Source organism: Mycobacterium simiae (genome assembly GCF_010727605.1).
GTDB classification, from domain to species: domain Bacteria; phylum Actinomycetota; class Actinomycetes; order Mycobacteriales; family Mycobacteriaceae; genus Mycobacterium; species Mycobacterium simiae.
This window is the reverse complement of sequence record NZ_AP022568.1, coordinates 172,287-287,629: the sequence shown is the minus strand read 5'-3', so window position 1 is coordinate 287,629 and position 115,343 is coordinate 172,287. Positions and strand designations below refer to the sequence as shown.

Annotated in this window: 87 protein-coding genes, 2 pseudogenes and 1 riboswitch (2 of these 90 cut by a window edge); of the genes and pseudogenes, 58 read left to right on the top strand and 31 right to left on the bottom strand. The window is 65.2% G+C overall.

The genetic code is table 11. The annotated features are described in order from the left end of the window. Positions 1 to 737 carry the final stretch of a phosphoenolpyruvate carboxylase gene (ppc, locus tag G6N33_RS01155; protein WP_044511394.1) on the top strand. 2,095 nt of this gene lie to the left of the window's left edge, so the window shows 737 of its 2,832 coding nt (coding positions 2,096-2,832); its start codon lies off the left edge, out of view; the stop codon is at positions 735 to 737. 37 nt (positions 738 to 774) lie between these two features. Beyond that, entirely contained in the window at positions 775 to 1,599 is an 825-nt protein-coding gene (locus G6N33_RS01150; protein WP_044511395.1) for a DUF1206 domain-containing protein, read from the top strand. A gap of 3 nt (positions 1,600 to 1,602) precedes the next feature. On the opposite strand, the gene G6N33_RS01145 is transcribed toward G6N33_RS01150, so the two are convergent. The 6 genes from G6N33_RS01145 to tkt form a co-directional block, all read right to left on the bottom strand. Then, the gene (locus G6N33_RS01145) at positions 1,603 to 2,001 is read right to left on the bottom strand and encodes a hypothetical protein (protein ID WP_044513287.1); all 399 of its coding nucleotides are present in this window, start codon (positions 1,999 to 2,001) and stop codon (positions 1,603 to 1,605) included. 134 nt (positions 2,002 to 2,135) lie between these two features. Further along, positions 2,136 to 2,891: a 6-phosphogluconolactonase gene (gene pgl / locus G6N33_RS01140; protein WP_044511396.1), complete on the bottom strand. Its 756-nt coding sequence runs from the start codon at positions 2,889 to 2,891 to the stop codon at positions 2,136 to 2,138. Beyond that, complete coding sequence (gene opcA, locus G6N33_RS01135; RefSeq protein WP_044511397.1) at positions 2,888 to 3,799, bottom strand: glucose-6-phosphate dehydrogenase assembly protein OpcA; 912 nt, start codon at positions 3,797 to 3,799, stop codon at positions 2,888 to 2,890. The genes pgl and opcA overlap by 4 nt, the downstream gene beginning before the upstream one ends. Positions 3,800 to 3,845: 46 nt before the next feature. After that, positions 3,846 to 5,387: a glucose-6-phosphate dehydrogenase gene (gene zwf, locus G6N33_RS01130; protein ID WP_044511400.1), complete on the bottom strand. Its 1,542-nt coding sequence runs from the start codon at positions 5,385 to 5,387 to the stop codon at positions 3,846 to 3,848. Then, entirely contained in the window at positions 5,384 to 6,505 is a 1,122-nt protein-coding gene (gene tal / locus G6N33_RS01125; protein WP_044511401.1) for a transaldolase, read from the bottom strand. The genes zwf and tal overlap by 4 nt, the downstream gene beginning before the upstream one ends. Positions 6,506 to 6,517: 12 nt before the next feature. Next, positions 6,518 to 8,614 (bottom strand): transketolase, encoded by a 2,097-nt coding sequence (gene tkt / locus G6N33_RS01120; RefSeq protein ID WP_044511402.1) that lies wholly within the window; start codon positions 8,612 to 8,614, stop codon positions 6,518 to 6,520. Positions 8,615 to 8,876: 262 nt separating this feature from the next. On the opposite strand from tkt, the gene G6N33_RS01115 reads away from it, so the two are divergent. Both G6N33_RS01115 and G6N33_RS01110 read left to right on the top strand, forming a co-directional pair. Next, positions 8,877 to 9,803, top strand: coding sequence for a heme o synthase (locus G6N33_RS01115; protein WP_044511403.1), 927 nt, complete (start codon positions 8,877 to 8,879; stop codon positions 9,801 to 9,803). 121 nt (positions 9,804 to 9,924) lie between these two features. Then, positions 9,925 to 10,320: a hypothetical protein gene (locus G6N33_RS01110; RefSeq protein ID WP_049919299.1), complete on the top strand. Its 396-nt coding sequence runs from the start codon at positions 9,925 to 9,927 to the stop codon at positions 10,318 to 10,320. Between the two features lie 15 nt (positions 10,321 to 10,335). Here the strand turns inward: G6N33_RS01110 and G6N33_RS01105 are convergent, their stop codons facing one another. Continuing rightward, positions 10,336 to 11,313 carry a quinone oxidoreductase family protein gene (locus tag G6N33_RS01105; RefSeq protein ID WP_044513290.1) on the bottom strand — a complete coding sequence of 326 codons (978 nt, stop codon included), beginning with the start codon at positions 11,311 to 11,313 and terminating at the stop codon, positions 10,336 to 10,338. A gap of 19 nt (positions 11,314 to 11,332) precedes the next feature. Here G6N33_RS01105 and G6N33_RS01100 point away from each other — a divergent pair, with 19 nt between their 5' ends. Next, positions 11,333 to 12,022, top strand: a complete 690-nt coding sequence (locus tag G6N33_RS01100) for a hypothetical protein (protein WP_044511404.1) — start codon at positions 11,333 to 11,335, stop codon at positions 12,020 to 12,022. Here the strand turns inward: G6N33_RS01100 and G6N33_RS01095 are convergent. The 4 genes from G6N33_RS01095 to mptB form a co-directional block, all read right to left on the bottom strand. After that, complete coding sequence (locus tag G6N33_RS01095) at positions 11,972 to 12,907, bottom strand: COX15/CtaA family protein (protein ID WP_163771752.1); 936 nt, start codon at positions 12,905 to 12,907, stop codon at positions 11,972 to 11,974. The two genes, G6N33_RS01100 and G6N33_RS01095, sit on opposite strands and share 51 nt — an antisense overlap. A 148-nt stretch (positions 12,908 to 13,055) precedes the next feature. Further along, positions 13,056 to 13,766, bottom strand: a complete 711-nt coding sequence (locus G6N33_RS01090; protein WP_408632780.1) for an ABC transporter permease — start codon at positions 13,764 to 13,766, stop codon at positions 13,056 to 13,058. Between the two features lie 71 nt (positions 13,767 to 13,837). Next, a complete protein-coding gene (locus G6N33_RS01085; protein WP_408632756.1) occupies positions 13,838 to 14,800 on the bottom strand; it encodes an ABC transporter ATP-binding protein in 963 nt (320 codons plus the stop codon). Continuing rightward, positions 14,797 to 16,515 (bottom strand): polyprenol phosphomannose-dependent alpha 1,6 mannosyltransferase MptB, encoded by a 1,719-nt coding sequence (mptB, locus tag G6N33_RS01080; RefSeq protein ID WP_044511411.1) that lies wholly within the window; start codon positions 16,513 to 16,515, stop codon positions 14,797 to 14,799. The genes G6N33_RS01085 and mptB overlap by 4 nt, the downstream gene beginning before the upstream one ends. A 67-nt stretch (positions 16,516 to 16,582) precedes the next feature. Here mptB and G6N33_RS01075 point away from each other — a divergent pair. The 8 genes and pseudogenes from G6N33_RS01075 (at position 16,583) to G6N33_RS01040 (ending at position 23,981) form a co-directional block, all read left to right on the top strand. Further along, positions 16,583 to 17,433: pseudogene (locus G6N33_RS01075) on the top strand (helix-turn-helix transcriptional regulator). Beyond that, positions 17,430 to 18,884, top strand: coding sequence for a Fe-S cluster assembly protein SufB (gene sufB / locus G6N33_RS01070; protein WP_044511412.1), 1,455 nt, complete (start codon positions 17,430 to 17,432; stop codon positions 18,882 to 18,884). The pseudogene G6N33_RS01075 and the gene sufB overlap by 4 nt, the downstream one beginning before the upstream one ends. Then, on the top strand, positions 18,884 to 20,071 hold the full coding sequence (sufD, locus tag G6N33_RS01065) for a Fe-S cluster assembly protein SufD (RefSeq protein ID WP_044511414.1): 1,188 nt from the start codon (positions 18,884 to 18,886) through the stop codon (positions 20,069 to 20,071). Before sufB ends, sufD begins: the two co-directional genes overlap by 1 nt. Beyond that, on the top strand, positions 20,068 to 20,838 hold the full coding sequence (sufC, locus tag G6N33_RS01060) for a Fe-S cluster assembly ATPase SufC (RefSeq protein ID WP_101528793.1): 771 nt from the start codon (positions 20,068 to 20,070) through the stop codon (positions 20,836 to 20,838). Before sufD ends, sufC begins: the two co-directional genes overlap by 4 nt. Positions 20,839 to 20,840: 2 nt before the next feature. After that, positions 20,841 to 22,094, top strand: coding sequence for a cysteine desulfurase (locus tag G6N33_RS01055; protein WP_044511421.1), 1,254 nt, complete (start codon positions 20,841 to 20,843; stop codon positions 22,092 to 22,094). 18 nt (positions 22,095 to 22,112) lie between these two features. Further along, positions 22,113 to 22,617: pseudogene (gene sufU, locus G6N33_RS01050) on the top strand (Fe-S cluster assembly sulfur transfer protein SufU). Further along, on the top strand, positions 22,556 to 22,903 hold the full coding sequence (locus tag G6N33_RS01045; protein ID WP_044511423.1) for a metal-sulfur cluster assembly factor: 348 nt from the start codon (positions 22,556 to 22,558) through the stop codon (positions 22,901 to 22,903). Before sufU ends, G6N33_RS01045 begins: the two are co-directional and overlap by 62 nt. 106 nt (positions 22,904 to 23,009) lie before the next feature. Further along, complete coding sequence (locus G6N33_RS01040) at positions 23,010 to 23,981, top strand: YihY/virulence factor BrkB family protein (RefSeq protein ID WP_163771438.1); 972 nt, start codon at positions 23,010 to 23,012, stop codon at positions 23,979 to 23,981. 10 nt (positions 23,982 to 23,991) lie between these two features. On the opposite strand, the gene G6N33_RS01035 is transcribed toward G6N33_RS01040, so the two are convergent. After that, positions 23,992 to 25,821 (bottom strand): acyl-CoA dehydrogenase, encoded by a 1,830-nt coding sequence (locus G6N33_RS01035; protein WP_044511425.1) that lies wholly within the window; start codon positions 25,819 to 25,821, stop codon positions 23,992 to 23,994. A gap of 233 nt (positions 25,822 to 26,054) precedes the next feature. Between G6N33_RS01035 and trxA the strand changes: the two genes are divergently transcribed. The 4 genes from trxA (at position 26,055) to G6N33_RS01015 (ending at position 29,232) form a co-directional block, all read left to right on the top strand. Then, on the top strand, positions 26,055 to 26,405 hold the full coding sequence (gene trxA, locus G6N33_RS01030) for a thioredoxin (protein WP_044511426.1): 351 nt from the start codon (positions 26,055 to 26,057) through the stop codon (positions 26,403 to 26,405). Positions 26,406 to 26,455: 50 nt separating this feature from the next. Next, a complete protein-coding gene (locus tag G6N33_RS01025) occupies positions 26,456 to 27,265 on the top strand; it encodes an enoyl-CoA hydratase (protein WP_044511427.1) in 810 nt (269 codons plus the stop codon). Positions 27,266 to 27,311: 46 nt separating this feature from the next. Then, entirely contained in the window at positions 27,312 to 28,940 is a 1,629-nt protein-coding gene (locus G6N33_RS01020; RefSeq protein WP_101528792.1) for an ABC-F family ATP-binding cassette domain-containing protein, read from the top strand. 103 nt (positions 28,941 to 29,043) lie between these two features. Further along, the gene (locus G6N33_RS01015; protein ID WP_044511429.1) at positions 29,044 to 29,232 is read left to right on the top strand and encodes a helix-turn-helix domain-containing protein; all 189 of its coding nucleotides are present in this window, start codon (positions 29,044 to 29,046) and stop codon (positions 29,230 to 29,232) included. Here G6N33_RS01015 and G6N33_RS01010 read toward each other — a convergent pair. Both G6N33_RS01010 and G6N33_RS01005 read right to left on the bottom strand, forming a co-directional pair. Then, entirely contained in the window at positions 29,229 to 29,834 is a 606-nt protein-coding gene (locus tag G6N33_RS01010; RefSeq protein WP_044511430.1) for a TetR/AcrR family transcriptional regulator, read from the bottom strand. The two genes, G6N33_RS01015 and G6N33_RS01010, sit on opposite strands and share 4 nt — an antisense overlap. Before the next feature lie 23 nt (positions 29,835 to 29,857). Then, on the bottom strand, positions 29,858 to 32,680 hold the full coding sequence (locus G6N33_RS01005; protein WP_163771435.1) for an aconitate hydratase: 2,823 nt from the start codon (positions 32,678 to 32,680) through the stop codon (positions 29,858 to 29,860). Positions 32,681 to 32,982: 302 nt separating this feature from the next. On the opposite strand from G6N33_RS01005, the gene G6N33_RS01000 reads away from it, so the two are divergent. The 6 genes from G6N33_RS01000 to G6N33_RS00975 all read left to right on the top strand — a co-directional run bounded on the left by G6N33_RS01000 (position 32,983) and on the right by G6N33_RS00975 (position 39,098). Continuing rightward, positions 32,983 to 33,477 carry an Rv1476 family membrane protein gene (locus G6N33_RS01000; RefSeq protein WP_231382724.1) on the top strand — a complete coding sequence of 165 codons (495 nt, stop codon included), beginning with the start codon at positions 32,983 to 32,985 and terminating at the stop codon, positions 33,475 to 33,477. Between the two features lie 240 nt (positions 33,478 to 33,717). Then, positions 33,718 to 35,151, top strand: coding sequence for an NlpC/P60 family peptidoglycan endopeptidase RipA (gene ripA / locus G6N33_RS00995; RefSeq protein ID WP_101528791.1), 1,434 nt, complete (start codon positions 33,718 to 33,720; stop codon positions 35,149 to 35,151). Positions 35,152 to 35,160: 9 nt separating this feature from the next. Next, positions 35,161 to 35,892 carry an NlpC/P60 family peptidoglycan endopeptidase RipB gene (ripB, locus tag G6N33_RS00990; protein WP_044511438.1) on the top strand — a complete coding sequence of 244 codons (732 nt, stop codon included), beginning with the start codon at positions 35,161 to 35,163 and terminating at the stop codon, positions 35,890 to 35,892. 115 nt (positions 35,893 to 36,007) lie between these two features. Next, positions 36,008 to 37,135, top strand: a complete 1,128-nt coding sequence (moxR1, locus tag G6N33_RS00985) for a chaperone MoxR1 (protein ID WP_044511440.1) — start codon at positions 36,008 to 36,010, stop codon at positions 37,133 to 37,135. Continuing rightward, positions 37,132 to 38,094, top strand: coding sequence for a DUF58 domain-containing protein (locus G6N33_RS00980; protein WP_044511442.1), 963 nt, complete (start codon positions 37,132 to 37,134; stop codon positions 38,092 to 38,094). The genes moxR1 and G6N33_RS00980 overlap by 4 nt, the downstream gene beginning before the upstream one ends. Continuing rightward, the gene (locus G6N33_RS00975; protein ID WP_044511444.1) at positions 38,091 to 39,098 is read left to right on the top strand and encodes a VWA domain-containing protein; all 1,008 of its coding nucleotides are present in this window, start codon (positions 38,091 to 38,093) and stop codon (positions 39,096 to 39,098) included. Before G6N33_RS00980 ends, G6N33_RS00975 begins: the two co-directional genes overlap by 4 nt. A 70-nt stretch (positions 39,099 to 39,168) precedes the next feature. Here G6N33_RS00975 and G6N33_RS00970 read toward each other — a convergent pair whose 3' ends face one another. Further along, positions 39,169 to 40,011 carry a hypothetical protein gene (locus tag G6N33_RS00970; protein ID WP_044511448.1) on the bottom strand — a complete coding sequence of 281 codons (843 nt, stop codon included), beginning with the start codon at positions 40,009 to 40,011 and terminating at the stop codon, positions 39,169 to 39,171. Between the two features lie 180 nt (positions 40,012 to 40,191). Between G6N33_RS00970 and G6N33_RS00965 the strand changes: the two genes are divergently transcribed. The 5 genes from G6N33_RS00965 to G6N33_RS00945 all read left to right on the top strand — a co-directional run bounded on the left by G6N33_RS00965 (position 40,192) and on the right by G6N33_RS00945 (position 45,516). Continuing rightward, positions 40,192 to 40,974: an alpha/beta hydrolase gene (locus tag G6N33_RS00965; protein WP_231382725.1), complete on the top strand. Its 783-nt coding sequence runs from the start codon at positions 40,192 to 40,194 to the stop codon at positions 40,972 to 40,974. A 273-nt stretch (positions 40,975 to 41,247) separates the two neighbouring features. Further along, positions 41,248 to 42,852 (top strand): GMC family oxidoreductase, encoded by a 1,605-nt coding sequence (locus G6N33_RS00960; protein WP_231382628.1) that lies wholly within the window; start codon positions 41,248 to 41,250, stop codon positions 42,850 to 42,852. A gap of 9 nt (positions 42,853 to 42,861) precedes the next feature. Continuing rightward, positions 42,862 to 43,617 (top strand): 3-oxoacyl-ACP reductase FabG1, encoded by a 756-nt coding sequence (fabG1, locus tag G6N33_RS00955; RefSeq protein WP_044511449.1) that lies wholly within the window; start codon positions 42,862 to 42,864, stop codon positions 43,615 to 43,617. Positions 43,618 to 43,662: 45 nt separating this feature from the next. Then, positions 43,663 to 44,472, top strand: a complete 810-nt coding sequence (inhA, locus tag G6N33_RS00950) for an NADH-dependent enoyl-ACP reductase InhA (RefSeq protein ID WP_044511450.1) — start codon at positions 43,663 to 43,665, stop codon at positions 44,470 to 44,472. Positions 44,473 to 44,478: 6 nt separating this feature from the next. Next, complete coding sequence (locus G6N33_RS00945) at positions 44,479 to 45,516, top strand: ferrochelatase (protein ID WP_044511454.1); 1,038 nt, start codon at positions 44,479 to 44,481, stop codon at positions 45,514 to 45,516. Here G6N33_RS00945 and G6N33_RS00940 read toward each other — a convergent pair. Continuing rightward, positions 45,513 to 46,472, bottom strand: a complete 960-nt coding sequence (locus G6N33_RS00940; RefSeq protein WP_044511456.1) for a hypothetical protein — start codon at positions 46,470 to 46,472, stop codon at positions 45,513 to 45,515. The genes G6N33_RS00945 and G6N33_RS00940 overlap by 4 nt on opposite strands. A 56-nt stretch (positions 46,473 to 46,528) precedes the next feature. On the opposite strand from G6N33_RS00940, the gene G6N33_RS00935 reads away from it, so the two are divergent. From G6N33_RS00935 to G6N33_RS00925, 3 genes are read left to right on the top strand one after another with little or no spacing between them, the layout of a single operon-like run. Then, complete coding sequence (locus G6N33_RS00935) at positions 46,529 to 46,957, top strand: NfeD family protein (RefSeq protein ID WP_044511457.1); 429 nt, start codon at positions 46,529 to 46,531, stop codon at positions 46,955 to 46,957. Positions 46,958 to 47,005: 48 nt separating this feature from the next. Then, on the top strand, positions 47,006 to 48,151 hold the full coding sequence (locus G6N33_RS00930; protein ID WP_044511459.1) for an SPFH domain-containing protein: 1,146 nt from the start codon (positions 47,006 to 47,008) through the stop codon (positions 48,149 to 48,151). An 18-nt stretch (positions 48,152 to 48,169) separates the two neighbouring features. Then, positions 48,170 to 48,529 carry a DoxX family protein gene (locus G6N33_RS00925; protein ID WP_044511461.1) on the top strand — a complete coding sequence of 120 codons (360 nt, stop codon included), beginning with the start codon at positions 48,170 to 48,172 and terminating at the stop codon, positions 48,527 to 48,529. Between the two features lie 23 nt (positions 48,530 to 48,552). Here G6N33_RS00925 and G6N33_RS00920 read toward each other — a convergent pair whose 3' ends face one another. Both G6N33_RS00920 and G6N33_RS00915 read right to left on the bottom strand, forming a co-directional pair. Next, positions 48,553 to 49,536, bottom strand: coding sequence for a S1 family peptidase (locus G6N33_RS00920; RefSeq protein WP_044511463.1), 984 nt, complete (start codon positions 49,534 to 49,536; stop codon positions 48,553 to 48,555). Between the two features lie 49 nt (positions 49,537 to 49,585). Continuing rightward, positions 49,586 to 50,341 carry a TVP38/TMEM64 family protein gene (locus tag G6N33_RS00915; protein ID WP_044511464.1) on the bottom strand — a complete coding sequence of 252 codons (756 nt, stop codon included), beginning with the start codon at positions 50,339 to 50,341 and terminating at the stop codon, positions 49,586 to 49,588. A 200-nt stretch (positions 50,342 to 50,541) separates the two neighbouring features. Here G6N33_RS00915 and mutA point away from each other — a divergent pair, with 200 nt between their 5' ends. From mutA to G6N33_RS00860, 11 genes are all read left to right on the top strand, one after another. Then, positions 50,542 to 52,413 (top strand): methylmalonyl-CoA mutase small subunit, encoded by a 1,872-nt coding sequence (mutA, locus tag G6N33_RS00910; RefSeq protein ID WP_044513298.1) that lies wholly within the window; start codon positions 50,542 to 50,544, stop codon positions 52,411 to 52,413. Positions 52,414 to 52,417: 4 nt separating this feature from the next. Next, positions 52,418 to 54,679 carry a methylmalonyl-CoA mutase gene (scpA, locus tag G6N33_RS00905; protein ID WP_044511466.1) on the top strand — a complete coding sequence of 754 codons (2,262 nt, stop codon included), beginning with the start codon at positions 52,418 to 52,420 and terminating at the stop codon, positions 54,677 to 54,679. A 95-nt stretch (positions 54,680 to 54,774) separates the two neighbouring features. After that, positions 54,775 to 55,755, top strand: a complete 981-nt coding sequence (meaB, locus tag G6N33_RS00900; protein WP_044511470.1) for a methylmalonyl Co-A mutase-associated GTPase MeaB — start codon at positions 54,775 to 54,777, stop codon at positions 55,753 to 55,755. A gap of 63 nt (positions 55,756 to 55,818) precedes the next feature. Beyond that, on the top strand, positions 55,819 to 57,105 hold the full coding sequence (gene lipL / locus G6N33_RS00895; RefSeq protein ID WP_044511471.1) for an esterase/beta-lactamase LipL: 1,287 nt from the start codon (positions 55,819 to 55,821) through the stop codon (positions 57,103 to 57,105). Positions 57,106 to 57,269: 164 nt separating this feature from the next. After that, positions 57,270 to 58,352 (top strand): NAD-dependent epimerase/dehydratase family protein, encoded by a 1,083-nt coding sequence (locus tag G6N33_RS00890; RefSeq protein ID WP_044511472.1) that lies wholly within the window; start codon positions 57,270 to 57,272, stop codon positions 58,350 to 58,352. A 142-nt stretch (positions 58,353 to 58,494) separates the two neighbouring features. Further along, a complete protein-coding gene (locus tag G6N33_RS00885) occupies positions 58,495 to 59,604 on the top strand; it encodes a class I SAM-dependent methyltransferase (RefSeq protein ID WP_044511474.1) in 1,110 nt (369 codons plus the stop codon). A 234-nt stretch (positions 59,605 to 59,838) separates the two neighbouring features. Further along, on the top strand, positions 59,839 to 60,645 hold the full coding sequence (locus G6N33_RS00880) for a TylF/MycF/NovP-related O-methyltransferase (protein ID WP_163771433.1): 807 nt from the start codon (positions 59,839 to 59,841) through the stop codon (positions 60,643 to 60,645). Positions 60,646 to 60,676: 31 nt separating this feature from the next. Beyond that, entirely contained in the window at positions 60,677 to 61,945 is a 1,269-nt protein-coding gene (locus G6N33_RS00875; RefSeq protein ID WP_044511476.1) for a glycosyltransferase, read from the top strand. 205 nt (positions 61,946 to 62,150) lie between these two features. After that, the gene (locus tag G6N33_RS00870; RefSeq protein ID WP_101528820.1) at positions 62,151 to 63,446 is read left to right on the top strand and encodes a glycosyltransferase; all 1,296 of its coding nucleotides are present in this window, start codon (positions 62,151 to 62,153) and stop codon (positions 63,444 to 63,446) included. Between the two features lie 245 nt (positions 63,447 to 63,691). Beyond that, a complete protein-coding gene (locus G6N33_RS00865; RefSeq protein ID WP_163771431.1) occupies positions 63,692 to 64,498 on the top strand; it encodes a TylF/MycF/NovP-related O-methyltransferase in 807 nt (268 codons plus the stop codon). A 195-nt stretch (positions 64,499 to 64,693) separates the two neighbouring features. After that, positions 64,694 to 65,455, top strand: a complete 762-nt coding sequence (locus G6N33_RS00860) for a class I SAM-dependent methyltransferase (protein ID WP_044511479.1) — start codon at positions 64,694 to 64,696, stop codon at positions 65,453 to 65,455. Here the strand turns inward: G6N33_RS00860 and G6N33_RS00855 are convergent. Both G6N33_RS00855 and G6N33_RS00850 read right to left on the bottom strand, forming a co-directional pair. Beyond that, the gene (locus tag G6N33_RS00855) at positions 65,452 to 66,726 is read right to left on the bottom strand and encodes a glycosyltransferase (protein ID WP_044511480.1); all 1,275 of its coding nucleotides are present in this window, start codon (positions 66,724 to 66,726) and stop codon (positions 65,452 to 65,454) included. The two genes, G6N33_RS00860 and G6N33_RS00855, sit on opposite strands and share 4 nt — an antisense overlap. A gap of 24 nt (positions 66,727 to 66,750) precedes the next feature. After that, positions 66,751 to 68,007 (bottom strand): glycosyltransferase, encoded by a 1,257-nt coding sequence (locus G6N33_RS00850; protein WP_044511481.1) that lies wholly within the window; start codon positions 68,005 to 68,007, stop codon positions 66,751 to 66,753. A gap of 140 nt (positions 68,008 to 68,147) precedes the next feature. On the opposite strand from G6N33_RS00850, the gene G6N33_RS00845 reads away from it, so the two are divergent. Further along, a complete protein-coding gene (locus tag G6N33_RS00845) occupies positions 68,148 to 69,227 on the top strand; it encodes a glycosyltransferase (RefSeq protein ID WP_081662273.1) in 1,080 nt (359 codons plus the stop codon). Here the strand turns inward: G6N33_RS00845 and G6N33_RS00840 are convergent. Beyond that, entirely contained in the window at positions 69,208 to 69,906 is a 699-nt protein-coding gene (locus tag G6N33_RS00840; protein ID WP_044513303.1) for a class I SAM-dependent methyltransferase, read from the bottom strand. The genes G6N33_RS00845 and G6N33_RS00840 overlap by 20 nt on opposite strands. Positions 69,907 to 70,234: 328 nt before the next feature. Here G6N33_RS00840 and G6N33_RS00835 point away from each other — a divergent pair, with 328 nt between their 5' ends. Then, complete coding sequence (locus G6N33_RS00835; protein ID WP_044511482.1) at positions 70,235 to 71,005, top strand: glycosyltransferase family 2 protein; 771 nt, start codon at positions 70,235 to 70,237, stop codon at positions 71,003 to 71,005. Between the two features lie 15 nt (positions 71,006 to 71,020). Here G6N33_RS00835 and G6N33_RS00830 read toward each other — a convergent pair whose 3' ends face one another. From G6N33_RS00830 to G6N33_RS00815, 4 genes are all read right to left on the bottom strand, one after another. After that, positions 71,021 to 71,866 (bottom strand): class I SAM-dependent methyltransferase, encoded by an 846-nt coding sequence (locus G6N33_RS00830; protein WP_231382630.1) that lies wholly within the window; start codon positions 71,864 to 71,866, stop codon positions 71,021 to 71,023. A gap of 336 nt (positions 71,867 to 72,202) precedes the next feature. Continuing rightward, positions 72,203 to 73,201: a methyltransferase type 11 gene (locus G6N33_RS00825; RefSeq protein ID WP_231382631.1), complete on the bottom strand. Its 999-nt coding sequence runs from the start codon at positions 73,199 to 73,201 to the stop codon at positions 72,203 to 72,205. Continuing rightward, the gene (locus G6N33_RS00820) at positions 73,198 to 73,839 is read right to left on the bottom strand and encodes a methyltransferase domain-containing protein (RefSeq protein WP_081662274.1); all 642 of its coding nucleotides are present in this window, start codon (positions 73,837 to 73,839) and stop codon (positions 73,198 to 73,200) included. The genes G6N33_RS00825 and G6N33_RS00820 overlap by 4 nt, the downstream gene beginning before the upstream one ends. Before the next feature lie 429 nt (positions 73,840 to 74,268). Further along, a complete protein-coding gene (locus G6N33_RS00815; protein WP_044511483.1) occupies positions 74,269 to 75,585 on the bottom strand; it encodes a UDP-glucose dehydrogenase family protein in 1,317 nt (438 codons plus the stop codon). A gap of 291 nt (positions 75,586 to 75,876) precedes the next feature. Here G6N33_RS00815 and G6N33_RS00810 point away from each other — a divergent pair, with 291 nt between their 5' ends. The 5 genes from G6N33_RS00810 (at position 75,877) to G6N33_RS00790 (ending at position 80,502) form a co-directional block, all read left to right on the top strand. Then, positions 75,877 to 76,506, top strand: a complete 630-nt coding sequence (locus tag G6N33_RS00810; RefSeq protein WP_155945975.1) for a hypothetical protein — start codon at positions 75,877 to 75,879, stop codon at positions 76,504 to 76,506. Between the two features lie 434 nt (positions 76,507 to 76,940). Further along, entirely contained in the window at positions 76,941 to 77,963 is a 1,023-nt protein-coding gene (gene gmd, locus G6N33_RS00805; RefSeq protein WP_044511487.1) for a GDP-mannose 4,6-dehydratase, read from the top strand. Positions 77,964 to 77,971: 8 nt separating this feature from the next. Beyond that, complete coding sequence (locus tag G6N33_RS00800; RefSeq protein WP_044513309.1) at positions 77,972 to 78,934, top strand: GDP-L-fucose synthase family protein; 963 nt, start codon at positions 77,972 to 77,974, stop codon at positions 78,932 to 78,934. 93 nt (positions 78,935 to 79,027) lie between these two features. Beyond that, entirely contained in the window at positions 79,028 to 79,675 is a 648-nt protein-coding gene (locus G6N33_RS00795; RefSeq protein ID WP_044511488.1) for a class I SAM-dependent methyltransferase, read from the top strand. 95 nt (positions 79,676 to 79,770) lie between these two features. Beyond that, positions 79,771 to 80,502 carry an FkbM family methyltransferase gene (locus G6N33_RS00790; RefSeq protein WP_044511489.1) on the top strand — a complete coding sequence of 244 codons (732 nt, stop codon included), beginning with the start codon at positions 79,771 to 79,773 and terminating at the stop codon, positions 80,500 to 80,502. Between the two features lie 33 nt (positions 80,503 to 80,535). Here G6N33_RS00790 and G6N33_RS00785 read toward each other — a convergent pair whose 3' ends face one another. The 6 genes from G6N33_RS00785 to G6N33_RS00760 form a co-directional block, all read right to left on the bottom strand. Next, positions 80,536 to 81,327, bottom strand: a complete 792-nt coding sequence (locus G6N33_RS00785; RefSeq protein WP_231382632.1) for an ABC transporter permease — start codon at positions 81,325 to 81,327, stop codon at positions 80,536 to 80,538. Further along, a complete protein-coding gene (locus G6N33_RS00780; RefSeq protein ID WP_044511490.1) occupies positions 81,324 to 82,067 on the bottom strand; it encodes an ABC transporter permease in 744 nt (247 codons plus the stop codon). Before G6N33_RS00780 ends, G6N33_RS00785 begins: the two co-directional genes overlap by 4 nt. Next, complete coding sequence (locus G6N33_RS00775) at positions 82,064 to 83,011, bottom strand: ATP-binding cassette domain-containing protein (RefSeq protein ID WP_101528852.1); 948 nt, start codon at positions 83,009 to 83,011, stop codon at positions 82,064 to 82,066. The genes G6N33_RS00780 and G6N33_RS00775 overlap by 4 nt, the downstream gene beginning before the upstream one ends. 79 nt (positions 83,012 to 83,090) lie before the next feature. Further along, the gene (locus G6N33_RS00770) at positions 83,091 to 86,027 is read right to left on the bottom strand and encodes an MMPL/RND family transporter (RefSeq protein ID WP_044511492.1); all 2,937 of its coding nucleotides are present in this window, start codon (positions 86,025 to 86,027) and stop codon (positions 83,091 to 83,093) included. A gap of 7 nt (positions 86,028 to 86,034) precedes the next feature. Next, on the bottom strand, positions 86,035 to 88,932 hold the full coding sequence (locus G6N33_RS00765) for an MMPL/RND family transporter (protein WP_044511496.1): 2,898 nt from the start codon (positions 88,930 to 88,932) through the stop codon (positions 86,035 to 86,037). Beyond that, the gene (locus G6N33_RS00760) at positions 88,929 to 89,348 is read right to left on the bottom strand and encodes an MmpS family protein (protein WP_044513313.1); all 420 of its coding nucleotides are present in this window, start codon (positions 89,346 to 89,348) and stop codon (positions 88,929 to 88,931) included. Before G6N33_RS00760 ends, G6N33_RS00765 begins: the two co-directional genes overlap by 4 nt. Positions 89,349 to 90,314: 966 nt before the next feature. On the opposite strand from G6N33_RS00760, the gene G6N33_RS00755 reads away from it, so the two are divergent. The 9 genes from G6N33_RS00755 to G6N33_RS00715 all read left to right on the top strand — a co-directional run. Further along, complete coding sequence (locus tag G6N33_RS00755; protein WP_044511497.1) at positions 90,315 to 90,545, top strand: MbtH family protein; 231 nt, start codon at positions 90,315 to 90,317, stop codon at positions 90,543 to 90,545. A gap of 44 nt (positions 90,546 to 90,589) precedes the next feature. After that, positions 90,590 to 100,873 carry a non-ribosomal peptide synthetase gene (locus G6N33_RS00750; RefSeq protein WP_101528853.1) on the top strand — a complete coding sequence of 3,428 codons (10,284 nt, stop codon included), beginning with the start codon at positions 90,590 to 90,592 and terminating at the stop codon, positions 100,871 to 100,873. Beyond that, positions 100,873 to 108,543, top strand: coding sequence for a non-ribosomal peptide synthetase (locus tag G6N33_RS00745; protein WP_101528854.1), 7,671 nt, complete (start codon positions 100,873 to 100,875; stop codon positions 108,541 to 108,543). Before G6N33_RS00750 ends, G6N33_RS00745 begins: the two co-directional genes overlap by 1 nt. 11 nt (positions 108,544 to 108,554) lie before the next feature. Continuing rightward, entirely contained in the window at positions 108,555 to 109,067 is a 513-nt protein-coding gene (locus G6N33_RS00740; protein WP_049919303.1) for an NUDIX domain-containing protein, read from the top strand. Between the two features lie 56 nt (positions 109,068 to 109,123). After that, positions 109,124 to 109,693, top strand: coding sequence for a carboxymuconolactone decarboxylase family protein (locus tag G6N33_RS00735; RefSeq protein WP_044511500.1), 570 nt, complete (start codon positions 109,124 to 109,126; stop codon positions 109,691 to 109,693). 35 nt (positions 109,694 to 109,728) lie between these two features. Further along, complete coding sequence (locus G6N33_RS00730) at positions 109,729 to 110,853, top strand: nitronate monooxygenase (RefSeq protein WP_101528855.1); 1,125 nt, start codon at positions 109,729 to 109,731, stop codon at positions 110,851 to 110,853. 141 nt (positions 110,854 to 110,994) lie between these two features. After that, a riboswitch (M-box (ykoK) riboswitch) is annotated at positions 110,995 to 111,164 on the top strand. Between the two features lie 270 nt (positions 111,165 to 111,434). Continuing rightward, positions 111,435 to 111,677, top strand: coding sequence for an Rv1535 family protein (locus G6N33_RS00725; protein WP_044511507.1), 243 nt, complete (start codon positions 111,435 to 111,437; stop codon positions 111,675 to 111,677). 267 nt (positions 111,678 to 111,944) lie between these two features. Further along, complete coding sequence (ileS, locus tag G6N33_RS00720) at positions 111,945 to 115,100, top strand: isoleucine--tRNA ligase (RefSeq protein ID WP_044513316.1); 3,156 nt, start codon at positions 111,945 to 111,947, stop codon at positions 115,098 to 115,100. 122 nt (positions 115,101 to 115,222) lie between these two features. Then, positions 115,223 to 115,343, top strand: the 5' portion of a protein-coding gene (locus G6N33_RS00715) for a DUF559 domain-containing protein (RefSeq protein ID WP_231382634.1). The gene runs 758 nt beyond the window's last position; the window shows 121 of its 879 coding nt (coding positions 1-121); its start codon is at positions 115,223 to 115,225; its stop codon lies beyond the right edge, outside the window.

Genomic DNA, 115,343 nt, shown 5'->3' with positions numbered 1-115,343 from the left:
TGGACGTGGAGGGTCTCGGTGACGATCCGGAGCCCGCATACGCCGTGCTCGACGAGATCGCCGCGCTGGCACGCCAGGCCTATACCGAATTGGTGCACGACACACCGGGTTTCGTCGAGTACTTCAAGGCCTCCACACCGGTCAGCGAGATCGGGTCGCTGAACATCGGCAGCCGGCCGACCTCGCGCAAACCCACGGAGTCGATCTCGGATCTGCGCGCCATCCCGTGGGTGCTGGCGTGGAGTCAGTCGCGCGTCATGCTGCCCGGCTGGTACGGCACCGGATCGGCATTCCAGCGATGGATTGGGGCGGGACCCGAAAGCGAAGACGAGCGCGTCGAGATCCTGCACGATCTGTACGAACGGTGGCCGTTCTTCCGCAGCGTGCTGTCGAACATGGCACAGGTGTTGGCCAAGAGCGACCTGGGGCTGGCGGCGCGCTATGCGGAGCTGGTCGACGACGAGGCGTTGCGGCGCAGGGTGTTCGACAAAATCGTCGACGAGCACCAGCGGACGATCGCGATGCACAAGTTGATCACCGGCCACGATGACCTGCTTGCCGACAACCCGGCGCTGGCGATCTCGGTGTTCAACCGTTTCCCCTACCTGGAGCCACTGAATCATCTGCAGGTGGAGCTGTTGCGGCGATACCGCTCGGGTGACGACGACGAGTTGGTGAAGCGCGGAATCCTGTTGACGATGAACGGTTTGGCCAGCGCGTTACGCAACAGCGGATAACGGGCATAGGGCAGGGAGGCGCCCAAGCGGAGGAAGCATGCCCGATCCGATGTCGTCCCGACAGACCCCGTCTGCATCGGCGGCGCGCGTGGCCCAGCACCCGGTCTTCGAACGACTGGCGCGGGCCGGCTTCGTGGTGAGCGGCCTGCTGCACCTGCTGGTCGGCTACCTCGCCGTCCGAATCGCGTTCGGCGAGCGTGCCACGGCGGATCAAACCGGCGCGCTGGCTACCTTGGCGGGCAAGCCCGGCGGGCCCGTCGCGTTGTGGTTCGTCGCGGCCGCGCTGTTGTTACTGGGCTGGTGGCGGCTGGTCGAGACCGTACTGGGCCGGTCCAGCGACCAGCGGGACGGCTCCTCGTCGGGAGCGCTGGAGCGGGCGAAGGCGTTGGCGCTCGCGGTGGTCTACCTCGCGCTCGCGTACTCCGCGGTCGGGTTCGCCCGGGGCGCCGGCCGGTCGGCCGACCAGCAGAATTCGACGATCAGCGCGCGCCTGATGCAGAGCACCCCCGGCACCGTCGCGCTGGTGCTCTGCGGTGTGACCGTGGTCGCGGTGGGCGGCTACCACGTCTACAAGGGCGCCAGCCGCACCTTCCTCGACGATCTGAACGGTAACTCGGGCAGCCTAATTCGGCGGCTGGGAGTCGTCGGCTATATCGGCAAAGGGCTGGTGATCGTCGCCGCGGGCGCACTAGTCATTGGCGCCGCGCTGCACTCGCAGCCGCAACAGGCGACCGGGTTGGATGGAGCCCTCAAGACGTTGGGCGCCCAGCCGTATGGCCGGGTGCTATTGATCGGCGCCGCGCTGGGCATCGTCACCTACGGCTTGTACAGCTTTGCGATGGCCCGCCTGACCAAGATGTAGCCGCTACCGGGACGGCCGACTCCGCAGCCGGTCCACCACCCCGCGGACCGCATGCTCGGTCATGGACAGCGGCGACATGACGGTCTCGCCCACGCTCACGATGTAGTCGATGCGCCCGACAATGGCCTCTACCGGTTCGACCAGCGCAATGAGCCGTTTGGCCAGCTCGTCGAGGTTCGCCAGAGTTCCTTCCAGATGGTCGAGGCCGCCCTCGAGGCGCTCGACGGTGCCGTTCAACCGGGTCAAGGAGCTGCTGAGCTCGTTCATTGTCCTACCCAGGCCCTCGAGCACGTCTTCGACCTGTTCGACCGTCTTGTCGGCATTCAATGCCGCCTGGGTGAGGGTCTTGAGCCGGTTCCGCTCGGGTGAGCTGCGCACCGTCTTGTCTGCCATGACGGCAATTATGACCGCGGGGGAACCACGGAGAACCGCGGGGAGCTGAAGAAACCCCGGAAACATCGAATTCTACGTGCGCAATCACCACTGCGACGGTGGCTGGCCTGCCCGCTCGAGCCGGAGCCGCGGGTGCGATCTGGTCAGCCGGTGGGGTGGGCGGGCAGCTTGGCGGCGGCCTCCTGGTCGAGCAGCCACAGCGTGGTTTCGAGGCCGACGGCTCCGGCCGCTGGTATCTCGACCGGCGGGGCGCCGCCGATCGCCGCGGCTGCGGCTTGCGCCTTGGCCGCCCCGGAGACCAACAACCACACTTCCCGGGAACGCCGAATCGCCGGGATAGTCAATGTGATTCGTTGTGGCGGGGGTTTGGGGGAGTTGTCCACGGAGACCACCATGCGGGTGGTCTCCAGCACCGCCGGGGTGTCGGGGAACAGCGAGTTGATATGGCCCTCGGGTCCCATGCCGAGCAGATGCACGTCGAAATTCGGCACCTGCTGGCCGGGTCCGGCGTTGGCCGCCAACAGTTGTTCGTAGGCCAGCGCCGCGGCGGCCAGATCACCGCCGAATTCGCCGTCGCTGGCGGCCATCGGGTGCACATTGCTCGAGGGGATGTCGATGTGGTCGAGCAGTGCCTGCCGCGCCTGCTTCTCGTTGCGCTCGTCGTCGTCCTCGGGAACATAGCGCTCGTCGCCCCAGAACAGGTGCACCGTCGACCAGTCGATCTGGTCGGCTTGGGCGCGCAGGTATTTCAGCAGGCCGATGCCGTTACCCCCGCCGGTCAGCACGATCAGGGCACGTCCCCGTGCGGCCACCGCGGCGCGAATGGTCTCCACGAGTCGGTGCCCGGCGGCCTGCACCAGGGCGTCGCTGTCGGGAAAGACTTCTACTGCCGTGTTCACGCGTACTGCACCTTGTCGATTCCTTCGAGCGCGCTGAAGTAGACCTCGTCGGGGTCCAGGCGCCTCATATCCTCCGCCAGGCATTCGCGGGTTTCCCGGCGTGCCAACGGAACCAGTGCGTCCGGCCGGCCGGTCCGGCTCAGCGTCGCCGTCGTTCCCTCCTGCGGCCGGCTCAGCGTGATGGTCTCGGTCTTGCGCACCAGTTCGACCTTGAGCTCGCCGACTTCCCGGCGCACCGGCCCGTCGATGCGGCTGGCCAACCAGCCGGCCAACACGTCGAGCGAGGGCTCGGTGCGTAGGCCGGAAACCACGGCCGATTCGATTTCCTCGTGCGGCTTCTGGTCCACGGCGGAGGTCAGCAGCGCGCGCCAATAGGTGATCCGTGCCCAGGCCAGATCGGTATCCCCGGCGGTGTAGCCGGGCAGCCGGCTCTTGATCGCCGCCAGCGGGTCGTCGGCGTTGGTGGCATCGGTGATGCGGCGAATGGCCAACTTGCCCAACGGATCGTGGGCGGGAACGGCGGGAGCCACATCCGGCCACCACACCACGACCGGGATGTCGGGAAGCAGGAACGGGATGACGACGCTGGCGGCGTGGCCGGACAGCGGACCGGACAGCCGCAACACCACGACCTCGCCGGCGCCGGCGTCGCCGCCGACCCGCACCTGGGCGTCCAGCCGCGCGTCGCGGCCGTCGATGTCGCCCGCGGCCACGACCAACACCCGGCTGGGGTGTTCGTGGCTGGCGGCGTTGGCGGCCTCGATGGCCTCCTCGAGCAGGGTGTCGTTGTCCGACTTGATGATCAGCGTGCCGACCCGGCCCATCATCACCACGCCGGCCTGCTCGCGCAGCTTGTCGAGCTTCTTGTTGACGGCGGTGGTCGTGGTGTCGAGTAAATCGACGATCATGACAGCCAGCCCCTCACATCGCTACGCCCTGCGTCGTCGCCGCGCATCACGGCCGCCGCCATTCCCGGCCGGTTCGGCGCAACATCTCGAAGGAGGAGGCGGGTCCCCAGGTGCCGGCTTCGTAGGGCTCCGGCTTCCCGTGCGACTCCCAATGTTCGAGGACGGGATCGAGGATCTGCCAAGCCAATTCGACCTCCTCATTGACCGGGAACAGGGAGGGTTCACCGAGTAGCACATCCAGGATCAGCCGCTCATAGGCCTCGGGCGAATCTTCGGCGAACGCCGACCCGTAGGAGAAGTCCATGTTGACATCCCGGACCTCCATTGCGCCGGGAACTTTAGACCCGAACCGCAGCGTGATGCCCTCGTCGGGCTGCACCCGGATGACCAACGCGTTGGCGCCGAGCTCGTCGGTCATGGTCGCGTCGAACGGCAGATGCGGTGCCCGTTTGAACACCAGGGCAATCTCTGTCACTCTGCGGCCCAAGCGCTTTCCGGTGCGCAGATAGAACGGAACGCCGGCCCAGCGTCGGGTGTCCACTTCGAGTGTGATCGCCGCGAAGGTCTCGGTCGCGGACTCTTTGGAGAACCCCTCCTCGTCGAGCAATCCGACCACCTGCTCGCCGCCCTGCCAGCCGGCCGCGTACTGGCCGCGGCTGGTGGTCTCGTCGAGTGGCTGTGCCAGCTGAGTCGCCGAAAGCACCTTGATCTTCTCAGCCTGCAGCGCCCCGGGTGTGAAGCTGACCGGCTCTTCCATCGCGGTCAACGCCAGCAGCTGCATCAAGTGGTTCTGGATCACGTCGCGGGCCGCGCCGATGCCGTCGTAGTAGCCGGCCCGACCGCCCAGCCCGATGTCCTCGGCCATGGTGATCTGGACGTGGTCGACGTAGTGCGCATTCCAGATCGGATCCCACAGCTGGTTGGCGAAGCGCAGCGCCAGGATGTTCTGCACCGTCTCCTTGCCGAGGTAGTGGTCGATGCGGAACACCGATTCTTCGGGAAACACCGAGTTGACTACGTGGTTGAGCTCGCACGCGCTCTTGAGGTCGTGGCCGAACGGTTTCTCGATGACGACCCGGCTCCACCGGTCTTCCTGCGGACGGGCCAGCCCCGAGGAGTGCAGCTGCTCGCACACCACCGGAAACGACTTCGGCGGGATCGCCAGGTAGAACGCGTGATTGCCGCCGATGCCGCGCTCGGCGTCTAACTTGTCGAGTGTTTCGGCCAGCCTGGCGAACGCGGCGTCATCGTCGAATTCGCCACGCACGAAACGCAATCCGTCGGCCAGCCGCTCCCAGATCGCTTGCCGGAACGGGGTGCGGCAGTACTGCTTGACGTCGTCGTGGATCACCTGGGCGAACGCATCGTGGTCCCAGTCTCGGCGGCCGAAGCCGACCAGTGAAAACATCGGCGGCAACAAGCCGCGGTTGGCCAGGTCGTAGACCGCGGGCACCACCTTCTTGTGGGCCAGGTCGCCGGTGACACCGAACAACACCATGGCGCACGGGCCGGCGATTCTGGGTAGCCGCTTGTCGTCTTTGTCTCGCAGTGGATTGCGCCACTGCGCGCTGTCAGAACTTGGCGTCATTTGTTGCTGGCGCTCAGCTGTTTCTGCGTTTCGTCCAGCAATTCGGTCCACGATTCGACGAACTTGTCCACGCCCTCCTTCTCGAGGACCAGGAAGACGTCGGTCACGTCGATCCCAACCTGCGACAGCTTGTCGAACACGCCCTGCGACGCCTCGGCGGTGCCGGCAATGGTGTTGCCCGTGATGATGCCGTGGTCGGCGACGGCGTCAATTGTCTTCTCTGGCATGGTGTTTACCGTGAACGGCGCGACTAGCTCGGTGACGTAGAGCGTGTCGGAGTAGTCGGGATTCTTGACACCGGTGGACGCCCACAGCGGCCGCTGCACTCGGGCGCCGTCGGCTTTCAGGGCCTGGAAACGCTCGCCGTCCTCGAATACCTCTTGATAGGCGGCGTACGCCAGTCGGGCGTTGGCCACACCGGCCTGGCCGCGTAACGCGAGTGCGTCCGCGGTGCCGATCTTCTCCAGTCGCTTGTCGATCTCGGTGTCCACCCGGGAGACGAAAAACGATGCCACCGAGTGGATCTTGGACAGGTCGTGCCCGGCCTCACGGGCCTTTTCCAAACCGGCGAGGTAGGCGTCCATCACCTCGCGGTGTCGCTCGACGGAGAAGATCAGCGTGACGTTGACCGAAATCCCTTCCGCCAGAACGGAGGTGATGGCAGGAATGCCGGCCTTAGTGGCCGGAATCTTGATGAACAGGTTCGGGCGGTCGACGATTTTCCACAGCTCGACGGCCTGCGCGGTGGTCTTGTCGGTCTCTGCGGCCAGCCGCGGGTCGACCTCGATGGAGACACGTCCGTCCACGCCGTCGGAGGCTTCCCATTCGCGCCGCAGGACGTCGCAGGCGTTGCGTACGTCGTCGGTGGTGACCGTGCGAACCGTGGCGTCCACATCGGCGCCGCGCTCGGCCAGTTCGGCGATCTGCTCGGCGTAGGAATCGCCCTCCGCGAACGCTTTTTGGAAGATCGACGGGTTGGTGGTCACGCCGACGACGCTCTTGGTGTCGATCAGCTCCTGCAGGTTGCCCGAGTGCAGCCGCTGACGCGACAGGTCGTCCAGCCACACGGACACTCCCGCGGCGGACAGGGCCGCCAGATTGGGGTTCTGAGTGCTCATGATTCGCCTTTCTCAGTTGTCGACTACTTCTTCCGCGGCGGCAGCGACGGCCTCCGCGGTGAAGCCGAACTCGCGGAATAATGTCTTGGCGTCGGCGGATTCGCCATAGTGCTCGATCGAGACGATCTTTCCGGTGTCCCCGACCAGCTTGTGCCAGGACTGGGCGACGCCCGCCTCGACGGCCACCCGGGCCGAGACCGACGGTGGCAGCACGCTATCGCGATACTCTGCCGGCTGGGACTCGAACCACTCCACGCACGGCATCGACACGACCCGCGCGATGATGTCCTTGTCCGCCAACAACTTTGCGGCGCCCACCGCCAGCTGAACCTCCGAGCCGGTGGCGATCAGGACGACGTCGGGCTCTTCGTCGCCGTCATCCCCGCCGCCGAGCACGTAGCCGCCGCGGGCGACACCCTCGAGGCTGGTGCCCTGCAGCACCGGCACGCCCTGGCGGGTCAGGATCAAACCGACAGGTCCGCTGCCGTTACCGCGGGCCAGGATTGTGCGCCAGGCGTACGCCGTCTCGTTGGCATCGGCCGGACGCACCACCGACAACCGCGGGATGGCGCGCAATGCCGCCAGGTGCTCGATCGGCTGGTGGGTGGGGCCGTCTTCGCCCAGGCCGACGGAGTCGTGCGTCCACACGTAGATGGTGTCGATGTCCATCAGCGACGCCAGCCGCACCGCGGGGCGCATGTAGTCGGAGAACTGCAGGAAGGTGCCGCCGTAGGCACGAGTCGGTCCGTGCAGCACGATGCCGGACAAGATGGCGCCCATGGCGTGCTCGCGGACCCCGAAGTGCAGTGTCCGGCCATACCAGTCGGCCGTGTAGTCTTTGGTCGAAATCGACGGCGGCCCAAAGGATTTGACACCATCCATGGTGGTGTTGTTGCTGCCGGCCAGGTCGGCCGAACCGCCCCACAACTCGGGCAGTTTGGGTCCCAGCGCCGAAAGCACCTTGCCGGACGCGGCGCGGGTGGCCAGTTCCTTGGATCCCGGTTCCCAATGCGGCAGGTCGACGTCCCAGCCGTCCGGTAACTCCTCCGCCGTCAACCGGTCCAGCAGCGCCTTGCGCTCGGGTTCGCGTTGGGCCCAAGCGTCGAACTTGGCCTGCCATTTCTCATGCGCTTCCTTACCCCGGGCCACCAGCTTGCGGGTGTGGGCGATGACCTCGTCGCGCACTTCGAACGTCCTGTCGGGGTCGAAGCCCAGGATCTTCTTGACGGCGGCGACCTCCTCGTCGCCGAGGGCCGCGCCGTGCGCCTTGCCGGTGTTCATCAGATTGGGCGCCGGATAACCGATGATCGTGCGCAACTCGATGAAGGAGGGCCGGTCGGTGACGGCCTTAGCGTTGGCGATGGCCTCCTCGATCCCGACCACGTTCTCGCCGCCCTCGACCCGCTGGACGTGCCAGCCGTAGGCCTCGTAACGGGCGGCGGTGTCCTCGCACAACGCGATGTTGGTGTCGTCCTCGATCGAGATCTGGTTGTGGTCGTAGAACACGATCAGGTTGCCCAGCTGCTGGACGGCCGCCAGCGACGACGCCTCGGAGGTGACGCCTTCCTCGATATCGCCGTCGGAGGCGATCACGAAAATGTGGTGGTCGAACGGGCTCTCACCCGGGGGCGCGTCGGGGTCGAAAAGGCCGCGCTCGTAACGCGCCGCCATCGCCATCCCGACCGAGGAGGCCAGGCCCTGGCCCAGCGGACCGGTGGTGATCTCAACTCCCTTGGTGTGCCGGAACTCCGGATGCCCGGGTGTCTTGGACCCCCAGGTGCGCAACGACTCGATGTCGGACAATTCCAGGCCGAACCCGCCCAGGTAGAGCTGCAGGTAGAGGGTCAGGCTGCTGTGGCCGGCGGACAGAATGAACCGGTCGCGGCCGAGCCAGTGGGTGTCGCTGGGATCGTGCACCAGCGTGCGCTGAAACAGCGTGTAGGCCAGCGGCGCCAGGCTCATCGCCGTGCCGGGGTGCCCATTGCCGACCTTTTGCACCGCATCGGCGGCCAGCACCCGCACCGTGTCGACGGCGGCCGTGTCAAGGTCGGTCCAGTCGTCCGGGTGGTGCGGTCGGGTCAGCGTGGAGATCTCTTCGAGTGTGGTCACAGGCGTCAGTCCTTGGGGTGGCCGAAATTCGTAGCGCCGATCAATGCTCACCCTAGTGCGGGAGTGCCGGCGTTTGCAGTATGGGATCCGGGGTATCCCGCGCCCGCTGTGGCTGCGCACGCCCCCGCGAGCAAGCTTGCATTCAAGGCCGCCGGCGGGAAATTCTTGGTGAATAGACCCTGGAGGCTGGCCGCGGTGGTAGCGCGGTCTACCATCGTGCGTAGTAGATCCTGCGCCCCGCTGCACCCCAAGGAGTTATTGCGTGAGCGTTCGCGGGCGCTTCGAGCCAACCCGAGCGCCAAGCCGAATCCGCGGATCGGTGCTGGCTTACCTGGCGCTGACGAAGCCGCGTGTCATCGAGCTGTTGCTGGTCACCGCGATTCCCGCGATGCTGCTGGCCCACCGGGGCCACGTCAACCCGCTGCTGATCCTCAACACCCTGATCGGCGGGATGCTGGCGGCCGGGGGGGCCAACACGCTGAACTGCGTGGCCGACGCCGACATCGACAAGCTGATGAAGCGCACCGCGCGTCGCCCGTTGGCCCGGGCGGCGGTCCCGACGCGCAACGCGCTGGTCATGGGGTTGGCGCTGACCGTGGGCTCGTTCGTCTGGCTGTGGTGGACGACGAACCTGCTCTCCGGCCTGCTCGCCGTCGCGACGATCGCGTTCTACGTGTTCGTCTACACGCTGCTGCTCAAACGCCGCACCTCGCAGAACGTGGTCTGGGGAGGCGCCGCCGGCTGCATGCCGGTGATGATCGGCTGGTCGGCCGTCACCGGCACCATCGGCTGGCCGGCGCTGGCGATGTTCGCGATCATCTTCTTCTGGACGCCGCCGCACACCTGGGCGCTGGCGATGCGCTACAAGGACGACTACAAATCGGCGGGCGTGCCCATGCTGCCCGCGGTGGCGACCGAGCGTCAGGTCACCAAGCAGATCCTCATCTACACCTGGCTGACCGTATTGGCGACCATGGTGTTGGCGCTGGCCACCGGCTGGCTGTACACGGCCGTCGCCGTGGTTGCCGGGGTGTGGTTCCTAGCGATGGCCCACCAGCTCTACGCCGGGGTGCGCGCCGGCGAACCGGTCAAGCCGCTGCGGCTGTTCCTGCAGTCCAATAACTACCTGGCGGTGGTGTTCTGCGCGTTGGCCATCGACTCGGTGATCGCCCTGCCGACGCTGCTGTAGTAGCCACCCCGCGCCGGCTTCCATTCTCCCGGCCGCTTTCACTTAGCCGAAACCTAGCCGGCGCCCAGGATGCGGGCCAATACTGACCTTCAGCAGCAAACCGTGCCGAAGGGACCAGCCCATGGCGGATCGCGTCCGAACATCGATCGCCCGCGGGCTGTTGTCGGCCGGGTTGTTCGTGGCCAGCCCCGGCCTCACGACGGGTATTGCCGCCGCCGCGCCCGGGCCGGTGCCCTTGGACGCCTGGCCGGGCTGCCCGAATGACCACTCGCAGGGCCCCTGCCGCTGGTGTCCCGGGCAACCGCTACCGCCGACCGGCAATCACGTGACCAACCCCGTGGTTTGGGACAACAGCATTTGCCACACCTACTACTACGTCTATTTCGGGCAGGGCAACGTCGCACAAAACATCTGGGACGGCGACGATCCGCCGCCACCCCCACCGCCAGCGCCACCGGGTCTGATCAACCGGGACAACTGCCAGCAGATCCTCGGCATCTTCTGCCCCAAGGCGTGACCCGACCCGAATTACTCAGGGCAGCAACACGATCGGGCCGGTCGTTTTGCGTCCCTGCAGATCTTGGTGGGCGCGGGTGGCTTCGGCCAATGGGTAGCGGCCCCCGACTTCGATGCTGATCGACCCGGTGCCGATCGCGTCGAACAGTTCATCGGCGCGCCAGCTGAACTCCTGGGGAGTGCGCATGAAATGAGCCAGCGTCGGCCGGGTCAAAAACACCGAGCCCGCGGCGTTGAGCCGCTGCGGATCCACCGGCGGTACTGGGCCGCTGGCCGCGCCGAACAGCGCCAGCGTGCCCCGGACCGCCAGACTGGCCAGGCTGGCGTCGAACGTGCTGGCGCCGACGCCGTCGTACACCGCCGCGACGCCAATCCCGCCGGTGAGATCCCGGATCTGCTGGCCGAATTGCGCGGCGTCCTCGGGGTAGGAGAGCACCTCGTCGGCGCCGGCTTGCGTGGACAGCTTCGCTTTTTCCGGTGTCGATACGGTGGTGAAGACCCGGACGCCGAGCAAGTGCGCCCACTGGGTCAGGATCAGCCCGACCCCACCGGCGCCCGCGTGCACCAGCACCGTGTCGCCGGCTTGTACTGGATAGACCGACTTCAGCAAATAGTGTGCGGTCAGTCCCTTCAGCAACACCGAGGCCGCGACCTCGGAGCTGATCCCGTCGGGCAGCTTGGCCGTCAAATGAGCTGGCGCAACGGCAAATTCGGCGTATGCTCCGGTCGCCGCCGCGGACACCACACGGTCACCGACCTGGAAGCTCTCGTCCGTGCCGGGGCCCAGCGCCGCGACGGTGCCGCATACCTCGGAGCCCAGGATGAACGGCAGCGGGCGTGGGTACTGGCCGGACCGGAAATAGGTATCAATGAAGTTGACGCCGATGGCTTCTGCCTCGACCAACAGCTCACCCTCGCCGGGTTCAGGTTGTTTGGCATCGACGTAACGCAGGACCTCGGGACCGCCCGTTTCACTAATTTCGATTGCGTGCATCTGGATATCATGCCCGGGCATGAAGCTTGCCCGCCCGGATGTCTTCCACCCCCGCGTCGTGCTGGCCGGGTGCCCGCAGCGGCCCGCCGGTGAGGCCGACGACGCGGGGTTGGTCGCGGCGCTGCGCCGCCGCGGTCTGCATTCGCGCTGGATGTCCTGGGATTTCGCCGATATTTTGCATGCGGACCTGGTGATCCTGCGCACCGCGCAGGACTGGCGGGCGCGCCGCGACGAGTTCCTACAGTGGACCGCCCGGGTCAAAAACCTGTTGAATCCGCCGGCGGTTGTCACCTGGAATTCCGCTGCGCGCTACCTGGAGGACATCGAGAGTGCCGGCGTGCCAACACTGTTCGGGGATGTGCGGGAGGAGACGGTGTCGTTGATCTTCGTCGGCGGTGAGCAATCACACGCGGTGGCTGCGACGCATGCGGTCCAGCCCGAGTTCGAGTCCTGGGATGTCGGATATGCCGCCATTGCGGCGGCCGCTGACCGCGCGGGCATCCGCAGCAGCGAGCTGCTGTACGCGCGGGTGGACGTGACCGCACCAGAACCGGTGCGGGTCGTGGACGTGAATGTGATTGCGCCGTCCCTGGATTGGCGGCTGCTGGACACCAAAGCGCGCGACCGGGCCGAGCGCTCGTTCGCACTCGCCGTGGCGTCAGCCTGCGAGCGGCTGGGCCTTGGTCCGCTCTCGCATCGACGCCCATAGCGCCGCGGTGGCCGCCGTACAGGCTGCGGCGCCCGCGACGTGAACGGCTACCAGGGCGGCCGGGACGCCGGTGAAGTACTGGGTGGTGCCGACGGCGGCCTGGGCGCACACCAGGGCCAGCAGCACGCCCAGCCGCACCACGATGGGACGCGCAGCGCCGACGGCCAGCAGCCCGAAGCCCAACCCGACCAGCAGGGCGAGGTAGGCGACCAGCAGCGAGGAATGCAGATGCACCAGCGTGGTGATCTCGACTTTCAGGCGGGGCACCGTCCGGCTCGGGCTGCGGTCACCGGCGTGCGGGCCGGCCGCGGTCACCAGCGTTCCGGTCACCAGCACCGCCGCCACGTTCACCGCGGCGAGTGCGGTGAGCGCCCGCAGCGGCCTGGCCACCCGCGCGTGCACGACGCCGTCGTCGGGCTCGCCGACCTTGACGTAGAGCAGCACCGACAGCCACACCATCGTCATCGAGACCAGCAGATGAATGGCGACCGTCCACCACAGCAGCCCGGTGCGCACCGTGACGCCGCCGATCACCGCCTGGACCACCGTTGACACCGGCATCAACCAGGCGTAGGCGAGCACCTCGCCCCGCCGCCGGGCCCGGGTCACCGCCAGCACCGCCAATGCCGCGGTGATGACCACCGCGATGCTGAACAGTCGGTTGCCGAACTCGATGGCCTGGTGCACCCGCGGCACTTCGGAGACGGTGACCGGGACGAAGCTGCCCGGAAAACACCGCGGCCAGGTGGGGCAGCCCAGGCCGGACGCCGTGACGCGCACGATCGAGCCGGTAACGGCAATGCCACCCTGGGACAGGATCACGGTCGCGGCGATGATGCGCTGGACGCGAGGGCGGGGCTCGGGGAGCAAGTCCACCAACCGCATCAGCGTTCGTCGCAGGCCCACCGCCCGATCGTAGGCCCAACGGTAGCGGCCGAAACTACGGCCTGTAGTACGGGCTTTTGCTTCGAGACTCAACTCGCTGACAACGGCGTCGGTGTCGCCGCGGCGAACCGGAAGTGGGGTCGAACCGTCAGGTGAAGCGGAACCAGCGCAGCGCGGCGAGGGCGGCCACCGCACCCCAGACCGCCAGCACGATGACACCGAACCAGTCAACCGACAGCGTCATCGCCTGCGACAGCGCTTCGGTGAGCGCGCCGGACGGGGTGAGCCGCGCCGCCCACTTGACCGCCGCCGGGATCATGTCGGTCTCGAGGGTCAGGGCACCCAGGCCGGCGAAGACGAACCACAGCAGGTTGGCCAACGCCAGCACGATCTCGGCGCGCAGCGTCCCACCGAGCAGCAAGCCCAGGGCCGCGAAGCCGGCGGTGCCCAGCGCGATCACCACCGCACCCAACGCGAGCGCCGCCGGGGCGGGCCGCCAGCCCAGCGCGCACCCAATGGCGCCCAAGATGATCGACTGCAGAAACACCGTGGTGATCACGGCCAGGGATTTGCCGGCGATGATTCCCCAGACGGGCAGCGGCGTGGCCCCCAGCCGCTTCAGCGCCCCGTACCTGCGGTCGAAGGCCACCGCGATCGCCTGCCCGGTGAACGCCGTCGAGATCACCGCCAGCGCCATGATCACCGGGGTGAAGGTCGCGGCGCGGTTGTGCCCGAAGGAGCCGAACGGCAACAGCGTCAATCCCACCAGCAGCGTGATCGGGATGAACATGGTCAGCAGCAGTTGTTCGCCGTTGCGCAGCAACAACTTCAGCTCCAGCCCGAATTGCGCGGCCAGCATCTTCGGTACCGCATTGGGGCGCGGATCCGGGGTGAAGGTGCCCGCCGGGAACAGCGGGGCGAAGCTGTCGGTCACGGTCGCAACTTCCTGCCGGTGAGGTCCAAGAACACATCCTCGAGGCTGCGTTGTTCGACGCGCAGATCCGTTGCCAGCACATCGATCTGGGCGCACCACGCCGTCACCGTCGCCAGCACCTGCGGGTCGACCGGTCCCTCGACCAGGTACTCGCCCGGGGTCACCTCGGTGGTCTTGTAGTCCTCGGGCAGGGCCGACGCCAGCAGCGAGAGGTCCAGCCGCGGCGGTGCGGTGAATCGCACCTGGTCTTTGGCGCCGGAGCGGGTCAGCTCCGCCGGGGTGCCGGCCGCGACGGTTTCGCCGCGGTCGATGATGACGATCCGGTCGGCGAGTTCCTCGGCCTCCTTGAGCTGGTGGGTGGTCAGCACCACCGTCACCCCGTCGCGGCGCAGGGCATCGATCAGTTCCCACACCAGCAGCCGGGCGTGCGCGTCCATGCCCGCGGTGGGTTCGTCCAGGAAAACCAGTTCGGGGCGGCCGACCAGCGCGCAGGCCAGGGCGAGGCGTTGCTGCTGGCCGCCGGAGAGCCGCCGATAAGTGGTGCGCGCGGCATCGGTCAGACCCAGAGTGGACAGCAGCCAGCTCGGATCTAACGGGTCGGCGGCGTAGGAGGCGACCAGATCGAGCATCTCCCCGGCACGCGCTGCGGGGTAGCCGCCACCACCCTGCAGCATCACCCCGATGCGGGCGCGTAGTCGCGCATTGTCGGCGACCGGATCCAGGCCGAGCACCTCGATCGTTCCGGCGTCTGGACGGACGAAGCCCTCGCACATCTCGACCGTCGTCGTCTTGCCGGCGCCGTTGGGCCCCAACAGGGCCAGCACCTCGGCGGCGTGCACATCCAGGTTGAGGTCGGAGACGGCCTTACAGACGGTCGCACCCGACCCGTAGTGCTTGCTCACCCCGCGCAGCCGCACCACTGTTGCGGGGGCAGGGGGTGTTGGGGGGCCCGAACTCACGTCGAGTCAGCGTAGGCGCCGGGTGCCGACTCGGATCGAGGGGTGGCTCCGGGAGTCGGCGCCGCCTCGTCATCGACCACCGCTTCGGCGGGGCCCATTTCCAGCGTGGGGGGCAGCAGCGGCCGCCACGGCAGCCGGGTGTAGGTCAACGCGATCAGCACAGCCACCACGACGGCGCTGGCCAGGGTGGCATCCAGGATCTGGAACAGCGCGAACCGGTCGCCGTTGGCGGTGGGACCGAAGATGCCGACGACCAGGGTGATCACGATGACGGCGACGCGGAAGCCGGGCCGGGTGGCCCAGCAGGCCAGCGGAATGATCGGCCACAGCAGATACCAGGGTTGCACCACCGGAAACAGCAGCACGCAGATGCCCAACGCGACGCCCAGGCCGCCGATCGGGTGCAGCCGGCCGCGGAAGACGGCCAGCAGCAGCCAGGTGACCAGCACCATGATGATCAGCACGCCGATGAACCGGGTCAGCGCCAGCACGGCGGTGGTGTGATCGCCCAGGCCCAGCAGAATGCCGGCCTGGCCGGTGGCCAGCGCCAGCAGCGTGGGCGGCGACATCCAGCTCCGCACGACGTTGGCGGTCCCGAGGGTGAACACCCAGCCGAACCCGAGCCCGCTGGCCCAGCCCACCAGGCCCATTACCGCCAGCGATAGCGCTCCCATGCCGCCGCCGGCCAGCACAAATGCGCGCAGGTTGGCCCCGCAACGGTAAGCCAGCGCCATCGTGACGAAGCCCAGCGCCAGCAACGAGGGCAGCTTCACCTGGGAGGACAGCGTGATCAGCACCGAGCCGGCGAGCAGCATGCCCAACGGCTCCCAGTCGGGACCCAACCGGCGCCAGGACCGCCATGTTGGCGGCCACAGCTGCGGCGCTTCGATGCCGCGCAACGCAAACTCGGCGCCGACTAGCATCAGACCGAGCATCAGCGCCTCGTTGTGGATGCCCGCCACCAGGTGCATCAGCAGCAGCGGGTTAGCCACGCCCAGCCACAGCGCACTGACCTCGGCGACCCCGCAGCGGCGGGCCAGCCGCGGCGTCGCCCACACGATCATCGCCACCCCGGCGAGCACCACCAGGCGGTGGCAGAGCACCGCGGCGACGATGTTCTCGCCGGTCAGGGCCGAGATGCCGCGGCCGATCCATAAGAACAACGGGCCATAGGGTGCCGGCGTCTCCCGCCACACGCTGGGCACCGAGAGGGTGAAGACGTGGCCGAGGCCGAGACCGGACGCCGGACCGACTTGGTAGGGATCGAGGCCCTCGAGCGAAATCTGGCTCTGCGCCAAATAGGAGTAGACGTCCTTGCTGTACATCGGCGGCGCGATCAGCAGCGGCAGCATCCACAGCAGCAGGGTGCGATCCAGCTCGCCGCGCGACATCTGCCGCTTGCCGAGCGCGAACCGGCCCAGCATCAGCCAGGCCAGGGTCATCATGACCGCCCCGACGGTCGTCATCGTCAGTGACACCGTCTGGATGCGGGATGGCAGGTTCAACAGGCGAACGCCGAATGTCGGATCCTGCACGACCGGGCGGGCCCCGGCGCCCAGGGCGCCGATCCCCATCAGGACGGTCCCGGTCGCGCCGAACAAGCGGGTGCGCGCAAGAGCGGTGAGTTCCGTCTCATTCAGCGGTGAACCCACCGCCTGCTCGTCGCCATGCAAGCTGGCGATCGACGAGCTCAGCGTGTGTTGGCGCGCTGCCATCAGTGCAGCGTAGCGGCATGCCTTCGGGTAGCGGCCCGATGCCGGGCCGCCGGTCCGGCGTGTTCGGGTGGTGAGGGCACCCTTCCTGGACCGATTTCCGGAATTGCGTCACACTGGTGTTGTGAAAATCCGGACTTCTCAGGATGAGGCCGCGCCCGCGATCGGTGCGGCGGCTCTCGCTGGGGTGCCGGATGGACAGACCCGCCGCGCCATCGTGCGGCTGCTGCTGGAATCCGGCTCGATCACGGTCAGCGAGATCTGCGACCGGCTGGGCCTGGCGGCGGCCGGTGTACGGCGCCACCTCGACGCGCTGGTCGACGCCGGGGACGCGGAGTCCGCGCCCGCCGCGGCGTGGCAGCAGGCCGGCCGGGGACGGCCCGCCAAGCGCTTCCGGCTGACGGCGGCCGGGCGGGCCAAGCTGGACCACGCCTACGACGATCTGGCGGCCGCGGCCATGCGCCAGCTCCGGGAAATCGGGGGACAGGGCGCGCTGCAGGCGTTCGCCCGGCGCCGCATCGACACGATCCTGGCCGACGTGCAGCCCGCTGCCGGTGCCGGTGACGCCGACGTCGAGGCGGCCGCCGAGCGGGTGGCCGGCGCGCTGACCAAGGCCGGTTACGTGGCCACCACGACGCGGGTCGGTCCGCCGCTGCACGGCGTACAGATCTGCCAGCACCACTGCCCGGTATCGCATGTCGCCGAGGAATTCCCGGAGCTGTGCGAGGCCGAGCGGGAGGCCATGGCCGAGGTACTCGGCACGCACGTGCAGCGGTTGGCGACCATCGTCAACGGCGATTGCGCCTGCACCACCCACGTCCCGCTGACCCAAGCGGCGGGCAAGGCAGCAAGCAAGACCTAGCATCAAGCGGCGCCAGCCCGCGCCCGCACCTTACGAGCACCAAAGGAGCGTCCGTATGACCCTCACGCCAGAGGCAACAACGCCATCGGTTCCGGCTGCGCCGCTGACCCAGGAGCAGGCGATCGCATCCCTGGGCAAGTACGGCTATGGCTGGGCGGACTCCGACGTCGCGGGCGCCTCGGCTCGGCGGGGTCTCTCACAGGCGGTGGTGCGCGACATCTCGGCGAAGAAGAACGAGCCGGAGTGGATGCTCGAGGCCCGGCTGAAGGCGCTGCGCACATTCGAGAAGAAACCGATGCCGAACTGGGGCTCCAACCTCGAGGGCATCGATTTCGAAAACATCAAGTACTTCGTGCGTTCCACGGAAAAGCAGGCCGCCTCCTGGGAGGACCTGCCCGAGGACATCCGCAACACCTACGACAAGCTGGGCATCCCCGAGGCGGAGAAGCAGCGCCTGGTGGCAGGCGTCGCCGCGCAGTACGAGTCCGAGGTGGTTTACCACCAGATCCGCGAAGACCTGGAGAGCCAGGGCGTCATCTTCCTGGACACCGACAGCGGCCTGCGCGAGCACCCGGACATCTTTAAGCAGTACTTCGGCAGCGTGATCCCCGCCGGTGACAACAAGTTCTCCGCACTGAACACCGCGGTGTGGTCGGGTGGTTCGTTCATCTACGTGCCGCCGGGCGTGCACGTCGACATCCCGCTGCAGGCGTACTTCCGGATCAACACCGAGAACATGGGCCAGTTCGAGCGGACCTTGATCATCGTCGACGAGGGCGCCTACGTGCACTACGTCGAGGGGTGTACGGCGCCGATCTACAAGAGCGATTCGCTGCACTCCGCGGTGGTCGAGATCATCGTGAAGCCGGGCGGCCGCTGCCGGTACACGACCATTCAGAACTGGTCGAACAACGTCTACAACCTGGTCACCAAGCGTGCCCGCGCCGAGGCCGGCGCCACCATGGAGTGGGTCGACGGAAACATCGGGTCGAAGGTGACGATGAAGTACCCGGCCGTGTGGATGACCGGCGAATACGCCAAGGGCGAGGTGCTCTCGGTGGCGTTCGCCGGCGAGGGGCAGCACCAGGACACCGGTGCCAAGATGCTGCACCTGGCCCCCCACACGTCGAGCAACATCGTCTCCAAGTCGGTGGCCCGTGGCGGCGGCCGCGCGTCCTACCGCGGTCTGGTGCAGGTTAACAAGGGCGCCCACGGGTCCCGTTCCAGCGTGAAATGCGATGCGTTGCTTGTTGATACGATCAGCCGCAGCGACACCTACCCGTACGTCGACATCCGCGAGGACGACGTCACGATGGGCCACGAGGCCACCGTGTCGAAGGTCAGCGAGAACCAGCTCTTCTACTTGATGAGCCGCGGGCTGACCGAGGACGAAGCGATGGCGATGGTGGTGCGCGGCTTCGTCGAGCCGATCGCCAAGGAACTTCCGATGGAATACGCCCTGGAGCTCAACCGGTTGATCGAACTGCAGATGGAAGGTGCGGTCGGCTAGTGGGCAATTTGACTGAGGCGGTGGAGGGTTCGGCCCTCGCCGCCGTCAACAAGGGCGAGTTATTTGCGTCCTTCGACGTCGACGCCTTCGAGGTACCGCACGGGCGCGACGAACTGTGGCGGTTCACGCCGCTGAAGCGGTTGCGCGGCCTGCACGACGGCTCGGCCCGCGCCACCGGTAAGGCCCAGATCACCGTCGGCGAGCAGCCCGGCGTGACGGTCGAAACCGTGCGCCGCGGCGACGAGCGGCTCGGGCAGGGCGGTGTCCCCACGGACCGTGTTGCCGCGCAAGCCTTTTCGTCGTTCAACTCGGCGACCGTGGTGACCGTAGCCCGTGACACCGAGGTGGCCAAGCCCGTCGAGATCGTGATCACCGGGCCCGGTGCAGGAGCGGTCGCCTACGGCCATCTGCAGATTCGCGTCGAAGAGCTCGCCCGGGCCATCGTCGTCGTCGACCTGCGGGGCAGCGGCACCTACGCGGACAACGTCGAGATCATCGTCGGCGACTCGGCCGGTGTGGGAGTGATCTGGATCGCCGATTGGGCCGACGACGCCGTCCACGTCAGTGCGCATCACGCACGGCTGGGCAAGGATTCGGTGCTTGGGCATGTCAACGTGACGCTCGGCGGCGACCTGGTGCGCACGTCGACGGTGGTACGGTTCACCGCGCCCGGTGGCGACGCTCAGCTGCTGGGCACCTATTTCGCCGACGACGGCCAGCACTTCGAATCCCGACTGCTGGTCGACCACGCGCAGCCCAACTGCCGCTCGGACGTGTTGTACAAGGGTGCGCTCCAAGCGGATCCGGACTCGGACCGTCCCGACGCGCACACCGTCTGGGTGGGCGACGTGCTGATTCGCGCGGAGGCCACCGGCACCGACACCTTCGAGACCAACCGCAACCTGTTGCTCACCGACGGTGCCCGCGCCGACTCGGTGCCTAACCTCGAGATCGAGACCGGGGAGATCGTCGGCGCCGGACACGCCAGCGCCACCGGACGATTCGACGACGAGCAGCTGTTCTACCTGCAGGCCCGCGGCATTCCGGAAAACCAGGCCCGCCGGCTGATCGTGCGCGGTTTCTTCGGCGAGATCATCCAGAAGATCGCGGTGCCCGCCGTGCGGGACCGGCTCACCGAGGCCATCGAGCACGAACTTGAGTTGACCGAAGGAATCAAGAACCAATGACCACGCTGGAAATCAAGGATCTGCACGTCAGCGTCGCTCGCACCGACGACGCCGACGCCATCGGAATCCTCAAGGGTGTCGATCTCACGGTGAAGTCGGGGGAGACGCACGCGTTGATGGGCCCCAACGGGTCGGGCAAATCCACGCTGTCCTACGCGATCGCCGGGCATCCCAAGTACGAGGTGACGTCGGGTTCGATCACGCTGGACGGCCAGGACGTGCTCGCGATGAGCGTCGACGAACGTGCCCGCGCGGGGTTGTTCCTGGCGATGCAGTACCCGATCGAGGTCCCCGGCGTGTCGATGTCTAACTTCCTGCGCACCGCGGCCACGGCCGTGCGCGGCGAGGCACCGAAGCTGCGGCACTGGGTCAAAGAGGTCAAGGGTGCTATGGACGATCTGGGCATCGACCCGTCCTTCTCCGAACGCAGTGTCAACGAAGGCTTTTCCGGTGGTGAGAAGAAGCGCCACGAGATCTTGCAGTTGTCGTTGCTCAAGCCCAAGATCGCGATCCTCGACGAGACCGACTCCGGGCTGGACGTCGACGCGCTTCGGGTGGTCAGCGAGGGCGTGAACCGCTACGCCGAAGCCGAGCGGGGCGGCGTCCTGCTGATCACGCACTACACCCGGATCCTGCGCTACATCGAGCCGCAGTTCGTGCACGTATTCGTCGGCGGCCGCATCGTCGAGTCGGGCGGCCCGGAACTCGCCGACGAACTCGAAGAGCACGGGTACGAACGCTTCACCTCGGCGGCCGCGGGGGCGTAACGATGGCGGCCCCCGTGCATCGACTGGATCTCGCGGCGATCCGTGCCGATTTTCCCATCCTCAAGCGTGTCATGCGCAGCGGAAAGCAGTTGGCGTACTTGGATTCCGGTGCGACGTCTCAGCGGCCGCTACAGGTGCTGGATGCCGAGCGCGAGTTCCTGGTGACCTCCAACGGCGCGGTCCATCGGGGCGCCCACCAGTTGATGGAGGAGGCTACCGACGCCTACGAGCAGGGCAGGGCCGACATTGCGGCGTTCGTCGGTGCCGGCGCCGACGAGCTGGTCTTCACCAAGAACGCTACCGAGTCGCTCAACCTGGTGTCGTATGTATTGGGCGACAGTCGATTCGACGGCGCACTGGGGGAGGGCGACGTTATCGTCGTCACCGAACTCGAGCATCACGCCAACATCGTCCCGTGGCACGAACTGGCCCGGCGGACCGGGGCTACGGTGCGCTGGTATGGCGTCACGGACGACGGCCGCATCGATCTGGACTCGTTGCAACTGGACGAGCGCGTCAAAGTTGTTGCTTTCAGCCATCATTCGAACGTGACCGGTGCGGTGGCGCCGGTGAGTGAGCTGGTGGCCCGGGCCAAGGCCGTGGGCGCGCTCACCGTGCTGGATGCCTGCCAGTCGGTGCCGCACCAGCCGGTCGACTTCCACGCGCTGGGCGTCGACTTCGGCGCCTTTTCGGGCCACAAAATGCTGGGGCCCAACGGGATCGGCGTTCTCTACGCTCGCCGCGAGCTGCTCGATGCGCTGCCGCCGTTTTTGACCGGCGGTTCGATGATCGAGACGGTCACGATGGAAGCCACCACCTACGCCCCACCGCCGCAGCGGTTTGAGGCCGGCACTCCGATGACCTCGCAGGTGGTCGGATTAGCCGCGGCCGCAAGGTATCTCGCCGCTCTGGGCATGGGTGCCGTCGAGGCCCACGAGCGCGAGCTGGTGGCCCAGGCCATCGACGGCCTGTCCGGGATCGACGCGGTGCGCATCATCGGCCCGACATCGATCGAAGATCGGGGCTCGCCGGTCGCGTTCGTCGTCGACGGGGTGCACGCGCACGACGTGGGCCAGGTGCTCGACGACGAGGGCGTGGCGGTGCGCGTCGGGCACCACTGCGCGATGCCATTGCACCGCCGATTCGGCGTGGCCGCCACGGCGCGCGCCTCGTTCGCCGTGTACAACACCGCCGACGAGGTCGAGCGGCTGGTGGCCGGCGTGCGCCGGTCCGTGGACTTCTTCGGCGGAGCGTGAGCCGTGCGCCTGGAGCAGATGTATCAGGACGTGATCCTCGATCACTACAAACACCCGCAACACCGTGGCCTGCGCGAGCCGTTCGGTGCGCAGGTGTCGCACGTGAACCCGATCTGCGGTGACGAGGTCACGCTGCGGGTCACACTGTCCGACGATGGGCAGACCGTGCTCGACGTCTCCTACGACGGGCAGGGGTGTTCGATCAGCCAGGCGTCCACCTCGGTGCTCACCCAGCAGGTGATCGGCCAGAGCGTGGGTGAATCGTTGAAGACCGTCACCGCCTTCACCGAAATGGTGTCGTCGCGGGGAACGGTCGAGGGCGACGAGGATGTCCTGGGCGACGGCATCGCGTTCGCCGGAGTAGCCAAGTATCCCGCCCGGGTGAAATGCGCCCTACTGGGCTGGATGGCGTTCAAAGACGCACTGGCGCAAGCCAGCCATGCTTTCGAGGAGGACCAGCGATGAGCGAAACCACCGCGACCAGCGAGGAATTCCTTGCCGATGTCGAGGAGGCGATGCGTGACGTCGTCGACCCGGAGTTGGGGATCAACGTGGTCGATCTGGGGTTGGTGTACGGGCTCAACGTCGAAGAGGGCGACGAGGGCACGGTCGCGACTATCGACATGACGTTGACGTCGGCGGCCTGCCCGTTGACCGATGTGATCGAAGACCAGTCGCGCACGGCGCTGGTCGGTAGCGGACTGGTCGACGATCTGCGGATCAACTGGGTGTGGAACCCGCCCTGGGGGCCGGACAAGATCACCGAGGACGGCCGCGAACAACTCCGCGCGCTCGGCTTCACCGTCTAAAGCTCTTCCCGGCGGCCCCGCGCGATTGGCGCGTCCCGAATGCGGGTATGACCCGCGCATCCCATTTGTTGGGTGTCGGCGCGTACGGGGGATGAAGTGATCGGCGATGTTCGGGTGGCTGGATAGGTTGCAGCGGCGCAATCGCGGAGTCAGTGTCGCGGTCGCGGTCATCTACAAGTACCTCGATGATCAAGGTGGTTATCTGGCCGCGCTGATCACCTATTACGGCTTCGTGTCGCTGTTTCCGCTGCTGTTGTTGCTGACCACCGGATTGGGGGTGGTGCTCGCCGGGCGGCCCGATCTGCACCAGCAGGTGATGCACAGCACGCTGAGCCAGTTCCCGGTCATCGGCAGCCAGCTGCACCAGCCGGAGGCGCTCAGCGGCGGGGCCACCGCGATCATCGTCGGGATTCTGGGTGCGCTCTACGGCGGGCTGGGCGTCGGTCAAGCGCTACAGAACGCCATGGACTCGGTGTGGGCCGTGCCGAAGAACAACCGCCCCAATATCTTTCAGTCGCGTCTGCGCAGCCTGCTGCTGGTGTTGGTGCTCGGCTCGGTGGCGTTGGCGGCCACCGTCTTGTCCGGGATCGGTCAGACCACCGGGGTGTTCGGAATCTTCGGCAAGATCTGCGTCGCCGTCGCGGCCATCACGATCAATGCGGTGATCTGCCTGGTGGCGTTCCGCGTGACCACCGCGCGTGACCTCACCTACCGGCAGGTGCTTCCGGGAGCCGTCGCGGCGGCAGTTATTTGGCAAACGTTGCAGTGGTTCGGGGCCGGCTATATCCAGCACACGGTCAAGACGTCCAGCGCCACCAACAGTGTGTTCGCATTGGTCTTGGGCATGCTGGCCTTCCTGTACCTGGTGTCCACGACGCTGGTGCTGTGCGCCGAGCTCAACGTCGTCCTGGTGGAACGGCTCTACCCGCGTGCGTTGCTCAGCGCCTTCAGCGACGATGCGGAACTGACCCCGGCCGATCGCCGGACCTATGCGAAAAAGGCGAAAGCCGAACGCGTCAAACGACTTCAACGGGTCAGCGTGCGCTTCGACGACACACACCCGCCCGCCGCTACCTGACCGGGACTAATCAGAAGGCGTCTTCGCAGAGGCGCATGACGTCGTCGTCGAGGGATGCAACGACGCGGCGCAGTGCGGTCAACCGCGGCAGTATGTTCTTGGCGAAGAACGCCGATGTCGCGATCTTGCCCTGATAGAACGCCTCGTCACTGGGCGACGGACTGCCGGCCAGTGCTGCGTGTGCGATTCCGGCATGCACCAGCAGCTGCCAGCCGATGAGCAGGTCGCCCACCGCGAGCAGATACCGCACCGAGCCGAGTCCCACTTTGTAAATCTCGGTGGGCTGTTGACTGGCCGACATCAAGAAGCCGGTCAGCGCGCCGGTCATTGCCGTCACGTCGTCGAGTGCGGTTTGCAGCAGCTGCGCTTGCGATTTCAGCGCGTCGTCACACGTGTCGATGGACTTGTTGATTTGCGCGATCACGAACTGCAGCGCTTGGCCGTGGTCGCGGACGATCTTGCGGAAGAAGAAGTCCAGCGCCTGGATCGCGGTCGTTCCCTCGTAGAGGGAGTCGATCTTGGAGTCGCGGATGTACTGCTCGAGCGGATAGTCCTGCAGGAAGCCCGACCCGCCCAGCGTCTGCAACGACTCGGTGAGGATCTCGTAGGCCCGCTCGGAGCTCACCCCCTTGACGATTGGCAGCAACAGGTCATCGATGCGGTGGGCCAGATCGTGATCGGCGCCCGAAACCTGTTGCGCTAGAGCATCATCCTGATGTGCGGCGGCGTACATATACAGTGCCCGCAAGCCCTCGGCGTAGGCCTTCTGGGTCATCAGACTGCGGCGTACATCCGGGTGGTGCAGGATCGTCACCCGCGGTGCGGTCTTGTCAGTCATCTGCGTCATGTCCGCGCCCTGCACTCGCTCCTTGGCATACGCCAAGGCGTTGAGGTAGCCGGTGGACAGGGTGCCGGCCGCCTTGACGCCGATCGTCATGCGCGCGTGCTCGATCACGGTGAACATCTGCGCGATCCCGTTGTGCACCCCGCCAACCAGGTATCCCACGGCGGGCACACCGGTGGCGCCGAAGGTCACCTCGCAGGTGGGGGAGGACTTGATCCCCATCTTGTGTTCCAGTCCGGTGACGAAAACCCCGTTGCGCGGGCCCAGTTCGAACGTTTCGGGATCGAACAGGTAATTGGGCACATAGAACAGGCTCAGCCCCTTGGTGCCGGGGCCGGCGCCCTCCGGGCGGGCCAGCACGAGATGAAAGACGTTGTCGGCAGTGGTGCCGACATCGCCGCCGGAGATGAACCGCTTGACGCCCTCGATGTGCCAGGTGCCGTCCGGTTGCTCGATCGCCTTGCTGCGGCCCGCACCGACGTCCGACCCGGCGTCGGGTTCGGTGAGCACCATGGTGGCCGCCCAACCGCGCTCGACGCCCTCGGCCGCCCACCTCTTCTGCTGCTCGTCGCCTTCGGTGTAAAGGGCTTGCGCCATAAAGGGACCCAGGCAGAAGAAGCTGGCCGACGGGTTCGCGCAGAAAATCATCTCGTTGACCGCCCACGCCAGCGGCGGCGGCGCCGGCATGCCGCCGATGTCTTCGGCCAGGCCGAGTCGCCACCACCCGGCGTCCTTGATCGCCTGCACGGTCTTAGCCAACTCGGGCGCCACGGAAATGCTGTGCGTCTCGGGATCGAAGACCGGCGGGTTGCGGTCGGCGAACGCGAAGGTTTCGGCGACCGGGCCTTCGGCCAGGCGAGCGGCCTCGGCCAAGATGGTCCGCACCGTGTCGACGTCGAGATCGGCGTATTCGCCGGCGCCCAGCACGGCTGCGACATCGAGAACTTCGAAGATGTTGAACTCGAGATCACGGACGTTAGCGATGTAGTGGCCCAAGACATCTCCTCCAACTGGTCCCTCAACTGGCCCGTACCGCGACGGATCATCAAGCCCTAAGTGTGTCTGAGCAGGAAAAACCTCCGCAACCGTAACCTCGCGGCGGGGGCCCACAGCCGGGCCTGCGCTGGCCATCCCCGGCGCGCCGGAGCAGGATGGGGGATGCGCGGGAACTTGCCGGTGGGCGACCTTCGCGCGGGAACATCGGGGTACGACGCGGCGTTAGGCAAAACGTGACAACACTGGAACTTACTGCGGAGCAGTTCAACGCGACGATCGAGAACAACGACATCGTCCTGGTCGATTTCTGGGCTTCCTGGTGCGGACCGTGCCGTCAGTTCGGACCGACCTTTCAGGCCTCCTCGGAGAAGCACCCCGACATCGTGCACGCCAAGGTCGATACCGAGGCCGAGCAGCAGCTCGCCGCCGCTGCCCAGATTCGCTCCATTCCGACGCTGATGGCGTTCAAGAAGGGCAAATTGCTGTTCAACCAGCCCGGGGCGTTGCCGCCGGCGGCGCTAGAGGACCTGGTACAGCAGATCCGCGACTTCGACGTCGAGGCCGCCGAGGCGGAAAAGGGTTAGGGCCCGCCGCCGAATAGGTCGTCAGCAACGACGCGCGATACCGTTCACGGGTGAGTTTGGTACTCCTGGAACACCCTCGGCCCGGTGTAGCGCTGATCACCCTCAACCGGCCCGAGCGGATGAATTCCATGGCGTTCGACGTCATGGTGCCGCTGAAAAAAACCCTGGACGAGGTGAGTTACGACAACTCCGTGCGGGTTGTGGTGTTGACCGGCGCGGGCCGGGGTTTCTCGTCGGGCGCCGATCACAAGTCGGCGGGATCGGTGCCCAACGTCGACGGGCTGACCCGGCCCACGTATGCGCTGCGCTCGATGGAGGTGCTCGACGAGGTCATTCTGGCGATGCGCCGCCTGCACCAACCCGTCATCGCGGCGGTGAATGGCGCGGCGATCGGCGGCGGGCTGTGCCTGGCGTTGGCGGCCGACATTCGGGTCGCCTCCACCAGCGCGTACTTCCGGGCGGCGGGCATCAACAACGGGCTGACGGCCAGCGAACTGGGGCTGTCCTACCTTTTGCCCCGGGCCATCGGCGCCTCGCGCGCATTCGAGATCATGCTGACTGGGCGCGACGTCACCGCGGAGGAGGCCGAGCGCATCGGGCTGGTGTCCTGCCAGGTGCCCGACGGCCAGCTGCTGGACACCTGTTACGCGATCGCCGCCCGCATCGCCGCGTTTTCCCGGCCCGGGGTCGAATTGACCAAACGCACACTGTGGAGTGGACTGGACGCCGGTAGCCTGGAAGGGCATATGCAAGCCGAAGGCTTGGGACAGCTTTTCGTCCGTCTGCTCACTGCCAACTTCGAAGAAGCGGTTGCTGCACGCGCAGAGCGCCGACCGCCGATGTTCACCGACGACAAGTAGCGGCCCGGTACCGGGCGACAAGCAGCGATAAACGAGGAGAGCGATCGTGATCACGGCTACGGGCCTTGAGGTCCGCGCTGGCGCGCGCATCCTGCTCTCACCTGACGGTCCCGATTTGCGAATTCAGCCCGGCGACCGCATCGGACTGGTCGGCCGCAACGGCGCAGGCAAGACGACGACGCTGCGCATTCTGGCCGGAGAGAGTGAACCGTATGCGGGCACGGTCACCCGTACCGGCGAAATCGGTTATCTGCCACAGGATCCCAAAGAAGGCGATCTCGACGTGCTGGCCCGCGACCGCGTGTTGTCCGCCCGCGGGTTAGACGTTCTGCTCACCGATCTGGAGAAGCAGCAGGCGTTGATGGCCGAGGTCGCCGACGACGACGCCCGCGACCGCGCGATCCGTCGCTACGGCCAACTCGAGGAGCGGTTCGTCGCGCTGGGCGGCTATGGCGCCGAAAGCGAAGCCGGGCGGATCTGCGCGAGTCTCGGTCTGCCGGACCGGGTGATGACTCAGCAGCTGCGCACGCTGTCCGGTGGTCAGCGTCGCCGGGTGGAGCTGGCCCGCATCCTGTTCGCCGCGTCTGATACCGGTTCAGGTTCGTCGACCACACTGCTGCTCGATGAGCCGACCAACCACCTGGACGCGGATTCGATTGGCTGGCTGCGGGATTTCCTGCGCTCGCACACCGGCGGCCTGGTCGTCATCAGCCACAACGTCGAGTTGCTCGCCGACGTCGTCAACCGGGTGTGGTTCCTGGACGCCGTGCGCGGTGAGGCCGACGTCTACAACATGACCTGGCAGAAGTATCTGGACGCGCGCGCCACCGACGAACAGCGTCGCCGCCGCGAGCGCGCCAACGCCGAACGCAAGGCCGCCGCGCTGCGTTCCCAAGCCGCCAAGCTGGGCGCGAAAGCCACCAAAGCCGTTGCGGCACAGAACATGTTGCGTCGTGCCGATCGCATGATGGCGGCCCTGGACGAGGAGCGGGTGGCCGACAAGGTCGCTCGGATCAAATTCCCCACCCCCGCTGCCTGCGGTCGAACCCCGTTGGTGGCCAAGGGCCTGAGCAAGTCCTACGGCTCCCTGGAAGTGTTCACCGGCGTCGATTTGGCCATCGATCGCGGCTCGCGAGTGGTGGTGCTGGGGCTCAATGGCGCCGGCAAGACCACGCTGCTGCGCCTGTTGGCCGCCGCCGAAATCCCCGACACCGGCGGCATCGAGCCCGGGCACGGCTTGCGCCTGGGCTATTTCGCGCAGGAGCACGACACCATCGACAACGATGCGAGCGTGTGGGAGAACATCCGGCACGCCGCACCCGCATCCGGCGAGCAGGAGCTGCGCGGCCTACTCGGCGCATTCATGTTCAGCGGCCCGCAGCTCGACCAGCCCGCCGGCACCCTGTCCGGTGGCGAGAAGACCCGGCTCGCGCTGGCCGGCCTGGTGGCCTCGACGGCGAACGTGCTGCTGCTCGACGAGCCGACCAACAACCTCGATCCGGCGTCGCGCGAACAAGTCCTCGACGCGCTGCGCAGCTATCAGGGCGCGGTGGTGCTGGTGACACACGACCCCGGTGCCGCCGAGGCGCTGGATCCGCAGCGGGTCGTGCTGCTGCCCGACGGCACCGAGGACTATTGGTCCGAGGAATACCGGGATCTCATCGAGCTCGCTTGAGCCCGGCAAGTGATCGTCGGCGAATTCGGCCAAATTGACACGCGTAAGACATCGGCTTCTTACTCTTGGGGCTTGGGTTTGAGTTTCAAGCGTGGAGGGGTCAGTGCCAACGTCGAAAGAACTGCGCGCCGAATTGCTGCACGAACTACGCAACGCCTACGAAGGCGGTGCGAGCATTCGGACGCTGGTCGCCAGCACCGGCAGATCGTACGGGTCGATTCACAGCATGCTGCGCGAATCGGGGACCACGATGCGCAGCCGGGGTGGTCCGAACCATACCCGGCACCGCTAGCCGCTGCCGTCCACTTGGTGCGTTGAGGCCGGCCCAGAATCGTTGCGGCGCACCGAGTTTTCCACCAGATCCAGGACGGCGGACAGCCGTCGCGGATCCTCGCCGGAGGCCAACCGAGCCACCAATCCGTCCAGGACCAGTTCCAGGTAGCACTGCAACACGTCACCGGGGACGTCGTCGCGGACCCGGTGTGCTTCCTTCTGGCGTTGCAGGCGATCGTGGGTGGCGGCCGCCAGTTCCGCGGACCGCTCAGACCAGCCTCGGCTGAAGGCGGGGTCGTTGCGCAGCTTGCGCGCAATCTCCAGCCGGGTGGCCAGCCAGTCGAACTGCTCTGGTGCGGCGAGCATGTCACGCATCACCTGGATCAGTCCCTCGCGCGAGGCGACGTCGGCCATCCGCTCCGCGTCCTCGTGGGCCAGCGCGAAAAACAACGCGTCCTTGTCCCGGAAGTGGTGAAAGATCGCGCCACGCGACATCCCGATCGACTGCTCCAGTCGTCGAACGGTGGCTCTGTCGTAGCCGTGTTCGGCGAAACACCGTCGCGCACCGTCCAGGATCTGGCGGCGGCGAGCCGCCAGATGGTCCTCGCTGACTTTGGGCATGGGCCGGGGTGGCTGGGCTCGGACTAGCCGGACTTCAGCATGTTGCGCAGCACATACTGCAGGATGCCGCCGTTGCGGTAGTAGTCGGCTTCACCGGGGGTGTCGATGCGCACCACCGCGTCGAACTCGATCGGGTTCCCGTCGTCCTTGGTGGCCTTGACGTGCACTGTCTTCGGCGTCTTGCCCTCGTTGAGCGCGTCGATGCCGGTGATGTCGAACACCTCGGTGCCGTCCAGGCCCAGTTCCTGAGCCGTCTTGCCCTCGGGGAACTGCAGCGGGATCACGCCCATGCCGATCAGGTTGGAGCGGTGGATCCGCTCGAACGACTCCGCGATCACCGCCCGCACACCCAGCAGCCGGGTTCCCTTGGCCGCCCAGTCTCGTGACGAGCCCGAGCCGTACTCCTTGCCACCCAGGACCACCAGCGGAATGTTCTGTGCCGCATAGTTTTGCGCCGCGTCATAGATGAAGGCCTGGGGCGCGCCATCCTGGGTGAAGTCGCGGGTGTATCCCCCGGAGACATCGTCGAGCAGCATGTTGCGCAGCCGGATGTTGGCGAACGTGCCGCGGATCATCACCTCGTGGTTGCCACGCCGCGAACCGAAGGAGTTGTAGTCCTTGCGCTCCACGCCGTGCTCGTCGAGGTACTGCGCGGCCGGCGTGCCGGGCTTGATGCTGCTGGCGGGCGAGATGTGGTCGGTGGTAACCGAATCACCCAGCAGCGCCAGCACTCTCGCGCCGGTGATGTCGGCGACTGGCTCGGGCTCGGCGGGCATGCCCTCGAAGTACGGGGGCTTGCGCACATACGTCGAATCCGGATTCCACTCGAAGGTGTTGCCGCTCGGGGTGGGCAGGTTGCGCCACCGCTCATCGCCCTTGAACACGTCGGCGTAGTTCTTGGTGAACATCTCGGAGTTGATCGCCGAGGCGATGGTGTCCGAGACGTCTTTTTGCGACGGCCAAATGTCGTTGAGGTAGACGTCGTTGCCATCCTTGTCGGTGCCCAGCGGCTGCTTTTCGAAGTCGAAGTCCATCGTGCCGGCCAGCGCGTAGGCCACCACCAGCGGCGGTGAGGCCAGGTAGTTCATTTTGACGTCCGGGTTGATGCGGCCCTCGAAGTTCCGGTTGCCCGACAGCACCGCCGTCACCGAAAGGTCATTGTCGTTAATGGCTTTCGAGATTTCGTCGGGCAGCGGGCCGGAGTTGCCGATGCACGTGGTGCAGCCGTAGCCGACCAGATAGAAGCCGAGCTTCTCCAGGTAGGGCCACAGGCCAGCCTTGTCGTAGTAGTCGTTGACCACCTGAGAGCCGGGGGCCATCGTGGTCTTCACCCATGGTTTGGACGCCAGACCCTTTTCGACGGCGTTGCGGGCCAGTAGCGCAGCGCCCAGCATCACCTCAGGGTTGGAGGTGTTGGTGCACGAGGTGATCGCGGCGATCACCACGGCACCGTGGTCGAGGACGAACTCGCCGCGTTCGTCGGACTTCACGGTGACCGGGTTGCTGGGGCGGCCCTTGGAATGTGCGGCCGCCGAGTGCGTCTCGGGCACGTCGTCGGCGTGGCCGTTCGACACCGCGCCGGGGTCGCTGGCCGGGAAGGTCTCTTCGACGGCCTCATCCAGTTTCGAGTAGCCCTGCTTGCCATCCTCGTCCCCGTCGACGTAGCTGAGAATCTGCTCCCGGAACGTCGCCCTGGCGGCCGACAACGCGATGCGGTCCTGCGGCCGTTTGGGTCCGGCAATGGACGGTTCCACCGTGGAGAGGTCGAGCTCGAGGTACTCGGAGAACGCCGGTTCGCGGTCGGGGTCGTGCCACAGGCCCTGTTCTTTGGCGTAGGTCTGGACCAGTGCCAGCTGCTCATCGGTGCGGCCGGTGAACTTGAGGTAGGAGATGGTCTCCTCGTCGATCGGGAAAATGGCTGCGGTGGAGCCGAATTCGGGGCTCATGTTGCCCAGTGTGGCGCGGTTGGCCAGCGGTACCTCGGAGACGCCCTTGCCGTAGAACTCGACGAACTTGCCGACCACGCCGTGCTTGCGCAGCATCTCGGTGACCGTGAGGACGACGTCGGTGGCCGTGACTCCCGGCTGGATCTCGCCGGTCAGCTTGAAGCCGACGACGCGGGGGATGAGCATCGACACGGGCTGGCCCAGCATCGCGGCCTCGGCCTCGATACCGCCGACGCCCCAACCCAGCACACCGAGGCCGTTGACCATCGTGGTGTGCGAGTCGGTGCCCACGCAGGTGTCCGGATACGCCACCCCGTCGCGGGTCATGACGACGCTGGCCAGGTACTCGATGTTGACCTGGTGCACGATGCCGGTACCGGGCGGCACGACCTTGAAGTCGTCGAAGGCGCCCTGGCCCCAGCGCAGGAATTGGTAGCGCTCGCCGTTGCGCTGGTATTCGATTTCGACGTTGCGCTCGAACGCGTCGGCGGTGCCGAACAGATCGGCGATCACGGAGTGGTCGATCACCAGATCGGCCGGCGCCAGGGGATTGACCTTGTCGGGCTTGCCGCCGAGATCGGCGATCGCCTCGCGCATGGTGGCCAGGTCGACGATGCAGGGCACCCCAGTGAAGTCCTGCATCACCACCCGAGCGGGGGTGTACTGGATCTCGATACTGGGTTCCGCGTTGGGATCCCAGTTCGCGATCGCTTCGATGTGGTCCTTGGTGATATTGCTGCCGTCTTCGTTGCGCAGCAGGTTCTCGGCGAGGACCTTCAGGCTGTAGGGGAGTTTCTCGGTGTTGGGTACGGCGTCCAGACGGTAGATCTGGTAACTCTTGTCGCCGACCTTCAGGGTGTCGCGGGCTCCGAACGAGTTCACAGAATCTTGCTTGGTCACATCAACTCCCTGGGATTAAGTTCTTCCGCCGGCGGGGCTGTGCCGGGCGGTGCTCCGGACGATCATGCCAACCCTAACAGTACGCTTGTCCTGCAATGCGTCGGCACATCATTTTCAGTCTTCTCGGGTCGAGGCCGGGTTGAAACCTTTTTCTCGGACCCTTCGCGTACGGTTCGTGTAGCGCAGGCGCTACCGCGGGCAGGAGGCACACCGTGACCGGGCAGGGTTCGTTCGTTCCATCACCGGAGACCACGTTTTCCTGGCATCCGGTGCTGCCCGCCTACATTCCTCAAGACGTCGACATGACGGCGATCAAGGCCGCGGTCGCCGCGTCCGGTGTGAGCGCGCCGCCGGAGGCGGCCCCGGCCCTGCGCGAGCTGGTCGATCAGGCGCACGCCGCCGGCATCAATCTCAAAATTGTGCTGCTCGACCACAATCCGCCGAACGACACACCCTTGCGTGACATCTCCACCGTGGTCGGCGCCGACTATCACGACGCCACCGTCTTGACACTGAGCCCCAATTACGTCGGCACCTACAGCACGCAGTTCCCGCGCGTCACGCTCGAGGCCGGCGAGGACATCGCCAAAACGGGCAATCCCGTCGTCTCGGCGCAGCATTTTTTGCACGAGCTGGAAACCCCCGAGTTTCCCTGGACTGGGCTGACCATTTTCCTGCTAATCGCCGTGCTCGCCGCGGCCGTCGGCGCGCGGTTCCTACAGGTGCGCGCTCGGCGGCCAGCAACCTCGCCGGACATCGAACCGGCCGCCGCCGGCCAGCCGGCAGAGGGCGTCTAACCACCCACATCCTTCACATCCGGACCTCGCGGGCGGATTCCGCGACGGCGTGCGGCAAACCAGGTAGATAACCGTTCGGTCACATTAAACGCACGTAGAGGGTTGCGATTTGTCACGAGCATTTCGCCGCGCACCAGTGTGACGTACGGTGCAAATGATGCTCGTGTTGTGTTTGGCGCCCGTAGCGATAAAAGGGGCTGGCGCCGCCGTCCGCGTTGATCCCAAGGGGAGCCAAGTCGAATGAGACCTACACGCCGCGGCTCCGCTACGCGACCGTTCCGCAGGCTAATCCGTCCCGTCATCCCCTCGGTATTGAGCCTGGCCCTGCTCGTCACCACACCCGGTCTGGCGCACAGTGATCCGAGCGCCGACACTCTCGGCGCGCTGATCGCCAACGTCGCCAAGGCCAACCAGCGTCTGGAAGATCTGAGCGCCGAGATTCAGGGCGAGCAGGAGGCCGTCAACAAGGCTCTGGTCGATGTGGAGACCTCGCGGGACAACGTCGTCGCGGCCCAGCACGACCTGGAAGTCAGCCAGCAGTCGGTCAAGGACGCCAACGCGGCCATTGCCGCGGCGCAACGCCGTTTCAATACCTTCGCGGCGGCGGTGTACATGAACGGTCCGTCGGGCAGCTACCTGACCGCGAGTAGCCCCGAGGACATCATCGCCACCGAATCCGCCTCGCGGACCTTGACCGCGAGTAGCCAGACGGTGATGGACAACCTGCAGCGGGCGCGAACCGAGCAGGTCAACAAGGAGTCCGCGGCGCGGCTGGCCAAGCAGAAGGCCGAAAAGGCCGCCGCCGACGCGAAAGCCAGCCAGGACGCGGCGGTCGCCGCGCTCACCGAGTCGAAGCGCAAGTTCGACGAGCAGCGCGAACAGATCGCTCGGCTGGCCGCCGAGCGCGACGAGGCGCAGGCCAAACTTCAGCAGGCCCAACTGACGTCGGCGCATTGGTCCGAGGGCGGGCCGGGCGCACCGACGACCGGCGACCGCTGGGATCCGGGCGCCCCGGCCGGGCCGTCCATGGCGGGAGGGCGCCGGTGGGACGGCTGGGACCCCACGCTGCCGATGGTGCCGAGTGCCAACGTCCCGGGTGACCCCGTCGCGGTGATCAATCAGGTGCTGGGCATCTCGGCCACCTCCACGCAGGTCACCGCGCAAATGGGCAAGGGCTTCCTGCAGCAACTCGGCATCCTGCGACCCGACGACACCGGGATCACCAACGCGGCGCCCGGCGGCGTCGGCGCACGGATACCGCGGGTCTATGGCCGGCAGGCCTCCGAATATGTGATCCGCCGCGGCCTGTCGCAGGTCGGCGTGCCCTACTCCTGGGGTGGCGGCAATGCGGCCGGTCCCAGTAAAGGCATCGACTCCGGGGCGGGAATCACCGGTTTCGACTGTTCGGGTCTGGTCCTCTACTCGTTCGCCGGGGTCGGCATCAAGCTTCCGCACTACTCGGGCTCGCAGTACAACCTGGGCCGCAAGATCCCGTCTTCCCAGATGCGCCGCGGTGACGTCATCTTCTACGGCCCGGGCGGCAGCCAGCACGTGACCATCTATCTCGGTCAAGGCCAGATGCTCGAGGCTCCCGATATCGGGCTGAAGGTGCGCGTCGCGCCCGTGCGTACCAGCGGCATGACACCGTACGTGGTTCGCTACATCGAATATTAACGAGGATCTATGGGGCACAAGCGTTTTCGTCTGATCAACGTAGCCTGGCTCACCGCCGTGGTGGCCGGGCTGGTGTTGTCTGTCGCCGCCCCGGCCCCCGTCGCCAATGCCGATCCCGCGTGGGACCCCACCCTGCCCGCCACCGTCAGTGCCGGCGCCCCCGGCGATCCGCTGGCCGTGGCGAACGCGTCGCTGCAGGCCACCGCCCAGGCCACCCAGACCACGATGGACTTGGGCAGGCAATTTTTGGGCGGACTCGGGATCAACATCCTCGGCGATCCGGCCCCGGCCGCGGCCAGCCCCACCAACCCCGGCGGCAAGATCCCGCGGGTCTATGGCCGTCAGGCCATCGAGTACGTGATCAAGCGGATGGGCTCGCAGATGGGTGTTCCGTATTCGTGGGGCGGCGGCTCGCTGGACGGGCCGAGCAAGGGCGTCGGCGACGGCGCCAACATCACCGGGTTCGACTGCTCGGGCCTGATGCGGTACGGATTCGCCGGCGTCGGCGTGCTGATCCCGCGGTTCTCCGGCGACCAGTACAACGCCGGTCGCCACATTCCGCCCAACGAGGCGCGCCGCGGCGACCTGATCTTCTACGGCCCGGGCGGTGGCCAACACGTCACCATGTATCTGGGCAACGGGCAGATGCTCGAGGCCTCGGGAAGCGCGGGCAAGGTGACCGTGAGTCCCGTGCGCAAGCCCGGCATGACGCCGTACCTGACTAGGATCATCGAGTACTGACCCGGGTGGGCGATTTGCTCCCCGCGCCGCGTGGCGTCGACGGAATCCCAGCGGCCTGGAATAGTTGGACCAGGGCACGGCGACGCGTTGTCGGTGGAACCGAGAAAGGGATGTGATGACAGCAGCAGGTGGGCCACCCCAGGGGGCCAGTGGTTACCCGGGTGGACAGTCGGGTCCCGGAGCCCATGCGGCGCCGTCCGGGGGCGCCGACGGTTTGGCTGCCGAAGTACACACCCTGGAACGGGCAATCTTCGAGGTCAAGCGCATCATCGTCGGCCAGGACCAACTCGTCGAGCGGATGCTGGTCGGTCTGCTGTCCAAGGGGCACGTGCTACTCGAAGGGGTGCCGGGCGTCGCCAAGACGCTGGCCGTCGAGACGTTCGCCAAAGTGGTCGGCGGGACCTTCGCACGCATCCAGTTCACGCCTGACTTGGTGCCCACCGACATCATCGGTACCCGCATCTACCGGCAGGGCAAGGAAGAGTTCGACACCGAGCTGGGCCCCGTCGTGGTCAACTTCCTGCTCGCCGACGAGATCAACCGGGCGCCCGCCAAGGTGCAGTCGGCGCTGCTGGAGGTGATGGCCGAACGCCAGGTGTCGATCGGTGGCAAGCGGTTCCCGCTGCCAAACCCGTTCCTGGTGATGGCGACGCAGAACCCCATCGAGCACGAGGGTGTCTATCAGCTCCCCGAGGCCCAGCGCGACCGCTTCCTGTTCAAGATCAACGTCGGCTACCCCTCGCCCGAGGAAGAGCGCGAGATCATCTACCGGATGGGTGTCAAACCGCCCCAGCCCAAGCAGATTCTGGAGACCGGCGACCTGCTGCGGCTGCAGGACATCGCGGCCAACAACTTCGTGCACCACGCCCTGGTGGACTACGTGGTGCGCATCGTCACCGCCACCCGCCACCCCGAGCAGCTGGGCATGAACGACGTCAAGACCTGGATCTCGTTCGGCGCGTCTCCCCGTGCTTCGTTGGGCATCATCGCGGCCGCCCGATCGCTGGCGCTGGTGCGTGGCCGCGACTACGTCATCCCGCAAGACGTCGTCGAGGTCATCCCCGACGTGCTGCGACACCGGTTGGTGCTCACCTACGATGCGCTGGCCGACGAGATCTCGCCCGAGATCGTGATCAACCGGGTCCTGCAGACAGTCGCCCTTCCGCAAGTGAATGCCGTTCCGCAGCAAGGGCATTCGGTACCGCCGGTGATGCAGGCTGCGGGTGCGGCCGGCAGTCGGTGACCGACCCGAAACCTGCCGCCAAGCCCGCGGCATTACATCCGCCGTCTTTTCAGCGCGGACAGATCGACGACCCGAAATTGTCGGCGGCGCTGCGCACCCTGGAGCTCACCGTCAGGCGCAAGCTCGACGGTGTCCTGCACGGCGATCACCTCGGCCTGATTCCGGGGCCCGGTTCGGAGCCGGGGGAGTCGCGGGAGTACCAGCCCGGCGACGACGTGCGGCGGATGGACTGGGCGGTTACCGCCCGCACCACCCACCCGCATGTGCGGCAGATGATCGCCGACCGCGAGCTGGAGACGTGGATGGTGGTCGACATGTCGGCCAGCCTGGACTTCGGTACCACGGTCTGCGAAAAGCGTGACCTGGCGGTGGCCGCCGCGGCCGCTATCACCTTCCTCAACAGCGGCGGCGGTAATCGGCTCGGTGCGCTGATCACCAACGGCGCCACCACGGTTCGGGTGCCGGCCCGGTCCGGACGGCAACACGAGCAGACGCTGTTGCGCACCATCGCGACGATGCCCAAGGCGCCGGTCGGGGTGCGCGGCGACCTCGCGGTGGCCATCGACGCATTGCGCCGGCCGGAGCGCCGCCGCGGCATGGCGGTGATCATCAGCGACTTCCTGGGACCGATCAACTGGATGCGTCCGCTGCGCGCGATCGCCGCCCGCCACGAGGTGCTGGCCATTGAGGTGCTCGACCCCAGGGACATCGAACTGCCCGACGTGGGGGACGTCGTGCTGCAAGACGCCGAGACCGGGGTGACCCGCGAATTCACCGTCGACGCGCAACTGCGTGACGACTTCGCCAAGGCCGCGGCCGCGCATCGCGCCGACGTGGCCCGCACCATCCGCGGTTGTGACGCACCGGTTTTGACGCTGCGCACCGACCGGGACTGGATCGCCGACATCGTCCGCTTTGTGGAGTCCCGACGACGCGGGGCCATGGCGGGGCGCCAGTGACGGTGCCTCTGCTCGGCGCAATGTCGCTGTCCGGGTTCGCTCACGCGTGGTGGTTCCTGTTCCTGCTCGTCGTCGCCGGGCTGGTCGTGCTCTATGTGGCGATGCAGTTGGCCCGGCAGCGGCGGATGCTGCGGTTCGCCAACATGGAGCTGCTGGAAAGCGTGGCCCCCAAACGGCCCGCCAAGTGGCGGCACGTGCCGGCAATCCTGCTGGTGGCCTCGCTGGTGCTGTTTACCGTCGCGATGGCGGGCCCGACCAACGATGTCCGGATCCCGCGCAACCGCGCGGTCGTGATGCTGGTGATCGACGTGTCGCAGTCGATGCGGGCCACCGACGTCGAACCCAACCGAATGGCCGCCGCCCAGGAGGCGGCCAAGCAGTTCGCCGACGAGCTCACCCCGGGCATCAACCTGGGTCTGATCGCCTACGCGGGGACCGCGACCGTTCTGGTGTCGCCGACGACCAACCGCGAGGCGACCAAGGTCGCTCTGGACAAGCTGCAGTTTGCCGACCGCACCGCCACCGGGGAGGGCATCTTCACCGCGCTGCAGGCCATCGCCACGGTTGGAGCGGTCATCGGCGGCGGTGACAAGCCGCCCCCGGCGCGCATCGTGTTGTTCTCCGACGGCAAGGAGACGATGCCGACCAACCCCGACAACCCGAAGGGCGCCTTCACCGCGGCGCGCACCGCGAAAGACCAGGGTGTGCCGATTTCGACGATCTCGTTCGGCACCCCCTACGGCTTCGTGGAGATCAACGATCAACGCCAGCCGGTGCCGGTCGACGATGAGACGCTGAAGAAAGTCGCCCAGCTCTCCGGTGGAAACTCTTACAGCGCCGCCACTTTGGCGGAGTTGAAGGCCGTCTACGCCTCCCTGCAGCAGCAGATCGGGTACGAGACCATCAAAGGTGACGCCAGCGTGGGCTGGCTGCGGCTGGGTGCGCTGGTGTTGGCGCTCGCCGCCCTGGCGGCCCTGCTGATCAATCGACGCCTGCCGAATTAACCCGTTTTCCCGAGCGTTTCGCGCGAGCCTAACCAACGTGCGATTTTCCGCCGCGAATTTCGCAATCTGGTTAGGCTCGCGAGGCCCGCGCTTCCCGCACTCGCTGGATGACGTCGTCGGGATGGTCCTCCGCAACGACGCGGACCACGATCCATCCGTATCGATGCGTCACCCTCTCGTGCCGGCGGATGTCCTTCCGGTAGTGGTAGCGGCTGGTTGCATGATGTCCACCGTCATACTCGGCCGCGACCTTGACGTCCTCCCAGCCCATATCCAGATATGCTTCGGCCCAACCAAATTCGTTGCGAACCGCGATCTGGGTCTGCGGTCGCGGGAATCCCGCGCGGATCAACAGCAGGCGCAGCCAGGTCTCCTTCGGTGACTGCGCTCCGCCGTCAACGAGATCCAGAGCGGCCCTGGCTGCCTTCATGCCACGGCGGCCCCGGTAGCGCTCGGTCAGTGACTCGATGTCGGCCAGTTTGAGGTGGGTGGCCTGAATGAGGGCCTCGACTGCGGCAACGGCGACGTCCGGGGGGAGGCGACTGGCGAGGTCGAGAGCCGTCCTTGCCGGGGTAGTAACCCGCATGCCGTCGACGATGCAGACCTCGTCGGCCTGGATGCGGTCCTCCCAAACCTGGATACCGGGTTCGCGGCGGACGTTCGTGTCGATGATGGCGGCGGGAAGACTCGCGCCGACCCACTTGGCGCCGTGCAGTGCCGAAGCCGAGTAACCGGCCAAAATGCCGCGGCGGCGCGAGCGAAGCCACAGCGCTTTGGCGCGTAATCGCGCAGTCAACTCCACATCGCGCGACAGGTAAACGTCTTTGTGGAGCGCGACGTACCGACTTCGCAACTGATAGCCCGTCAGCGTGCCTGCAGCCCGAGCCTGGCTGCCCAGAAACGGCTCATCCATGCCCCAAGCGTGACGAGCGCCACCGACACGGCCGCAGGGGCCGCTCGCGGCGCTTGATATGCGACATTGGGCGCGGACGGGCAAGAGTCATGCACCTGCGAGCAAGTCTCGCGCGGGCAGCTCCCGAATAGTGAAGTGTGGCAGCGTTTGTCGCGCATAGAGGAGTATCGCTTGCTCGCAGTGATCGCGAAGGGTCAGCCAACCGAGGCGCACCCGCACCCGCTGGTGTTCGTCCACGGCGCCTTCCAGGGCGGATGGTCCTGGGACGAACACTTCCTGGACTTCTTCGCAGAACGGGGATACCGGGTCCTGGCCCCGAGCCTGCGCGGGCACAGCGACAGCGCCACGAGCAAGCCCCTGTGGCTGTGCTCGATTTCCGATTACGTCGATGACGTCGCATCGGTTGTCGACCCGTTGACGCCGCGGCCGATCCTGGTGGGTCATTCCATGGGCGGCTTTGTGGTGCAGAAGTATCTGGTCAACCATTCCGCACCGGCGGCGGTGTTGCTCGCGTCGGCACCGCCGCGCGGACACTTACCCACACTGCTGCGCAATCTTCGCCGGCACCCTTGGCGCGCATCGAAATTCGGCCTTACCGGTCGCCCGTCGGACCTGTCCGGGGGCACGACGTCGGGCGCCCGCGAGTTGTTTTTCGGTGACGACATGCCCGAGCCGGGTATCGCCGCGGCTATCCAGCGGTTCCAGCCCGAAAGCACGCGCGCGTTGGTCTTCGACATGGGGCCGGCGGCAGTGCTGCGCAGGCCGCGGATCACCACCCCCGTGCTGGTGGTCGGCGGGGAACGGGATGCCATGTATCCGCCCCGTGACGTGGTGGCGACGGCGGCGTACTACGGCACCGAGCCGAGCATCATCTCCAACATTGGACACGAGATGATGCTCGAACCGCGGTGGCCGGTGGTGGCCGAATGCATCCTGGCGTGGTTGGCCCAGCGCGGGCTGTAAACCGCAACGGCACCAGAAACCGCAAGGCACCGTGAACCGCCGGGACCGGGCGATTGTGACGCCGGCGATGGGCGGCTAGTTGCCGCATTGTTTGCGGGCGAGACGGTCACGGGCTGGATTCGCGCCCGCCCGATCGAGCGATGCCGGCGTGATCTCACCGACGCCCGGTACGCGCACGTGTCGCTGGCATGCGCTAGCCGGAAAATTCCGTACGCGAGGCGTCAAGAACGGGCCGTCAGCCGTCCCCAGAGTGGAAGTGATTCCACTGCTCGAATGAAGGGACTGACGCGCCTGATGCCGACTTTGCAGCACAACGCCGACGTGATCGTCGTGGGAGCGGGATCGGCGGGAGCCGCCATCACGCGGCGACTTGTCGACCACGGATTGACCGTCCTGCTCCTCGAGGCCGGCCGGCCGGACACCAACCCGGCGATCGCCGACCCGGCGCGGATGTTCGAGCTGTGGTCCAGCCCCGATGACTGGGCTTACCAGACCGTCCCGCAGGCGCAGGCCTGCGACCGACGGCTGAACTGGCCGCGGGGCAAGGTCTTGGGCGGCTCGAGCTCGCTGAACGCGATGATCTACGTTCGCGGAGCCAGGTTCGATTACGACCATTGGGCGTATCTGGGCAACGCCGGCTGGTCCTGGGCCGACGTGCTGCCCGTCTTTCGCCGGATGGAGGACTACGACGGCGGTGCCTCCGAACTGCATGGTGTCGGCGGGCCGCTGCATGTGCTCACCCGATACCAGCCGGATCCCGTGCAACGCTCGGTGATGGCCGGCTTCGCCGAGCTCGGACTGCCGGTGAATAAGGACTACAACAGCGGTGTGCTCGACGGCGTGTCGTCGATGGCGCTGACGATCAAAGACGGGCGGCGGCACAGCACCGCCGCTGCTTATCTGCGACCCATCGAGACCAACCCCAACCTCACCGTGCTCACTGGTGCGCACGCTCGCCGGCTGACGATGGACGGCGGCCGGTGCGTGGGGGTGCAATGGCTCCGCGGCGGCCGGCTGGAATCCGCGACCGCCGCGTTAGAGGTTGTCGTGTCGGCGGGCACCATCGAATCGCCGCGGCTACTGATGATGTCGGGCATCGGCGACGCCGGCCACCTACGTGCCGTCGGCGTCCCCGTAACGGCCGACTTGCCAGGAGTCGGGCGCAACTTGCACGACCACGTTCTGGCCCCGGTGGTTTTGACCACCGAGCAAACGATCGCTCCGCCGGCACCCGGCCTTCCGCTGGCCCAAACGCATTTGTGGGCACGCTCCCGACCGGGTTTGCTGACGCCCGACGTCCAACCGATCGTGTTCGGCTTTCCGCTCTACAGCCAGGCATGGATGACCGGGCCGGAGAACGGCATCTCGCTGTTGGCGGGCATGGTCCGGCCGAACAGTCGTGGCAGCATCCGGCTGACCGGTCCGAACCCCGAGGACCCGTTGCTGATCGATCCCGCGACCTTCACCTGCCCCGAGGACCTCGCCGCGCTGGTGTTCGCCGTCGAACTGTGCCGCGAGGCACACGGCGCCGAGGCGATGCGCGGGTACGGATTCCGGGAGCAGTACCCGGGTCCCCAGCTGCGGTCCGGGGACGCGCTGAGCGAATATGTTCGCCGCACCGCGATGACCTACCACCACCAGGTGGGCACCTGCAAGATGGGCGTCGATGCTGCCTCGGTGGTGGATCCGCGGCTCCGCGTTTACGGCGTCGAAGGTTTGCGGGTGGCCGACGCGTCGATCATGCCGGCGGTCACCTCCGGCAACACCAATGCGCCGTCGGTGCTGATCGGGGAGCGCGCGGCCGATTTCGTGCTGACCGCAGCCGGTTTGTTGACCAGCGAGCATGCCGATTTCGGCCTCGACGAGGCAAGGCGATAAGTTGACCGGGTGACTGACACAGCCACTGAACTCGCCGCGACCCCCGGCAAACCCCCCTTCGTATCCCGTTCAGTCCTGGTCACCGGTGGAAACCGGGGCATCGGATTGGCGATCGCGCAGCGGCTGGCCGCCGACGGCCACAAGGTCGCCGTCACCCACCGCGGATCCGGGGCACCCGAGGGGCTCTTCGGCGTCGTGTGTGACGTCACCGACAACGACGCCGTCGACCGCGCTTTCAAGGAGGTCGAGGAGCACCAGGGGCCGGTCGAGGTGCTGGTCTCCAACGCCGGCATCTCCAAGGACGCCTTTCTGATCCGGATGACCGAAGAGCGCTTCGAGGAGGTCATCAACGCCAACCTCACCGGCGCGTTCCGGGTGGCCCAGCGGGCGTCGCGGAGCATGCAGCGCAAGCGATTCGGCCGGATCATCTTCATCGGGTCGGTCTCGGGCATGTGGGGTATCGGCAACCAGGCCAACTACGCCGCGGCCAAGGCCGGCCTGATCGGGATGGCCCGCTCGATCTCCCGGGAGCTGTCCAAGGCCGGGGTGACCGCCAACGTGGTTGCCCCCGGCTACATCGACACCGAGATGACCCGGGCGCTCGACGAGCGCATCCAGGCGGGCGCATTGGAATTCATCCCGGCCAAGCGGGTCGGAACGGCCGAGGAGGTCGCCGGAGCGGTCAGCTTCCTGGCGTCCGAGGATGCGAGCTACATCGCCGGCGCGGTCATCCCCGTCGACGGCGGCATGGGCATGGGCCATTAGACGGCCCCTTAGATCACTTTGCCGGAACCAAAGGTTAGGACGGACATGGCAGGACTGCTCGACGGCAAACGGATCCTGGTCACCGGGATCATCACCGACTCCTCGATCGCGTTTCACATCGCCAAGGTCGCTCAGGAAGCGGGGGCGCAGTTGGTGCTGACCGGATTCGACCGGCTGCGACTGATCCAGCGCATCGCCGATCGGCTACCGCAGAAGGCCCCGCTGATCGAACTCGACGTGCAGAACGACAAGCACCTCGACACCCTGGCGGACCGGATCATCGCCGAGATCGGCGAGGGCAACAAGATCGACGGCGTGGTGCACTCGATTGGTTTCATGCCGCAGACCGGAATGGGCATCAACCCGTTCTTCGACGCCCCATATGAGGATGTCTCCAAAGGCATTCACATCTCGGCGTATTCGTATGCCTCACTGGCCAAGGCGGTGCTGCCGATCATGAATCCCGGTGGCTCCATCGTCGGCATGGACTTCGACCCGTCGCGGGCGATGCCCGCCTATAACTGGATGACAGTGGCCAAAAGCGCGCTGGAGTCGGTCAACCGGTTCGTGGCACGCGAGGCTGGCAAGGCCGGTGTACGCTCCAATCTTGTTGCCGCCGGACCGATCCGGACGCTCGCGATGAGCGCGATCGTCGGCGGTGCGTTGGGCGAAGAGGCCGGCGCCCAGATGCAGCTGCTCGAGGAGGGCTGGGACCAGCGGGCCCCGATCGGTTGGAACATGAAGGATCCCACCCCGGTGGCCAAGACGGTGTGCGCGCTGCTATCCGACTGGCTGCCGGCGACCACGGGCACCATCATCTACGCCGACGGCGGCGCCAGCACCCAATTGTTGTAGAGAGCAATGGAATTCGATGCCGTCCTGCTGCTGTCCTTCGGCGGACCCGAGGGCCCCGAGCAGGTGCGGCCGTTCTTGGAGAACGTCACCCGCGGCCGCGATGTGCCGCCAGAACGACTCGACCACGTCGCCGAGCACTACCTGCATTTCGGTGGTGTCTCGCCGATCAACGCGATCAACCGTGCGCTGATCGCCCAGCTGGAATTCGAACTCGCCGATCGGGGCTTGGACGTTCCGGTGTATTTCGGCAACCGCAACTGGGAACCGTACGTCGAAGACACGGTGGCGACTATGCGCGACAACGGTGTTCGCCGCGCGGTGGTGTTCACCACGTCGGCCTGGAGCGGCTATTCCAGCTGCACGCAGTACGTCGAAGACATCGCCCGCGCCCGTCAGGCCGCCGGGCCCGGTGCGCCGCAATTGGTCAAGTTGCGGCCCTACTTCGACCACCCACGGTTCGTGCAGATCTTCGCCGACACCATCGGCGCGGCCTCCGGCGCCCTGACCCCCGAACAACAAGCCGGTGCCCGGCTGCTTTTCACGGCACATTCGATTCCGGTGGCCGCCGACGAACGGATGGGCCCGCGGTTGTACAGCCGCCAGGTTGCCTACGCTGCAAGGCTTGTCGCAACCGCGGCCGGCTATGCCGAGTACGACCTGGCCTGGCAGTCGCGGTCCGGGCCGCCCCAGGTGCCATGGCTGGAACCCGAGGTCGAAGACCAGGTGGCGGCGCTGGCCGACGCGGGCACCGAGGCCGTGATCATATGCCCGGTTGGCTTCGTGGCCGACCACATCGAGGTGGTGTGGGATCTCGACGAAGAACTGCGAGCGCAGGCGGAGGCGGCCGGCATGGCGCTGGTGCGAGCCTCAACGCCCAACGCGCACCCACGATTCGCGCAGCTGGCTGTGGACCTGATCGACGAGTTGCGATACGGCCGCGCACCCGAGCGGGTGAGTGGTCCCGACCCGGTACCCGGTTGCCTCGCCAGCGTCGACGGCCAGGCGTGCTGTCCGCCGCATTGCGTTGCGGGACAGTGCAGTTAGTCTGCCCAGGCCGAGTGCAAGATCGCGTTGACCGCGGCCATTCGGGCCGACCGCACCACACCGGTCAATGGTCGCAGCGCATCGCCGGCGATGCGCGCCTCGGACGCGGATTGCGTGCCGAACGGTTCCAGCCCCGCGGCGACCGGCGCAGTGAACCGCTCGGGTGAGTCGGACCGCGTAAGCCCGGCGCTGACCGCGATGATCGCGTCGACGTGCGCGGCATTCTCCAGCACCCGCAGTGCCCGCCGCGGTGCGTGGTCGGGAACCCGGTGTTGCCGTGCGGATTCCAGCAGCTGCTCCACCAAACCTCGCGGATCGTCGACGCCGCTGGCCGCTCCCAGCCCGATGGCGCCGAGCGCGTCGGCCGCCGAGCGCACGGCCGACCGCAGCGAGTATTCGGCGTCCCCGAGCTCGTGATGATCGAACACCGGTGCGCCGGGCAGTGAATACACCGTCCACGCCAACGCGCACAGCTCCGGTGCACTGCCACCGTCGTCGGGGCCGTCTGGAACGTCCGGGTCGTCGGAATCGGCGTAGCTGAACTCGGGGACCAGGCCCACAGCTGCGGTGGGATCGTCGGCGTTGGTGACGATCACGGCCTCACCGGCGGCCAGGGCGTCCCGCTCGAACTGGGTGCCGGGAGCCAGGCCGCGCACGTCGCCGGGCACCGGCAACACCACATTGATCGTTCCCCGTGACGGCCCTGGCGCGCCGGCGGAACTCGGGCCCGTCGGCCGGCCAACGGCGCCGCGCAGCGTCTGCAACAATGTGACCGTCCCGGCATCGTGCACATCGGGCCAGGGTAGCCCGGTGTGACCGGCCGCGACCGCATCATACGCGGTGACGGATTGCTTTGGCGCCCAAAGAGATAACGCGTCCAACACGTCGTCGGGCGCGGCCTTTCCCGCGAGCCAGGCGTTAGCCCACACCGACAGCGAAACACTGGGACACCACATGATGCGCAGTGTAGTTGTTTGGTCCGGCAAAGGCCGATCACGCGTATTCTGACGGCATGGCGATCGCGCTGGGTTGGCTAATCTTCGCACTGGCCCTGGCCGGTGCCGAAGCGCTCACTGGCGACATGTTTTTGTTGATGCTGGGGGGCGGAGCGCTGGCCGCGGCCGGGACGGCCTGGCTCACCGATTGGCCGATCCTGGTCGACGGAGCGGTGTTCCTCGTGGTGTCGGTGCTGCTCGTCGTGCTGGTCCGGCCGGCGTTGCGACAACGGGTGACACCGAAGTCGCTGCCGACCGGAGTCGAGGCGCTGGAGGGCAAGAAGGCCGTCGTGCTGGGCCGGGTCGCCCGCGACGAAGGCCAGGTCAAGCTGGATGGCCAGGTCTGGACGGCGCGGCCGTTCAACGATGACGATGTCTACGAACCGGGGGAATCGGTCACCGTCGTCCACATCGACGGTGCCACGGCGGTCGTCTTGAAACATTGACCGTCGGCCACAGGCGCCGCGAAGGCGCTGCGAGAGAAAGGAACTCCGGTGGAAGGTGCGGTTGCTGGTTTGGTGTTGCTGGCCGTCCTGGTGATCTTTGCGATCATCGTGGTGGCCAAATCGGTGGCGTTGATCCCGCAGGCCGAGGCGGCGGTGATCGAGCGGTTGGGCCGCTACAGTCGCACCGTCAGTGGCCAGTTGACGTTGTTGGTGCCCTTCATCGACCGGGTCCGCGCCCGAGTGGATCTGCGGGAACGGGTGGTGTCGTTTCCGCCGCAGCCGGTGATCACCGAGGACAATCTCACGCTCAACATCGACACCGTCGTCTACTTCCAGGTCACCGTTCCGCAAGCGGCCGTGTATGAGATCAGCAACTACATCGTCGGTGTCGAGCAGCTCACCACCACCACGCTGCGCAATGTCGTCGGCGGCATGACCCTCGAGCAGACCCTGACCTCTCGCGACCAGATCAACGCGCAGCTGCGCGGCGTCCTGGACGAGGCCACCGGCCGCTGGGGGCTGCGGGTTGCCCGGGTGGAGCTGCGCAGCATCGACCCGCCGCCGTCGATCCAGGCGTCGATGGAAAAGCAGATGAAAGCCGACCGGGAGAAGCGGGCGATGATTCTGACCGCCGAAGGCACCCGTGAGGCCGCAATCAAACAGGCCGAAGGCGCCAAGCAGGCCCAAATTCTGGCCGCCGAGGGCGCCAAGCAGGCCGCGATCCTGGCGGCCGAGGGCGACCGCCAGTCCCGGATGCTGCGCGCTCAGGGTGAGCGCGCGGCGGCCTACCTGCAGGCACAGGGGCAGGCCAAGGCCATCGAGAAGACGTTCGCCGCGATCAAGGCGGGCCGGCCGACGCCGGAGATGCTGGCCTATCAATATCTGCAGACGCTGCCGGAGATGGCGCGGGGCGACGCCAACAAGGTGTGGGTGGTGCCCAGCGACTTCAGCGGGGCGCTACAGGGCTTCACCAAGCTGCTGGGCACGCCGGGCGAGGACGGGGTGTTCCGGTTCCAGCCGTCGCCGGTCGAGGACGCACCTCGTCATAGCACCGACGAGGACGACGCCGAGGTCGCGGGCTGGTTCTCCACCGAAAGCGATCCCAAGATCGCCCAGGCCGTCGCCAACGCCGAGGCGATCGCCCGCCAACCGGTCGATGGCCAGCCCGGGGCGCCACCGGAACTGACCCGGTAGCCGCATTAGGATTAGTCGATGAGTGTTTTGACTTCGCCGAAAACCTATGCGGCCCTTGCCGCGTTCCATGCCGTCGATGCGGTGGCGTGCGGCGTCCAGGCGGCCCCGGTCAAGAAGGCGCTGGACGACGTGGGTGTCCCGGAAAACGTCCGGCCGGTGTTTCCCGTCGTGAAGGCGGCCGCGGCGGTCGGCCTGGCGTCGGTTGTCCGCTTCCCGGCGTTGGCGAGGCTGACGACGGCGATGCTGACGTTGTATTTCGTGTTGGCGGTGGGTGCGCACGTGCGGGTGCGGGACAAGGTCGTCAACGGCCTGCCGGCGGCGTTGTTCTTGGCGCTGTTCGCCGCGATGACCGTCAAGGGGCCAGAGCGCGGCCACTAAGACGTCGGTCAGCGCGGCCCGGTTCATTGCGCGGTCACGGCGGACAGATGCCACCGATCCAGCCACGGCTGCACGAGCTCAGCAACGGAGTACTTCGCGGGCGCCAGGCAGCCGGCGTTGGGGCTGGCGGGGTCGCTACCGCGGATGTCGATGCCCACGGCGGTGGCGGTGCCGTCGCTGCGCATCAGATAGACCGGGCCGCCGGAATCACCGCATTGACCGCCCGCGGCGAACGAGACTTTGCTTTCGGTTACGTCGAAGATCTGCCCGCATTCGGCCTCGCCGCTGCTCATGCCGAACTTGCACAGCTGCTGGCCGATCGTCAGATCGCTGGTGACCTCGGTGATGGGCAGCGTCGCCGCGATGGCCGGATTCTGCGGAACATGATCGCCGTCCAGCACGATTAGGCCGATGTCGTGCTGTTCGTTGTGCACCCCTTCACTGACGGTCGTGACGAACGTTCCTATCGTCGCGTACGGGAAGGTTCCGGCGAGGTTCATCCGCACCTTGCTTGGCGTGCCGGGGCGATTGCAGTGTCCGGCGGTCAACACCCCCGCCTCGCCGGTGCTGGTCCGAACCAAAAAGCCTGCCGTACAGCCCATTCCGCCCGACCCGTCAGCGTATTCGACGTATATGCCGGTGCCCGGCCCGGCCGCACTGGCCGCGGGCAGCGCGATGGGCGCCAGGTCGGGCACCGGCGAGGGATCCGACACGACGTTCTTGGGCATCAGCAAGAGGGCCATGATGCAGATCCCGGCCACCAGTGCGGCCGCGATCGTCAACTTCGAGGTGTGTGTTCGGGTCCGGGGCGTCGGCGGGTAGGGGATGACGGCGCGGGCGGCCAGCACCGACCCGCTCGGAACGCGATGCAGCTTAATCCTGTCGAGCACAAACGACACAACCGCGACCGCCACCGAAGCGAAGGCACCGAGCAGCAGCATCAGCAGGCCGGTGCGCGACGGCTGCAAGCTGAAGCTCGCCAGCTGCTGCGCGTAGACCCCCTCCATTGAATAGATCTTTCAGGCAACAGGCGATGCGCTCAACAGCGCGATCCAGTTAGCTGATGATGACCGGCTCCGCGGCGGGTGAATCAGGACGCGACGGGTGCTGGCGACGGTAGTGACGGATCTCCAGGAACAGACCCGTGAGACCCAAGGCGCTGGTGAACAACGAGAACACGAAGAGTAGTGGGCTGGGGTGCCCGGCCAGCGCGTCGCCCAGGAATACCACCGCGGCAGTGCCGGGAAGCAGACCGGCCAGCGTGGCCAGTGTGTAGGGGAGCAAGGCCACCGCCGACGCGGCCGCGGCGTAGTTGACCACCGAAAACGGCAGGACGGGGATCAACCGCAACGAGAGCACCGATACCCAGCCCCGTTCCCGCAGCCGCTCGTCGGCGCGGTGAATGGCCTGGTAGCGAACCAGCCGGTTGAGCCGCCAACCGGCGGCGCGGACCAATATCAGCGCCAGCACCGCGCTGGCGGTGCTGGCCACCACGGCGATCAGCACGCCCAGCGCCGGTCCGAATAGCAGACCCGCCGCCAGGGTGAACGCCGTGCGTGGGATCGGGAAGACGGTGACCAGGATGTGTGCAACCAGGAACGCCAAGGGGAACCACGGGCCGACCGATTCCGCCCAGTCGCGCAACTGCACCGCGCTGGGCAGCGGAACCCACAGCGCCACTGCGATCAAGACTGTGATCCCAACCACTGCGGCGAGTGTGCGCGGTCGCGCCAGCCCGCGCGCGGTAGATCCCAGCGGGCGCGACAGAGTACGCAGCTTGCTGGCGGTTTTGGCGGTGGCGGGGCCCGTCACGGCAGTCAACGTTACGGGCCGCACATGAATAACCCGTATCCCGAGCCTGGCGTTTCGCCGCCGACTCGGCCCGCTCGCCGCCCGATCGCGGCAGCGAGCGGTTTTTAGCGGCGGGGTCAATCAATTAGCCTGATTAGCGAGTCGCATATCCCGAGCAGCCTCAAACAACGTTGCTGCAGCTGCGAAAACAGGAGCAGTCGGTGTCCATTGATGTACCCGAGCTCGCCGGCCTAGAACAGGTTCGCGAGCGCTGGCGCACCGCGGTTGCCGGTGTGCTTGCCAAGAGCACCCGCACGGAACCCGCCGAGTTGGGGGAGCACCCCGAACATCTGCTGGACACCACGACGTACGACGGGTTCGCCGTGCGTCCCCTCTACACGGTCTTCGACGAGCTGCCCGAGCCGGCGCTCCCCGGCGAGTGGCCGTATCTGCGTGGCGGGGACCCGTTCCGGGACGTCAAATCCGGCTGGAAGGTCGTCGAGATCTTTCCGAGCGCCGACACCGGCGCTGCCGAAGCCAACGCCGCGATACTCGGCGCGCTTGGCGACGGTGTCAGCGCGTTGCTCATCCGGGTCGGCGTCGGCGGTGTGTCACCCGACGACCTGGAAACGGTGTTGGCGGGCGTGTATCTGAGCATGGCGCCGTTGATCGTCGACGCCGGCGCCGATTATGCCGCGGCCAGTGACGCGGTGCTGGCCTTGGTGGCCGGTGTCGAGGCCGATCAGCGCGCCACCCTGGCCGTCGACCTGGGTGCCGACCCGCTGACCGCCGCACTGAGCGGGCGCGCCGCCCCGGCGATCGACGACGTTGTCGCGGTCGCCTCGCGTGCGGCCAGCGAACACGGCGTACGGGCCGTCACCGTCGACGGACCGGCATTGCACAACCTAGGGGCTAACGCGTCCTGGGAGCTGGCCGGCAGCATCGCGGCCGCAGTGGCCTACCTGCGGGTGTTGACCGAATCGGGGATGCCGGTCGGCCGGGCGCTGGGTCAGATCAGTTTCCGGCTGGCGGCCGACGACGACCAGTTCATGACGATCGCCAAGATGCGCGCCGTGCGCCAGCTGTGGGCGCGCGTCGGCGAGGTCGTCGGCGAGCCGGGGGCCGGTCGGGCGATCGTGCACGCGGAGACGTCGTTGCCGATGATGACCCAGCGCGACCCCTGGGTGAACATGCTGCGCTGCACGCTTGCCGCCTTTGGGGCCGGTGTCGGCGGCGCCGACAGCGTGCTGGTGTTCCCGTTCGACATTGCCATCCCGGGCGGGTTTCCCGGCACGGCAAGGAGTTTCGCTCGCCGCATCGCCCGCAACACCCAGCTGCTGCTGCTGGAGGAGTCGCACGTCGGCCGGGTGCTGGACCCCGCGGGGGGTTCGTGGTACGTCGAAGATCTCACCCAGCAGCTCGCGCGGCAGGCCTGGGAACATTTCCAGGCTATCGAGGCCCGCGGTGGGTTCACCGAGGCGCGGGACTACCTCGCCGGGCAGATCGCCGAGGTCGCGGCGCGCCGCGCCGACGACATCGCGCACCGACGCACCGCGATCACCGGCGTCAACGAATTTCCGAACCTCGCCGAACCCGCACTGCCGCAGAGCCATTCGATCGGCCAGCCGGATGTCGGGAACCTGCAGCGCTACGCCGCGGGGTTCGAGGCGTTGCGCGATCGTTCGGATGCTTTCCTGGCACGCACGGGTGCGCGGCCGACCGCGTTGCTGCTGCCGCTGGGCCCGCTGTCCGAGCACAACATCCGCGCGACATTCGCGGCGAACCTATTGGCCTCGGGCGGTGTGGCGGCGGTCAATCCGGGGGCGGTCGATGCCGACGGTGTCGCGGCGGCGGTGTCGCAGGCCGGCTCGCCCGCGGTGGCGGTGATCTGCGGCACCGACCAGCGCTACGGCACCGAGGTGGCCGGAATCGTCGCTGCCGCGCGCGCCGCAGGGGTGTCGCGGGTGTATTTGGCCGGGCCGGAGAAGGCGATCGCCGACGTGGCGCCGCAGCATCGGCCCGACGAGTACCTGACAGCCAAAATCAATGCGATCGAAGCACTTTCGCATCTGCTCACTCGGTTGGGGGCGTGACACGATGACGACGTCTACTCCGGTTATCGGCAGCTTCGCCGACGTACCGCTGCATGGCGACCGCACGGGGCGGGCCCCGACGGCAGCCGCCGTGGACAAGTATGTCGCCGCGGCCGCCGCGGCGCACTGGTACTCGCCGGATCAGCTGATCTGGCATACGCCCGAGGACATCGCCGTCAAACCGGTGTACATCGCCGCCGACCGGGCGGCCGTGCAGGCCGATGGCTTTCCGCTGCACAGCTTTCCGGGCGAGCCGCCGTTCGTCCGCGGCCCGTACCCGACGATGTACGTCAACCAGCCCTGGACCATCCGCCAATACGCCGGGTTCTCCACCGCCGCGGAGTCCAACGCGTTCTACCGGCGCAACCTGGCCGCTGGCCAGAAGGGCTTGTCGGTGGCGTTCGACCTGGCCACTCACCGCGGGTACGACTCCGATCATCCCCGCGTCCAGGGTGACGTCGGAATGGCTGGTGTGGCAATCGATTCCATCCTGGACATGCGACAGCTCTTCGACGGCATCGACCTGTCGGCGGTGTCGGTATCGATGACGATGAACGGCGCGGTGCTGCCAATCCTGGCGCTGTACGTGGTGGCCGCCGAGGAGCAGGGGGTGCCGCCGGAGAAGCTGGCCGGCACTATCCAGAACGACATCCTCAAAGAGTTCATGGTGCGCAACACCTACATCTATCCGCCGAAGCCGTCGATGCGGATCATCTCCGACATCTTCGGCTACACCAGCGCCAAGATGCCGAAATTCAACTCCATCTCGATCTCCGGCTATCACATCCAAGAGGCCGGCGCGACAGCGGATTTGGAGTTGGCCTACACGCTCGCCGACGGCGTCGACTACATCAAGGCCGGCCTGGACGCCGACCTGGACATCGACAAGTTCGCGCCCCGGCTGTCATTCTTCTGGGGCATCGGGATGAACTTCTTCATGGAGGTCGCCAAGCTGCGGGCGGGGCGGTTGTTGTGGAGCGAACTGGTCAGCCAGTTCAACCCGAAGAGCGCGAAATCACTGTCGCTGCGCACACATTCGCAGACCTCGGGTTGGTCGCTGACCGCGCAGGACGCCTTCAATAACGTTGCCCGCACCTGCATCGAGGCGATGGCCGCCACCCAGGGGCACACCCAGTCGCTACACACCAACGCGCTGGACGAGGCGCTGGCACTGCCGACCGATTTCTCCGCGCGCATCGCCCGCAACACCCAGCTGGTGCTGCAACAGGAGTCGGGTACCACGCGGCCGATCGACCCGTGGGGCGGTTCGTACTACGTCGAGTGGCTGACCCATCGGCTCGCGCAGCGCGCACGCGCCCACATCGCCGAGGTCGTTGAGCACGGTGGCATGGCCCAGGCCATCGACGACGGCATCCCCAAACTGCGCATCGAGGAGGCCGCCGCGCGCACCCAGGCGCGGATCGATTCCGGCATCCAGCAGGTCGTCGGGGTCAACAAGTACCAGGTCGAAGAGGACCAGGAGGTCGAGGTCCTCAAGGTCGACAACAGCCGGGTGCGGGCCGAGCAGTTCGCCAAGCTCAAAGAGCTTCGGGAAAGCCGGGATTCGCACGCCGTCGAAACCGCGCTGGCCGAGCTTTCCCGCGCGGCCGCCGCGCATGGCCGTGCCGGGGAAGACGGACTGGGCAACAACTTGCTGGCCTTGGCCATCAATGCCGCACGAGCCAAGGCCACCGTCGGGGAGATCTCGGACGCGCTGGAGAAGGTGTACGGCCGTCACCAGGCGGAGATTCGTACGATCGCCGGCGTCTACCGCGACGAAGCATCGGGAGGCGGAAACATGACGTCCTTCGCTGACGCGACCGAACTCGTCGAGAAGTTCGCCGAAGCCGATGGCCGTCGACCCAGGATCCTGGTGGCAAAGATGGGCCAGGACGGCCACGACCGAGGCCAGAAGGTGATCGCAACGGCGTTCGCCGACATCGGATTCGACGTCGACGTCGGCTCGCTGTTCTCCACGCCCGAGGAGGTGGCCCGCCAGGCCGCCGACAACGATGTGCATGTGGTGGGGGTCTCCTCGCTGGCCGCCGGGCACTTGACCCTGGTGCCGGCGCTGCGCGACGCGCTGGCCGAGGTGGGCCGGCCCGACATCATGATCGTGGTGGGCGGCGTCATCCCGCCCGGCGACTTCGATGAGCTTTACGCCGCGGGGGCCGCCGCCATCTTCCCGCCCGGCACCGTGATCGCCGAGGCCGCGATCGGCTTGCTGAACAAGCTCGCCGAACGGTTGGGCTATGACCTCGGTTAGATGAACGGCTCTGAAATCGCCGCAAGACTGCGACCACGGACGCCGTTACTGGCGAAACACGACGGCAGTTACAGTTTCGCGCGTTTGGGTGGTCCGTGAACGCCGAAAAGATCGACAAACTGGCCACGGCCATTCGCAGCGGTGACCGGGCCGCGCTGCCCCGGGCCATCACGATGCTGGAATCCACCCGCGCCGACCATCGCGAGCAAGCCCAACAGTTGCTGTTGAACCTGCTGCCCGACTCCGGGAACGCCCATCGGGTGGGCATCACCGGCGTTCCGGGAGTGGGCAAGTCGACCACCATCGAGGCCCTGGGGATGCACTTGATCGATCGCGGCCACCGGGTGGCGGTGCTGGCCGTCGATCCCTCGTCGACGCGCACCGGCGGCTCGATCCTGGGCGACAAAACCCGCATGTCGCGGCTGGCCGCCCACGGTGACGCCTACATTCGGCCGTCGCCGACGTCGGGCACGCTGGGCGGAGTGGCAAAGGCCACCCGCGAGACGGTGATTCTGCTGGAGGCGGCTGGTTTCGACGTGATCCTGATTGAAACGGTCGGGGTTGGGCAATCTGAGGTTGCCGTGGCGAACATGGTCGACACGTTTGTGTTGCTGACCCTGGCCCGCGCCGGCGATCAACTGCAGGGAATCAAGAAGGGCGTCCTGGAACTGGCCGACATCGTGGTGGTCAACAAGGCCGACGGTGAGCACTTACCCGAGGCCCGCAAGGCCGCGCGGGAGCTGTCGTCGGCGATCCGGTTGATTTACCCGCGCGAAACGCTTTGGCGGCCACCGGTTTTGACGATGAGCGCGGTGGAAGGCACGGGCCTGGTCGAGCTGTGGGACACCGTCGAGCGCCATCGTGAGGTACTCACCGAGGCCGGCGAGTTCGAGGATCGGCGCCGGGCGCAGCAGGTCGACTGGACCTGGCAGCTGGTCCGCGACACCGTCCTCGATCGGGTGCTGTCCAATCCGGCGGTGCGCGGAATGCGTGCCGAGGTGGAACGGCGGGTCAAGGCGGGGGAATTAACCCCGGCTCTAGCGGCCCAGCAAATACTAGACGCAGCGTCGCGCTAACGGAAAGGTAAATTAATCCGCGTTTGCCCCTGTGTCCGGCCTATTGAAAGTAAATTCAAAATTGTGACGGTAGACAACGGGGTCGATCACCGCGCGAACCCCTCCCACGATGTCCATGACGCAGGTCATCGTGTGTTCGGCGCGGCGGACCCAAACTTCTCCTGCGTCGTTCGTGGCTTTTCCAGTATGTTTCCCGGCCGTCGGTTCGGCGGCGGAGCGCTGGCGGTCTATCTCGACGGTCAACCGGTCGTGGATGTGTGGACGGGCTGGTCGGACCGGGCCGGGCGGGTGCCCTGGACCGCAGACCGGGCGCCGATGGTGTTCTCGGCGACCAAGGGCATGGCCGCGACGGTCATCCACCGGCTCGCCGATCGCGGGCTGATCGACTACGAGGCCCCCGTGGCCGAGTACTGGCCGGAGTTTGCCGCCAACGGCAAGGCGAAGCTGACCGTCCGCGAGGTGATGAGGCACCGCGGCGGACTGTCGGGGTTGCGCGGAGCGACCCAGGAAGACTTGCTGGACCACCTCGTCATGGAAGAACGGCTCGCCGCGGCATCGCCCGGGCGCCTGCTGGGCAAACCGGCTTACCATGCGCTCACCTTCGGCTGGCTGATGTCCGGCCTGGCGCGGGGTGTGACCGGCAAGGGCATGCGCCAGCTGATGCGCGAGGAGTTGGCCGCCCCGTTGGGCACCGACGGTTTGCACCTGGGCCGCCCACCCGTCGGCGCCCCGACGCGAGTCGCCGAAATCATCATGCCGCAGAACGTGATTGGGAACCCGGTCATCGGCTGCGCCGCCCGCAAGGTCGCCACGCAGCTTTCCGGCGGCTTCCGGTCGCTGTACTTCCGCGGTGTGATGGCCGCGGTGCAGGGCGAAATCCCGTTGCTGGACGCCGAAATGCCGGCGGCCAACGGGGTGGCGACCGCCCGCGCCCTGGCGCGGATGTACGGAGCCATCGCCAATGGCGGTGAAATCGACGGCACCCGGTTCTTGTCGCGCCAGATCGTCGCGGGTCTGACCGGGCGGCGCAGCCTGAAGAGGGATCGAAACATCATCATGCCCTTGTCATTTCACCTCGGCTACCACACCGTGCCGTTCGGCAACATGATGCCCGGCTTCGGGCACGTGGGGATGGGCGGTTCGTTCGGATGGGCCGACCCGGCGTCCGGGCTGGCGTTCTCCTTCGTGCACAACCGGTTGCTGTCACCGTTTTTGGTGCTGGATCACTCGGGTGTGGCTACGTTGGGCAACCTGCTGCGGATTGGCGTGGCAAGGGCGCGCAAAGGCAGCTTCCAGCCCGTGACCGAATTCGGGGCGCCATTCGTGGAAGCGGACGCGGTCGCCGGCTGAGGCCGTCGAAGTCGTTGCGGCGCTGGGTTTCCGCAAGACATTGCCGGAATCGGGTCAATGACGGCGGGGCATCGATATGATCGACCCCGACCAATTCCCGGCAGCGCGCCGGTGAACCATTTGCTCCGCAGACCACAGGGAGATGCCGGCTCTTGTCAACATCCGTGCTAATCACTGGTGGCGCTGGATTCATCGGTTCCGCGCTTTCGCACCGACTGGTCAAGGCCGGTCACGATGTCGCTGTGATGGATGTCCTGCACCCGCAGGTGCACGCGGCCGGGCAGGCGCCGGACCTGCCGTCCGCTGTGCGCCTGTTCACCGGCGACGTCACGCACGGTCCTGACTGCGATGCCGTGCTCCGGCTTTTCCGGCCTGACCAGATCGTCCATCTGGCTGCCGAGACGGGCACGGCCCAATCGCTGTCGCACGCGACGCGCCACGGCTCGGTGAACGTGGTGGGGACCACCCAGCTGGTCGACGCGCTGAGCCGCGCCGGATTGGTGCCTGCGCAGCTGGTGCTGGCGTCGTCGCGGGCCGTCTACGGCGAGGGCGCCTGGCAATGCGGCTCGGAGGTGTTCTACCCGGGCGCGCGCAGCCACGCACAGCTGGTCGCGGGCGTGTGGGATCCGCCGGGCCCGGGCGGGGAACCTGCAGTGTCGCTGCCGAGCTGCGCGGCGCGGACCGAGCCGCGGCCGAGCAACATCTATGCCGCCACCAAGCTGGCCCAGGAGCACATCCTGGCGTCCTGGTCGGCCGCGCACGACACCAACCTGAGCGTGCTGCGCCTGCAGAACGTCTATGGCCCGGGTCAATCGCTGACCAATCCGTACACCGGCGTCGTCCCGTTTTTCGCGCAGGTGTCCCGCGAACAGCGCCCCTCTGACGTCTATGAAGATGGCCGCATCGTGCGCGATTTCGTTTACATCGAGGACGTCGTCGACGCGCTCTTCGCCGTTGTGGAGGATCCGGCGACCGGCTCGCGTCGCCTCGACATCGGGTCGGGGATTGCCACGACGATTCACGAGCTGGCCCACAAGATCGCCGCACACTTCGGCGCTCCGCAACCCGTAATCACCGGGCGATTCCGTGATGGCGACGTGCGTGCGGCGAGTTGCGATATCGGGCCGGCGCAAAGCGAGCTGGGGTGGCACCCCAAATGGTCGCTCGACGACGGCTTGCGGGTGCTCCTTGATTGGATCGGCGAGCGTCTCGAATCGGCCTCGACGGCAAGCTTTCCCAGCAAATAGTCGAGCGGTCGATCACTTCACCCGTCCGGCGTCAAAATCGGCAGCGCCGGTGAGGACGTGTGCCTGTTCACGCAATCGTGTGATTCATCAATAATTCGGGCTGGTTGGACTTAATCTAGCCCGAGAACAGGGAGGTGGACCGGTGGGCGGTGGTGTCGCGGTCGATAGGAAGACAGTGGATCGGACGACCGTTCATCGTCTGTGGAAGACCACCCTGGCTGCCTTTGCTTGCGTGACCGCCGCCGCATGCTTCTTCGCGCCGATCCTCGCGGTGGTGCTCGGTGCACTCATTTTGCTGCTCTTGGCTGCGCGCCTGGTATATCCGGGGCGCGATCGCTACATCCCCAATCTGTATGCCCGCGACATAAGGGTTTATGACGAGAGCTATCGCGCATTTATCCGCCGCACCATGGCTGAATTGCGGACGCACCGGATCCCTGGACATACCCTGCTGACCGAGGCGTCGACCCTGGCGGGGCCGACCCTCGGAGATTCCGACGAACTACTGCTTGACCTGGGTGTCTGGCTCGGCTGGTCCACACGGCTGATCTCGGATGCCAGCGGTCGCATGGTCTACGGGTTCGACAGTTTCGAAGGGCTGGTCGAAGACTGGAAACTCGAAGACCAAGTCGTCAAACGGGGCACCTTCTCACTGTCGGACCCGTTTGCTCAACGCTTCATCCGCGACACCGGGGTGGTGTTCCAGGAGGACGGCCTGCCGGCGGCGCTTGGTCGGAAAGTGCAGTTCATCAAGGGCAGCACCTACGACACATTGGCCCCGTTCCTGGCCGAGCATCCCGGCGCCCCGATCAGGCTTTTCCACATGGACTTGGACACCTATGAGAGTTGCCTGCACGCCCTGGAAACGTGCAAGGAGCGTTTCGTGGTGGGTTCCATCCTTGTTTTCGACGAGTATCTGGTCACCAATGGCGAGATGCGGGCGTTCTATGAGTTCCAGAGCCGCTACGAGCTGGAATGGAACTATCGCGCGTGGGGCCTGGAAATGATGGAAATGAATATCGAGATGGTCCGGTCACGCTGGATGCGCATGCTCTACTACGCCGTCGCGATTCCTATTTTCTGGCTCCTGGGGGAGGGCCGTTTCGCCTCGATATGCTTCCGCAAGCCGTTCTGGCGGTTCTGGCTGGGAGCGCCGTTGGGAGACATGCTGTTCCTGCTCGGCGCCGTTGGCTCCCGCAAGTCGGTCAGCCTCGAGATCACCGGCTTGGGAAAGCTGAGGCCCGGACGCTAGGCGGACACCTCGAAGGCGGCCCCACACGAATTTACGTTTCCTGGCGGCGATCGGTATCTTTGCTTGCGCGTGACCAGAGCTGAGGAAGTGCTTGCACATTGGTTTGCCCAGTGCATTCCGGCAAGCGCCGGCGTGTCGCGACGGTAACGGAAAATCCGTGAAACGCGTTGCGGGCGTGGTCGGGCGTCTAGGCTCCTGGGCTGGGAGTGGTGGTATGCGAGGAGAGGGGCAATCTTGACCGTGGCGGAAACCGACTCGCGGTCCGCGTATCTTGATCTGCTCCGTCGTGACCTGACCCGTTTTGGTCAGGATGAGCTGGTGCCGGTGGGATTGCATTGGCTCGGGCGGGCACTGTTCAGTACGCGCAATTTCATGTTGGTGCGCAAGCGCCCGTTCAATGCGCAGGCGCGGGATCGGGGTCTGGATTGGCCGGCCGATGCGTTGACGATGATCGGGATGCAGCGGCTGACCAGTTTGCAGCATTGTGTGGAGACGGTGCTGGCCGACAACGTGCCCGGTGATCTGGTGGAGTGCGGGGTGTGGCGTGGCGGGGCGTCCATCTTGATGCGCGCGGTGCTGGCGGCCTACGGGGATCAGACGCGGCGGGTGTGGCTGTGTGATTCCTTCGAGGGGGTGCCGCCGCCCGATACGGCGAACTACAAGGCGGATAAAGGGATTCGGCTGCACCGGCACGCCAGAGTGCTCGGTGTCTCGGAGACTGAGGTCCGGGCGAACTTCGAGCGTTATGGGCTCTTGGACGATCAGGTTCGTTTTGTGCCGGGGTGGTTCAAGGACACGTTGGCCAATGCGCCGATCGAGCAGATCTCGGTGTTGCGCCTTGATGGTGACCTGTATGAGTCGACGATTCAGGCCTTGGATGCCTTGTATCCGCGGTTGTCCTCCGGCGGCTTCTGCATCATCGACGACTACCACGTGTTTAGTGCGTGCGAACAGGCCGTGGCCGACTACCGAGAGAAGCACGGGATCACCGCCGAGATCGTAGAGATCGACGGCACGGGTGTGCTGTGGCGCAAGCCCTGACCGGCGCACAACCGTAAGGCCTGGAACCACAATGAAATTCGTGCTGGCAAATTACGGAACGCGGGGCGATGTCGAGCCGTCCCTGGTGGTCGCCCGCGAACTGCAGCGCCGTGGACACGACGTGCAGATGGCAGTCGCGCCCGACTTGATGGAGTTTGTCGAGGCGGCCGGACTGCCGGCGGTCTCCTACGGTCTGGACACACGAACCTGGCTGGATGTGTACCGCAACTTGTGGACCTCGTTTTTCAGCAGGTTCTGGCGGGTCCGGCAACTCAAGACGTTGTGGCGCGAGATGTGGGACCTCAGCGATCAGTGCTGGACCCAGATGAACACGACGCTGGTGGCGCTGGCGAAGGAAGCCGATCTGCTCTTCGCGGGCTTGAGCTATCAAGAGCCGGCGGCCAATGTGGCTGAGTATTACGACATTCCGTTGGTCACGCTGCATCATGTGCCGATGCGCCCCAACGGCCAGGTGGTGTCGTTTTTGCCGCCGCCGTTGGCGCGCTATGCGATGCGGGTGTTCGACTGGTTCACGTGGCGGCTGAACAAGAAGGTCGAGGACGCACAGCGGCGTGAACTCGGTCTGCCGAAGGCGACCGGCCCGTCCGCGGGACGGATCGCTGAGCGAGAGTCGCTGGAAATTCAGGGTTATGACGCGGCCTGCTTTCCCGGATTAGCGGAAGAATGGGCGAAGTGGAATGGCCACCGCCCCTTCGTCGGTACCCTCACGATGGAGTTGACGACGGAGATCGACGACGAGGTCGCATCGTGGATCGCCGCGGGCACACCCCCGATTTGCTTCGGCTTTGGCAGCATGCCAGTGGAATCGCCGGCCGACACCATCGAGATGATCAGCGGCGCCTGCGCGGAGTTGGGTGAGCGGGCCTTGGTGTGCGCCGGATGGAGCGATTTCAGCGGTGTTCCGCAGTTCGACCACGTCAAGGTGGTCGGGGCCGTCAACTACGCGAAGGTGTTTCCGGCCTGCCGCGCCGTCGTCCACCACGGCGGCTCGGGCACGACAGCCGCGAGCATGCGCGCGGGCGTTCCGACGTTGATTCTCTCGATGGATCCCAATCAGACGATCTGGGGAGCACAGCTCAAGCGGCTCAAAGTTGGCGCTGCCCGCCGCTTTTCGAGCACGACCCGCGACACGCTCGTCGCGGACCTGCGCAAGATACTCGCCCCCGAGTACGCTACACGCGCGCGGGCGCTCGCGGCCCAGATGACCAAGCCCGCCGACAGTGTCAGCACTGCCGCCGATCTCGTGGAGAACTTTGCCCGCGCAAAGCATCCCGCCTGAGGGGCAAAACCGCGCGCGCCTTCGAGTATCAAATGGACAGAGCGCCTTTGGTGCATCTATTACATCGGCTGATGTCAGCTCAAATCAACAACGTCGGCAAATCTTCGGCGGTGTGTGACATGCGGAAGATCGGTGTGAACCACTTGTAAACAGGCTACTGTGAGCTTGCCTAGGTCGGCGGGAAGGTGATAGAGCTAGCCTCGCGATGAAATTTGCTCTGGCGTGTTACGGCACTCGTGGTGATGTCGAGCCTTCGCTGGCGGCGGGGCGCGAACTGCTGCGCCGAGGCCACGAAGTTCGCATGGCCATCCCGCCCAACCTGATCGGCCTGGCGGAGGGCGCAGGGCTCTCCGCGGTGTCCTACGGGCCAGACATGCAGGCCTTCTGGGACGACGAATTCCTGCGCAACTTCTGGTCGGATCTACGCCGTGAATTCTGGACCATCCGCGGGCCGATCAACATGGTGCGCGAAGCGTGGGAGCCGGTGCTGCGCGCATGGACCGATATGAGCACAACGCTGACCGCGCTCACCGCCGGCGCGGACGTGCTCTTTACCGGCCAGCTCTACCAGGACCTCGCCATTAACGTCGCTGAGTATTACGACATTCCGATGGCGGTATTGCACTACATCCCGATGCGGCCTAACGGTCAACTCATTCCGAATCTGCCGTCGCCGCTGGTCCGCGCCGGCATGACGGCATACGACTGGCTTGTTTGGCGGATGAACAAAAAGGCCGAGGACGAACAGCGCCGCAAGCTGGGGCTACCGAAGACGACGTCGTCCTCACCTCGCCGGATTGCCAATCTTGGGTCGCTGGAACTTCAGGCGTACGACGAGGTGTGCTTCCCAGGCTTGGCCGCCGAATGGTCGAAGTGGGGGGATCGGCGCCCCTTCGTCGGCACCCTGACCATGGGCCTGACGACGGACTCGGACGACGATGTCCTGTCTTGGATCGCCGCGGGCACACCGCCGATCTGCTTCGGGTTCGGCAGCATGCCGGTCACCGAGTCGCCGGCCGACACCATCGAGATGATCAGCGGGGCCTGCGAAGAGCTGGGCGAGCGGGCGTTGATCTGTGCCGGCTGGAGCGACTTCAGCGATGTGCCACACTTCGACCACGTCAAGGTGGTGGGCGCGGTGAACTACGCTACGACCTTCCCGGCCTGCCGCGCGGTGGTTCATCACGGCGGCTCCGGCACGACGGCCGCCGGACTGCGCGCCGGAATCCCCGCGCTGATCCTGTGGACCGCTGGCGATCAGCCTTTCTGGGGCGGCCACCTGAAAAAGCTGAAAGTGGGCGCGGGCCGCCGTTTTTCCGCGACGACCAAGGAGACGTTGGTCGAGGATTTGCGCCAAATCCTCGCCCCCGAGTACGCCCTTCGTGCCCGCGAACTCGCCACCCGGATGACCACGGCGCAGCAGAGTGTGACCCGCGCCGCCGACCTCCTCGAGCGTTTTGGTCAAGCGGGGCGTTTTCCTGTTCGACGCCGGCACGCGTAGGACAAAGGCCGGAGTCGGCCACGTCGGACGTTTGCCAGTCGGGCCGATCCCGGCGTCGAATCGCACTTCAGACCTCGATTCGCCGAACGTCCGCCGGGTACTCAGCTACCATGCTGTGGGTTCGTTCAGACGATGTCTCGAACCGCCGTTGGGGGTTGACGGAAGATCGTGAACCGCATTGGTGGCGTGGCTGGGCGTCTAGGCGCCATGACTGGGAGTAGTGGTATGCGAGGAAAGGGACAGTTTTGACCGTGACGGAAACCGACGCGCGGTCTGCCTATCTTGATCTGCTCCGTCGTGACCTGACCCGCTACGGTCAGGATGAGCTGGTGCCGGTCGGCTGGTACCGGCTGGGACGGCCCATTTTCAATACGCGCAATTTCATGTTGGTGCGCAAGCGCCCGTTCAATGCGCATGCGCGGGATCGGGGTCTGGATTGGCCGGCCGATGCGTTGACGATGATCGGGATGCAGCGGCTGACCAGTTTGCAGCATTGTGTGGAGACGGTGCTGGCCGACAACGTGCCCGGTGATCTGGTGGAGTGCGGGGTGTGGCGTGGCGGGGCGTCCATCTTGATGCGCGCGGTGCTGGCGGCCTACGGGGATCAGACGCGGCGGGTGTGGCTGTGTGATTCCTTCGAGGGGGTGCCGCCGCCCGATACGGTGAATTACAAGGCTGATAAAGGGATTCGGTTGGATCGGCACGCCAATGTGCTGGGAATCCCCGAGTCAGTGGTCCGGGCGAACTTCGAGCGTTATGGGCTCTTGGACGATCAGGTTCGTTTTGTGCCGGGGTGGTTCAAGGACACGTTGGCCAATGCGCCGATCGAGCAGATCTCGGTGTTGCGCCTCGATGGTGACCTGTATGAGTCGACGATTCAGGCCTTGGATGCGTTGTATCCGCGGTTGTCCTCCGGCGGCTTCTGCATCATCGACGACTACCACGCGCTGAAACCGTGCGAGCAGGCGGTCGCCGACTACCGAGAGAAGCACGGGATCACCGCCGAGATCGTAGAGATCGACGGCACGGGCGTGCTGTGGCGCAAGTCCTAACCATCGCGCATCGGTAGAAGCGGGGGGTTTCACAGGCACGATCGGCACTCGCCGGTCGTCTAAAAGCCATGCCTAGGAACATCTTTTGCTTTCGGCGTCGCGGCACAAGCCGCCCGATTCGGCGTAGATGAGGTGCACTCCAGTGTTAAGGTTGCCGCCGTGGCAACCGGTCTAGACGCTAAGACTCGCCTTTTGATGTGGTGGGTACGCACCGAATATTGGCTCGCGCGCGCCCTGCTGCCCGATGTCTATGCAAGCGACGGGCTGATCAGCTTCCACAACGACGCCTTCCTCGACGACCCGGCGTTTCAGCGTGCGTACCAGCGCGGCGCACGGGCCCTGCCCGACCCGGATTGGTACCAGTGGCAATGGCGAGTGCACGTCGGGCTGTGGGCGGCGGAGAACGCGAGCAAGCTGGACGGCGACTTCGTCGAGTGCGGCGTCAGCTATGGATTCTTGAGCAGCGCCATCATGGAGCACCTGGATTGGGACCGGCTCGGCAAGACGTTCTATCTGCTGGACACCTTCGCGGGCATCGATCCGCGCTTTGTCACAGACACCGAACGCCAGTCAGGGGAGGTCGAGCGCAGTCAGTCAAAGTTGCGCAACGGCATGTACGTCAGCGGGGTCGACGGTGTCCGGTCCAATTTCGCCCAATGGCAAAACCACCGCATTATCGTCGGTGCCGTTCCGGAAACACTTGACCAAGTCGAGGCACGGGCGGTGGCTTACCTGCATATCGACATGAACTGTGCCCCACCCGAAGTCGCCGCGCTGCGCCATTTCTGGCCGCGACTCACTCCGGGCGCCTTCGTGCTCCTGGACGACTACGCGAACCGAGGACGCGACGAGCAGCGTGCCGCGATGGATGCGCTGGCCGTCGAATTGGGTGTGCCGATCTGTGCATTGCCCACCGGGCAGGGGCTGCTGATCAAGCCGGCTCAGGGATCGACTTAGCCGATCGATTTCCCGTTGGCCGCGTCCTCCAACAGATCGGCCGTGCGGTTAATGCTGTCGGCGGGTGCGGTCATCTGGGTGGCGAGTGCCCGAGCGCGGGTTGCATAGGATGGCGCGAGTATCTCCCGCAGGTCCGCAACCAGCGACGCCCGGGTGGTAGCCGAAAAGCGCCGGGCGGCACCAACTTCCAACCGCTTCACCTGCGCCCCCCAATAGGGTTGATCGGCCGAGCTCCACAGAATCAGCGTCGGAATGCCGGCGCGCAGGCTCGCGGCCGTGGTGCCCGAACCGCCGTGGTGAACGGCCGCTCGGCAAGCCGGAAAAACTGTCGCGTAGTTGACCGGTCCCACCAGCCTCACATGGTCGGGATGCGATACGTCGGCAAAGTCAGTGCCGCCGAAGCACACCAAAGCGCGCTCACCCAACTGCGCGCAGGTTTCGCCGATCATCTCCACCATTTCGGTGGGAGACTCGACCGGAATGCTGCCGGAGCTGAAGCAGATTGGTGGTGTTCCCGCGGCGATCCAGGACACCACGTCGTCGTCGGCATCGGTGGCCAGTTCCATCGTCAGTGCACCGACGAAGGGCCTGCGGCCACCCCATTTCGCCCATTCGGCGGCCAGGCCGGGATAACACACCGCGTCGTACCCCTGGATTTCCAGGGATCCGCGGCCGGCGATCCGGCGTTGCGAGCGCGATGTTGCAGGGGACAGGCCGAGTTCACGGCGCTGCTCGTCTTCGACCTTCTTTGTCGAGCGCCAAAACAGCCATTCGATCGCGGTCATCGACGACCGGACCAGCGGGGCCGGCAGCGTGGGGACCAACTGGCCGTTGGCCCGCATCGGAAAGTGATGCAAGGTGGCCAGCGGAATGCGGTAATGCTCGGCCACGTTGGCGGCGGCTTGCTCGAAGTTGATGCCGGTGGAAAGCAGGTCGGCCCCGTCCGCGAGTGCTAGTAGCGTTTTATTAACCTGCGCCCAGTGCGCGATGATGGGCTCCCATATTTTGCGCACCAGGTTGATCGGCCCGCGAATCGTCCACGCGCTGCGCAAAAAATCCGTCCACATGTTGCGTAGGAAATCCTCGTCCAGGAATTCTTCGATCGGGGGCCCGTACGACACGGCGGATAGACCCGCCGCCTCGGCGAAGTCGAGCAGTCCAGGCGGAACGGCCAGGCACACCTGATGACCTCGGCGTTGAAGCTCGCGGCCGACAGCCGCGGAAGGTTCGATGTCGCCGCGCGTTCCATAGCTGGCCAGGGCAAATTTCATTGCGCAGCTTAGCCTTCCAGTCGTCTAGTTGCTCGTCGCCGGCACGTGGGCGAAGTTTTCTAACAGATCGGCTGTCTTTGTCGCACTTTCGGCGGGTTTTGTCATCCGCGTTGCAATCTCGCGGGCGCGTGCCACGCAATCCGGAGCGAGGATTTCGCGCAGGTCACTGACCAAGGTTTGCCGGGTTGTGGCCGAAAATGGCCGGGCAGTACCCACTTTCAGCCGTTTGATCTGGCCCGCCCAGATCCGTTGATCCCCTAGGCTCCACAGGCTCAGGGTGGGAACACCGGCCCGCAGGCCCGCGGCCGTGGTGCCCGCACCACTGTGGTGCACCACCGCGCGACAGGCGGGGAAGACTTTCGCATAGTTAACGGGGCCGACCACCTTGACATGGTCGAAGTGCGGGACATCGCTGAAGTCCGTCTGACCAGAGGCAACCAACGCGCGCTCGCCCAGCTGCGCGCACGCGGCGCCGATCATCTCGATGGTCTCGACGGGAGATCTCACCGGGGTGCTGCCGAACCCGAAGAAGATCGGCGCTGTCCCGGCGTCGACCCAGGACGCGACCTCCTGGTCGGCGTCGGTGGCCATCTCGATCGTTAGCGTGCCGACGAAGGGGCGTTGATCGCCCCATTTCGCCCATTCGGCGGCCAGCCCGGGAAAGCACACCTCGTCGTAGGCCTGGATTTCCAGCGATCCGCGCGCGGTGATCCGTCGAGGCGCGGGGCCCGACGCCTTCGGGAGACCTAATTCGCGGCGTTGCGTGTCCTCGGCGCGTTTGGTTAGCAACCGCTGCGGCCAGTCCAGTGCCCGCACCGCGGCGCGTACCAGTGGCGCCGGTACTCCCGGAGCGACCTGACTGTTGGGCAGCATCGGGAAGTAATGCATCGTGGCCAGCGGAATGCCGTAGTACTCGGCCACATTGGCGGGCACTCCCGGAAAACCCGGCCCGGTGAACAGCAGGTCGGCCCCGTCCGCGAGCGCGACCAGGGTGGTACTCATTTCCGCCCAAGAATGCGCCAAGAGCCCTTGGACTTCGCGCCAGGAGGCGATTACCTCGTTGACCTTCCAAAACTTGCGTAGGAAATCGACGTCCCAGAACCCTTCCTGTTGATCGGGCCCGTAAGCGACTGCCTCCAGCCCGGCCGACTCGACGAGGCCGACCAGATTGGGCGGGACCGCCAGGCGGACGTCGTGACCCCGACGCTGCAATTCACGCCCGACAGCGGTGCTCGGTTCGATATCGCCGCGGGTCCCGTAGCTCGCCAGGGCAAACTTCACAACTCACCTGCTTCCGGTTCGGGTGCTTCGCGACGTCGAAGGCCATTATCTCTTGCTCGATGTGTTGCCGGTTGGCCGTTTGCGATCCTGCGACCGTATTGCACCGCCCGAAAGAGGGAGCTGCTGCCATACTTCGTGCAATGAGCGAAAGGACGGCAGCGAGCGCACCCAGGGTGAGCATCGTGGCGACCACCCACAACCAGGAGAATTACGTACGCCAGGCCTTCGACAGCTTTCTCGCCCAGCGAACCGACTTCCCGGTGGAGATCATCGTCGCCGATGACGCCTCGACCGACTCCACGCCATCGGTGATCCGGGAGTACACCGATAAGTATCCGCACCTGTTCAGGCCGATCTTGAGGCCGGAGAACCTGGGCCTCAACCGGAACATGACCGGAGCGTTGTCGGCAGCCCGAGGCGAGTACGTCGCGCTGTGCGAGGCCGACGACTATTGGACCGACCCGCTCAAACTGAGCAAGCAGGTCGCCTTCCTGGACCGGCACCCGGCGACCACGGTGTGTTTCCACCCCGTGCGCGTGGTCTGGGAAGACGGCTATGCGAAGGATTCGAGGTTCCCACCGCCCCATTTACGCGGCAACCTGACCGTCGACGCCCTGCTGCTGATGAATTTCATTCAGACGAACTCCGTCGTCTACCGTCGCCTCCAGCGCTACGACGACATCCCCGCCGACGTCATGCCGTTGGACTGGTACCTGCACGTACGCCATGCCGCCCGTGGCGGCATCGGGATGCTGCCCGACACCATGTCTGTCTACCGCCGTCATTCAAAGGGCATGTGGCACAACCAGGTTGCGGATCCACCGAGATTCTGGCTGACTCTGGGCTCGGGGCATGCGGCCACGTTCGACGCGATGCTCGACCTTTTCCCGGACGATCCCGAGCGCGAGAAACTCATCGCCGCAATGGCCGACTGGATCTTGCGCCAGATCGCGAATGTGCCCGGCGCTCAGGGGCGCGCGGTGCTGGAGGAAACCATCGCGAGCTATCCGCGCATGGCGGAGCTGGCGATGAAGTACCGCTGGGCATCACGTTCGCAACGGCTTAAGGAGTCGTGGCGCAGGTTCGCGCTCGTGGCGCCGCACGCGAAGGGGATGGTGGAAATCTGGCCCTTCAGCCTCCAGCACCGGCAGCCGCAGCATGGTGGAGACGCCTTGCGACCGCTCGGGGAGCGGTACGCGGCTACTGACGCGCGAAAATAAAGGCGTGATTCTCGAAATTCGGTAGCCGGCCGAACCGGCCGCAATTCTTCTTGTGCAGCAAGGTAAACCCGAGTTCGGCGACCTTGGCCTCGAGATCCGCGTCGGTGATGCCCCACTGCCAGATATGGTGCACATCGCGCCACGGCCGGTTGTGGTCGGGATGGATCTCGTCAAGCCTCCCGAACAGGTTCTTGTAATTTTCCTGACGCGGGTTATGCGGGACATTGCGAAAATACTCGTCTTCGCCCAGGTCGAGTAATCGGACGTTACTACCGGAACCTGTCCATTGCTGGTTGTAAATGACCAGTGCGCGAACATTTTTCGCATACATTTCCAGGACCTTGTCCCAGTCGGGCGCCACCTGGTGCAACAGCACGTCGAAGAGCAACACCGCGTCGACTTTGCCTACCTGATCGGCAATGGCCGGGTCGCCGAAATTTCCTTTGATCAGCCGAAGTTGCGGATACTTCTTGGCTTTGTTGATGACCTTTTCGGTCGGATGCGTATCAACCAACGCGGCGTCTTTGATGTTGTGCTTGTCGAGGGCGTGGAACGTATAGCCGCCCTCCACCCGCCAGACGCCACCAAGGTCAGCGAACGATTCGACGTTCAGAGATGTGAATGCTTGATCAATGATGTCGACTTTGTCTTGCAGAATCTTCCGGAAGAGACCAAACATCGTGACCTCCAACACCTCCTGATCGCTCGATTACGGGATCAGTTGCTCGCGATCCGACCCACGCGATCACCCTACAGGTCGGGCTCCCCAGGAAGGGGTGTTTGGTTTCGCCGTGATCGCGGCCTGGATGGGTGGGTTTGCGCAACCCGCAGATTTTCGCGGCGACCACGGTTTAAGGTGATCGGTGCCGAGATCAGCAGCGCTCTCTGCCGAGGTATGGGCGCGGGGCGGGGCTGATGCACCGGCGCGGTTCCCGGGGTGCACGCTTGTAGGAGGTTGGGATCATGGTGTCGCGTCGAGCGGCGAGAGCTGCGCGAGGGGGAGACCCGTGACGTCAGCTCCGACCGTGTCGGTGATAACGATTAGTTTCAAGGATCTCGACGGGCTGAAACGCACCGTGAACAGTGTGCGAGCCCAGCGTTATTCGGGGCGTATCGAGCACATTGTCATCGACGGCGGCTCCGGTGATGAGGTTGTCGAATATCTGTCCGGGATAGAGCCGACCTTGGCGTACTGGCAGTCGGAGCCGGATGGCGGGCGCTATGACGCGATGAATCAAGGCATCGCCCGGGCCTCGGGAGATGTGTTGTGGTTCATGCATTCCAGCGATTGCTTTCCTGACCCGGACGCGGTGGCTGATGCGATCACCGCGATCTCGGATCAGGGGCCTGTTCGCGAGGTGTGGGGGTATGGGATGGACAATCTCGTCGGGTTGGGGCGGGTGCGCAGCCCGATGCCGTTTCGCCTCCGCAAGTTTCTTGCCGGTTGGCAGGTGATCCCGCATCAAGCCTCGTTTTACGGGTCGTCGGTGATTAAGCAGTTGGGTGGCTACGACCTCGATTTCGGGATCGCTGCCGACCAGGAGTTCATCCTGCGTGCAGCGTTGCTGCGCGAGCCAGTCACGATTCGGCGCGTGTTGTGCGATTTCGATACCACTGGCGTTGGGACGAATCGTGCTCCCAGCGAGGTCTTTGATGACCTCCGCCGCATGTGGGACATGCATGGCCGCTATCCGCTGGGCGGACGGCGGGTGTCTCGCGCCTATTTGCGCGCGTGCGAGTATTACTTCCTAGCTTTGGCTTTCGTATTCCGACGATAAGCAATGCGGGCTGGACTACGCCCGCCTGAGCCAGAAGGAACCGGGCTCGCGGGATTCGAACTGTTCCCGTAATACGGGGCATGCGGCGGTTAGTTCGTTTGGGTAGTGGTGCTTCAAAAAGTTCAGCGCCCCAATGATTTTGAACTCTGAGTTATAGCTCAGAAATGCCTCGAGCAGATACTGCTCGTTCCAAAAGCAGACCGACTGTATCCACTCGTCGAGGTAGTCCTTGGGGCTGAAGATGTCGTGAATGTGAATCAGCACACCGGGTTTGAGGACCGGAAGGATCTCGAAGTACTCGAACAGGACGTCGCCCTGTGGCCGGATCATGTGCGACGAGTCGATGAAGAGGATGTCGTTGGCCTCCATTTTGGTGAACAACGACGAGTCCATCAGCTCCACCGGCTTGCGGATGACCTTGACGCCGAGGTGCTCGAGCCAGTCAACCTCGTACGGTTCGATGCAGACATGTTCGCAGCTGTAGCCGGGATCTTCGGCTCGGTTGGCCTGTAGTGCGCTGGCAGCCAGCAGGGTTGACCGGCCGCTGCCGATCTCGAAAAGGCGCTTCGGCTTGAACAGCCGGATCATGTTGTAGAGGTACTCGGCGTCGCCCGACTCGAAGAAGCCGTTCCGGTAGTAGAACTCCTGGTCGGCCCGACGGTCTAGCGGAAACCGCAACAATTCGTCATTGAAGTGAAATTTCTTCAGCAGACCTAATTGCTCCTCGACGTTCCAGTCGATGCCCAGCAGCTCGCGATCGTCGGATAGCGGTTTCCGAAGGTGATTGGGATTGAACAGTGGCTCATAGTAATGATCAAGGACGGGATAAATTCCCACTTTCCGAAATACCCGCAAGGTCATCGGCATACGCGAAAAGCCGGTCTGGCGGATGGCGCGTAGAGCTAAAGATGCCAACGCGGTAACCGGAACTAATGCCCAATCTATCAGTGTAAAAATTGATTTCATGAATTTTTGCATCACTCGCCGTATCTGTCGCCAGGCATCGAAGGCTCCAAGGTCATTTCGCTCCGCATGAATTCGGCAGGTTGATTCGGCTCCTATCGAATCCCGGCCACGCCGCGATTCTAACACCACCAAAGTCGCGCCAGGTCAACCTTGGCCAGGCGCAACGCGTGCCTAGCCGCGCGCTCTCCCCGGTTAGCGTTAGTACGCCGCCTCTGCACCAGGACGTCGATTTTAACCGCCCCCGCGGACCAGCAGGCCCGGATTAGGCCATTCACCGATCCCCGTCGTTCTCTTAAGTAGAACCCTAAGTACAGAAATATATTTATTCAGGGCATGTAGCAGTCCGCTCCCACGAGAGGCTTGAAGTCTCGCTTCGAGTTCGTCCCTATCCGAGCTTGCCAGGACAGTGGCGGGATGCTTGAGTGGCAATTCGAGGTCCTCGGCGGCGAGCGCGGAATGAGCGGAGTAAATTAGGTCCCACTTGGTGTTTGTCGCTTCGGTGTCAAATCCTATATTTCGTACCAGGTTTCTCGCAGGCGTCGCGCATAGCCCGGAGTTCGCCCATATCGCGTAAAACCATTGGTAGGCCCATGTGTTAATCTTTCCGTCATAAACATATTGCAGAATCGACTCACGGTAATAGCGTTCGAGAATGCTGGAAAAATATTGGTCGAATATTTTTCGGTCTCGTATTTCGGGCCAATCTGACATCTTTGCGTCGTATTTCTCCCAGGCCCGCCTCCAGGTAGCCCAGCCCCACACGTGCGGATACCGAGAAAAATAATAGCTATCATCCGTAGCCATCCGCCCGAACAGATGATTGCGTCCGGACACCATCATGACACGCTCGTCATTCGCATAACGATCGAGTAGTTCAGCGCAGTAAATAAAAAATGACGATGACGGTACACAATCATCTTCAAGTATTATTGCCTCATCGACGAGGGTAAACGCCCAGCTGATTCCGGAGGAAATGCGGAGCTGGCAGCCCATGTTGGATTCTGCGAAGTTCTTATGGACCTGGCAGTCCCAGTCGACTTCGTCCACAATCGCTCTTGTTATGGCGCACCTCTCAGGCTCGCCCGGCCTGTCTTCCCGTGGGCCATCCGCAATCACCAGCAGTTGGGCGGGCTTCGCAGCTCGGATTGCCTCGAAAACCTGGCGCGTGTTATCGGGGCGGTTGAAGATGATGAAGATGACGGGGACGGAACGTCCTTTCGCGGCGATCACTTTACGCAGTCAACCACTATCGACATCGGCCTGAACGGCGATGACACCCTGCTGTCATTGTCTGGAGTCCTCTTTATGAATCCCTTCGAATAATCGATGGGCGCACTGAAGGGATTCCCGGCTTCATCGTAGTAATGGAGAAAGTTAACGGAAGAAAAGGGAGTATCTGTTAGCAATTTACGAACGGATTCATACTTCGGGAACCAGACATGTCCTCCGCGAACTACTCTTTTTTCACCGAAGATCAAGAAGCGTCGCTTGTACTTGCCGCCTCCAAACGGGTCAAATAGTAAATTGCCTTGGGCGTCTTTGACGGATCGCTCATGCAAGATATCACAGCGATAGTCCGGAACTGACAATCTGAACAGGCCTCCGAACTTGAGCACTCTGTAAATCTCCTTTATTGTCGCCGGCAGCGATTGCAATCTAATATGCTCGAAGACATCTTCTGACTGGTAAGAATCAACCGATTCGTCGGGCATTGGCATCGGTTTTGATACATCATGGCGTATGTGCCATTTATCTTCTTGGACCAGAGATAGGCCCACTTGCCCCGTGGTGCGGTATTCAGGCATATCCGGTAGGTCGCCCGCATATAAGTTGACAACGGGAAGGGACGACAGCTCGTCGAATTTCATATGCTGTTCCTTTTCACGAGGCGATACAACAGATGCGAGGCGAACATGCTGGAGGTCATTCCTTTGCTGAGCGAAGCAACAGTCAGCCAAGGTCTCCCCGTCGCGGCGTCGCGCTAACAACAGAGTAAGTGCTTCAGTCGATTATGCCTGAGTGACGCGCGCAGGGTCGGCAAACGTGAAGCCGAGGAGCTGTCGAGTGTCGTAGATGTCGGCGCGCTGCGCGATTGCGTCGGCGGACACCTTGGTGTACACGGCTCCCACAAGAATGTGCTGGGTGAGACAAAATGCCGCGGTGGATGTCGCTGGTTGTGGCTCTAAGGAAGTGCACGCCATCGTCGCAGAGCTCGATAAGCGACGAAATCAAATACTACGCCTTTTGAGAAGGAGACTAATTCCTTTTGACCGCGGAAAGCGGATGCTAGGCGCGCACTAATGCCGGCCCATACCGAAATACTCGAAGCCCTCGGCTCGTAGCTGCTGCGGGTCATAGATGTTCCGTCCGTCGAACACAACGCGACCGCGCATAACCGACTTCACCCGAGCCCACGATGGACGTTCAAATTGTTTCCACTCCGTCAGTAGGAGTAAGGCATCGGCGTCCTGAATAGCAGCGTACATGTCACTTGCGTATTCGATCGAATCCCCTAGCACCTTCCTCGCTTGGCGAGCGGCCTCGGGATCGAAGGCCCGCACGACCGCGCCGAATGCGACCAGTTTCTCCGCGATGATGAGGGCGGGGGCGGCGCGCACGTCGTCGGTTTGGGGCTTGAAGCTGAGACCCCAAAGTCCAATGCGCAGGCCCTGTAAATTCTTGTCGGCCGACTTGCCCCCGAAACGGGTCACGATCTTGGCGACGAGGGCAGCCTTCTGCTCGTCGTTGACGTGCTCGACCGCTTGGAGGAGATGCATGTCCGACGCCAGACGGTCCGCCGTATGTAGCAAGGCGCGGACGTCCTTCGGCAAGCATGAACCGCCGTAGCCGATCCCAGGGGACAGGAAGTCATAGCCGATCCGCTTATCCGCGCCGATGGCCTCCCGTACCGCGGCGACGTCGGCGCCGGCCTTTTCGCACAAGTTCGAAATTTCGTTGATGAAGGAGATTTTGGTTGCGAGGAAGCAGTTGGCCGCGTACTTCGCCATCTCTGCACTCCGGACGTCGATGGAGATGAGGGGCTGGGAGAGATGCAGGAACGGCTCATAAAGCTCGCGCATCATGGCAAGGGCTCGCTCGGAGTCGCTGCCGATCACTACCCGGTCGGGGCGCATGAAATCGGTGATCGCCTTGCCTTGCTTCAAAAATTCCGGATTGGATACAACATCGAACTCATGCTCCGTCTTATTGCGGATAACGGCACGAACTTCGTCCGCAGTGCCGACGGGCACGGTTGACTTGTTGATGACGACCTTGTAGCGGTCCATGTGCGATCCGATAGTGTCGGCCGCGGCGTAGACGTGAGTGAGGTCAGCCGCACCGCTCTCACCCATAGGCGTTGGAACGGCGATGAAAATCATGTCTGCGTGTTCGACGCCGCGCTGGCTGTCGCTGGTGAAGTCGATTAGTCCCTTTTTTCGGTTCTTCGCAATCAGCTCCGCCAAGCCGGGCTCGAAGATAGGGACCCCGCCTGCAAGCAGCAGGTCCACCTTAGCCTGGTCGATATCGACGCAGACTACGTCATTGCCGCTGTCCGCGAGGCAGGCGCCCGTGACGAGGCCGACGTAGCCAGATCCGATTACCGAAATTTTCAAGATGACCCCTTTGCGTCTCGGTCGATCGCCGCCCATATTGCCCCAACTAGGCGCGGTTCATGCACTATTCCTGTGGCGCAATAGGTAAACAACCTGGATACCTCGGACGTCGCGCGCTAGGCGTGCTTCCACCCGCGCACAACCGAGCGCCCCTCGCCCCGGGGGTTGCCCCCGAGGTTCAGTCGTTGCAAACCTTCCCTCTGCGATACGCGGCCGTCGGTAGCGGTTTGCCAGCTTCGTTGCGGGGTACACTGCCGCTAGGACGGAGGCCTTGTGGGGTATTCAAATCTGTTGGCGGAGTTGGCGTTCACGGCTCGGCAGCGATCAGGCAAACTTGCCGTGCCCGACCTGCCGCACCTGGACAGCCAGGAATCCATCAGCTGGTTTCTGGATCGATTAGCCACCGCGAATCGTTATTTGGAGTACGGGACGGGCGCGTCGACCTACCAGGCAGCAAAGGTTGGGGCGGACTTCATTGCTGTCGATACCGACCGGTACTTCCTTGAAGCCGTTCGGCGCAAGATTCACAGCGCCGGTCTGGACAGGCCAGGTCAAGTGTTTCGGTACGCCGACATCGGTTGGACCGGTACCTGGGGTCGACCCCTCGGGCGGATCACCGAACGTCGTCTCGAAAAGTTCCGTCGCGCCTCGGATCCTCCACCTGAATGCTTCGACGGCAGACTACCCGACTTGGTCCTGGTCGACGGGCGATTCCGCGTCGCTTGCGCCCTCAAAGCCTTTAATATGCTGGGTGCGCAGACGGGATGGACGCTCGTCCTCGACGACTACGCCGACCGACCGCAGTACCGGGCGATCGAAGACTACGCCCAGGTGGATATGGTCGGACGTATGGCGGTCGTGCGACGGGCGCGGCCTGTGCCCCAAGAAGTGATCGCGCGCTGGGAAGTTGACTTTCACTAGTCGGGTTTTGCGGCGTCCGCCGAACTGCTCTGCCTGCACCCGCGCATCATCGGGTCCAAGGCCAGCAACCACGGAAGAGTAAGCGCCAACGCTGCACTGTACGGTTGCGCAACTAACGGGATTTCGCGTTATACGTGTCGATTTGGGGCAGGTCGTACGCGAGTGTGATGTCGGGTAATGCGTCGCATTGCATCGCCCGGCGCGTAGCGATCCATGACTTAGGGGTACACACCGAACCAACAGCCCAAAGCCCTCTCCGCATGCTTTGCTCTAGCAGGCGGCAACGCAATGTTGTGCGAGCCCAGATCCCTTGACTTCGACATCTAGGATTGAGCGATAGTAACGGGCTGGGCACAGGTAGCCACGGGTGAGCCGGCCGCGATGGGGTGCGGAACATCTGGCCATGAACATCCGCCGACAGAAGCGGGAGTCGAGTGAAGCGAGCGCTCATCACCGGGATCACCGGCCAGGACGGCTCGTATCTTGCCGAACTGCTGTTAGGCAAGGGTTACGAGGTTCACGGGCTCATCCGCCGAGCTTCCACTTTCAACACGTCGCGGATCGATCACCTCTACGTCGACCCACACCAACCTGATGCCCGACTGTTCTTGCACTACGGCGACTTGACCGACGGAACCCGATTAGTGACGTTGCTCAGTACGATCGACCCCGACGAGGTGTACAACTTAGCGGCACAATCGCATGTAAGGGTCAGCTTCGACGAACCGGTACACACTGGCGATACCACGGGTATGGGATCGATTCGCCTACTGGAAGCCGTCCGGCTGTCCCGCGTCGACTGCCGCTTCTACCAGGCCTCGTCATCGGAGATGTTCGGCGCATCGCCGCCGCCGCAGAACGAGCAGACCCCGTTTTACCCGCGGTCACCGTATGGCGCGGCGAAAGTGTATGCCTACTGGGTGACCCGCAACTACCGCGAAGCGTACGGATTATTCGCGGTCAACGGCATTCTCTTCAATCACGAATCACCCAGGCGGGGAGAGACATTCGTGACTCGAAAGATCACGCGAGCCGTCGCACGGATCAAGGCGGGCATCCAATCCGAGGTGTATCTGGGTAACCTGGATGCCGTACGCGACTGGGGGTACGCGCCGGAATTTGTTGAAGGAATGTGGCGGATGCTGCAGGCCAACGAACCAGAAGACTTTGTGCTGTCAACGGGGCGCGGCTACTCCGTGCGCGACTTCGCTCAGACCGCATTCGAGCATGCCGGGCTCGACTGGCACAAGCACGTGAAGTTCGACGATCGCTATCTGCGGCCCACTGAAGTTGATTCGCTGGTCGGCGATTCGACCAAGGCCGCCCAGTCGCTGGGCTGGAAGGCATCCGTGCACACCGGCGAGCTTGCCCGCATAATGGTGGATGCCGACATCGCCGCGCTTGAGTGCGATGGCCGACCATGGATAGACAAGCCGACCCTTCCGGGGTGGAGTTGAGCGCGGGCATGCGTACGCCGATCGGCACCCTGGACCGCACGTTACCCGTATACATCGCCGGGCATCGCGGCCTCGTCGGATCCGCGTTGGTGCGCAAGTTCGAAGCCGAGGGATTCACGAATCTTGTTGTGCGGTCACATGATCAACTCGACCTTACGGACCGTGCCGCGACGTTTGACTTTATCCTGGAGTCGAGGCCCCAGGTGATGATCGACGCCGCGGCGCGCGTCGGCGGCATCATGGCCAACAGCACCTATCCCGCCGACTTCCTCTCGGAGAACCTGCAGATTCAGGTCAACCTGCTCGACGCCGCCGTGGCCGCCCGCGTGCCGCGATTGCTGTTCCTCGGATCTTCGTGCATTTACCCGAAATTCGCTCCGCAACCCATCCAGGAGAGCGCGCTGCTCACCGGTCCGCTGGAGCCGACAAACGACGCCTACGCCATCGCCAAGATCGCCGGAATCCTTCAGGTGCAGGCGGTTCGGCGCCAGCACGGATTGGCATGGATTTCAGCGATGCCGACCAATCTCTACGGGCCAGAGGACAACTTCTCCCGTTCGGACTCGCATCTGCTACCAGCACTCATTCGGCGATACGAGGAGGCCAAGTCCATCGGCGCGCCCGAGGTGACGAACTGGGGTAGCGGTGCCCCTCGGCGCGAGTTGTTACATGTTGACGACCTGGCGAGTGCGTGTTTGCATCTGCTCGAACAGTTCGACGGCCCCACCCATATCAACGTCGGGACCGGTATCGATCACACGATCAGGGAGATCGCTGAGATGGTCGCTACAGCGGTGGGATACACGGGCGAAACACATTGGGATAGAACAAAACCGGATGGTACGCCACAAAAGCTCCTTGATATTTCCGCGCTGCGGGAGGTGGGATGGACGGCCAAGTTACCGCTGCAGGAGGGCATTGTGGCCACGGTGGCGTGGTATCGGGCCAACGCTGATACGGCGAGGCAATAGACTTGTTGTTAGATATGACTTCTCACGCCGCGTCGTGGCAAAACGATTCTGAACCGCTGGAACTACCGCCTAGGGCCAGTTAGTGTGACCGTTATGTCGATGATCATGCGCAGCCTGATCGCTATCGCGCTGAATACAGGGCGCAGCAAAGACTCCCTGGAGCCAACGCGCCGGGCAGCCGCGTACGGGTGGTTCCATGGCGACCATCTGGTTTCGCCACCCGCCATCGCGAAGCAGCGCCATCTACTGAAACTGTTCAAATCGCGCAACCACCGCATCTTTGTCGAGGCTGGTACTTACAAGGGTGCGACGACGGCCTTCTTTGCGCCGCATGCGGAGCGGGTGATTTCGGTCGAGCTCCACGACGGTCTATTCACCGCCGCCAAGCAACGGTTCGCGAGTTATCCGAATGTCAGCCTTGTCCACGGCGATTCGCTTATCGAAATCCCCAAGATTGTGGCGGACTGCTCGAGCCCGCCGCTCGTGTTCCTCGATGGACACTTCTCTGGTGACGGCACTGCGGAAGGGGAGGAGATGGAACCCGCAGAGTCGACGCTCAGACAACTCGCCGACGTAGCCATGCCGGGAACCACACTCGTCATTGACGACCTGCGCCTCTTCGGCTCAGGGCTGGTCGGATTTCCACAACTCGATGAGATTACAGCCGCTGCGCGCAGCGCGTTCCCGACGGCCGCGATCCGCACAGGTCTGGACTCGATTGTCGTCGAGCTACCCGAATGAACCGACCCTGCCATCGCGCCCCAGAAGTTTCTGCTACGACGGATGAAGCAGCCTGATTCGGCGAACGTGTCGGCGCGCCGTGTTAATGTGGCGCCGTGAATTTTTTTCGCAGGGGTGGTTTGATCGCGCGAAATACCATATTTGAAGTAACTCGGCCCTATTCCGAAACAGGTTGGAAGCGCCAGTTCGTCAAGCAGCTTGAAGCCCATCGCGTAGATACGGTTATTGATATCGGCGCGAACTCGGGCCAATATGCTAGTGATCTGCGCATGGCGGCATACACGGGCCGCATTGTGTCATTCGAGCCGCTTTCGGAGACGTTTTCTCTACTCCTCCGAAATGCGTCGAAAGATCCTCTCTGGGAATGCCGGCAGTGCGCGGTAGGCGATGTCGACGGGATGATTTCGATCAACGTCGCGGGTAATGCTGGTGCGAGCAGCTCGATCTTGCCAATGCTGAAGAGTCATCAAGATGCTTTTCCGCCGGCGAACTACATCGGCACCGAGCAGGTTCCGATTCATCGCCTTGATGGTTTAACGCCAAAAGTGCTTGGGGCCAGCAGCGTGGTTTTTCTCAAGATCGACGTTCAAGGTTTCGAAAAACAGGTTATCGCCGGCGCTCAATCAACGATAAGCGACCATGTGGTGGGTATGCAATTAGAACTGTCGTTCATTCCCTTGTACGAAGGGGGGATGCTTATTCGCGAGGCGCTTGACTTGGTGTACTCGCTGGGTTTTACGTTGACCGGTCTGCTTCCTGGCTTCACGGACCCCCGCGACGGTCGAATGTTGCAAGCCGACGGAATATTTTTTCGTGAAGTTCAATGACCATTATTCGACGGTCAGTATCGTGATGCGCGCTTAAGCTGTAGATTCGGCCGCACGTCGATAGCCACGCACGGCCATTGGCATGAATATCACAAGCAGCGCTACCATCCACATGAGAGTGATCATAAGGGGCCATAAAATCGGGCCGCCATGGGCAAGCGCCCACATTGTCTCTATGGGCGGCGACATCGGTTGCAGGTGGACCAGTGGACGAAGCCACGTCGGAAATTGGTCAATTGGGGTTGTCCCAGGATTCAGGAAAGCTATCGACACGGTGGCGGCCACCAGCCAGGTCATGACACTGCGTCCATTGGTGCGGATGGCCATCGCCATCACCATAGCGGTAAATCCGACAACCAGGATTGACGGAATCAGACAATAGAGCAGTAGGGTAGGCCAGCCGTGGTTAAAGCGCAGGCCCATTCCCACACCAATGATTGTGATAAAGACCGAACCGATAAGCGCGCGGACAGCCTCGGCCGCTAGTCGGCCGGTGAGTGCACTTGCCCTGCGTACCGGCAGCATCCACATTCTGCCGAGCAGGCCCGATTCGCGCTCCCACTGGATCCCTACCGCGGTGCTGAAAGCCCCGAATAGCCCGGATAGAACCGCGCAAACTGGGACAAGACCGTAAACGCTCTCCACCCCAGTGACCTTGCGCACCCGCTCATCCAGCACCACAACGTAGACAAATAGCAGACAGACGGGAAACGCGAGCGAGCCCACGAGCACTGCACGGTCGCGTCGCCATCGGGTGAGGAGGCGACCAGCATGCACCCAGCTCTGGATCACGAATGTGCTGATTGCCTCGGGGATCTGTGTCACTCGGCCCGCCTCTGCATCCGCACGGTTACCGCGCCGAAGACCAGCACCATGCCTGCACACCAGACAAGGCTGGTCGCCAAGTTTCCGCCAGCGACTCGGCCCGCGGCAAGGCCGCGCAGGGTCTCGGCGACTTGTGATACCGGTTGGTTACGGACGAACGGACGCAACCACTCGGGAAACGTTGCCTCAGGGGCGATTCCAGTGGATAGCAGAAACAACATGAGCTGCGGGACGAAGAGAAGCTGGCCAGCTCCCTGGATACTGTTTGCGCTTGACCCAAGTGCATCGGCACCCAACGCGACGGCTAAGCACAGGAACATCGCGATCAGCACAAAAGCCACCCCGTAACCCGCTCCACCCGTCATGCGGAATCCGAAGGCGTAGCCCGCGACCATGGCAACCGAAAGTGCGAGTGCCGCTCGAGTAAGGGTCGCGACCATGCGCGCGCTCACCGGGACGGCCGCGGAAATCGGCAGTGTCCCCAAGCGTTGGCCTAGCCCTAAGAGGTGGTCGCGCGCCGCCCGGTCTGCGGTAAGTAGACCGACGAAAACTACAGATTGGACGACGACAGCGGGCACCAAGTATTGCGCATATGTGATGCCGCCGGTGTTGACAAGGCCGTGCAACGCCACACTGAAGCCCGCCAGATATCCGATGGGGGAGAGCAATTCAAAAAGTAGTCCCCCGTCGCGGGCGGCGGCCATCAGCGAACGTTCAGTGAGGGCGGCCAAGGCACTCATGATCGGGTGACAGTGCCTTCGGTGATATGGAGAAATGCCTCGTCCAGCGACGGTTTGCGCAGCGAAATGTCGGCGAGCTCGATACCAAGCGCATCCAAGCGACGAAAGACCTCACCCAGCGTTGCTACGCCGTCCGGAGCGAGCACTGACACCGCGTTCATATCGGCGTCGATATCGATGCCGCTAAGCCCGGACAACGCTGCCGCGACACGACTCAGGTCGTCCGGATTGGCCGGACTCACTTGGCAATAGCTGGCCCCAACCCGGCGTTTGAGTTCTTCGGCTGTGCCGCTTGCAATCACCTGTCCGCGGTCGATGACGACAATCGAGTCGCTCAGAATGTCGGCTTCTTCCAGGTATTGCGTGGTCAACAGCACGGTAATCCCTTGGATGGTTAACGAACTTACAAGGGCCCACAGGGTGCGGCGGCTACGTGGATCCAGGCCCACAGTTGGCTCGTCCAGGAAGAGCACCTTCGGCAGCACCATTAGGGCGCTGGCTAGGTCGATGCGCCGCCACATGCCCCCGGAATAGGTGGATACTCGACGATCAGCGGCTTCGACAACATCGAACCGCTCGATCAACTCGTCGGCGCGAGCTTTCGCCTGTCGGCGACTCAGCCCCCGTAGCCGACCGAACAACACTAGATTTTCCCGGCCAGTAAGGAGCGGATCCATCGCGGTGAACTGGCCGGCCATCCCGATACTGCGTCGTACTTGCGAAGCCTGGCGCACGATGTCGTAGCCGGAGACGAAAGCGCTACCCGAAGTGGGGCGCATCAAGGTGGACAGAATGTTGATCGTCGTCGTTTTGCCGGCGCCGTTGTGGCCGAGCAGCCCGCACACTGTGCCCGCCGGAACCGAGAAGTCCACACCGCGCAGTGCCTGCGTGTCTTTCCCAAATGTCTTAGTGAGGCCGACAACCTCGATCGCCAGTTCACTCACGATAGGAAGTATTTCATGGTGGACGTCTGATATTCGCCGTTTGGTTCCAGGTGAGGCTCAAAGAGCGCCCGAGTCGTCGCTATACCGACTGCTTCGGGATCTCGGCGGTGGCGGCGTCATCGTGAAACTCCCTGCCCAGCAAGGCGCGGACCAGCGGACGCGATCCTTCGGGCCGCAGCATTTGACTGGCGGGCCGCGGTCGGACAACTTGCGGCCACCAGAACCAGCGTCCGAGGATGGCGGCGATCGACGGAGTCATGAACGACCGTACGACCAACGTGTCGAACAACAGGCCCAAACCGATTGTGGTGCCGACCTGGCCAATGATCCGCAGGTCGCTGGATGCCATCGATGCCATGGTGAAGGCGAATACCAAACCCGCGTTCGTGACAACCTTGCCCGTACCGCCCATGGCGCGAATGATGCCCGTATTGATACCGCCCGCGATTTCTTCTTTCATCCGGGAAACCAGCAGCAAGTTGTAGTCGGATCCGACCGCCAAGAGGACGATCACCGACATCGGCAGCACCATCCAGTACAGCTTGATTCCCAGGATGTACTGCCAAATCAGTACCGAAAGTCCGAATGATGAGCCCAGCGAAAGTGCCACCGTACCGACAATCACCAGCGCGGCAACAAAACTCCGGGTGATGATCAGCATGATGGTGAAAATGAGGCAGAGCGCCCCGATTCCGGCAATCAGCAGGTCGAATTTGGAGCCGTCCTTGAAGTCCTTAAAGGTCGACGCGGTCCCGGCGACGTAGATCTTGGCGTCTTCCAGAGGCGTCGTCTTCAGCGCCTCCTCGGCCGCCGTGCGCACCTTGTCGATGCGATCCACGCTTTCGGGCGATGCGGGATCGCCCTTGTGCGAAATGATGAATCGAGCCGCCTTGCCATCGGGTGACAAGAACTGAGTCATCGCCTTTTGGAAGTCGGGGTTTTTGAAGATTTCCGGCGGCAAATAGAAGGAGTCGTCATTCTTCGAGTTGTCGAACGCCTGACCCATCGTCGTGGCGTCCTTATTGTCGACGTCTACCTGGCCGAGGATTCCAGACATCGTACTATGCATAGTTTGCGTCGTCTTTTTGAAGAATTCCATGGTCTGGATCATCTGCGGATATTGCTCAAGCAATTGCGGCAGCAATACATCCATCTTATGGAGATCCACCAGAAGATCACCCAATTTGTCACTCAACTCATCGACGCCATCAAGCGTCTCAAAAATTGAGCGGAGCGACCAACAGATCGGGATGTCGAAGCAGTGCTTTTCCCAGTAGAAGTAGCTCTTGATCGGTCTGAGGAAGTCTTCGAAGTCTGCGAATCGGTTCCTCAACTCGTATAGAATCGTCGTCATCTCGCCGGTTTTCACAATCGAATCGTGCGTGACCTCGGTGAGTTCCGTCTGCAATTGGTAAAGGCGTTTAATCGATGCGAGTTGAACGTCCATTAAGGCAATTTGCTGAAGCATGTCGTCCATGCGCGCTTTCATGTACTTCACGTTTTGCGTTTGCGCGGCGTTCTGCATGCTGAGCATGAACGGAATCGACGTGTGCTCGATCGGTGTGCCTTCGGGTCGGGTAATTCCCTGAACTCGCGCGATACCAGGAATCTTGAAGATTCCTCGGGCGAGCCGGTGTAAGACGATGAAATCGGCGGGATTCCGCATGTCGTGATCGGATTCGATCATCAAAATTTCAGGCAGCATTCGAGCTTGTGAGAAATGCCGGTCCGCGGCGGCATAGCCAACGTTGGCGGGAATATCGTCGGGCATGTACAGCCGGTTGTTGTAACTGGTTTGGTAACCCGGCAGCGTCACCAAACCGACCAAAGCCACGGCGATCGTCGCGACCAGAATGGGTACCGGCCACCGCACAATGGCCGTGCCGATCCGGCGCCAGCGACCGAACCGGATGGCGCGGGTGGGGTCGAGCAGGCCGACGGCGCTTCCGATGGTGATGACCGCGGGCACCAGCGTCAGTGCGATGACGACCGAGACCACCATGCCCAAGGCGCAAGGCGCGCCCATAGTCTGGAAGATGGGCATCCGGGTAAAGCTCAGGCACAGCATGGCGCCGGCGATCGTCAAACCGGAACCCAGGACAACCGGCACAACGCTTTGAAAAGTGGTGTAGAACGCGGTTTCCCGATCTTCACCCGCCTGGCGCGCCTCTTGATATCGACCGAAGAAGAAGATCCCATAGTCGGTCCCGGCCGCCATCGCGAGAGCCACCAGCAGGTTTACCGCGAACGTCGACAGCGCGACAAGGCTGTGATCACCGAGAAATGCGACGATTCCCCGAGCCGCAAGTACCTCGATTCCGACAGTGATCAGCAACAGGATCACGGTGATGATCGACCGGTACACGAAGAGCAGCACCACGAAAATGATCACCGCACCCACCGCGGTCATCTTCAAAATGGATCTGTCGCCAGCCTGCTGCATGTCTGAGAACAACGCGGACGGGCCGGTGACATACGCGTTAATCCCGGGCGGTGGAGGATTCTTCGCGAGAATTCCGCGGACCGAGGCAAGCGAGTCCTGACCCAACGTCGTGCCCTGATTGCCGGCGAGGTTCAACTGGACATAGACGGCCTTACCGTCGGCGCTTTGCGCGCCCGCGGCTGTGAGTCGATCGCCCCACAAATCCTGCACGTGCTCAACGTGTTTCGTGTCCGCCCGCAACGCGCGAACCAGCTTGTCGTAATAGCGGTGCGCATCATCCCCGAGTTCGTGCTGGCTCTCGAGCACCAGCATGACAAAGCTGTCCGAATCGGACTCTTTGAAGACCTTTCCCATCCGCAGCATCGCCTGCACCGCGGGTGCGTCTTGAGGGGCAAGGGGCACCGAGTGTTCGCGTCCGACCCGTTCGAGCGAGGGAACCGCAAACGTCACCAGCAGCGTGAGCCCTACCCAGCCCAGGACAGTAAGCACCGACAGCTTGCGCAGGGCTCGCGCGAACGCGGGCCTCTCGACGACGGGCTCGGGCTGTTCGACACGGATGGGTTCTGTGGTCATGCGCCCCTCACCGCGTTTCCTTGAGCAGCAACGACCGGACTAGCGGCCGGGATCCCAGCGGCCGCAGCATTTGGCTTGCCGGCCGGGTGCGCACCTGTTGCGGCCACCAGAACCACCGTCCGAGCAGCGCCGCAACGGACGGCGTCATGAAGGCGCGCACCACCAGCGTGTCGAAGAGCAGGCCCATCCCGATCGTGGTGCCTAGTTGGGCGATGCTGCGTAGGTCGCTGACCGCCATGGACGCCATGGTGAACGCGAATACCAGGCCGGCATTCGTCACGACCTTGCCGGTACCGGCCATCGCCCGGATGATGCCGGTGTGTATGCCCGCGTGAAGTTCTTCTCTCATCCGGGAAACCAGCAGCAAGTTGTAGTCAGATCCGACCGCCAACAAGACGATCACCGACATCGATAGAACCGTCCAGTGGATTTGTAGGCCGAGCAGGTACTGCCACACCAAGATCGACATACCGAAGGATGCCCCCAGGGACAGCAGTACCGTCCCCACGATCACTAGGGCCGCGATAAAACTTCTGGTCATAATCAGCATGATGATGAAAATCAGGCAAAGAGCGGCGACGCCCGCGATCAGCAGATCGTATTTCGCTCCATCGACCAAGTCTTTGACCACCGCTGCGGTCCCCGTGAGATAGATCTTTGAGTCTTCCAGCGGAGTGCCCTTGAGCGCCTCCTCCGCGGCCGTCTTGATCGGCTCGACACGGGACAGGCCCTCCGGCGTTGCCGGGTCCCCCTTTTGCGATATCAGCATTCGGGCGTTCTTCCCGTCCGGCGACAAGAAGATCTTCATGACGCGCTTGAAAGCGTCCGAGGTTTCGATAATCCCGGGCGGCAAGTAAAAGGTGTCGTCATTCTTGGAGGTGTCGAAAGCCTGGCCCATGGCATTGGGGTTCTGGCCGCCGTTCACCTCCATCTGACCCAAGGTGCCCTGCATGGTGCTGTGCATGGTCAGCATCATCATCCGCATGCTCTGCATGGTTTCGATCATCTGCGGAATTTGCACCAATAACTGGGGCAGCAGTAAGTCGATCTTGTCGAGATCGCCTACCAGCAGGGTAAATTTATCGTTGACCTCGTCGACGCCATCCAGCGCTTCGAACACGGATCGAATCGCGTAACAGACTGGGATGTCGTAGCAATGTTTCTCCCAGAAGAAATAACTGCGCAACGGTCGCCAAAAGTCTTCAAAATCCGAAACATGGTCCCTCAACTCCGCCGTCGCCTTCTGAATTTCGTGCGTCCGGCCGACCATGTCGTGGGTTACGGCAGTGAGTTCTTTCATCAGCCCCAGCATGTGCTGCATTAAGGCGATCATCTTTGCCAGCTCTTCAGCCTGCTTGAGCATGTCCGCCATGCGGTCCTTCTGGAACGCCATGTTTGTCAGCTGAGTCGACTGCGACATGCTCATGATGTAGGGAATGCTGGTGTGCGCCAACGGAGTTCCCTCCGGGCGGGTGACGCTCTGCACCGTGGACACGCCGGGAACCGCGAGTACGCCCTTTGCAAGTTGGTTCAGCACCAACATATCCGTGGGATTGCGCAGATCATGGTCGGCTTCGACCAAGAGAATCTCGGGCATCATTGTTCGCGACTCGGGAAAATGTCGGGCAGCGGCCGCATTACCCAGGCTGGCCGGAATATCCTCGGGAATGAACTTTTGGTCGTCGTAGCTCGGGTTGTAACCCGGCAAGGTGAGTAGCCCGACGAGGGCCAGGGCGATCGTCGCGACGAGAATGGGGAAGGGCCAGCGGACGATTGCGGTACCGATTCGTCGCCAGGTCCGCACCTGAATCTTCCGCTTCGGCTCGAACAGCCCGAACCGGCTTCCGGCGGCGATGAGCGCCGGGCCGAGCGTGATTGCGACTAGGACAGCGACGGCGATGCCGACCGCATTCGGGATACCGAGCGGTTGAAAATAGGGGAGCCGGGTGAAGCTCAGACACAGAACCGCACCCGCAATTGTCAGGCCGGACGCCAGAACCACTTTCGCGACGCTGCTGAAGGTGGTGTAAAACGCGGTTTCCCGATCTTCCCCGGCTTGTCGCGCCTCTTGATACCGGCCGACGAAGAAGATCCCGTAGTCCGTACCCGTGGCGATGACCGCGGCGACCAGCAGATTGACGGCGAAGGTGGTGAGACCAATTAAGCCGTGATGGGCCAGGAAGGCCACCATGCCGCGGCCGATCTGAAGTTCCAAGCCCACCATGAACAGCAGCAGGATGACCGTAAAGATCGAGCGATAGACGAGCAGCAGCATGATGAAGATCACCGACAAGCTCGCCACCGTGACCGTGGTGACGGTCTCCTGGCCCGCCAGATTCATGTCCGCGACCGTTGCGGCGGGGCCGGTGACATAAACCTTGAGGCCCGGCGGCGTCGGGACGCTCGCGACGATTTTTCGAACGGCCGCCACGGATGCGTCGCCCGCAGATGCGCCCTGGCTGCCGCCTAGGTTCAACTGCACGTAGGCGGCCTTGCCGTCGGTGCTCTGCGCGGCGGCTGCGGTGACCGGGTCGCCCCAGAAATTCTGAATGTGTTGGACGTGCTTGGTATCGGCTTCCAGTCGACGAATCAATTCGTCGTAGTAGTTGTGCGCTTCCTGGCCGAGCGGGCGGTCGCCCTCCAGGACGATCATGGCGAGAGCACCGGAATTGGATTCCTTGAAGTCCTGGCCAAGGCGCTGCATTGCTTTGAAAGATGGCGCCTCGATCGGATTCAGCGACACCGAATGCTGTTGCTCCACAACCTCCAGTGGGGGGACGCCAATGGTCAAGAAAACGGTCAGGCCCAGCCACCCCAAGATAATGAGGACCGAGGACCGGTGGATCGCCCGCGCAATAAACGGTGGTCGCGCGGGCCGCTCGGTGCCGACGTACTCCTCGCTCATGCAGCCGTCAGCACGCAGTACGTGAAGGCGTTCACCTCGTGTGAGACCTTCTCGGACTTGACGGTGCCGTCAACGATGATGCGGCAGCCGATCGTGTCGCTGTCGCCTTGTGCGACAACGTTTCCCACGATGGATGGCAACGTGGTCGATAGGTCCATCGACCACGGCAGGGTGACTCCGTTGATGTGCTGAGGGTCGGCGTTGACGTCGAAATAACTGATGTCGGCAACTGTGCCCGGGGCCCCGAAGACCTCGTACTTCAGGTGCTTGGGATTGAACGGCTTGCTGTCCTTGATACGGGTGTCGGCATAGGACTGGCGCTTCTCGGACCCGAAGATTCCATGCAGACGCGACACCGTGAATCCGCCGGCGGCAAGCACCGCCACGATGAGCAAGGGGATCCACAGCCGCCCCAGCAGCCTGAGTGCTCCCGTCCCGACGTTTCGGCGGTTCGGGCGGGAAGGCTTCGACGGTTGCGATTCGGGCGACGGTTGGCGGCCGAACCGCCGGAGGCGCCCGGCGGGTTGGCCGGAGTCTTGGCGACCTTCGGCGACGTCGGACCGGGCCCGAACATCGTGTTCGACCACCGCACCCCCTTCAACCCGTACTGGACCTGCTCTGTCAGCCGCTCGGCGTGCATATACCGCGATCGCACCACGCCAGGCCGGCGGCAATCATCTCAAACGAGCGGCGTTCGGCGAGTGCGACCAGATCTTGATGAGTAAACCATGCCACTCGTCCCGACATCGGATCTTTGGTAACCCGATATCGGATCGTAACTCATGCCACGTGCGTAACGGCACGCTGTCAAAGTGCCTAATCCCCCAAACGAAGTAGATGTGTCCTGCATCATTGTTCGGAACAATGGTGACACATATTACATTCCAAGCCGATCGTGCGCGAACGGGCTCAACGCCCGGGCCTTCTCGAAGCTCCAGCTAACGAAGTCCGGTGAAAGTCGAGGCCGCAGAATGAAGGCGCCAACATCGGCGGCCGCGGTCCATTCGCTGCAACGTTGGGGCGGCGTTGCTGCGGTGTTCTCGGGGTGGGGTCGCCTCGGCCATGTACGCGCCCGGGTTGAGACCGGCGCCGCGGGGTTGAGATCCGGCAACTATTGAGCAACCTGACCGTAACTCATTCGTCTTCCCGCGGGTTGTACCGTACCCTGGTCAGGCAATAGACAGCCCATGCCGTCGCTGCAGGTTACTGCACTCCCAGGCGCCAACGCGCGCGCGTAGCGCCCCCGCAACCAATTGCCAAGCGGTGTCACGAGTGCTTAACAGATCACACCGGGAACTTTGTCCAAACGCCCGACCGAGCCTGTTGGCCTCCAGTATGGTTTGGAACGATCCCGCTTATATCGAGAGAACGCCTGGAGAACTGTGAGCACGAATCCGTTCGACGACGATAATGGCAGTTTTTTCGTGTTGGTCAATGAAGAGGAGCAACACAGCTTGTGGCCGACGTTCGCCGATGTTCCGCCCGGATGGAGGGTGGTTTTTGGTGAGGCTGACAGGTCGGCATGCCTGGACTACATCGAGCAGAACTGGCCCGACATCCGGCCGAAGAGCCTGCGCGATCGGCTGGCAGCGGGGCGGAGTTTTGATAAGTAAACCGCCTGGGTACTCGGACTCGGGTGGAGCCTTGGGGGACTCGCATGGAGCGTGGTGAGCGGGCACACCCGTTGACGCGAGGGCAGCTGGACATCTGGCTCTCGCAGGAAACCGGTTTCGCGGGCACGGAGTGGCAGCTCGGACTTTTGGTCTGGATCGAAGGTGCCGTCGACCGGGCTTTGCTGGAGCAGGCGATCCGCCAGGTCGTCGCGGAGGCTGAACCGGGTCGAGTGTCGTTCTTCGAAGCCGACGGGCACGTATTGCAAAAGGCCGTCGATTACCCCGATACCGAGCTTGGCTTCCACGACTTAAGAGGCGCGGACGATCCCCTGCGAAAAGCACGAGAAATGGCGTCCTCGATTCAACGGACGCCAATGCCTTTCTCGGGTCCGCTATTCAAATTCGTGCTTTTCCAGACGCAGGACGCCGAATTCTATTTGTTCGCTTGCTGCCACCACATCGCGGTCGACGGCATGGGGATGGCCCTGGTCAGCCGCCGGGTCGCCACCATCTACTCGGCACTGGTAGCCGGCGAACCCGTCCCCGACGCGTACTTCGGTTCCCTTCAGGACTTGATCGACTGCGAGGCGGGCTACGAGGCCTCCGCCGACTACCAGGACGACCTGGCCTATTGGCAGGAGCATCTTCCGTCCGAAAGCGGATTCCATTACCGCCTACCCCAGGCGACCGATGAGCGTGACCCCTATTTGACCTCCGCGTCCGTGCAGTTGGACCCGGCCGTGGTCGGCCGAATGCAACAGTTGACGAAACAGTTGCGGGTACGCCGTTATTCGGCGATCACCGCCGCGTGCGCGCTGCTGGTTCGTGGCTGGTCCGGAAACGCATCCGAGGTGGTGCTCGACTTCCCGGTCAGCCGCCGGGTAACTCCCGAGTCAAAGACGTTGCCCGCGATGCTTGCCGGCGTCGTCCCCCTGGTCTTGTCCACCTCGCCGGAGTCGACCGTGGCCGACTTCGTCGCGCACGTCGACATCCGAATTCGGGAGCTGCTGCAGCACCAGCGATTCCCGGTGCACACGCTCGAAGGTGAAGGCGCCGCCAGGGCGGACGCAAACCGCGTTGGCGTCAACTTCATCCCGTCGCGGCTGACTCTTAACCTGGCCGGCGCGCCCGCGCACGCCGGATACACCAACCACGGCCCGGTGGGCCACTTCGGCTTCTTTTTCCTGGGCGCCGGTGATCAGCTCCACCTCAGCACTGCCGGTCCCGGGCAACCATTCGCGAATTTCCCCGTCGCCGACCTGGCTGCGCGGTTGCAGGCCGTGCTGTTGGCGATGGTCGAGGACCCCGCGGCGCCGCTGTCGTCGATCGACGCACTGGAAGCCGACGACGCGGCGCGCCTCGACGAAATCGGAAACCGCGCGGTTCTGACCAAGAGGGTCAAGGCAAAACTGTCGATTCCGGCCGTATTCACCGAACGTGCACGGAGTACGCCGGACGCGGTGGCGGTGACCTTCGAGGGCCGATCCACCAGCTACCGCGAACTCGACGAAGCCGCCAACCGGTTGGCGCACCTGCTGGCCAGCGAGGGCGTCGGTCCCGGACATTGTGTGGCTCTCCAATTCACCCGTTCGGCCGACGCGATCGTCGCGATTCTGGCGGTGTTGAAGGCCGGGGCGGCATACCTGCCGATCGATCCGGCGCTGCCGACCGCGCGGACCGACTTCATGCTTGCCGACGCCACTCCGACGGCCGCGGTCACCACCGCCGACCTGGTGCCACGGCTGGACGGCAAGGATCTGGTGGTCATCGACATCGCCGATCCGCGGATTGCGGCACAGCCGAATACCGCTCTGCCCGCACCGGATCCCGACGACATCGCCCACATCATCTATACGTCCGGCACCACCGGCACCCCCAAAGGTGTTGCCGTCACGCATCACAACGTCACCCAACTGTTCGCCTGCTTCGACGCCGGGCTGCCACGCACCGGCGTGTGGTCGCAATGCCACTCCCTGTCTTTCGACTTCTCGGTGTGGGAGATCTGGGCGGCACTGCTCGGCGGCCGGCGGCTGGTCGTCGTGCCCGAGACGGTCACTCGTTCGCCGGACGACTTCCACGCACTGCTGGTTCGCGAGCACGTCAGCGTGCTCACCCAGACGCCGTCCGCGGTCGGCATGCTCTCTCCCGAAGGCCTGGAGACCGCCGCACTGGTAGTGGCTGGTGAGGCCTGCCCACCCGAGGTGGTGGACCAATGGGCGCCCGGCCGGGTCATGGTGAACGGCTACGGTCCCACCGAAACCACGGTTTGCGTGGCGATCAGTGCCCCACTCGTCGAGGGCTCGGGCGTGGTGCCGATCGGCTCGCCGGTCCCGGGTGCCGCGCTGTTTGTGCTGGACCGCTGGTTGAAGCCGGTACCACCCGGCGTGGTCGGCGAGCTGTACGTCGCCGGCGCCGGAGTGGCATGTGGATATGTGCGACGGGCCGGTCTGACGTCGTCGCGGTTCGTGGCATGCCCGTTCGGGCAGCCGGGGGAGCGGATGTACCGCACCGGAGACCTGGTCTCGTGGGGCGAGGACGGACAGCTGCTGTACCTCGGCCGCGCGGACGAACAGGTCAAAATCCGCGGCTACCGCATCGAGCTCGGCGAAGTGCAAGCAGCCCTGGCCGCGCTGGACGGCGTGAAGCAGGCTGCCGTCATCGCCCGCGAGGATCGTCCCGGTGACAAGCGTCTGGTCGGCTACATCACCGGCACGGCGGACCCGGCTGCCGCGCGTGCCGCGCTCGCCGAGCGGCTGCCCGCGTACATGGTGCCCGCCGCGGTCGTTGTGCTCGAGGCGTTGCCGCTGACGCCGAACGGAAAGCTGGACACCCGCGCCTTGCCGGCGCCGGAATACCACAACGTCGGCGGTACCTACCGCCCACCGACCACTGCCGTCGAAGAGGTGCTGGCCGGTATCTACGCCGAAATCCTGGGCCTCGAGCGGGTCGGCATCGACGATTCGTTCTTCGACCTGGGCGGTGACAGCATTCTGTCGATGCAGGTGGTGGCGCGGGCCCGCGCGGCGGGCGTGCTGCTACGCCCGCGCGACATCTTTGTCGAACAAAGCGTGGCCCGGCTGGCGCTGGTCGCCAGCGTCGCCACCGGCGAGATCGGTGCGGTCGACGAGGGCCTCGGCGAGGTGATCGCCACCCCGATCATCCGGTGGCTGCAAAGCGTCGAGGGGCCGATCGAGCAGTTCAATCAGTCGATGGTGGTGCAGGCGCCCGCCGGGGTGACCGAAGCCGATGTCGCGGTGGTGCTGCAGGCGCTGGTGAATCGGCACGCCACCTTGCGGCTGCGCATCGACGACGACGGCGCCGGCGGCTGGTCGCTGTGGGTACCCGAGGCCGAATCGGTGGACGCGGCCGCGCTGGTGCACTCCGTCGAGGTGTTGACCGACGAGGCGCTCGTCGAAGCGCGGTCGCGGCTCAACCCCGCGACCGGTGCGATGCTCAGCGCGCTGTGGGTCACCTCCACGTCGCAGTTGGCGCTGATCATCCACCACCTCGCCGTCGACGGCGTTTCGTGGCGAATCCTGTTGGAAGACCTCAACATTGCATGGGCCCAACACCACAGCGGGCAAGAAGTCGAGTTGCCGGCCCCGGGCACCTCGTTTGCCAGGTGGTCGGCCCTGCTCGACGAGCACGCCCGATCCGAGACCGTCGTCGCCCAGGCCGACGCGTGGCGGCAGGTGGCGTCCGTACCGGCTCCGTTACCCGCCGTCCAACCCGCCTCGGACACCCATGCCACCGCCGGACGCCTGTCGGTGGACCTGGACGCCGAGACCACCCGCCAGCTTTTGGGTGCGGTGCCGGCGGCGTTTCACGCTGGGGTGCAAGACATTCTGTTGATCGCGTTCGGGTTGGCCTGGGCCGAATTCTTGGGGAACTCGGGCACACCGCTCGGTATCGATGTCGAGGGACACGGCCGCCACGAAGAGTTGAACCCGTACGTCGACTTGTCGCGCACGGTCGGTTGGTTCACCACCAAGTACCCGGTGGCGCTGACCGTCGGTGGATTGGCGTGGACCCGCGTGGTCGCCGGCGACCAGGCCCTCGGCCCGGTGATCAAGGACGCCAAGGAGCAGCTGCGCGCCCGCCCGGACGGCCTGACCTACGGGCTGCTGCGGTACCTGAATCCCGATGTCGCCCTTGACGACTCCGACCCGGTCATCGGGTTCAACTACCTGGGCCGGATGGGCGCCTCGGCAGCCGAGCTGTCCGACGACCTATGGCGGGTCAGCCAGGAAAGTCTGGAGCTGGCGGCCGCGGCCGCGGCGATTCCGATGCCGTTGGCACACACCGTGGAGCTCAACGCCGGCACCGTCGACAGTGACGCCGGCCCGCACCTGCACGCCAGCTGGACATGGGCGCCATCGGCGCTCGACGAGACCCAGATCGCCCGGCTCAGCCAACTGTGGTTCGACGCCTTGACCGGCATTTGTGCACACGTGCGCGCCGGTGGCGGCGGATTGACGCCGTCGGACGTCGCGCCGGCGCTGTTGAGCCAGCAGCAGATCGACGAATTGGCGCAGCGGGTCCGCGTCGCCGACGTGCTGCCGCTGACTCCGGTGCAGCAAGGCCTGCTGTTCCACAGCGCCCTCGCGGAGGGGTCGGGCGACGATCTGTACGCGGTGCAGCTGGGCATCACCGTGACCGGCCCCCTCGACCACAAGCGGCTGCGCGACGCGGTGCAGACCGTGGTCAACCGCCACCCCAACCTGGCGGCGTCGTTCTCCCAAGAATTCGACGAGCCGATCCAGATCATCCCGGCCGATCCGGTAATGGCGTGGCAATACGCCGAGATCACCGGCGCCGACGCCGATGTCGAGCAGCAGGTCCAACGGCTGTGCGCGGCCGAACGCGCCGCCGTCTGCGATATCGCCGACCAGCCGGCGTTCCGGGTCGCTTTGATCCGCACCGGCGACAACCGGCATCGCTTCGTGCTGACCATCCACCACATCGTGATCGACGGTTGGTCGCTGCCGATTCTGCTGCAGGAGATCTTCTCGCTCTACTACGGCCAGCGGTTGTCCGCGCCCCCGTCGTATCGGAGCTTCGTCACCTGGTTGGCAGCGCAGGATCGCGACGCCGCCCAAGCCGCGTGGGCCGACGTGCTGGCCGGCTTCGACACACCCACGCTGGTCAGCCCACCGGGGCAGGCCTCCGTGACGGGCCCAGAGCGGGGCGTCGAGTCGTATCGGGTGGCCGCCGACACCACCCAGGCCCTCACCGAGCTGGCGCGCGCCCACCACACCACCGTCAGCAACGTGCTGCAGGCCGCGTGGGCGCAAGTGCTGATGTGGCTGACCGGCCAGCAGGACATCGCGTTCGGCACCGCGGTGTCGGGCCGTCCCAGCGAGTTGCCTGGCGCGGAATCACTGGTGGGACTGCTGATCAACACGATTCCGGTGCGCGCCACCGCCACCGCGACAACCACAGTCGCCGACCTGATGGCGCAGCTGCAGCGGGTCCACAACGACACCCTCGAGTACGAGCATCTGGCCCTGCGCGATATCCACCGCGTCACCGGTCACGACCAGCTGTTCGACACGTTGTTCCTCTACGAGAACTACCCGGTTGACACCGGCTCGCTGCTCGGCGTGCACGAGCTGGCGATCACCGATTTCAGCAGTCGCGAGTTCAACCACTACCCCCTGTCGGTGGTGGTGACGCCGGGCCACGAACTGAGCCTGCGCGTGGAATTCGACACCCAGGTCTTCGACGTGGCCACCGTCAACACGCTGATCGAGCGGTTGCGGCGGGTGTTGGTCACCATGACCACCGACCCCACCCAGCCGGTCTCGTCGATCGATCTGCTTGACGCCGAAGAGCATTCGCGGCTGCAGGAGTGGGGAAACCAGGCGGTGCTGAGTCAGCTCGCGGCTGCCGCGATGTCGATTCCCGAGCAGTTCGCCGCCCAGGTTGCGCGCGCACCGGAGGCGGTGGCGCTCAACTACGGCAACGAGACTTGGACCTACCGCGAACTCGACGAGGCCGCAAACCGGTTGGCACACTTACTGTCCGATCTCGGAGCCGGCCCGGGCGAGCGAGTCGCCGTGCTGCTCAACCGATCCGCCCAGGCGGTCGTCTCGCTGCTGGCGGTGTTGAAGACGGGTGCGGCCTATCTGCCAATGGATCCCGCACACCCGACGGCCCGGATGGAGTTCATGCTCTCCGACTCCGCGCCGATCGCCGCACTGACCACCGCGGACCTGCGGCCCCGGCTCGAGGGCGTCGACCTCAAGGTCGTCGACATCGACGACCCGGCGGTCAAGGCCGCGCCCCACACGGGCTTGCCGACGCCGGCGGCCGACAACATCGCGTACATCATCTACACCTCCGGCACCACCGGAAAGCCCAAGGGCGTGGCCGTCACTCACCGCAATGTCATCCAGTTGCTGGAGTCGCTCGACGCCGAAATGGAGCTGGGCCAAGTGTGGACGCAGTGCCACTCCCTGGCCTTCGACTACTCCGTCTGGGAGATCTGGGGTGCGCTGCTGCACGGTGGCCGGGTGGTCGTGGTGCCCGACGCCGTGGTCCGCTCGCCCGAAGACCTGCACGCCTTGTTGGTCAGCGAGCAAGTCAGCGTGTTGAGTCAGACACCGTCGGCGTTCTACGCGCTGCAAGCCGCCGACGCCCTGCAACCGGAGCTGGGCCAACAGCTGAAGCTGCAGACTGTGGTGTTCGGTGGCGAAGCGCTTGAGCCGCAACGCCTTCAGCCGTGGTTGCACAACCACCCCGGCCTGCCGCGGATGATCAACATGTACGGCATTACCGAGACCACCGTGCACGCCTCGTTCCGCGAGATAGTCGACTCCGACGTCTACAGCAACAGCAGCCCCATCGGTGTGCCGTTGGCGCACTTGGCATTCTTCGTTCTGGACGGCTGGCTGCGGCCGGTGGCGCCCGGGGTGGTCGGCGAGTTGTACGTTGCCGGCGCCGGAGTGGCCAGCGGTTACGTCGGCCGGCCGGATCTGACGACGACACGTTTCGTCGCCTGCCCGTTCGGTGCGCCGGGATCGCGGATGTATCGCACCGGCGACCTGGTCTCCTGGGGCGCTGACGGGCAACTGCGTTACCTGGGGCGTGCCGACAAGCAGGTCAAGATCCGCGGCTACCGCATCGAGCTCGGTGAGATTCAGGCCGCGCTCGCCGCCGTCGACGGGGTAGGCCAGGCGGCGGTGATCGCCCGCGAGGACCGTCCGGGCGACAAGCGGCTGGTCGGTTACGTCACCGGGACCGCGGACCCGAACGAGATTCGCAGCCAGCTGGCCGAGCGGCTCCCGACGTACATGGTGCCGGTCGCGGTGGTGGTGCTGGACGCGCTTCCGTTGACCGTCAACGGCAAGCTCGACACCCGGGCGCTGCCCGCGCCGGAGTACCAGGATGTGGACAGCTACCGCGCGCCCAGCGACGCGATCGAAGAGGTTCTGGCCGGCATCTACGCCCAGGTGCTCGGGGTCGAGCGGGTTGGTGTCGACGACTCGTTCTTCGACCTGGGCGGCGACAGCATTTTGTCGATGCAGGTAGTGGCCCGGGCCCGTGCGGCCGGCGTGGTGTGCCGCCCTCGAGACATCTTCGTCGAGCAGACCGTCGCCCGACTCGGCCGAGTCGCCACACTGGCCGCCGACGGTGACGGCGCCGTCGACGAAGGCCTCGGTGAGGTGGTCGCCACACCGATCATTCACTGGCTCAAGGAAACTCAGGGACCCGTCGATCAGTTCAACCAAACCATGGTGGTCCAGGCGCCCACCGGAGCCACCGAAGCCGACGCGAAAGTCGTGCTGCAGGCATTGGTGGACCGACACGCGATGCTGCGGCTGCGGGTCGACGACGACGGCGCCGGCGGGTGGGTGTTGTCGGTGCCCGACGTTGGCTCCGTCGATGCGGCCAGCCTGCTGTGGACGGCCGACGAGTTGTCCGACGACGTTCTGGTGGCGGCGCGGTCCCGGCTGAACCCGGGCGCCGGAGTCATGCTCAGCGCGTTGTGGGTCAACTCGTCCTCGCAGCTGGTGCTGATCGTCCACCACCTGGCCGTCGATGGCGTGTCGTGGCGAATCCTGTTGGAAGACCTCAACATTGGCTGGGCTCAGCATCACAGCGGGCAAGAGGTGACGTTGCCGGTGCCCGGTACGTCGTTTGCCCGGTGGTCGGCGTTGCTCGATGCGCACGCCCGGCTGCCCGAGGTCGTCGCGCAGGCCGAGGCGTGGCGGCAGCTGGCCGCGGTGCCCGCGGCGCTGCCGGCCGCGCGGCCCGCCGAGGACACCTTCGCCACCGCGGGGCAACTGTCCGTCGGCCTCGACGTCGACACCACCCGCCAGCTGCTGGGCGAGGTGCCGGCGGCGTTCCATGCCGGCGTGCAGGACATCCTGCTGATCGCGTTCGGCTTGGCCTTCGCGGAGTTCCTCGGCACCGGCGGCACGCCGGTCGGCATCGACGTCGAGGGTCACGGCCGGCACGAGGAATTGGCCCCCGACGTGGACCTGTCGCGCACGGTTGGGTGGTTCACCACCAAATACCCGGTCGCGCTGACCGTCGGCAAGCTGGACTGGTCACAGGTGGCGGCCGGTGACGCCGCGCTGGGTACGGTGATCAAGGAGGCCAAGGAACAGCTGCGCGCACTGCCCGACACGCTGACCTACGGCCTGCTGAGATACCTGAATCCCGATGTCGCCCTAGAGGATTCCGATCCGGTGATCGGGTTCAACTACCTGGGACGGCTGGGCGCGGGTGTCGGCGACCTCACCGATGACCTGTGGCGAATCTCCCAGGACGACCTGCCGGCCGTGGCGGCAGCGACGGCCGTCGCGATGCCGCTCGCGCACACCCTGGAACTCAACGCCGGGACGCTGGACAGCGAGGACGGCCCGCAGCTGCAGGCCAACTGGACGTGGGCATCGTCGGCACTCGACCAAGCCCAGGTCGATCGTTTGAGCCGGCTGTGGTTCGACGCGTTGTCGGGAATCTGCGCGCATGTGCGCGCCGGCGGGGGCGGCTTGACGCCGTCCGACCTGGCACCAGCGCGGATGACCCAACAGCAGATCGACGAACTGCAGCAGCGCGGCCCGGTCGCCGACGTGCTGCCGCTGACCCCGCTGCAGCAGGGCCTGTTCTTCCACGCCAGCACCGCCGAGGACCTCGGTGTCGGCGGTGACGACCTGTACGCCGTGCAGCTCGACGTCAGCATCACCGGCGCCGTCGACCCCCACCGGTTGCGCGCTGCGGTGCACACCGTGGTGACCCGGCACCCACACCTGGTGGCCAGATTCACCGGCGAGTTCGACGAGCCGTTGCAGGTTCTGCCTGCCGAACCTGAATTGGATTGGCAGTACGTCGAATTAGGTGACGGTGACGTCGACGGTCGGATCGAGCAACTCTCGGCCGACGAACGTACCGCGGTGGGCGACCTGGTCAACCAGGCGGCCTTCCGGGCGGCGTTGCTCCGCACCGGCGACGACCAGTACCGGTTCATACTCACCAATCACCACATCGTCTTGGACGGCTGGTCGAAACCGCTTCTGCTGCAGGAGATTTTCGCCAGCTACTACGGGGCCAAGCTGCCCGCGCCGGTGCCGTACCGCCGGTTCGTGTCCTGGCTGGCCGGCCAGGACCGCGGCGCCGCCCGGGCGGCGTGGCGCGAGGTGTTCGACGGCTTCGACACCCCGACGCTGGTCGGCCCACCGCAACGGATGGGGTTGGGACCGCGCGGGGTAGCAGAGTTCCAAGTCTCCGCCGAGACCACGCAGGCACTCAGCGAGCTCGCCCGGTCCTGCCGCACCACGGTCAGCACCGTGCTGCAGGCGGCGTGGGCGCAGCTGCTGATGCGGATGACCGGTCAGCCCGATGTCGCCTTCGGCACCGCGGTGTCCGGGCGGCCGACCGATCTGCCGGGCGCGGAATCGATTGTGGGCCTGATGATTAACACCGTGCCGATTCGGGCTAACATCACCGCGGCCACCACGGTCGGCGACCTGCTGGACCAGCTGCAGAAGTCTTACACCGAGACCCTCGAACACCAATATTTGGGGTTGAACGAAATTCACCGAATCACCGGGCATGACCAGTTGTTTGACACGATGTTCGTCTACGAGAACTACCCGATCGACACCGCGGCGCTTTCGGGCGTCCAGGACATGACGATCACGAAGTTCACGAACCGTGAATTCAACCACTATCCTCTGTCGGTCCAGGCCGTCCCAGGCCACGAGCTGGTGCTGCGCGTCGAATACGACACCGATGTCTTCGACAAGGCAAGCATCGAAACGTTGGTCGAGCGATTGCGGCGGGTGCTGGTGGCCATGACCGACGATGCAGGGGATGAGTAATGGCCGACCCAAAACGGCGGCTCTTATCGATTGACCTACTCGACGGGGGAGAGGTCGCGCGGTTAGACGAGTGGGGTAACCGCGCCGTACTGACCAAGCCGTGGGCCGGCGCGACGATTGCGGAACTTTTTGCCGTACAAGTCGCCAACGTCCCCGACGAGGTGGCGCTGGTCTTCGGCGACCGGTCGTGGACTTATCGCGAGGTCGACGCCACGGCGGAGCGCCTGGCACGGGTGCTCACCGGCCACGGAGCGGGCCCGGGTCAAACTGTCGCGCTGCTGTTCCCGCGCTCCGCCGAAGCGATCGTGGCGATGGTCGCCGTACTCAAGGCCGGGGCGGCGTATCTGCCGATCGATCCGGCGCTGCCGGATGCCCGTGTGGAGTTCATGCTCGGCGATGCAGCGCCGGTCGCCGCGCTGACCACCGCCGCCCTGCGGTCCCGGCTGGACGGCGCCGACCTGGTCGTCGTCGACTTCGACGACCCGGGTGCCGAGCCCGACGTCGAACTGTCCGCGCCCGCGCCGGCAGATCTGGCGTACATGATCTACACCTCGGGAACGACTGGCGTGCCCAAAGGCGTTGCGATCACCCATCGCAACGCGACGTCGTTGCTCGAGAAGCTGCACTCGACCGTCCCGCCGGGTCCCGGGCAGGTGTGGTCGCAATGGCACTCCTACAGCTTCGACGTCTCGGTGTGGGAGATCTTCGGCGCCTTGCTGCACGGCGGCCGATTGGTGATCGTCCCCGAGGCGGTGGCCAGCTCACCGGAGGATCTGCACGCGCTGCTGATCTCCGAGAAGGTCAGCGTCTTGTGCCAAACCCCTTCTGCCGCAGCGATGTTGTCATCGGACGGCCTGGAGTCCACGGTGCTGTTCGTCGCCGGAGAAGCGTTGCCGTCCGAAGTAGTGGACCGGTGGGCACCGGGGAGCACCATCGTCAACGCCTACGGCCCGACCGAGGGCACCATCTACGCGGCGATGAGCGCGGCCTTGGCCCCGGAGGCGGGCGCGCCGATTGGGTCGCCGGTGCCGGGCGCGGCGCTGTTCGTGCTCGACAAATGGCTGCGGCCGGCGCCCGAAGGCGTCACCGGCGAGTTATACATCGCCGGGCGCGGAGTGGCGTGTGGCTATGTGCGCCGGGGGCCGCTGAGCGCGTCGCGGTTCGTGGCGTGTCCGTTCGGTGCTCCAGGGGATCGGATGTATCGCACCGGGGACCTGGTGCGGTGGGGTGCCGACGGGCAGCTGCAGTACCTGGGCCGCGCCGACGAGCAGGTCAAGATCCGCGGTTACCGCATCGAATTGGGTGAAGTCCAAGCGGCGTTGGCCGCACTCGACGGCGTGCGGGCCGCGGCCGTGATCGCCCGCGAGGACCGACCGGGCGACAAGCGGCTGGTCGGTTACGTCACCGTCACCGGCGATGTCGACACCGCGCAGATGCGCAGCGCACTCGCCGAGCGGTTGCCGACCTACATGGTTCCCTCGGCGGTCGTCGTGCTCGACACGCTGCCGCTGACCGTCAACGGCAAACTCGACAAACGCGCCCTGCCCGCACCCGAATACCGCAGCACCGGCAGCGGCTACCGGGCGCCGTCGGACGCGGTCGAAGAGATCCTGGCCGGGATCTACGCCCAGGTGCTCGGGGTCGACCGGGTCGGCGTCGACGACTCCTTCTTCGACCTGGGCGGGGACAGCATCCTGTCCATGCAGGTGGCCGCCCGCGCCCGCGCGGCCGGCGTAATGTGCCGTCCGCGTGACATTTTCGTCGAGCAGACGGTGGCCCGACTGGCCCGGGTGGCGCAGCTGACCGACGGTGCCGACGGCGTCATCGACGAGGGCATCGGGCCGGTCGTAGCCACCCCGATCATGCGCTGGCTACAGGGCGTCGTCGGACCCGTGGAGCAGTTCAACCAGACGATGGTCGTGCAGGCGCCCGACGGCGTCACCGAGGCCGACGTCGCGGCGGTGCTGCAAGCACTGGTCGACCGGCATGCAACCCTGCGGCTGCGCGTCGAGGACGACGACGCCGGCGAATGGTCGTTGCAGGTCCCCGAAGTCGGGACGGTGGACGCGACCGAGCTTTTGCAGTCGGTTGAGGTACTGACCGACGAGGCGCTCGTCGAGGCGCGGTCCCGCCTGAACCCCGCCGCGGGAATCATGTTGAGCGCGTTGTGGGTCAACTCGTCCTCGCAGCTGGTGCTGATCATTCACCACCTGGCCGTTGACGGCGTGTCATGGCGAATCCTGTTGGAAGACCTCAACATTGGCTGGGCCCAGCACCACAGCGGCCAGCAGGTCGCGTTGCCGCCGGGCGGAACGTCGTTCGCGCGGTGGTCGTCACTGCTCGAAGAACACGCGCAGCGCCCGGCGGTAATCGAGCAGGCTGAAGCGTGGCGCCGAGTGACAGCCGTGCCAGCCGCGCTGCCCGCGGTGCGGCCCGAGGTGGACACCTACGTCACCGCCGAGCAACTCTCGGCGGAGCTCGACGTCGAGACCACCCGCCTGCTGCTGGGTGAGGTGCCAGCAGCGTTTCACGCTGGCGTGCAAGACATTCTGCTGATCGCGTTCGGGTTGGCCTGGGCGGAGTTCTTGGGCACCGGCGGTGCACCCATCGGCATCGGCGTCGAAGGCCACGGCCGGCACGAGGAGCTGGCGCGGGGCGTCGATCTGTCCCGCACGGTCGGCTGGTTCACCACCAAATACCCGGTGTCGCTGTCCGTCGGCAGCCTGAGCTGGTCGCAGGTGGCCGCCGGTGAGGCGGCGCTGGGGCCGGTCGTCAAAGACGCCAAGGAGCAGCTGCGTTCGCTGCCCGATCCGCTGACCTACGGGCTGCTGCGTTATCTGAACGACGATGTCGACCTGCACGGCACCGACCCGGTGATCGGGTTCAACTATCTGGGCCGGCTCGGCGCCGGCACCGCCGCCGAACTTTCCGGCGATCTGTGGCGGATCTCCCAAGAAGGCCTGGCGGTGGCCGGCGCGGCCACCGCGGTGCCGCTGCCGCTCATGCACACCGTCGACCTCAACGCCGGCACCATGGACACCGAGGCCGGCCCGCACCTGCATGCCAGCTGGACGTGGGCGCCGTCGGCGCTGGACCGCGAGCAGATCAGCCGGCTCAGTCGGCTGTGGTTCGAGGCCCTTACCGGTATCTGCACGCACGTGCGCAACGGTGGTGGAGGTTTGACCCCGTCAGACCTGTTGCCCGCCCGGCTGACCCAGCAGCAGCTCGACCAACTCGACCAGCAGTACCACCTGGCCGACGTCTTGCCGCTGACCCCGGTGCAGCAGGGTCTGCTGTTCCATGCCAGCGTCGCCCAGGGCGGCACCGACAACGGCGACGACGTCTACGCGGTGCAGCTCGGGATCACCGTGGCCGGCGCGCTGGACCCGCCCCGGCTGCGCGAGGCGGTGCAGGCGGTGGTCAACCGGCACCCCAACTTGGCGGCCCGTTTCTGCGCCCAGTTCGACGAGCCCGTGCAAGTCATTCCCGCCGAGCCGGTGATGGCCTGGCGGTACGTCCAACTCGACGGCGACGAACGCGACCACGACGAGCAGATCGAGCGGCTCTGCGCTGAGGAACGCGACGCGGTCAGCGACCTGGCCGCACGGCCGGCCTTCCGGGCGGCCCTGATCCGCTTCGGCGAGAACCGGCACCGGTTCGTGCTGACCAACCACCACATCGTGATGGACGGGTGGTCGCTGCCGATCCTGTTGCGGGAGATCTTCGCCAGCTACTACGGGGAACGGCTGCCCGCGCCCGCGCAGTACCGCAGCATTCTGACCTGGCTTGCCGCCCAGGACCGCGGCGCCGCCCAGACGGCATGGCGCGAGATGTTCGACGGGTTTGACGACCCGACCCTGGTCGGACCCGCCACCCGGATGGGGCTCGGACGCCGTCGCGTCGACTCCTATCGCGTCTCGGTGGAGACCACCCGCGAGCTGAGCACGCTGGCCCGCTCCTGCCACACCACCGTCAACACCGTGCTGCAGGCCGCCTGGGCACAGTTGCTGATGTGGCTGACCGGGCAGCGCGACGTCGCCTTCGGCACCGCCGTCTCCGGGCGTCCGGCTGAGGTGGTGGGCTCGGAATCGATTGTGGGACTACTGATCAACACCGTGCCGGTGCGGGCGAACACCACCGTGGGCACCACCGTCCGCGACCTGCTCGAGCAGCTGCAAAACGCGCACAACAACCGGCTCGAACACGAACACCTGGGGCTGAGCGACATTCACCGCGCCACCGGCCACGACCAACTGTTCGACACCCTGTTCCTCTACGAGAATTATCCGATCGACACCAACGTGCCGATGGGCGTCCACGAGCTGGCCATCACCGACGTCACCAACCGCGAATACAACCACTACCCGCTGTCCGTCATGGCCCTGCCGGGCCACGAATTGGGTATTCGCGTCGAGTACGACACCGACGTGTTCGACCCGGCCAGCATCGAGACGCTGGTCGAGCGTTTCCAGCGGGTGCTGGTCGCCATGACCGCCGACCCGGACCAGCGGCTGTCGTCGATGGATGTGCTCGACGCCGGCGAGCACGCGCGCCTAGACGAGTGGGGCAACCGTGCGGTGCTGACCCAGCCCGCGACCGGTACGACGATCCCGGGGATGTTCGCCGCCCAGGTCGCGCGCACCCCGGACGGCGTCGCCCTGGTGGATGGGAACCGATCCTGGACCTACCGCGAACTCGACGAAGCCGCCGACCGGCTGGCCCGGGTCCTGGTCGGACACGGCGCCGGCCCGGGCGAGTGCGTGGCACTACTGTTCAACCGTTCGGCCGAGGCCATCGTGGCGATGGTGGCCGTGCTCAAGGCCGGCGCGGCCTATCTGCCCATCGACCCGGCAATGCCCGACGCGCGACTGGAGTTCATGCTCGACGACGCCACCCCGGTCGCCGCAATGACCAACGCGACGATGCGGTCCCGGTTCGACGGGGCCGAGCTGGCCGTCATCGACGTCGACGACCCCGACCTGCCCGACCCCGCGGACGTCACCCTGCCGGTGGCGGCAGCCGAGGACCTGGCGTACATGATCTACACCTCGGGAACGACCGGGGTGCCCAAAGGTGTTGCGATCACTCACCACAACGCGACGTCGCTGTTGGAATCGCCCGATCCCAACGCGCCTACCGGTCCGGAACAGGTGTGGTCGCAATGGCATTCGTACAGCTTCGACGTGTCGGTGTGGGAAATCTTCAGCGCCCTACTGCACGGCTCGCGGCTGGTCGTGGTGCCCGAGTCGGCGGCGGCCTCCGCACACGAACTGCGTGACCTGCTGATCGCCGAACAGGTGACCGTGGTGGGCCAAACCCCATCGGCGCTGGCGATGATGCCGCCGGAAGGACTCGAGTCGGTCACCCTGGTGATGGCGGGCGAGGCCAGCCCGAACGAATTGGTGGACCGTTGGGCGCCCGGACGGGTGATGATCAACGCCTACGGCCCGACCGAGGCCACCATCTACGCCGCGATCAGCGCCCCGATGACGGCCGGCGGCGGCGCCCCGATCGGTGTTCCGGTGCCCGGTGCGGCGTTGTTCGTGCTCGACAAGTGGCTGCGGCCGGCGCCGGAGGGCGTGGTCGGCGAGTTGTACATCGCCGGCCGCGGTATCGCGGTCGGCTACATGCGCCGGCCCGGGCTGAGCGCGTCGCGGTTCGTGGCGTGTCCGTTCGGTGCTCCAGGGGATCGGATGTATCGCACCGGGGACCTGGTGCGGTGGGGTGCCGACGGGCAGCTGCAGTACCTGGGCCGCGCCGACGAGCAGGTCAAGATCCGCGGTTACCGCATCGAATTGGGTGAAGTCCAAGCGGCGTTGGCCGCACTCGACGGCGTGCAGGCCGCGGCCGTGATCGCACGCGAGGACCGACCGGGCGACAAGCGGCTGGTCGGTTACGTCACCGTCACCGGCGACGTCGATCCCGCCCAGCTGCGCAGCGCCCTGGGCGAGGGCCTGCCGCCCTACATGGTCCCGTCGGCGATCGTCGTGCTCGACACGCTGCCCCGAACGGTCAACGGCAAACTCGACAAACGCGCCCTGCCGGCACCCGAATACCAGAATGCCGTCCGCTACACCCCGCCGGAGACCCCCACCGAGGAGATCGTGGCCGGCATCTACGGCCAGGTGCTGGGGCTGGAGCGGGTCGGGGTGGAGAACTCCTTCTTCGACCTGGGCGGAGACTCGCTCTCGGCGATGCGGGTGGTCGCCGCGATCAACACCGCCTTCGACTCCAACCTGTCGGTGCGCACGCTGTTCGAGGCGCCGTCGGTGCGCAGCGTGAGCCATCGGCTGGATCACGACACCGACGCGGACGACGCCGACTCACACGGACCCAGCTACGCGTTCGTGCACGGCCGCGACACGACCGGACTCCGCGCCAGCGACCTCACGCTGGACAAGTTCATCGACGACACGACGCTGAACACAGCGCCGACGTTGCCGGGGCCAAGCGCCGAGGCGCGCACCGTGTTGCTGACCGGGGCGACCGGCTTCTTGGGTCGTTACCTGGCTTTGGAGTGGCTCAAGCAACTCAAACGTGTCGACGGCAAGCTGATCTGCCTGGTGCGCGCCGGTTCCGATGAAGAGGCCTGGCGGCGTCTGGAGAAAACCTTCGACTCCGGTGACCCGCAACTGGTGGAGCATTTCCACCAGTTGGCAGCCGACCACCTCGAGGTTGTCGCCGGCGACAAGGGCGAGGCCCACCTGGGCCTCGACGAGCCGACCTGGCAGCGGCTGGCCGGGTCCGTCGATTTGATCGTCGACTCCGCCGCAGTGGTCAACGGTGTGCTGCCTTACCGAGAACTGTTCGGCCCCAACGTCGTTGGTACCGCAGAGCTGATCAAGTTCGCGCTGACCACCAGGATCAAGCCGTACGCCTACGTGTCGACGTCGGACCTCGGTCGGCAGATCGACCCGTCGCTGTTCACCGAGGACGCCGACATCCGGGTCATCAGCCCCACCCGTGTCCTCGACGGCAGCTACGCCAACGGCTACGGCAACAGCAAGTGGGCCGGCGAGGTGCTGCTGCGGGAGGCCAACGAGCAGTTCGGGCTTCCGGTTTCGGTATTCCGCAGCGACATGATCCTGTCCGACACCAGCTACGCGGGTCAGTTCAACGTGACCGACGTGGTCACCCGGATGATCCTGAGCCTGGTGGCCACCGGTGTCGCGCCCGGTTCGTTCTATCAGCGTGACGCCAACGGCAACCGGCAACGCGCCCACTTCGACGGGCTACCGGTCGAATTCGTCGCCGAGGCGATCGCCACGCTGGGCGCTCAAGTGGTCGACGGCTTCGAGACCTACCACGTGATGAACCCACACGACGACGGCATCGGGATCGACACTTACGTCGACTGGCTGATCGAGGCCGGCTATCCGATTCAGCGCATCGACGACTTCGGCGAGTGGGTGCGACAATTCGAGGCCAAGCTTCGGGCTCTGCCGGATCGGCAGCGGCAGCACTCGGTATTGCAGATGCTGCAGCTGCTGTTGCACAACCCGGACCAGATCCAGCCGCTGGAGCCGACGCGTGGGTCGTTCGCGCCCACCGACCGGTTCCGGGCTGCGGTGCAGGAAGCCAAGATTGGGCCGGACAACGACATCCCGCACATCACGGCACCGGTCATCATCAAGTACGTCACCGATCTGCAACTGGTGGGACTGCTCTAACCCGAGCGCCCATGACGCAGCATCCTTTCCAGCCCGGACTGGAACGCGTCCTGTGCCGCGACCTGTCCGGCTTCGCGCATCTGGTTCCCGCCGCGCAGCTCGTCGACCGCACCTCGGTGTATGGCGTCGCATTTCGCGATGACGAAGTCTTGCTGACGAAACAGGCTGCCGGCGAAGATCTTTGGGACTTGCCGGGCGGAGGCGTGGACGACGGGGAGTCGCTCGTCGCTGCTCTGCAGCGAGAACTGGCCGAAGAGACCGGACTGTCGCTGACGTCCGCCCCGCGGCCGATATGCCAATTCGAAGAACACTTTTTCGAACGCAACCGCGGCGAGGCCTGGCGATCGCGGCGGCACTTTTATGCGATCGAGGTCGCGGGGCGCGTACGCGCTCACGGCAACGGGGACGACGTGGAAAGTGCGGCCTTCCTGCGCGTCCGGGACGAGCGGATCGCGCCGGTCGCGGCCGCGGTGATCCGGATCGCGCGCGAGCGCGCCGCCTCCGGGGCATCGGCGGCCGGCTGACTACGATTGGCGGTGAACGCGAAGACGTTCCGCAAAGTACATCGGAGTGCTGAACCATGACAACAGCGCGCGTGCCGGGACTGCCACTCGACGAGGCCAAGGCCGCCGCCGACGAAGCGGCCGTTCCCGATTACATGGCCGAACTCAGCATTTTCCAGGTGCTGCTCAACCATCCGTCGTTGGCGCGGGCGGTCAATGACCTGCTCGCCACCATGCTCTGGCACGGTCGCCTGGACGCCAGGCTGCGCGAGTTGGTGATCATGCGGATCGGCTGGCTCACCGCCTGCGAATACGAGTGGACGCAGCACTGGCGGGTGGCGACGCGGTTGGGGGTGAGCGCCGACGACCTGGTCGGCGTGCGCGACTGGGAACGGCACGAGGGATTCGGCCCGGCCGAGCGCGCGGTGCTGGCCGCCACCGACGACGTGGTGCGCGACGGCGCCGTCAGCGCGCAGAGCTGGGCGGCCTGCGAGCGCGAATTACGAAGCGACAAAGCACTTCTCATTGAACTCGTCACGGTAATCAGCGCGTGGCGAATGGTGTCGTCGATCCTGCAGAGTTTGCAGGTTCCGCTCGAGGACGGTGTTGCGGGTTGGCCGCCGGATGGCCGCTCACCGGCGAGTTGATTGCCATGTCCGGCGATAACTCCTAGCGTCGGGGAATGCGGACCAGAGTCGCCGAGCTGCTCGGTGTGGAGTTCCCGATATGCGCCTTCAGCCACTGTCGCGATGTCGTCGCCGCGGTCACCAACGCAGGCGGATTCGGGGTGCTGGGCGCGGTGGCACACAGCCCCAAGCGGCTGGAAACCGAGCTGAGCTGGATCGAGGAGCAGACCGGCGGCAAACCGTACGGCGTCGACCTGCTGCTGCCGCCCAAGTACGTCGGCGCCGAGCGGGGCGGCATCGACGCCACGCAAGTCAAGGAGCTGCTGCCGGACGAGCACCGGGCGTTCCTCGAGGACCTGTTGGCGCGCTACGACGTCCCAAAGCCGGCCGAACCGCCCCGGGCGCCGCTGGGCGGCCTCAACATCTCACCCAAGGGTTACGAGCCGCTATTGGACGTCGCGTTCGCGCATGACATCCGGTTGGTCGCCAGCGCGCTGGGCCCGCCGCCGGCCGACCTCGTCGATCGCGCGCACAGCCACGACGTGCTGGTCGCGGCATTGGCCGGCACCACCGCGCATGCGCGTCGGCACGCCGCCGCCGGGGTCGACCTGATCGTCGCGCAGGGCACCGAGGCCGGCGGCCATACCGGCGAGGTGGCCACCATGGTCCTCGTCCCCGAAGTCGTCGACGCGGTCGCACCCGTTCCGGTGCTCGCGGCGGGCGGCATCGCCCGCGGCCGACAGATCGCCGCGGCCCTGGCCCTGGGCGCCGAGGGGGTGTGGTGCGGCTCGGTGTGGTTGACCACCGAAGAGGCGGAGACCGATCCGGTGGTCAAGGAGAAATTCCTTGCCGCCAGCTCCTCGGACACCGTGCGGTCGCGGTCGATGACGGGCAAACCGGCGCGCATGCTGCGCACCGCGTGGACCGACGAATGGGAACGACCCGACCACCCGAAGCCGCTCGGGATGCCGTTGCAGACCACGCTGGTGACCGAGCCGCAGCTGCGCATCAACCAGGCGGCCAGCCATCCGGGCGCCAAGGCGCGCGAGCTGGCAACATACTTCGTCGGCCAGGTCGTCGGCTCGCTCGATCGGGTCCGGCCCACCCGCACGGTCGTGCTCGACATGGTCGAGGAATTCGCCGACACCATCGGGCGCCTGGAGGACCTGGCGGGCGATTGATCGGCCTGTGAACGGCATCACAGTCCACCATTTGAGCAGGTCAGCCCGCGAGAGCCGGGCGAAAGCCGAGGCGAAAACGTAAAGATTGCCCGACACCGTGTCGATCGTGTTGACCCGCTGCGGCCCCTCATGGACTATGGGACTGCACCTCGTTAGGTGAGGCGGCTACACGAATACAGGCCACTGACCCCCAACGTCGAAAGACGCCCCGGGTCAGGACAGCTCCTCCCGGCTTAAGGGTTGAGCCAAAGTGGCTTCCGGAGTCTCGGACACGTCGGGTAGTGCCAAAGCTCTGACGAGAGGGGTGCGGATTCCCGGCGGTCGCCGGGTACTGAACTCCTCGTGGTGCGCGCAGTGGACGCGGGTCACGCACGCGTCATGGCCGTGAAGGAGGTGAGGGACGCATGAGTTCCAGTGGCAGTCCGGATGGACATCCCGGCATGTTCCGTCCCGGCCCAACCTCCGTAGCCGACGCCCTGCGCTAAGCGAATCAGCTTCTCCGCCAGGCATATTCGGTTCGGAGTCGGTGCGAGACGGGACAGATGAACCCAGCTCGTTTCGACATCCGATAGGAGACGATCATGACCGCGGTGCTCTTCGACGAAGCGGTTGCCGTCCCGTCCACGCGCAACCTGCAGGTGGTGCCCGACGCGGCCGCGGTACCGCAGTGCGAACCCGACCAGGCGGTGCGCCGCGCCAACGGGTTGCCGTTCGGCATTGGCCACGACCCGCTGGTGGACGGTGTGGCGCTACTGTTGACCGTTCCCGTGCGCCACGTGTACGCCGCGCTGCTGCGCGTCGGGGTGCTCGAGGTCCGCGCTTGATCTGCGCGCCGTGCCCAGACGGGGCGATTTGCAACGGCCCGTAGAATCTTCCTCAACGGCATCGATCCGGCCATCACCGGGGAGCCTTCGGAAGAACAGCCCGCTCCGCTATCGGGGCAGCCCAGTAGACCCGAACGGGTAGGCCCGTCACAGCTGTTCGAGCGGTCACGCGCACGCGTGACAAGCGGGGTGGTACCGCGGCGCTCGCGCAGGTTGCGCGTCGTCGTCCCCGGCCTGACCGTAGGCACGCAGGAGACGACGCGCACCGTGACCGAAAACGCTGACGCCAGGACCTATCCCAAGCTGGCCGGTGGAGCCCCCGACTTTTCCCGGCTGGAGCTCGAGGTCCTCGACTACTGGACCCGCGACGACACGTTCCGGGCCAGCATCGCGCGCCGCGAGGGTGCCCAGGAGTATGTGTTCTACGACGGGCCGCCCTTCGCCAACGGGCTGCCACACTACGGGCACCTGCTCACCGGCTACGTGAAAGACATTGTGCCGCGGTATCGCACCATGCGCGGCTTCAAGGTGGACCGCCGGTTCGGCTGGGACACCCACGGGCTGCCCGCCGAACTCGAAGTCGAGCGCCAGCTGGGCATCACCGACAAGTCGCAGATCGACGACATGGGCATCGCCGCGTTCAACGAGGCCTGCCGCGAATCGGTGTTGCGCTACACCGACGAATGGCAGGCCTATGTCACTCGGCAGGCACGCTGGGTCGACTTCGACAATGACTACAAGACGCTGGACCTGCCCTACATGGAGTCGGTGATCTGGGCGTTCAAACAGCTGTGGGACAAGGGCCTGGCCTACGAGGGCTACCGGGTACTGCCGTACTGCTGGCGCGACGAAACCCCGTTGTCCAACCACGAATTGCGGATGGACGACGACGTCTATCAAAGCCGGCAGGACCCGGCCGTCACGGTGGGCTTCCGGATCTTCGGCGGCGAATTAGCCGGCGCCTACCTGCTGGTGTGGACCACCACGCCGTGGACGCTGCCGTCCAACCTGGCCGTCGCGGTGAACCCGGACGTCAGCTATGTACAAGTCCGTGCGGGGCAGCGGCGGCTGGTGCTGGCCGAGGCCCGGCTGGGCGCCTACGCGAAGGAGCTGGGCCTCGAGGACGGCCAGGAGCCCGAGGTGCTCGGCACCTACCGCGGCACCGACCTGCTGGGCACTCGTTATTTACCGCCCTTTCCCTATTTCATGGAGACTGCCAACGCATTTCAGGTGCTGCCCGGCGACTTCGTCACCACCGACGACGGCACCGGAATCGTGCACATGGCGCCCGCCTACGGCGAGGACGACATGGCCACCACCGACAAGGTCGGGATCGTTCCGGTCACACCGGTGGATGCCAAAGGCCGCTTCGACGCCACCGTCCCGGATTACCAGGGGCAGCACGTCTTTGACGCGAACCCGCACATCATCCGCGACCTGAAGAACGGTAGCGGTTCGGCCGCCGTCAACCAGCCGGTGCTGATCCGGCACGAAACCTACGAACACCCCTATCCGCACTGCTGGCGATGCCGCAACCCGCTGATCTACCGTGCGGTGTCGTCCTGGTTCATCGCGGTCACCCAATTCCGGGACCGCATGGTAGAGCTCAACCAACAGATCACCTGGTACCCCGAACACGTCAAGGACGGCCAGTTCGGTAAGTGGTTGCAGGGCGCGCGCGACTGGTCGATCTCACGAAACCGCTACTGGGGCACCCCGATTCCGGTGTGGAAATCCGACGACCCGGCCTACCCGCGCATCGACGTCTACGGCAGCCTCGACGAGCTAGAGCGCGACTTCGGTGTGCGACCGGACAACCTGCACCGGCCCTACATCGACGAACTCACCCGGCCCAACCCCGACGATCCCACCGGCCACAGCACGATGCGGCGCATCCCCGATGTGCTCGATGTCTGGTTCGACTCGGGCTCCATGCCCTACGCGCAGGTGCACTACCCGTTCGAGAACGCGGACTGGTTCGCGGGGTCGGCGGCAGAGGTCGGACACTTCCCGGGCGACTTCATCGTCGAGTACATCGGCCAGACCCGCGGGTGGTTTTACACGCTGCACGTGCTGGCCACCGCGCTGTTCGACCGGCCCGCATTCAAAAACTGTGTGGCACATGGCATCGTGCTGGGCTCCGACGGCCAGAAGATGAGCAAGTCGTTGCGTAACTACCCCGACGTCAGCGAGGTGTTCGACCGCGACGGCTCCGACGCGATGCGCTGGTTCCTGATGGCCTCGCCGATCCTTCGCGGGGGTAACCTCATCGTCACCGAGCAGGGCATTCGCGAAGGAGTGCGTCAGGTCCTGCTGCCGCTGTGGAACGCCTACACGTTCCTGGCCCTATACGCACCGAAAGTTGGTGTCTGGCGCACCGATTCGCCACATGTGCTGGATCGCTACATCCTGGCCAAGCTCGCGGTGCTGCGTGACGAGCTGACCGATTCGCTGGATGTATGTGACATTTCCGGCGCCTGCGAACAGCTCCGGCAGTTCACCGAGGCGCTGACGAATTGGTATGTGCGACGGTCGCGTTCGCGATTCTGGGAAGAGGACAGCGATGCGATCGACACCCTGCACACCGTGTTGGAGGTCGCTTCGCGACTGGCCGCGCCGCTGCTGCCGTTGATCACCGAGATCGTCTGGCGCGGACTCACCGGCGCACGGTCGGTGCATCTGACTGACTGGCCGCAGGCCGGTGAGTTGCCCGCGGACGCCGACCTGGTCGCCGCGATGGACCAGGTCCGTGACGTGTGCTCGGCGGCGTCGTCTCTGCGCAAGGCCAAGAAGCTGCGAGTACGACTCCCATTGCCGAAACTGACTGTGGCCGTTGCGGATCCACAGCAGTTGGTGCCGTTCACCGATCTGATCGCCGACGAACTCAACGTGAAAAGCGTCGAACTCACCGATGCGATCGACACCTATGGTCGATTCGAGCTCACGGTGAACGCCCGCGTCGCCGGGCCGCGCCTCGGCAAGGACGTGCAGGCCGCGATCAAGGCGGTCAAGGCCGGCGAGGGTGTGGTCAACCCCGACGGCACCCTCACCGCCGGTCCCGCGGTGTTGCGTCCAGACGAATACAGCTCGCGGCTGGTGGCTGCGGACCCCGAGTTCACCGCGGCGCTGCCCGACGGCGCGGGCCTGGTGGTGCTGGACGGCACGGTGACCCCGGAGCTCGAGGCCGAGGGCTGGGCCAAGGACCGCATCCGCGAACTACAGGAGCTGCGCAAGTCGACCGGCCTCGACGTCTCCGACCGCATCCGGGTGGTGATGTCGGTGCCGGCCGAGCGGGCCGACTGGGCCGAGCGGCATCGCGAGCTCATCGCCGGCGAAATCCTTGCCACCAGTTTCCAATTCGGCGACCCGCCGGACGCCGCTCAGATCGGCGACGGTGTGCGGGTCGCGATCGCCAAGGCCTAGTTGCCGCGCCTAGTTGCCGTGCCTAGTTGCCGCGAAACTGTATTCCGCGACGCGTTTCCCGAGAAGACCCGTCGGTAGTTACAGTCTCGCGGCATGTCGGGGTGGCGTGGCACGCTGCCCGCGTGAGCACTCAACCGTCGCCACCGTTCCGCGGCACGGACGCGCTGCGCGCGGGGACCTGGACGCAGCGCGAATTGCGGCGCTCGTGCACCCGGATCTATCGCAACGTGTACCGCCGGCAAG

Bases quoted from the DNA above. Each gene is read 5' to 3' on its own strand.
- G6N33_RS01150 (WP_044511395.1), top strand. From the start codon at position 775: ATGCCCGATCCGATGTCGTCCCGACAGACCCCGTCTGCATCGGCGGCG.
- opcA (WP_044511397.1), bottom strand. From the start codon at position 3,799: ATGATCGTCGATTTACTCGACACCACGACCACCGCCGTCAACAAGAAG.
- zwf (WP_044511400.1), bottom strand. From the start codon at position 5,387: ATGACGCCAAGTTCTGACAGCGCGCAGTGGCGCAATCCACTGCGAGAC.
- tal (WP_044511401.1), bottom strand. From the start codon at position 6,505: ATGAGCACTCAGAACCCCAATCTGGCGGCCCTGTCCGCCGCGGGAGTG.
- G6N33_RS01110 (WP_049919299.1), top strand. From the start codon at position 9,925: ATGGCGGATCGCGTCCGAACATCGATCGCCCGCGGGCTGTTGTCGGCC.
- G6N33_RS01105 (WP_044513290.1), bottom strand. From the start codon at position 11,313: ATGCACGCAATCGAAATTAGTGAAACGGGCGGTCCCGAGGTCCTGCGT.
- G6N33_RS01100 (WP_044511404.1), top strand. From the start codon at position 11,333: ATGAAGCTTGCCCGCCCGGATGTCTTCCACCCCCGCGTCGTGCTGGCC.
- G6N33_RS01095 (WP_163771752.1), bottom strand. From the start codon at position 12,907: ATGCGGTTGGTGGACTTGCTCCCCGAGCCCCGCCCTCGCGTCCAGCGC.
- G6N33_RS01090 (WP_408632780.1), bottom strand. From the start codon at position 13,766: ATGCTGGCCGCGCAATTCGGGCTGGAGCTGAAGTTGTTGCTGCGCAAC.
- mptB (WP_044511411.1), bottom strand. From the start codon at position 16,515: ATGGCAGCGCGCCAACACACGCTGAGCTCGTCGATCGCCAGCTTGCAT.
- sufB (WP_044511412.1), top strand. From the start codon at position 17,430: ATGACCCTCACGCCAGAGGCAACAACGCCATCGGTTCCGGCTGCGCCG.
- sufC (WP_101528793.1), top strand. From the start codon at position 20,068: ATGACCACGCTGGAAATCAAGGATCTGCACGTCAGCGTCGCTCGCACC.
- G6N33_RS01055 (WP_044511421.1), top strand. From the start codon at position 20,841: ATGGCGGCCCCCGTGCATCGACTGGATCTCGCGGCGATCCGTGCCGAT.
- G6N33_RS01045 (WP_044511423.1), top strand. From the start codon at position 22,556: ATGAGCGAAACCACCGCGACCAGCGAGGAATTCCTTGCCGATGTCGAG.
- G6N33_RS01040 (WP_163771438.1), top strand. From the start codon at position 23,010: ATGTTCGGGTGGCTGGATAGGTTGCAGCGGCGCAATCGCGGAGTCAGT.
- G6N33_RS01010 (WP_044511430.1), bottom strand. From the start codon at position 29,834: ATGCCCAAAGTCAGCGAGGACCATCTGGCGGCTCGCCGCCGCCAGATC.
- G6N33_RS01000 (WP_231382724.1), top strand. From the start codon at position 32,983: ATGACGGCGATCAAGGCCGCGGTCGCCGCGTCCGGTGTGAGCGCGCCG.
- ripA (WP_101528791.1), top strand. From the start codon at position 33,718: ATGAGACCTACACGCCGCGGCTCCGCTACGCGACCGTTCCGCAGGCTA.
- ripB (WP_044511438.1), top strand. From the start codon at position 35,161: ATGGGGCACAAGCGTTTTCGTCTGATCAACGTAGCCTGGCTCACCGCC.
- moxR1 (WP_044511440.1), top strand. From the start codon at position 36,008: ATGACAGCAGCAGGTGGGCCACCCCAGGGGGCCAGTGGTTACCCGGGT.
- G6N33_RS00970 (WP_044511448.1), bottom strand. From the start codon at position 40,011: ATGGATGAGCCGTTTCTGGGCAGCCAGGCTCGGGCTGCAGGCACGCTG.
- G6N33_RS00960 (WP_231382628.1), top strand. From the start codon at position 41,248: ATGAAGGGACTGACGCGCCTGATGCCGACTTTGCAGCACAACGCCGAC.
- inhA (WP_044511450.1), top strand. From the start codon at position 43,663: ATGGCAGGACTGCTCGACGGCAAACGGATCCTGGTCACCGGGATCATC.
- G6N33_RS00945 (WP_044511454.1), top strand. From the start codon at position 44,479: ATGGAATTCGATGCCGTCCTGCTGCTGTCCTTCGGCGGACCCGAGGGC.
- G6N33_RS00940 (WP_044511456.1), bottom strand. From the start codon at position 46,472: ATGTGGTGTCCCAGTGTTTCGCTGTCGGTGTGGGCTAACGCCTGGCTC.
- G6N33_RS00935 (WP_044511457.1), top strand. From the start codon at position 46,529: ATGGCGATCGCGCTGGGTTGGCTAATCTTCGCACTGGCCCTGGCCGGT.
- G6N33_RS00925 (WP_044511461.1), top strand. From the start codon at position 48,170: ATGAGTGTTTTGACTTCGCCGAAAACCTATGCGGCCCTTGCCGCGTTC.
- G6N33_RS00920 (WP_044511463.1), bottom strand. From the start codon at position 49,536: ATGGAGGGGGTCTACGCGCAGCAGCTGGCGAGCTTCAGCTTGCAGCCG.
- scpA (WP_044511466.1), top strand. From the start codon at position 52,418: ATGACGACGTCTACTCCGGTTATCGGCAGCTTCGCCGACGTACCGCTG.
- G6N33_RS00875 (WP_044511476.1), top strand. From the start codon at position 60,677: ATGAAATTCGTGCTGGCAAATTACGGAACGCGGGGCGATGTCGAGCCG.
- G6N33_RS00870 (WP_101528820.1), top strand. From the start codon at position 62,151: ATGAAATTTGCTCTGGCGTGTTACGGCACTCGTGGTGATGTCGAGCCT.
- G6N33_RS00860 (WP_044511479.1), top strand. From the start codon at position 64,694: ATGTGGTGGGTACGCACCGAATATTGGCTCGCGCGCGCCCTGCTGCCC.
- G6N33_RS00855 (WP_044511480.1), bottom strand. From the start codon at position 66,726: ATGAAATTTGCCCTGGCCAGCTATGGAACGCGCGGCGACATCGAACCT.
- G6N33_RS00845 (WP_081662273.1), top strand. From the start codon at position 68,148: ATGAGCGAAAGGACGGCAGCGAGCGCACCCAGGGTGAGCATCGTGGCG.
- G6N33_RS00840 (WP_044513303.1), bottom strand. From the start codon at position 69,906: ATGTTTGGTCTCTTCCGGAAGATTCTGCAAGACAAAGTCGACATCATT.
- G6N33_RS00830 (WP_231382630.1), bottom strand. From the start codon at position 71,866: ATGACCTTGCGGGTATTTCGGAAAGTGGGAATTTATCCCGTCCTTGAT.
- G6N33_RS00820 (WP_081662274.1), bottom strand. From the start codon at position 73,839: ATGAAATTCGACGAGCTGTCGTCCCTTCCCGTTGTCAACTTATATGCG.
- G6N33_RS00800 (WP_044513309.1), top strand. From the start codon at position 77,972: ATGCGTACGCCGATCGGCACCCTGGACCGCACGTTACCCGTATACATC.
- G6N33_RS00795 (WP_044511488.1), top strand. From the start codon at position 79,028: ATGTCGATGATCATGCGCAGCCTGATCGCTATCGCGCTGAATACAGGG.
- G6N33_RS00780 (WP_044511490.1), bottom strand. From the start codon at position 82,067: ATGAGTGCCTTGGCCGCCCTCACTGAACGTTCGCTGATGGCCGCCGCC.
- G6N33_RS00770 (WP_044511492.1), bottom strand. From the start codon at position 86,027: ATGACCACAGAACCCATCCGTGTCGAACAGCCCGAGCCCGTCGTCGAG.
- G6N33_RS00765 (WP_044511496.1), bottom strand. From the start codon at position 88,932: ATGAGCGAGGAGTACGTCGGCACCGAGCGGCCCGCGCGACCACCGTTT.
- G6N33_RS00750 (WP_101528853.1), top strand. From the start codon at position 90,590: ATGGAGCGTGGTGAGCGGGCACACCCGTTGACGCGAGGGCAGCTGGAC.
- G6N33_RS00745 (WP_101528854.1), top strand. From the start codon at position 100,873: ATGGCCGACCCAAAACGGCGGCTCTTATCGATTGACCTACTCGACGGG.
- G6N33_RS00740 (WP_049919303.1), top strand. From the start codon at position 108,555: ATGACGCAGCATCCTTTCCAGCCCGGACTGGAACGCGTCCTGTGCCGC.
- G6N33_RS00735 (WP_044511500.1), top strand. From the start codon at position 109,124: ATGACAACAGCGCGCGTGCCGGGACTGCCACTCGACGAGGCCAAGGCC.
- G6N33_RS00730 (WP_101528855.1), top strand. From the start codon at position 109,729: ATGCGGACCAGAGTCGCCGAGCTGCTCGGTGTGGAGTTCCCGATATGC.
- G6N33_RS00725 (WP_044511507.1), top strand. From the start codon at position 111,435: ATGACCGCGGTGCTCTTCGACGAAGCGGTTGCCGTCCCGTCCACGCGC.